This window comes from Helicobacter pylori (assembly GCF_006440215.1).
In the GTDB taxonomy this organism is placed as follows: Bacteria; Campylobacterota; Campylobacteria; order Campylobacterales; family Helicobacteraceae; genus Helicobacter; species Helicobacter pylori_CS.
The window spans coordinates 1-115343 of record NZ_VEZH01000002.1 but is presented as its reverse complement, the minus strand read 5'-3'; the positions used below and the strand labels follow the sequence as shown (position 1 = coordinate 115343).

Annotated in this window: 111 protein-coding genes, 2 tRNA genes and 2 pseudogenes (1 of these 115 running past the window's edge); 53 read left to right on the top strand and 62 right to left on the bottom strand. The window is 38.5% G+C overall.

All coding sequences use genetic code 11. The features are described from left to right. Both recJ and pyrG read right to left on the bottom strand, forming a co-directional pair. Positions 1-836 carry the 5' portion of a single-stranded-DNA-specific exonuclease RecJ gene (gene recJ / locus FIM44_RS02035; protein ID WP_140578861.1) on the bottom strand. The gene continues 715 nt to the left of window position 1, outside the view, so the window shows 836 of its 1551 coding nt (coding positions 1-836); it begins with the start codon at positions 834-836; its stop codon lies beyond the left edge, outside the window. Positions 837-844: 8 nt separating this feature from the next. After that, on the bottom strand, positions 845-2461 hold the full coding sequence (gene pyrG, locus FIM44_RS02030; protein ID WP_140578859.1) for a glutamine hydrolyzing CTP synthase: 1617 nt from the start codon (positions 2459-2461) through the stop codon (positions 845-847). A gap of 259 nt (positions 2462-2720) precedes the next feature. On the opposite strand from pyrG, the gene FIM44_RS02025 reads away from it, so the two are divergent. The 9 genes from FIM44_RS02025 (at position 2721) to FIM44_RS01985 (ending at position 12083) form a co-directional block, all read left to right on the top strand. Continuing rightward, positions 2721-3389: a phosphatase PAP2 family protein gene (locus FIM44_RS02025; protein WP_140578858.1), complete on the top strand. Its 669-nt coding sequence runs from the start codon at positions 2721-2723 to the stop codon at positions 3387-3389. Between the two features lie 43 nt (positions 3390-3432). Beyond that, positions 3433-5136, top strand: coding sequence for a flagellar basal-body MS-ring/collar protein FliF (fliF, locus tag FIM44_RS02020; RefSeq protein ID WP_140578856.1), 1704 nt, complete (start codon positions 3433-3435; stop codon positions 5134-5136). A gap of 17 nt (positions 5137-5153) precedes the next feature. Then, on the top strand, positions 5154-6185 hold the full coding sequence (gene fliG, locus FIM44_RS02015; protein WP_000201859.1) for a flagellar motor switch protein FliG: 1032 nt from the start codon (positions 5154-5156) through the stop codon (positions 6183-6185). Then, on the top strand, positions 6172-6948 hold the full coding sequence (gene fliH, locus FIM44_RS02010; protein WP_140578905.1) for a flagellar assembly protein FliH: 777 nt from the start codon (positions 6172-6174) through the stop codon (positions 6946-6948). Before fliG ends, fliH begins: the two co-directional genes overlap by 14 nt. A gap of 2 nt (positions 6949-6950) precedes the next feature. Beyond that, the gene (gene dxs / locus FIM44_RS02005; RefSeq protein ID WP_194148127.1) at positions 6951-8801 is read left to right on the top strand and encodes a 1-deoxy-D-xylulose-5-phosphate synthase; all 1851 of its coding nucleotides are present in this window, start codon (positions 6951-6953) and stop codon (positions 8799-8801) included. Positions 8802-8815: 14 nt separating this feature from the next. Then, a complete protein-coding gene (lepA, locus tag FIM44_RS02000; RefSeq protein ID WP_194148676.1) occupies positions 8816-10606 on the top strand; it encodes a translation elongation factor 4 in 1791 nt (596 codons plus the stop codon). Positions 10607-10621: 15 nt separating this feature from the next. Beyond that, on the top strand, positions 10622-11377 hold the full coding sequence (locus FIM44_RS01995) for a protein NO VEIN domain-containing protein (protein WP_140578851.1): 756 nt from the start codon (positions 10622-10624) through the stop codon (positions 11375-11377). Between the two features lie 2 nt (positions 11378-11379). Then, complete coding sequence (locus FIM44_RS01990; protein WP_001011849.1) at positions 11380-11616, top strand: hypothetical protein; 237 nt, start codon at positions 11380-11382, stop codon at positions 11614-11616. A 251-nt stretch (positions 11617-11867) separates the two neighbouring features. Further along, entirely contained in the window at positions 11868-12083 is a 216-nt protein-coding gene (locus tag FIM44_RS01985; protein ID WP_140578849.1) for a hypothetical protein, read from the top strand. Positions 12084-12296: 213 nt separating this feature from the next. Here FIM44_RS01985 and FIM44_RS01980 read toward each other — a convergent pair whose 3' ends face one another. The 8 genes from FIM44_RS01980 to FIM44_RS01945 all read right to left on the bottom strand — a co-directional run bounded on the left by FIM44_RS01980 (position 12297) and on the right by FIM44_RS01945 (position 23457). After that, on the bottom strand, positions 12297-13106 hold the full coding sequence (locus tag FIM44_RS01980) for a flagellar hook-basal body protein (protein ID WP_140578848.1): 810 nt from the start codon (positions 13104-13106) through the stop codon (positions 12297-12299). Between the two features lie 53 nt (positions 13107-13159). After that, on the bottom strand, positions 13160-14440 hold the full coding sequence (locus FIM44_RS01975; protein ID WP_140578846.1) for an MFS transporter: 1281 nt from the start codon (positions 14438-14440) through the stop codon (positions 13160-13162). Between the two features lie 162 nt (positions 14441-14602). Further along, entirely contained in the window at positions 14603-17161 is a 2559-nt protein-coding gene (locus FIM44_RS01970; RefSeq protein WP_194148674.1) for a DNA translocase FtsK, read from the bottom strand. Further along, the gene (gene addB / locus FIM44_RS01965) at positions 17158-19458 is read right to left on the bottom strand and encodes an ATP-dependent deoxyribonuclease AddB (RefSeq protein WP_140578843.1); all 2301 of its coding nucleotides are present in this window, start codon (positions 19456-19458) and stop codon (positions 17158-17160) included. The genes FIM44_RS01970 and addB overlap by 4 nt, the downstream gene beginning before the upstream one ends. Continuing rightward, on the bottom strand, positions 19455-21380 hold the full coding sequence (gene tkt / locus FIM44_RS01960) for a transketolase (protein ID WP_140578841.1): 1926 nt from the start codon (positions 21378-21380) through the stop codon (positions 19455-19457). Before tkt ends, addB begins: the two co-directional genes overlap by 4 nt. A 46-nt stretch (positions 21381-21426) precedes the next feature. Next, a complete protein-coding gene (locus FIM44_RS01955) occupies positions 21427-22269 on the bottom strand; it encodes a bifunctional riboflavin kinase/FAD synthetase (RefSeq protein ID WP_140578839.1) in 843 nt (280 codons plus the stop codon). Further along, positions 22235-22942 carry a 23S rRNA (cytidine-2'-O)-methyltransferase TlyA gene (tlyA, locus tag FIM44_RS01950; protein ID WP_140578838.1) on the bottom strand — a complete coding sequence of 236 codons (708 nt, stop codon included), beginning with the start codon at positions 22940-22942 and terminating at the stop codon, positions 22235-22237. The genes FIM44_RS01955 and tlyA overlap by 35 nt, the downstream gene beginning before the upstream one ends. Then, on the bottom strand, positions 22942-23457 hold the full coding sequence (locus tag FIM44_RS01945) for a hypothetical protein (RefSeq protein ID WP_140578836.1): 516 nt from the start codon (positions 23455-23457) through the stop codon (positions 22942-22944). Before FIM44_RS01945 ends, tlyA begins: the two co-directional genes overlap by 1 nt. Before the next feature lie 66 nt (positions 23458-23523). On the opposite strand from FIM44_RS01945, the gene pyrB reads away from it, so the two are divergent. From pyrB to FIM44_RS01905, 8 genes and pseudogenes are all read left to right on the top strand, one after another. After that, positions 23524-24447, top strand: a complete 924-nt coding sequence (gene pyrB, locus FIM44_RS01940) for an aspartate carbamoyltransferase (protein WP_140578834.1) — start codon at positions 23524-23526, stop codon at positions 24445-24447. A 286-nt stretch (positions 24448-24733) separates the two neighbouring features. After that, a pseudogene (gene hofB / locus FIM44_RS01935) lies at positions 24734-26173 on the top strand (outer membrane beta-barrel protein HofB). Positions 26174-26263: 90 nt separating this feature from the next. Continuing rightward, positions 26264-27919, top strand: a complete 1656-nt coding sequence (locus tag FIM44_RS01930) for an ABC transporter ATP-binding protein (RefSeq protein WP_140578832.1) — start codon at positions 26264-26266, stop codon at positions 27917-27919. After that, entirely contained in the window at positions 27913-28536 is a 624-nt protein-coding gene (locus FIM44_RS01925) for a neuraminyllactose-binding hemagglutinin family protein (RefSeq protein WP_140578830.1), read from the top strand. Before FIM44_RS01930 ends, FIM44_RS01925 begins: the two co-directional genes overlap by 7 nt. Before the next feature lie 3 nt (positions 28537-28539). Further along, the gene (locus FIM44_RS01920) at positions 28540-29109 is read left to right on the top strand and encodes a restriction endonuclease (RefSeq protein ID WP_140578828.1); all 570 of its coding nucleotides are present in this window, start codon (positions 28540-28542) and stop codon (positions 29107-29109) included. A 132-nt stretch (positions 29110-29241) separates the two neighbouring features. Beyond that, positions 29242-30354 carry an ATP/GTP phosphatase gene (locus FIM44_RS01915; RefSeq protein WP_140578826.1) on the top strand — a complete coding sequence of 371 codons (1113 nt, stop codon included), beginning with the start codon at positions 29242-29244 and terminating at the stop codon, positions 30352-30354. A 28-nt stretch (positions 30355-30382) separates the two neighbouring features. Further along, positions 30383-31024: a DUF3226 domain-containing protein gene (locus FIM44_RS01910; protein ID WP_140578824.1), complete on the top strand. Its 642-nt coding sequence runs from the start codon at positions 30383-30385 to the stop codon at positions 31022-31024. Positions 31025-31109: 85 nt separating this feature from the next. Next, a complete protein-coding gene (locus FIM44_RS01905; RefSeq protein WP_140578822.1) occupies positions 31110-32105 on the top strand; it encodes a HoxN/HupN/NixA family nickel/cobalt transporter in 996 nt (331 codons plus the stop codon). Between the two features lie 3 nt (positions 32106-32108). Here the strand turns inward: FIM44_RS01905 and FIM44_RS01900 are convergent, their stop codons facing one another. Continuing rightward, entirely contained in the window at positions 32109-32624 is a 516-nt protein-coding gene (locus FIM44_RS01900) for a flagellar FLiS export co-chaperone (RefSeq protein ID WP_140578821.1), read from the bottom strand. Between the two features lie 134 nt (positions 32625-32758). Here FIM44_RS01900 and csd4 point away from each other — a divergent pair, with 134 nt between their 5' ends. Both csd4 and FIM44_RS08550 read left to right on the top strand, forming a co-directional pair. Then, a complete protein-coding gene (gene csd4 / locus FIM44_RS01895; RefSeq protein WP_140578819.1) occupies positions 32759-34069 on the top strand; it encodes a DL-carboxypeptidase Csd4 in 1311 nt (436 codons plus the stop codon). Positions 34070-34284: 215 nt separating this feature from the next. Next, positions 34285-34578: pseudogene (locus FIM44_RS08550) on the top strand (hypothetical protein). 150 nt (positions 34579-34728) lie between these two features. Here FIM44_RS08550 and copP read toward each other — a convergent pair. From copP to FIM44_RS01850, 7 genes are read right to left on the bottom strand one after another with little or no spacing between them, the layout of a single operon-like run. Further along, entirely contained in the window at positions 34729-34929 is a 201-nt protein-coding gene (gene copP / locus FIM44_RS01880) for a copper-binding metallochaperone CopP (protein WP_000869068.1), read from the bottom strand. Beyond that, positions 34930-37155 (bottom strand): copper-translocating P-type ATPase CopA, encoded by a 2226-nt coding sequence (gene copA / locus FIM44_RS01875; RefSeq protein WP_140578815.1) that lies wholly within the window; start codon positions 37153-37155, stop codon positions 34930-34932. Beyond that, entirely contained in the window at positions 37152-37865 is a 714-nt protein-coding gene (gene pssA, locus FIM44_RS01870; protein WP_001122213.1) for a CDP-diacylglycerol--serine O-phosphatidyltransferase, read from the bottom strand. Before pssA ends, copA begins: the two co-directional genes overlap by 4 nt. Then, positions 37855-38109, bottom strand: coding sequence for a hypothetical protein (locus FIM44_RS01865; protein ID WP_033122429.1), 255 nt, complete (start codon positions 38107-38109; stop codon positions 37855-37857). The genes pssA and FIM44_RS01865 overlap by 11 nt, the downstream gene beginning before the upstream one ends. Positions 38110-38111: 2 nt before the next feature. Next, entirely contained in the window at positions 38112-40010 is a 1899-nt protein-coding gene (gene ftsH, locus FIM44_RS01860) for an ATP-dependent zinc metalloprotease FtsH (RefSeq protein ID WP_039704328.1), read from the bottom strand. An 11-nt stretch (positions 40011-40021) separates the two neighbouring features. Beyond that, entirely contained in the window at positions 40022-40999 is a 978-nt protein-coding gene (gene prmA, locus FIM44_RS01855; protein WP_194148675.1) for a 50S ribosomal protein L11 methyltransferase, read from the bottom strand. A gap of 12 nt (positions 41000-41011) precedes the next feature. Beyond that, entirely contained in the window at positions 41012-41386 is a 375-nt protein-coding gene (locus tag FIM44_RS01850) for a chemotaxis response regulator CheY (RefSeq protein ID WP_000772151.1), read from the bottom strand. A gap of 289 nt (positions 41387-41675) precedes the next feature. Between FIM44_RS01850 and FIM44_RS01845 the strand changes: the two genes are divergently transcribed. Further along, entirely contained in the window at positions 41676-42278 is a 603-nt protein-coding gene (locus FIM44_RS01845; protein ID WP_021302290.1) for an outer membrane protein, read from the top strand. A 1-nt stretch (position 42279) separates the two neighbouring features. Here the strand turns inward: FIM44_RS01845 and FIM44_RS01840 are convergent. The 9 genes from FIM44_RS01840 to panB all read right to left on the bottom strand — a co-directional run bounded on the left by FIM44_RS01840 (position 42280) and on the right by panB (position 47755). Continuing rightward, a tRNA-Ser gene (locus tag FIM44_RS01840) sits at positions 42280-42367 on the bottom strand. 43 nt (positions 42368-42410) lie between these two features. Continuing rightward, positions 42411-42818 carry a hypothetical protein gene (locus FIM44_RS01835; protein WP_140578812.1) on the bottom strand — a complete coding sequence of 136 codons (408 nt, stop codon included), beginning with the start codon at positions 42816-42818 and terminating at the stop codon, positions 42411-42413. Positions 42819-42820: 2 nt separating this feature from the next. Further along, positions 42821-43063, bottom strand: a complete 243-nt coding sequence (locus FIM44_RS01830) for a PP0621 family protein (protein ID WP_194148673.1) — start codon at positions 43061-43063, stop codon at positions 42821-42823. Then, on the bottom strand, positions 43057-43593 hold the full coding sequence (gene rsmG / locus FIM44_RS01825) for a 16S rRNA (guanine(527)-N(7))-methyltransferase RsmG (protein ID WP_140578809.1): 537 nt from the start codon (positions 43591-43593) through the stop codon (positions 43057-43059). Before rsmG ends, FIM44_RS01830 begins: the two co-directional genes overlap by 7 nt. Beyond that, the gene (gene queA, locus FIM44_RS01820) at positions 43590-44627 is read right to left on the bottom strand and encodes a tRNA preQ1(34) S-adenosylmethionine ribosyltransferase-isomerase QueA (protein ID WP_140578807.1); all 1038 of its coding nucleotides are present in this window, start codon (positions 44625-44627) and stop codon (positions 43590-43592) included. The genes rsmG and queA overlap by 4 nt, the downstream gene beginning before the upstream one ends. 3 nt (positions 44628-44630) lie before the next feature. After that, a complete protein-coding gene (gene tatC, locus FIM44_RS01815) occupies positions 44631-45389 on the bottom strand; it encodes a twin-arginine translocase subunit TatC (RefSeq protein ID WP_140578805.1) in 759 nt (252 codons plus the stop codon). Continuing rightward, a complete protein-coding gene (gene tatB, locus FIM44_RS01810) occupies positions 45382-45864 on the bottom strand; it encodes a Sec-independent protein translocase protein TatB (RefSeq protein ID WP_140578803.1) in 483 nt (160 codons plus the stop codon). The genes tatC and tatB overlap by 8 nt, the downstream gene beginning before the upstream one ends. A 67-nt stretch (positions 45865-45931) precedes the next feature. Next, positions 45932-46942, bottom strand: coding sequence for a Holliday junction branch migration DNA helicase RuvB (gene ruvB / locus FIM44_RS01805; RefSeq protein WP_060474456.1), 1011 nt, complete (start codon positions 46940-46942; stop codon positions 45932-45934). Then, positions 46943-47755 carry a 3-methyl-2-oxobutanoate hydroxymethyltransferase gene (gene panB / locus FIM44_RS01800; RefSeq protein WP_140578802.1) on the bottom strand — a complete coding sequence of 271 codons (813 nt, stop codon included), beginning with the start codon at positions 47753-47755 and terminating at the stop codon, positions 46943-46945. It lies immediately after the preceding gene. Positions 47756-47903: 148 nt separating this feature from the next. Between panB and FIM44_RS01795 the strand changes: the two genes are divergently transcribed. Genes FIM44_RS01795 through rimP form a run of 12 tightly spaced genes read left to right on the top strand, consistent with a single transcriptional unit; the run spans position 47904 to position 58520 of the window. Beyond that, positions 47904-48626 carry a hypothetical protein gene (locus tag FIM44_RS01795; RefSeq protein ID WP_140578800.1) on the top strand — a complete coding sequence of 241 codons (723 nt, stop codon included), beginning with the start codon at positions 47904-47906 and terminating at the stop codon, positions 48624-48626. Continuing rightward, a complete protein-coding gene (locus FIM44_RS01790) occupies positions 48616-49485 on the top strand; it encodes an outer membrane beta-barrel protein (RefSeq protein ID WP_140578903.1) in 870 nt (289 codons plus the stop codon). Before FIM44_RS01795 ends, FIM44_RS01790 begins: the two co-directional genes overlap by 11 nt. Positions 49486-49493: 8 nt before the next feature. Then, positions 49494-50438 carry an outer membrane beta-barrel protein gene (locus FIM44_RS01785; protein ID WP_140578798.1) on the top strand — a complete coding sequence of 315 codons (945 nt, stop codon included), beginning with the start codon at positions 49494-49496 and terminating at the stop codon, positions 50436-50438. Between the two features lie 9 nt (positions 50439-50447). Then, the gene (locus tag FIM44_RS01780; RefSeq protein WP_194148672.1) at positions 50448-51770 is read left to right on the top strand and encodes a M23 family metallopeptidase; all 1323 of its coding nucleotides are present in this window, start codon (positions 50448-50450) and stop codon (positions 51768-51770) included. 2 nt (positions 51771-51772) lie between these two features. Next, positions 51773-52360, top strand: coding sequence for a septum site-determining protein MinC (gene minC, locus FIM44_RS01775; RefSeq protein WP_194148124.1), 588 nt, complete (start codon positions 51773-51775; stop codon positions 52358-52360). Then, on the top strand, positions 52357-53244 hold the full coding sequence (lpxC, locus tag FIM44_RS01770; RefSeq protein ID WP_121089300.1) for a UDP-3-O-acyl-N-acetylglucosamine deacetylase: 888 nt from the start codon (positions 52357-52359) through the stop codon (positions 53242-53244). Before minC ends, lpxC begins: the two co-directional genes overlap by 4 nt. Before the next feature lie 21 nt (positions 53245-53265). Next, on the top strand, positions 53266-53739 hold the full coding sequence (locus FIM44_RS01765) for a tRNA threonylcarbamoyladenosine biosynthesis protein TsaB (RefSeq protein ID WP_140578795.1): 474 nt from the start codon (positions 53266-53268) through the stop codon (positions 53737-53739). A 53-nt stretch (positions 53740-53792) separates the two neighbouring features. Next, positions 53793-54674 (top strand): homoserine kinase, encoded by an 882-nt coding sequence (gene thrB, locus FIM44_RS01760; protein ID WP_140578793.1) that lies wholly within the window; start codon positions 53793-53795, stop codon positions 54672-54674. Continuing rightward, on the top strand, positions 54661-54915 hold the full coding sequence (locus tag FIM44_RS01755; protein ID WP_194148671.1) for a DUF448 domain-containing protein: 255 nt from the start codon (positions 54661-54663) through the stop codon (positions 54913-54915). Before thrB ends, FIM44_RS01755 begins: the two co-directional genes overlap by 14 nt. After that, a complete protein-coding gene (gene infB, locus FIM44_RS01750; protein ID WP_140578790.1) occupies positions 54912-57752 on the top strand; it encodes a translation initiation factor IF-2 in 2841 nt (946 codons plus the stop codon). Before FIM44_RS01755 ends, infB begins: the two co-directional genes overlap by 4 nt. Continuing rightward, complete coding sequence (gene rbfA / locus FIM44_RS01745) at positions 57752-58087, top strand: 30S ribosome-binding factor RbfA (RefSeq protein ID WP_000991139.1); 336 nt, start codon at positions 57752-57754, stop codon at positions 58085-58087. The genes infB and rbfA overlap by 1 nt, the downstream gene beginning before the upstream one ends. Beyond that, positions 58080-58520 (top strand): ribosome maturation factor RimP, encoded by a 441-nt coding sequence (rimP, locus tag FIM44_RS01740; protein WP_120823683.1) that lies wholly within the window; start codon positions 58080-58082, stop codon positions 58518-58520. The genes rbfA and rimP overlap by 8 nt, the downstream gene beginning before the upstream one ends. Positions 58521-58629: 109 nt before the next feature. Here rimP and acs read toward each other — a convergent pair whose 3' ends face one another. Then, positions 58630-60618 (bottom strand): acetate--CoA ligase, encoded by a 1989-nt coding sequence (gene acs / locus FIM44_RS01735; RefSeq protein ID WP_140578788.1) that lies wholly within the window; start codon positions 60616-60618, stop codon positions 58630-58632. A 198-nt stretch (positions 60619-60816) separates the two neighbouring features. Here acs and FIM44_RS01730 point away from each other — a divergent pair, with 198 nt between their 5' ends. Both FIM44_RS01730 and hsrA read left to right on the top strand, forming a co-directional pair. Then, positions 60817-61929: a metallophosphoesterase gene (locus tag FIM44_RS01730; RefSeq protein ID WP_140578786.1), complete on the top strand. Its 1113-nt coding sequence runs from the start codon at positions 60817-60819 to the stop codon at positions 61927-61929. A 379-nt stretch (positions 61930-62308) separates the two neighbouring features. Next, positions 62309-62980 carry a response regulator-like transcription factor HsrA gene (gene hsrA, locus FIM44_RS01725; RefSeq protein WP_140578784.1) on the top strand — a complete coding sequence of 224 codons (672 nt, stop codon included), beginning with the start codon at positions 62309-62311 and terminating at the stop codon, positions 62978-62980. A 519-nt stretch (positions 62981-63499) separates the two neighbouring features. On the opposite strand, the gene FIM44_RS01715 is transcribed toward hsrA, so the two are convergent. Further along, positions 63500-64543 carry a 3',5'-cyclic-nucleotide phosphodiesterase gene (locus FIM44_RS01715; RefSeq protein WP_162967869.1) on the bottom strand — a complete coding sequence of 348 codons (1044 nt, stop codon included), beginning with the start codon at positions 64541-64543 and terminating at the stop codon, positions 63500-63502. 30 nt (positions 64544-64573) lie between these two features. Next, the gene (flhA, locus tag FIM44_RS01710; RefSeq protein ID WP_001262891.1) at positions 64574-66775 is read right to left on the bottom strand and encodes a flagellar biosynthesis protein FlhA; all 2202 of its coding nucleotides are present in this window, start codon (positions 66773-66775) and stop codon (positions 64574-64576) included. A 140-nt stretch (positions 66776-66915) separates the two neighbouring features. Here flhA and rpsO point away from each other — a divergent pair, with 140 nt between their 5' ends. The 13 genes from rpsO to FIM44_RS01645 all read left to right on the top strand — a co-directional run bounded on the left by rpsO (position 66916) and on the right by FIM44_RS01645 (position 77043). Continuing rightward, the gene (gene rpsO / locus FIM44_RS01705; protein WP_078215529.1) at positions 66916-67188 is read left to right on the top strand and encodes a 30S ribosomal protein S15; all 273 of its coding nucleotides are present in this window, start codon (positions 66916-66918) and stop codon (positions 67186-67188) included. Positions 67189-67218: 30 nt separating this feature from the next. After that, positions 67219-68508 carry an O-antigen ligase family protein gene (locus tag FIM44_RS01700; protein WP_140578782.1) on the top strand — a complete coding sequence of 430 codons (1290 nt, stop codon included), beginning with the start codon at positions 67219-67221 and terminating at the stop codon, positions 68506-68508. Positions 68509-68637: 129 nt separating this feature from the next. Then, complete coding sequence (gene aroQ, locus FIM44_RS01695) at positions 68638-69168, top strand: type II 3-dehydroquinate dehydratase (RefSeq protein WP_140547901.1); 531 nt, start codon at positions 68638-68640, stop codon at positions 69166-69168. A gap of 12 nt (positions 69169-69180) precedes the next feature. Then, positions 69181-70254, top strand: coding sequence for an aminopeptidase (locus FIM44_RS01690; RefSeq protein WP_140578781.1), 1074 nt, complete (start codon positions 69181-69183; stop codon positions 70252-70254). Continuing rightward, entirely contained in the window at positions 70254-70742 is a 489-nt protein-coding gene (folK, locus tag FIM44_RS01685) for a 2-amino-4-hydroxy-6-hydroxymethyldihydropteridine diphosphokinase (protein ID WP_001901392.1), read from the top strand. The genes FIM44_RS01690 and folK overlap by 1 nt, the downstream gene beginning before the upstream one ends. Continuing rightward, positions 70739-72115 carry a flagellar biosynthesis GTPase FlhF gene (gene flhF, locus FIM44_RS01680; RefSeq protein ID WP_162981823.1) on the top strand — a complete coding sequence of 459 codons (1377 nt, stop codon included), beginning with the start codon at positions 70739-70741 and terminating at the stop codon, positions 72113-72115. Before folK ends, flhF begins: the two co-directional genes overlap by 4 nt. Next, complete coding sequence (gene ylxH / locus FIM44_RS01675; protein ID WP_140578779.1) at positions 72112-72996, top strand: flagellum site-determining protein YlxH; 885 nt, start codon at positions 72112-72114, stop codon at positions 72994-72996. Before flhF ends, ylxH begins: the two co-directional genes overlap by 4 nt. Before the next feature lie 4 nt (positions 72997-73000). Further along, positions 73001-73315 carry a hypothetical protein gene (locus FIM44_RS01670; protein ID WP_000868000.1) on the top strand — a complete coding sequence of 105 codons (315 nt, stop codon included), beginning with the start codon at positions 73001-73003 and terminating at the stop codon, positions 73313-73315. Then, complete coding sequence (gene fliA, locus FIM44_RS01665; RefSeq protein WP_140578777.1) at positions 73293-74060, top strand: RNA polymerase sigma factor FliA; 768 nt, start codon at positions 73293-73295, stop codon at positions 74058-74060. The genes FIM44_RS01670 and fliA overlap by 23 nt, the downstream gene beginning before the upstream one ends. Continuing rightward, positions 74053-75117 (top strand): flagellar motor switch protein FliM, encoded by a 1065-nt coding sequence (fliM, locus tag FIM44_RS01660; RefSeq protein WP_000763562.1) that lies wholly within the window; start codon positions 74053-74055, stop codon positions 75115-75117. The genes fliA and fliM overlap by 8 nt, the downstream gene beginning before the upstream one ends. A gap of 3 nt (positions 75118-75120) precedes the next feature. Beyond that, the gene (fliY, locus tag FIM44_RS01655) at positions 75121-75984 is read left to right on the top strand and encodes a flagellar motor switch protein FliY (RefSeq protein ID WP_140578776.1); all 864 of its coding nucleotides are present in this window, start codon (positions 75121-75123) and stop codon (positions 75982-75984) included. Between the two features lie 28 nt (positions 75985-76012). Continuing rightward, positions 76013-76549 carry a NanQ anomerase/TabA/YiaL family protein gene (locus FIM44_RS01650; protein WP_140578774.1) on the top strand — a complete coding sequence of 179 codons (537 nt, stop codon included), beginning with the start codon at positions 76013-76015 and terminating at the stop codon, positions 76547-76549. Further along, positions 76546-77043: a DUF2147 domain-containing protein gene (locus FIM44_RS01645; RefSeq protein WP_000780295.1), complete on the top strand. Its 498-nt coding sequence runs from the start codon at positions 76546-76548 to the stop codon at positions 77041-77043. Before FIM44_RS01650 ends, FIM44_RS01645 begins: the two co-directional genes overlap by 4 nt. 7 nt (positions 77044-77050) lie before the next feature. On the opposite strand, the gene fur is transcribed toward FIM44_RS01645, so the two are convergent. The 4 genes from fur to FIM44_RS01625 all read right to left on the bottom strand — a co-directional run bounded on the left by fur (position 77051) and on the right by FIM44_RS01625 (position 80079). Continuing rightward, positions 77051-77500, bottom strand: coding sequence for a ferric iron uptake transcriptional regulator (gene fur, locus FIM44_RS01640; protein ID WP_000824991.1), 450 nt, complete (start codon positions 77498-77500; stop codon positions 77051-77053). Between the two features lie 159 nt (positions 77501-77659). Further along, positions 77660-78835 (bottom strand): replication-associated recombination protein A, encoded by a 1176-nt coding sequence (locus FIM44_RS01635; RefSeq protein ID WP_140578772.1) that lies wholly within the window; start codon positions 78833-78835, stop codon positions 77660-77662. Next, on the bottom strand, positions 78832-79203 hold the full coding sequence (locus FIM44_RS01630) for a heat shock protein transcriptional repressor HspR (protein ID WP_000332993.1): 372 nt from the start codon (positions 79201-79203) through the stop codon (positions 78832-78834). The genes FIM44_RS01635 and FIM44_RS01630 overlap by 4 nt, the downstream gene beginning before the upstream one ends. 9 nt (positions 79204-79212) lie before the next feature. Next, entirely contained in the window at positions 79213-80079 is an 867-nt protein-coding gene (locus tag FIM44_RS01625) for a DnaJ C-terminal domain-containing protein (RefSeq protein WP_140578771.1), read from the bottom strand. A gap of 167 nt (positions 80080-80246) precedes the next feature. Here FIM44_RS01625 and FIM44_RS01620 point away from each other — a divergent pair, with 167 nt between their 5' ends. After that, a complete protein-coding gene (locus tag FIM44_RS01620; RefSeq protein ID WP_140578769.1) occupies positions 80247-81494 on the top strand; it encodes an outer membrane family protein in 1248 nt (415 codons plus the stop codon). Positions 81495-81583: 89 nt separating this feature from the next. Here FIM44_RS01620 and FIM44_RS01615 read toward each other — a convergent pair whose 3' ends face one another. From FIM44_RS01615 to FIM44_RS01535, 16 genes are all read right to left on the bottom strand, one after another. After that, positions 81584-82450: a 5'-3' exonuclease gene (locus FIM44_RS01615; protein ID WP_140578767.1), complete on the bottom strand. Its 867-nt coding sequence runs from the start codon at positions 82448-82450 to the stop codon at positions 81584-81586. A 224-nt stretch (positions 82451-82674) separates the two neighbouring features. Next, positions 82675-83571, bottom strand: a complete 897-nt coding sequence (locus tag FIM44_RS01605; RefSeq protein WP_101000603.1) for an OriC activity response regulator — start codon at positions 83569-83571, stop codon at positions 82675-82677. A gap of 31 nt (positions 83572-83602) precedes the next feature. Continuing rightward, positions 83603-84823 carry a bifunctional 2-C-methyl-D-erythritol 4-phosphate cytidylyltransferase/2-C-methyl-D-erythritol 2,4-cyclodiphosphate synthase gene (locus FIM44_RS01600; RefSeq protein WP_140578766.1) on the bottom strand — a complete coding sequence of 407 codons (1221 nt, stop codon included), beginning with the start codon at positions 84821-84823 and terminating at the stop codon, positions 83603-83605. A 21-nt stretch (positions 84824-84844) separates the two neighbouring features. Then, complete coding sequence (locus FIM44_RS01595) at positions 84845-86275, bottom strand: Do family serine endopeptidase (protein WP_140578764.1); 1431 nt, start codon at positions 86273-86275, stop codon at positions 84845-84847. 43 nt (positions 86276-86318) lie between these two features. Continuing rightward, positions 86319-87761, bottom strand: a complete 1443-nt coding sequence (locus tag FIM44_RS01590) for an amino acid permease (RefSeq protein WP_140578762.1) — start codon at positions 87759-87761, stop codon at positions 86319-86321. Between the two features lie 213 nt (positions 87762-87974). Continuing rightward, positions 87975-88514: a CDP-diacylglycerol--glycerol-3-phosphate 3-phosphatidyltransferase gene (gene pgsA, locus FIM44_RS01585; protein ID WP_017180680.1), complete on the bottom strand. Its 540-nt coding sequence runs from the start codon at positions 88512-88514 to the stop codon at positions 87975-87977. Next, positions 88511-89119, bottom strand: a complete 609-nt coding sequence (locus tag FIM44_RS01580) for a hypothetical protein (RefSeq protein ID WP_140578760.1) — start codon at positions 89117-89119, stop codon at positions 88511-88513. Before FIM44_RS01580 ends, pgsA begins: the two co-directional genes overlap by 4 nt. Positions 89120-89128: 9 nt before the next feature. Continuing rightward, positions 89129-89917: an enoyl-ACP reductase gene (locus FIM44_RS01575; RefSeq protein WP_001014516.1), complete on the bottom strand. Its 789-nt coding sequence runs from the start codon at positions 89915-89917 to the stop codon at positions 89129-89131. Beyond that, positions 89914-90816 (bottom strand): 4-hydroxy-tetrahydrodipicolinate synthase, encoded by a 903-nt coding sequence (gene dapA / locus FIM44_RS01570; RefSeq protein ID WP_120814774.1) that lies wholly within the window; start codon positions 90814-90816, stop codon positions 89914-89916. Before dapA ends, FIM44_RS01575 begins: the two co-directional genes overlap by 4 nt. A gap of 15 nt (positions 90817-90831) precedes the next feature. Next, a complete protein-coding gene (pqqE, locus tag FIM44_RS01565; protein ID WP_140578759.1) occupies positions 90832-92166 on the bottom strand; it encodes a zinc protease PqqE in 1335 nt (444 codons plus the stop codon). Beyond that, the gene (locus FIM44_RS01560) at positions 92163-93218 is read right to left on the bottom strand and encodes a quinone-dependent dihydroorotate dehydrogenase (protein WP_140578757.1); all 1056 of its coding nucleotides are present in this window, start codon (positions 93216-93218) and stop codon (positions 92163-92165) included. The genes pqqE and FIM44_RS01560 overlap by 4 nt, the downstream gene beginning before the upstream one ends. Before the next feature lie 36 nt (positions 93219-93254). Then, positions 93255-95282 carry an RNA degradosome polyphosphate kinase gene (locus FIM44_RS01555; protein ID WP_140578755.1) on the bottom strand — a complete coding sequence of 676 codons (2028 nt, stop codon included), beginning with the start codon at positions 95280-95282 and terminating at the stop codon, positions 93255-93257. 93 nt (positions 95283-95375) lie between these two features. Further along, positions 95376-95453: transfer RNA gene (locus FIM44_RS01550), tRNA-Pro, on the bottom strand. Positions 95454-95518: 65 nt separating this feature from the next. Next, entirely contained in the window at positions 95519-96610 is a 1092-nt protein-coding gene (locus tag FIM44_RS01545) for a restriction endonuclease subunit S (RefSeq protein WP_140578754.1), read from the bottom strand. Continuing rightward, positions 96603-98234: an N-6 DNA methylase gene (locus tag FIM44_RS01540; protein WP_140578752.1), complete on the bottom strand. Its 1632-nt coding sequence runs from the start codon at positions 98232-98234 to the stop codon at positions 96603-96605. The genes FIM44_RS01545 and FIM44_RS01540 overlap by 8 nt, the downstream gene beginning before the upstream one ends. Further along, the gene (locus FIM44_RS01535; protein ID WP_238699883.1) at positions 98227-100509 is read right to left on the bottom strand and encodes a DEAD/DEAH box helicase family protein; all 2283 of its coding nucleotides are present in this window, start codon (positions 100507-100509) and stop codon (positions 98227-98229) included. Before FIM44_RS01535 ends, FIM44_RS01540 begins: the two co-directional genes overlap by 8 nt. A gap of 55 nt (positions 100510-100564) precedes the next feature. Here FIM44_RS01535 and FIM44_RS08745 point away from each other — a divergent pair, with 55 nt between their 5' ends. Further along, positions 100565-100699, top strand: coding sequence for a hypothetical protein (locus FIM44_RS08745; protein ID WP_274595359.1), 135 nt, complete (start codon positions 100565-100567; stop codon positions 100697-100699). Here the strand turns inward: FIM44_RS08745 and FIM44_RS08545 are convergent. The 11 genes from FIM44_RS08545 to FIM44_RS08455 form a co-directional block, all read right to left on the bottom strand. Further along, complete coding sequence (locus tag FIM44_RS08545; RefSeq protein ID WP_238699882.1) at positions 100683-101363, bottom strand: type I restriction endonuclease; 681 nt, start codon at positions 101361-101363, stop codon at positions 100683-100685. The genes FIM44_RS08745 and FIM44_RS08545 overlap by 17 nt on opposite strands. 47 nt (positions 101364-101410) lie before the next feature. Then, positions 101411-103306, bottom strand: coding sequence for a motility associated factor glycosyltransferase family protein (locus FIM44_RS01530; protein WP_140578750.1), 1896 nt, complete (start codon positions 103304-103306; stop codon positions 101411-101413). 25 nt (positions 103307-103331) lie between these two features. Then, positions 103332-104099 carry a TerB family tellurite resistance protein gene (locus tag FIM44_RS01525; protein WP_140578748.1) on the bottom strand — a complete coding sequence of 256 codons (768 nt, stop codon included), beginning with the start codon at positions 104097-104099 and terminating at the stop codon, positions 103332-103334. 9 nt (positions 104100-104108) lie between these two features. Then, complete coding sequence (locus FIM44_RS01520; protein ID WP_162965906.1) at positions 104109-104423, bottom strand: hypothetical protein; 315 nt, start codon at positions 104421-104423, stop codon at positions 104109-104111. A 1-nt stretch (position 104424) separates the two neighbouring features. Beyond that, positions 104425-105912: a DUF5644 domain-containing protein gene (locus FIM44_RS01515; RefSeq protein ID WP_140578747.1), complete on the bottom strand. Its 1488-nt coding sequence runs from the start codon at positions 105910-105912 to the stop codon at positions 104425-104427. 11 nt (positions 105913-105923) lie between these two features. Next, on the bottom strand, positions 105924-106412 hold the full coding sequence (locus tag FIM44_RS01510) for a hypothetical protein (RefSeq protein WP_140578745.1): 489 nt from the start codon (positions 106410-106412) through the stop codon (positions 105924-105926). Continuing rightward, entirely contained in the window at positions 106397-108133 is a 1737-nt protein-coding gene (locus FIM44_RS01505; protein ID WP_140578743.1) for a M3 family oligoendopeptidase, read from the bottom strand. The genes FIM44_RS01510 and FIM44_RS01505 overlap by 16 nt, the downstream gene beginning before the upstream one ends. Before the next feature lie 97 nt (positions 108134-108230). Continuing rightward, complete coding sequence (locus tag FIM44_RS01500; RefSeq protein ID WP_100999443.1) at positions 108231-109481, bottom strand: cation:proton antiporter domain-containing protein; 1251 nt, start codon at positions 109479-109481, stop codon at positions 108231-108233. Between the two features lie 152 nt (positions 109482-109633). Then, positions 109634-109816 (bottom strand): hypothetical protein, encoded by a 183-nt coding sequence (locus FIM44_RS08540; RefSeq protein ID WP_140578741.1) that lies wholly within the window; start codon positions 109814-109816, stop codon positions 109634-109636. Next, positions 109800-110360, bottom strand: a complete 561-nt coding sequence (locus FIM44_RS01490) for an outer membrane beta-barrel protein (RefSeq protein ID WP_000595776.1) — start codon at positions 110358-110360, stop codon at positions 109800-109802. Before FIM44_RS01490 ends, FIM44_RS08540 begins: the two co-directional genes overlap by 17 nt. Positions 110361-110403: 43 nt before the next feature. Beyond that, positions 110404-110568: a hypothetical protein gene (locus tag FIM44_RS08455; RefSeq protein ID WP_162972905.1), complete on the bottom strand. Its 165-nt coding sequence runs from the start codon at positions 110566-110568 to the stop codon at positions 110404-110406. A gap of 18 nt (positions 110569-110586) precedes the next feature. Here FIM44_RS08455 and modA point away from each other — a divergent pair, with 18 nt between their 5' ends. Genes modA through FIM44_RS01475 form a run of 3 tightly spaced genes read left to right on the top strand, consistent with a single transcriptional unit; the run spans position 110587 to position 112817 of the window. Further along, positions 110587-111327, top strand: a complete 741-nt coding sequence (gene modA, locus FIM44_RS01485; protein WP_120928273.1) for a molybdate ABC transporter substrate-binding protein — start codon at positions 110587-110589, stop codon at positions 111325-111327. A gap of 21 nt (positions 111328-111348) precedes the next feature. Further along, positions 111349-112023, top strand: a complete 675-nt coding sequence (modB, locus tag FIM44_RS01480; RefSeq protein WP_120928271.1) for a molybdate ABC transporter permease subunit — start codon at positions 111349-111351, stop codon at positions 112021-112023. Next, positions 112020-112817: an ATP-binding cassette domain-containing protein gene (locus FIM44_RS01475; RefSeq protein WP_140578740.1), complete on the top strand. Its 798-nt coding sequence runs from the start codon at positions 112020-112022 to the stop codon at positions 112815-112817. The genes modB and FIM44_RS01475 overlap by 4 nt, the downstream gene beginning before the upstream one ends. 116 nt (positions 112818-112933) lie before the next feature. Here FIM44_RS01475 and gltX read toward each other — a convergent pair whose 3' ends face one another. Further along, a complete protein-coding gene (gene gltX / locus FIM44_RS01470) occupies positions 112934-114325 on the bottom strand; it encodes a glutamate--tRNA ligase (protein WP_140578738.1) in 1392 nt (463 codons plus the stop codon). Positions 114326-114441: 116 nt separating this feature from the next. On the opposite strand from gltX, the gene FIM44_RS01465 reads away from it, so the two are divergent. After that, a partial coding sequence (locus FIM44_RS01465) for an outer membrane protein (RefSeq protein ID WP_140578736.1) occupies positions 114442-115343 on the top strand: 902 nt, incomplete at its 3' end.

Genomic DNA, 115343 nt, shown 5'->3' with positions numbered 1-115343 from the left:
TAGCTATTTTGAAAATTATTCGCGCTTAAAAAATCTAAAGCCATTTTCGCGTCTTGCATGCGCCCTGCGGAATTGATTAAGGGGGCGATACTGAAAGAAATATCGCTCGCTTTTAAAGAGCGTTTTCTAAAAATTTCTCTTTGGCGCAAAAACCCCATCGCCCCTAAGGATTCTTTTTGCAAAAAATACAAGGCTTTAGAAACTAAAAAGCGGTTAAAAAAAGTCAAAGGCATCATGTCAGCAATAGTCGCCACGCCCGCTAAGCATAGCAACTCACTAGAATGGCTTTTTTCTTTCCCTAAAAGCTGGTGGATACCATAGCACAAATAAAACGCCACCAACGCCCCGCACACTTCCTTTTGGATAAAATCACAATCCGGTTGCTTGGGGTTGATCACCGCATAAGCGTCTGGGACTTCATCATGGTGTAAGCAATGATGATCTGTAATGATAAGGGTGTAGTTTTTTTCTTTACAAAATCGCGCGGCTTCAAAGGCGCTAATCCCGTTATCCACCGTGATGATTAAAGGGGCGTGGTGTTTTTCTAAAAATTTTTTAGAAATCCCATAGCCATCAGTGAAACGATTAGGGATTGCAATGCGGACATGCTTGTAGTTTAGGCTTTCAAAGAATTTTGCCATGATAGTGGAGCTAATCACGCCGTCAGCGTCATAATCGCCCACCACTAAAATTTCTGTGTTTGCACGCATGGCTTCTATGATTTTGAGTGCGGCTTTTTTCAAGTCTTTAAATAAAAAGGGGCTAGGAAACCCTTTTTCATTATAGGCGATGGAAGCCACTCGCTCTTTGATTTGAGCTTTAAGCTTTTGTTTCATTGTTGAGATTAGGATTTATGAAGAGTGCTCTTAATGAAATCCAAAATAATAGGGTTAGGGCTTTGCAACCTGGAGGTGAATTCCGGATGGAATTGCACCCCCACAAAGAACGGGTGATCTTCTAATTCAACCGCTTCAATCAAATGATTCGCTCCAAAACCCACCACTTTCAAGCCCTTATTTTCCCACTCTTGGCGGTATTTAGGGTTGATTTCATAACGATGGCGGTGTCTTTCTTTAATGCTAGGCTTTTTATAAGCTTTTTCTAACAAGCTATTTGGCACAATTTCGCATTCGTATTCCCCTAATCGCATGGTGCCTCCTAAAGGCGAATTATAGGTGCGCACCTGTTTTTGGTGGTTTTGATCCATAAAATCTCCAATCAAATACACCACAGGGTATTCGCAGCGTTGGTTAAACTCCGTAGAGTTAGCCCCTTTTAAACCCAAAACATTACGGCAAAATTCAACGATCGCTAATTGCATGCCCAAACAAATCCCTAAAAAGGGGAGTTTTTCTAACCTGGCTCTTTGAATGGCGCAAATTTTACCCTCAATCCCCCTTTCTCCAAAGCCTCCAGGCACTAAAATCGCATCAACGCCCTCTAAATCCGTCTTTTCATTAAAATTCTCGCTATCTAACCATTCAATATTGACTTGCGTGTCCAAATGCGCACCCGCATGGATTAAGGCTTCAATCAAGGATTTATAAGATTCTTTTAAGCTTAAATACTTGCCTACAAAACCAATCCTGACTTTGTGTTTAGGAGCGATAATCTTTTCTACTAAAGTGTTCCAAGCCGCCATTTTGGGGTGTAGTTTATTCAAATTAAAGCGTCTGGCAATGGGGGTTAAAATGCCTTCTTGCAAGAAAAGAATGGGGCATGCGTAAATGCTTTTAGTGTCTGTGGCTACAATCACGCTGTCTTGCTCCACATCGCAACTCAAAGCGATCTTCTTTTTCAACTCTTTATCCAAAGGCTTAGGCGATCGCGCCAAAATGATTTGAGGGGTTACGCCAAGACGCCGTAATTCCTGGACGGAGTGTTGCGTGGGTTTGGTTTTTAGTTCGTTAGTGGTTTGGATATAGGGGATCAGGGTTACATGCACATTGATGACTTTTTCATTCCCCAATTCCAATTTAAGCTGGCGGATCGCTTCCAAATAAAACATGCCCTCCATATCGCCCACGGTTCCGCCCACTTCCACGATTAAAAAATCCAACCCCTTAGCCGCGCTTTTAATGCGCCTTTTGATTTCATCGGTTACATGGGGGACGATTTGAATGGTTTTGCCTAAATATTCCCCTTTCCTTTCCTTTTCTATCACGCTTGAAAAAATCTGCCCGGTAGTGAAATTGTTCAACCTTGTTAAATTCCTGTTCAAAAAGCGTTCATAATGCCCTATGTCTAAATCCGTTTCAGCACCATCGCTAGTTACAAACACTTCCCCATGCTCTAAAGGGCTCATGGTGCCTGGATCAATATTGATATAAGGGTCAATCTTCAAAATAGAAACCTGGTAATTGCAATGCTGTAAAAGCGTAGCGATTGAAGAAGATGAAATCCCTTTCCCTAGAGAGCTTAACACGCCCCCTGTAACGAATATAAATTTGGCTCTATCCATAAGTTATTGCGTTCCTTTGATTTTTACTTCTTAAAATTGTAGTCTAAAAAGGGTTAAAAAGCTTTAAAAGAGGGCAAAAATTAAAGCGATTTCAAAAAAAAAAAAAAACAATTTCAGTTTCTTATTAGCTAGGTTTGATTAAAATGAAAAGCTTTTATGTGTTTAAACTTCATTGTCTTAAATTTTTTAAGAGCGATTTTAAAGTTCGTTGGCGTATAATATCAAATTTTGAATGAACTGACTAAAAGGGTTTTAAATAATGGCTGAAAATTCTTTCAAAAATGTTTCTACACAATCCAAAGTATTTTTCTTATTACCAGTGAAAACCCTGTTTCTTTTAGGGGGTATTTTTAGCGCGTTTTTTATCCTTATTGTTAGCTTGGTTTTTTTTGATCGTGCTCATTTAATGGACAATGCCATTTTTAATTTAGCGCGTTCAACTCCCTTTAATTCTAGCCCTATTTTAACTCTAATCCTCCAAAATATCGCCCGTTTAGGCTCTTCTCAATTCGTGTTGCCTTTGAGCTTGTTAGTGGGGGTGTTTTTAAGCTTGTATCGTAAAAATTTAGCGCTTGGGGTGTGGTTTGTGCTAAGCGTGGTCTTGTTTGAAGCCCTTTTAGAATCGTTAAAACACCTTTTGGCGCATTCCATTCAGTGGCTTTCGCATAGCGCTAATTTCCCTAACGCTACCGCGCTTTCTTTAACGCTATTTTATGGGTTGCTTGTTTTATTGATACCCCATTTGATCACGCATCAAACGCTTAAAAATGTTCTTTTTTATAGCTTATTTGGTTTGATTTTTTTAATAGGGTTAGCACTGATTGTTTTAGGGGTTTCTTTTAGCAGTGTTTTAGGAGGGGTTTGTTTAGGGGCGTTAGGGGCTTGTTTTTCCATAGGGATTTATTTGAGCGTGTTTCAAAAGATCTAAGCGAACGGCTTAAAAGAATGAAAATTTTATCAAGGTTTTAATATTGGATTTAAAGGTATTATTGCAACGGATTGTTGATTTTTTCATCAAACTCAATAAAAAGCAAAAAATCGCCCTGATCGCAGCGGGGGTTTTAATCACCGCCTTACTCGTGTTTTTATTGCTCTATCCCTTTAAAGAAAAAGACTATGTGCAAGGGGGCTATGGGGTTTTATTTGAAAGATTGGACTCTAGCGATAACGCTTTAATCTTGCAACACCTCCAGCAAAACCAAATCCCTTATAAAATCTTAAAAGACGACACCATTCTTATCCCTAAAGATAAAGTGTATGAAGAAAGGATCACTTTGGCTTCTCAAGGGATCCCTAAAACGAGTAAAGTGGGCTTTGAAATCTTTGACACTAAAGACTTTGGTGCGACTGATTTTGATCAGAACATCAAACTCATTCGCGCCATTGAGGGGGAATTGTCGCGCACGATTGAAAGTTTAAACCCCATTCTTAAAGCCAATGTGCATATTGCAATCCCTAAAGACAGCGTGTTTGTGGCTAAAGAAGTCCCTCCTAGCGCTTCAGTGATGCTCAAACTCAAGCCCGACATGAAGCTTTCACCCACTCAAATTTTAGGGATTAAAAATTTAATCGCTGCAGCTGTGCCTAAACTCACGACAGACAATGTGAAAATCGTGAATGAAAACGGCGAATCCATAGGCGAAGGCGATATATTAGAAAACTCCAAAGAATTAGCCCTAGAGCAATTGCATTACAAACAAAATTTTGAAAACATTTTAGAAAATAAGATTGTCAATATCTTAGCCCCTATTGTGGGGGGTAAAAACAAGGTGGTCGCAAGGGTCAATGCGGAGTTTGATTTCAGCCAAAAGAAAAGCACTAAAGAGACTTTTGATCCCAATAATGTTGTAAGGAGCGAGCAAAATTTAGAAGAAAAAAAAGAAGGCGCTTCTAAAAAACAAGTCGGCGGCGTGCCTGGGGTTGTGAGCAATATCGGGCCTGTGCAAGGATTGAAAGACAATAAAGAGCCAGAAAAATACGAAAAGTCTCAAAACACGACCAATTATGAAGTGGGTAAAACCATTAGCGAGATTAAGGGCGAGTTTGGCACTTTAGTGCGTTTGAATGCGGCGGTTGTGGTGGATGGCAAGTATAAAATCGTGCTTAAAGACGGGGCAAATACTTTAGAATACGAGCCTTTGAGCGATGAATCGCTTCAAAAAATCAACGCTCTGGTGAAACAAGCCATTGGCTATAATCAAAATAGAGGCGATGATGTGGCGGTGAGTAATTTTGAGTTTAACCCTATGGCGCCCATGCTTGATAACGCTACTTTGAGCGAAAAAATCATGCACAAGACTCAAAAAATTTTAGGCTCATTCACGCCCTTAATCAAGTATGTTTTAGTGTTTATAGTGCTATTTATTTTCTATAAAAAAGTGATTGTGCCTTTCAGCGAACGCATGCTAGAAGTGGTGCCTGATGAAGATAAGGAAGTGAAATCCATGTTTGAAGAAATGGATGAAGAAGAAGATGAATTGAACAAACTGGGCGATTTGAGGAAAAAAGTAGAAGATCAATTAGGGCTTAATGCAACCTTTAGCGAAGAAGAAGTAAGATACGAAATTATCTTAGAAAAGATTAGAGGGACCCTTAAAGAACGCCCTGATGAAATCGCAATGCTTTTTAAACTCCTGATCAAAGATGAAATCTCTTCAGACAGCGCGAAAGGTTAAAAGATAGAAGGTTAAAAATGGCAACCAAGCTTACCCCTAAACAAAAGGCTCAATTAGACGAACTTTCCATGAGTGAAAAAATCGCTATTTTACTCATTCAAGTGGGCGAAGACACCACAGGCGAGATTTTAAGGCATTTAGACATTGACTCCATTACAGAGATTTCTAAGCAAATCGTGCAATTAAACGGCACAGACAAGCAAATCGGCGCGGCGGTTTTAGAGGAATTTTTTGCGATTTTTCAGTCTAACCAATACATCAATACCGGCGGTTTAGAATACGCCAGAGAGCTTTTAACCAGGACTTTAGGGAGCGAAGAAGCCAGAAAAGTGATGGATAAACTCACTAAAAGCTTGCAAACGCAAAAAAACTTCGCTTATTTAGGCAAAATCAAGCCCCAACAACTCGCTGATTTCATCATTAACGAACACCCTCAAACCATTGCCTTGATTTTAGCCCACATGGAAGCCCCTAATGCGGCTGAGACTTTGAGCTATTTCCCTGATGAAATGAAAGCCGAGATCTCCATTAGAATGGCGAATTTAGGCGAAATATCGCCCCAAGTGGTTAAAAGGGTTTCCACGGTGTTAGAAAACAAACTAGAATCGCTCACCAGCTATAAAATTGAAGTGGGTGGCTTAAGAGCGGTGGCTGAAATCTTTAACCGCCTGGGCCAAAAGAGCGCTAAAACCACGCTCGCTCGCATTGAGAGTGTGGATAACAAGCTCGCCGGCGCGATCAAAGAAATGATGTTCACTTTTGAAGACATAGCCAAACTAGACAATTTTGCTATCAGAGAGATTTTGAAAGTAGCGGATAAAAAAGACTTGTCTTTGGCGCTAAAAACTTCTACCCAAGATTTAACCGATAAATTCTTAAACAACATGAGTAGCAGGGCTGCAGAGCAATTTGTAGAAGAAATGCAATATTTAGGGGCAGTCAAAATCAAAGATGTGGATGTGGCCCAAAGGAAAATCATTGAAATTGTGCAGAGCTTGCAAGAAAAAGGCGTGATCCAAACCGGTGAAGAGGAAGATGTCATTGAATAGCCGTAAAAATTTGATCCAAAAAGACCATTTGAATCAGCATGACATTCAAAAATACGAATTTAAGAGCATGGCAAACTTACCCCCTAAAACTAATCCTAATAGCGCGTCTTTAGAAACGCCTAGCCCAGAAGAGTCTTTGGAAAAAAAAGCGATAGAAAACGATTTGATTGATTGTTTATTGAAAAAAACCGATGAGCTTTCAAGCCATTTAGTGAAATTGCAAATGCAATTTGAAAAAGCCCAAGAAGAGAGCAAAGCTTTGATTGAAAACGCTAAAAACGATGGCTATAAAATCGGCTTTAAAGAGGGCGAAGAAAAAATGCGTAACGAGCTCACTCATAGCGTGAATGAAGAAAAAAACCAGCTTTTGCATGCGATCACCGCTTTAGATGAAAAAATGAAAAAATCAGAAGATCATTTAATGGCTTTAGAAAAGGAACTGAGTGCGATTGCGATAGATATCGCTAAAGAAGTGATCCTTAAGGAAGTGGAAGACAACAGCCAAAAAGTAGCCCTTGCTTTAGCTGAAGAACTTTTAAAAAATGTTTTAGACGCAACAGATATTCATTTAAAAGTCAATCCCTTGGATTACCCTTATTTAAACGAGCGTTTGCAAAACGCTTCTAAAATCAAATTAGAGAGCAATGAGGCTATTTCTAAAGGAGGCGTTATGATCACTAGCTCTAACGGGAGTCTTGATGGGAATTTAATGGAGCGCTTTAAAACGCTCAAAGAAAGCGTGTTGGAAAATTTTAAGGTGTGATTTTGCAAAATAAAACTTTTGATTTAAACCCTAATGATATTACAGGCTTGGAGTTGGTGTGTCAAACGCTACGGAGTCGTATTTTAGAGGTGGTGAGCGCTAATGGGGGGCATTTAAGCTCTTCTTTAGGGGCTGTGGAGCTGATTGTGGGCATGCATGCCTTATTTGATTGCCAAAAAAACCCTTTCATTTTTGACACTTCGCACCAAGCTTACGCTCACAAGCTTTTAACCGGGCGCTTTGAAAGCTTTAGCACTTTAAGGCAATTCAAGGGTTTGAGCGGCTTTACTAAACCCAGCGAGAGCGCATACGATTATTTTATTGCCGGTCATAGCTCCACTTCGGTGTCTATAGGCGTGGGGGTGGCTAAAGCTTTTTGTTTGAAACAAGCGCTAGGCATGCCTATAGCTTTATTAGGCGATGGGAGCATTAGCGCAGGGATTTTTTATGAAGCCTTAAACGAATTGGGCGATAGGAAATACCCCATGATCATGATTTTGAACGATAATGAAATGAGTATCAGCACGCCTATTGGAGCCTTATCCAAAGCCCTTAGCCAGCTGATGAAAGGCCCGTTTTATCAGTCTTTCCGCTCTAAAGTCAAAAAAATCTTAAGCACCTTACCTGAAAGCGTGAATTACTTAGCGAGTCGCTTTGAAGAATCTTTCAAGCTCATCACCCCGGGCGTGTTTTTTGAAGAATTAGGCATCAACTATATAGGGCCTATTAACGGGCATGATTTGAGCACGATTATTGAAACCTTAAAATTAGCCAAAGAGCTTAAAGAGCCGGTGCTAATCCATGCGCAAACCTTAAAGGGCAAAGGCTATAAAATCGCTGAAGGGCGGTATGAAAAATGGCATGGGGTGGGGCCTTTTGATTTGGATACCGGCTTGTCTAAAAAATCCAAAAGTGCGATTTTATCGCCCACTGAAGCGTATTCTAACACCCTTTTAGAATTGGCCAAGAAAGATGAAAAAATCGTAGGCGTAACCGCTGCGATGCCTAGTGGCACAGGATTAGACAAACTCATTGACGCTTACCCTTTGCGTTTTTTTGATGTCGCTATCGCTGAACAACACGCTTTAACTTCCAGCAGCGCTATGGCTAAAGAGGGGTTTAAACCTTTTGTGAGTATCTATTCTACTTTTTTGCAAAGGGCTTATGATTCCATTGTGCATGACGCTTGCATTTCTAGCCTACCGATTAAATTGGCCATTGACAGGGCTGGGATTGTGGGCGAAGATGGCGAAACGCACCAAGGGCTTTTAGACGTGTCGTATTTGCGCTCTATCCCTAACATGGTCATTTTTGCCCCACGAGACAATGAGACTTTAAAAAACGCCGTGCGTTTTGCTAATGAGCATGATTCAAGCCCTTGCGCGTTCCGCTACCCTAGGGGGTCGTTTGCACTAAAAGAGGGGGTTTTTGAGCCTAGCGGTTTTGTTTTAGGCCAAAGCGAATTGTTGAAAAAAGAGGGCGAAATTTTACTCATTGGTTATGGTAATGGCGTGGGGCGGGCGCATTTGGTCCAACTGGCTTTAAAAGAAAAAAACATAGAATGCGCGCTTTTGGATCTCAGGTTTTTAAAGCCCTTAGATCCAAATTTAAGTGCGATCGTTGCCCCTTATCAAAAGCTCTATGTTTTTAGCGATAATTACAAGCTTGGGGGGGTGGCTAGCGCGATTTTAGAGTTTTTGAGCGAACAAAATATTTTAAAGCCTGTTAAAAGCTTTGAAATCATGGATGAATTTATCATGCATGGGAACACCGCTTTAGTGGAAAAATCCTTAGGCTTAGACACAGAGAGTTTGACTGAGGCTATTTTAAAAGATTTAGGACAAGAGAGATGAAAACAAAAGCGCCAATGAAAAATATCCGCAATTTTTCCATTATCGCTCACATTGACCATGGTAAAAGCACTTTAGCGGATTGTTTGATTTCTGAGTGCAACGCTATCAGTAACAGAGAAATGAAGAGCCAAGTGATGGACACTATGGATATTGAAAAAGAAAGGGGCATTACGATTAAGGCTCAAAGCGTGCGTTTAAATTACACTTTTAAGGGGGAGGATTATGTTTTAAATCTCATTGACACCCCAGGGCATGTGGATTTTAGCTATGAAGTGTCTCGCTCTTTGTGTTCATGCGAAGGGGCGTTATTGGTGGTGGATGCCACTCAAGGCGTGGAAGCGCAAACCATCGCCAACACTTATATCGCTTTAGATAACAATTTAGAAATTTTACCGGTGATCAATAAAATTGATTTGCCTAATGCGAATGTTTTGGAAGTCAAACAGGATATAGAAGACACGATAGGGATTGATTGTTCTAACGCTAATGAAGTGAGCGCTAAAGTTAGGCTTGGCATTAAAGATTTGTTAGAAAAAATCATTACGACCATTCCTGCCCCTAGCGGTGATCCTAACGCTCCCTTAAAAGCGCTCATTTATGATTCATGGTTTGACAATTATTTAGGGGCGCTAGCGTTGGTGCGTATCATGGATGGGAGCATCAACACAGAGCAAGAAATTTTAGTGATGGGGACGGGTAAAAAACATGGCGTTTTAGGGCTATACTACCCTAACCCTTTGAAAAAAATCCCTACTAAAAGTTTAGAATGCGGCGAGATTGGCATTGTGAGTTTGGGGCTAAAGAGCGTTACGGATATTGCGGTGGGTGATACGCTCACAGACGCTAAAAACCCTACCCCTAAACCCATTGAAGGCTTTATGCCGGCTAAACCCTTTGTTTTTGCGGGGCTTTACCCTATAGAAACGGACCGGTTTGAAGATTTAAGAGAAGCGTTATTGAAACTCCAGCTTAACGATTGTGCTTTAAATTTTGAGCCTGAAAGCTCGGTGGCGCTTGGCTTTGGCTTTAGGGTGGGTTTTTTAGGGTTATTGCACATGGAAGTGATCAAAGAAAGGCTGGAGAGGGAATTTAGTCTTAATTTAATCGCTACCGCTCCCACGGTGGTGTATGAAGTGCATTTGACGGATAATAGCGTCAAATACGTCCAAAACCCTAGCGAATTGCCCCCTGAAAATCATATCGCTTGCATCAAAGAGCCTTTTGTGAGGGCAACGATCATCACGCCGAGCGAATTTTTGGGTAATTTAATGCAGTTATTGAACAATAAAAGAGGCATTCAAGAAAAAATGGAATATTTAAACCAGTCTCGTGTCATGCTCACTTATTCCTTGCCGAGCAATGAAATTGTGATGGATTTTTATGACAAACTCAAATCTTGCACGAAAGGGTATGCGAGCTTTGATTATGAGCCTATAGAAAACAGAGAGGCTCATTTGGTGAAATTAGATGTGAGGGTGGCAGGCGATGTGGTGGATGCGCTTTCTATCATTATAGATAAAAATAAGGCGTATGAAAAGGGGCGCGCTTTAGTGGAAACGATGAAAGAGCTTATCCCAAGACAGCTTTTTGAAGTCGCTATCCAAGCGAGCGTAGGCAATAAAATCATCGCCAGAGAGACGATTAAATCCGTTGGTAAGAATGTAACGGCTAAGTGCTATGGGGGCGATATTACACGAAAAAGAAAACTCTTAGAAAAGCAAAAAGAGGGCAAGAAACGCATGAAAGCTATCGGTAAGGTGGAGCTTCCCCAAGAAGCGTTTTTAGCGATATTAAAGATCGATTAGGGCGTTGCTAAGTCTATGGCAAAACATAAGAACTATGAAATTTTAAATCTCATAGGCTATGCTTTGGCAAAATTTGATAATGATTTTATTAAAGAATTTGGCTTTTCTACTAAAAATGCTTTTTTTGAATATTGCGTCCAAATTGGCCTAGCTGACACGACTGGCGTTATTAAAAATCGCATGGATTTATTTGATTATTTTTTCCCTAACAAACGCAAAGGTTGGTGGCAAAAAGGCGATGCATATATCCATAGAAAATTATGGATTGATAGCTTGTTTGGAAATGAAAGCGTTAAGGGTTTTAGCCATATTGTGAAATTATTTTTACAAGAACAATATGGCATTCAACTATACATTACCCCTAATGCTTACCTCAAAACCCGCTATAAAAGCATGCAAGAAACAGGTTTGGAAGCCGAATTGTATTTTTTAAACCACTATAAAAATATAGAAGTGTTTTCTTGTGGGAGTTTAAAAGACATGCGTCTTTTTGGTGATGGGTATGACTTCTACATTCAAACCAACAAGCAAGCGTTTTTAGTGGAAGTTAAGGGGATTAGAGAAAAGCAAGGGACATTGAGATTGACCCAAAAAGAATACGATCAAGCACAAGCGTATAGCCATGATTATGTGCTTGTAGTGGTATTGAATTTGAGTGAAAAACCCTATCTTTTATCTATCGCTAACCCCTTAAAGCATTTAGAATTTAAGGCATGCGAGAGGAAGCAAAAAAGCATTTTAGAATACCACTTAATAGGGCAAATAAAATAACTTTGAATTTTACAGGAGGCTATAGGAGTGGGGTTCAAATTGATAGGAATGCCCCTAAACGCACTTACAAATACACCAAAAAAGATTGCGATTTGATTTTAGGGATAGACACTCGCACGAGCGAATGCTATATTATCCCTATTGAAGACACACAAGAATGGGGCAATACAAAGAGTTTGTCGCAACTCCAACACTATAAAGAGAATTGGCAGATTTTGATTGACTTGGCGTTGGAGTAAGAATATAAAACTACATTCACAAACAAGAAAAAAGAACTCTTTAGATATAGTGTTGGTTATGCCAAAAAGATAAAATCAAATTGGACTTAAAAAACAAAAGCTCTCGCTCACACACCGCCTATACAAGCGTTTTAAAGAATGACTTGTTCTTAAACCCTAGTTTAGTGGAAGCAGAAAGAAAATTTTTACAAGCTTTTGGAATGGCTCTATCTTAAAATGGATACTGATAATCAAGTGGGTAATCAAAAAGCTTGATTGGGGCGATAAAAACATTAAGGGAATTAGAGATCATTGCGATACTCTTTAACCATTACAGAGACAGCATCAACTATAGCGTCTCAAATCTTAATGAGAATATCCTACCACAAACGAGTTTAAAACACAAGAGCCATAACAAGAAAAATGGGGGCGTTTGCTTACAGAATACCACAATAAAGAGCGTTTTAAACAACAAACGAAATAATTAAAATTGAATCATTGTTGAATAGCTAGCGGCTATAAAGAGAAGCTTGCGTTACCGTCTACTTTGCAAGCGATTACAAAAGAAAAGACATTTAATTCTTTAAACTCTTTTAAAACTAATCCTATATAAAAAAGATTAACAAGGCTTTTAAAAAAGCGTTATCAGGGAGTTAGGGTATCGCAAAAACCCTCCTATGAATTTTAAAATCGCCAAAAGTTTAAGCTTTTGTAGCGAGTTTGTTGATCGCTTCAGCGTTCATGTCATCTTGATGGGTTTTTAGCACTTTAGAATACATGTCCAAAAAGCGGTTGATTTCAATCAAAGCGCTCATCTCACGCACTGCATTGACATTGCTTTTTTCTAGCATGTATTGTTTTAACGCGCCAGAGTCAGAGACTTGATGGACGCCTTCGCCCTGATAAGTATAAAGGTTTTGCCCTATTTTTTTAAGGTTTTTTGGTTCGCTAAAACTCACTAAAGCTAACGCGCCCGCTTGAATTTGGGCTTCATTATCCCTAAAAGTGATTCCACCATTTTGATCCACTTCAATTTCAGCGTCAGGCATGAGCATGATCCCTCCTTTTTCGTTCAAGCCAGAGCGTGAAAGCACCTTAAAGCCATTAAGAGTAACTAAAAAGCCGTCTTTATCCACGCTAAAATGCCCATCTCTGGTATAAGCGACGCCCTCATTAGTTTGTATCGCAAAATAGAGGTTAGGGCTTGTTAGGGCAAAATCTAGGGGGTTATTCGTCCCTTCAAACGCGCCAAGACTCCTATCGGTATAAATTTCTGATAGGATAGGCACACGATTGAGGTTGCGGTTTAAATACTTCGCACTCGCTTTGGTTTGATCTTCTAAGGGCAGTTGCTCTCGGTATTGTTGGTAAAGCCTTAAAAAATCGCCTGTAATCGCATCGTCTCTTTTAAAGCTATTGGTGTTTAAATTAGCTAAATTATTAGAGGTTAAATCCAAGCGGTTAAATTGTGTCGCCATAGCGCCAGTGGCCGCATAATACCCATTTTGCATGCAAGAATCCTTTTAAAAGGAAAAATTATAGCAAAAATTAAATAAAAACAGATTCATTCCAAATAGGTTTTTTTAGGGAATATGATAACCATAACCATAAAGATAACAATACTCAACATGACATAGCCCACAAACCCCGCTTCAAAACCATGTTGTTTGAACTCTAACGCTACATAACTCGCGCTCCCTCCAAAAAGCGCATTGGCGATCGCATAGGCCAAACCCACGCCAAGTGCTCGCACATGTTCAGGGAATAATTCCGCCTTAATGACCCCAGCAATGCAAGTGTAAAAACTCATGCTACTCAATGCGAGTATTTCATAAAATAGGGCTTCATACACGCCAGTGGCATGCTTGATACCATAAAAGACAACAGGCGTTACAATAAGCCCTGTGATAGCAAAAACCATCAGCATTTGGGTGCGTTTGATTTTATCAGCCAGCATCCCGCATAAGGGTTGTAAGAAGATAAAATAAGAGAGCGCTAAAAGCATGATAAAACTGCTTTCTTTAGGGCTGAATGATGAGCTGTTGGTTAAAAAGATTTTTAAATACACCGTAAAAGTATAAAAACACAAACTCCCTCCCATAGTTAGCCCAAAGACTATCATTAAGGCTTTTTTATGGTGGAGCAATTCCTTTAAACTGCCTCTTTGGGTTTCTTCTTTAATAGTGGTTTTGGAAGTTGTTTGACTATCCATGGTTTCTTCCATGATATTTCTTAAAAAGAGCGAGAGTAGGGCTAATATACCCCCTAAAGCGAATAAATAACGCCAAGCGAACGCGCTGATTTGCTCATGCGTGTAAATGTTTTCAACGATAAAGAGAGAAAAAATAGCTAAGAGTTGCCCTCCCACTAAAGTTACATATTGAAAAGAGCCATAAAAACCTTTTTTGCCATTCTTGCCCAATTCAGAGAGGTAAGTAGCGACCACGCCATATTCTCCTCCCACGCTAAAGCCCTGTAAAAGCCTGGCTAATAATAAAAACAAGAACGCCCATTCCCCTACGATTTCTTTAGTGGGGAGCAATGCGAGCAAAAAAGAGCCTAGCGCCATAAGGATAATGGAATACACCATAGAAGTTTTACGCCCCTTTTTATCCCCCAATTTACCAAAAAACAAACTCCCCAAAGGGCGCATGAAAAACCCTAGCATAAAAACCAAAAAAGCTGAGATGAGTGCTAAAGTGGGGTCATTAGTGTGGGTAAATTCCTTAGCGAAATAAGGCGCTAAGAACGCATAAGCGTAAAAGTCATACCATTCCACTAAATTACCTGAACTAGCGGCTAAAAGGGATTTTAAGGGTTTTTTGGTGGCTGGTTGGGGGCTCATGGCTATCCTTGAACATGAAATTTTTAGGTAATTTTACTAGGAGTTAGGGAAACCACAGATAATATTTGATTAATAGATGAGAGGTTGGTATCGTTTGTATCATTGAGAAAAGTTTTTTAAAAATTAAAAATAATGTTTGCTAATATCCAATGAAAACAAAGCCTAAAAGTTTTGCAAAATCTCTCTGTTGCCTTTGGCGTTTCTTGGGGATAAAAAGCCTTGAGCTTCTAATTCGTCCGTAATGGTAGCGGCTTGGTTGTAGCCGATTTTTAATTGGCGTTGTAAAAAACTCGTAGAAGTGATCTTTTTTTCTAAAATCACCGCTTTAGCCCTTTCTAGAATGTCATCGCCTTGATAATTAGGGGTGTCTAAAGGCATGCACGATTCTTCTAGCAAGAAATCTTTATCATATTCCACTTCTTTTTGGGCTTTAATAAAATCCACGATTTTTTTGATTTCATCTTCAGTGGCAAAGGGGGCATGCAAGCGCACTAACCCGTTTGTTCCTGGGGGGGTAAAGAGCATATCGCCTCTCCCTAACAAGCTTTGCGCCCCATCGGTGTCTAAAATCACTTTAGAATCAATCTTAGTGCCTACCCTAAAACTCACCCTTGAAGGCAAGTTGGTTTTAATCAAGCCGGTTACGACATCCACGCTTGGGCGTTGGGTCGCTACAATGAGATGCAAGCCGCTCGCGCGCCCCATTTGAGCGATTCTAGCGATAGGAAACTCCGCTTCTTTGCCCCCTGTCATCATCAAATCCGCTAATTCATCAATCACTACAATCAAATAGGGGAACGCTTCAACGCCATTATTTAGGGCTTGTTCATTGTAAGAATCAATGGTTTTAACCTTGTATTCGCTCATTAAAGAATATCGGCGTTCCATTTCTTTAGCCACGCTTTGTAAAGCCCCAATAGCTTTTTTAGGGTCGGTGATAATGGGTGTGAGTAAGTGGGGAATGTCCGCATAAATGCTAAATTCTACCATTTTGGGATCGATCATCACTAATTTGAGTTGATCGGGGGGGTTTTTATAAAGTAAGGATAAAATCATCGCATTCACGCCCACGCTCTTACCGCTTCCTGTCGTGCCAGCGATGAGCAAGTGGGGGAGCTTTTTTAAATCCGTGATGAAAGGGTTACCCACAATGTCTTTGCCTAAAGCTAGAGTTAGGGGCGAGCTGGATTTTTGAAACAATTCGCTTTCTAAAATTTCTCTTAAATAAATAATTTGGCTTTGGCTGTTAGGGATTTCAATGCCAACGACATCTTTACCCTTAATGGGGGCTTGAATGCGGATGGATTCAGCGCATAAAGTCATCGCTAAATCATCGCTCAAGCCTAAAATACGGCTCACCTTAACATTGGGAGCTGGGCGGAATTCAAAAGTGGTTACAATAGGGCCTGAATAAGTGCGGATAATATCGCCATCAATTTTAAAGGTGCGCAGTTTGCTCAATAAATCCTGGATTTTTTGGTCAATCTCGTTTTCGTCTAAAGAAGTGTCCTTCAAACAAACCGCATTCAATAATTGCGTGTTGGGAAGCTCATAATCTTTGGGTTTTTGCACTTCGCCATAATCCAATCCGTCTAATATCTCTTTATTTTCGCTCAATTCTTTAACCATAACGGGTTTTTTAGCGCTTGTGGGGGTTACTGGGCTAAAGTTTGGAGCGTCCTGCGTTTCTTTTTCTTCTTCTTTTATATTTTCCTTTATCATTTCTTCTTGCACGTTTTCTTGTGGGCTTTCTTCTTTTTTTGGGTGGTTTGGGGCTTTGTGGTTTTGTGTTTTGTTGTCATTTTCTGTGTTGGGTGCAGGTGCGGGAATGATGGGTTTGAGTGTGGTGGGTTTGGGCGTGGTGGGCGTAAGAGTTTCTTTTGTAGGCGTGGGTTCTCTTTCTTTAGTTTCTTGTTTAATTTCTTTTAAAGTGGGGTTAGTGGGGTTGGATAAGTCATCAAATCGGTTTTTTTTAGGGTAAATGGTGTAATGGGTAGGAGAATGAGAGGAAATTTGAACTAAGCCTTCTTGCGGCTTTAGATCGTTTAAAGTCGTGTTATAGGGGGTAGGGATCGCTAGAAACGATTCTTCGTTAGGGGTTTTGTGGTTTTCATCAATAGGGTTTTCTTTGCGGTTTTCTTTTTCTTTGTCGTTGTTGGTTTCTTTTTTTTGAGCGTCTGATGGGGTGTTTTCAAAACCCTCTTTTTTTGGGCTAAAATTAGGGTTAAAGGCTTGTAGGCATTGTTTATAAATCTCTTTTAAAAGGTTTTGCGTTTTGTTTATATAGGGATAAAAAACGCTTTTAGGGGGCAATTTGAATAAAATCAAATAAGAGATGACTACCATAAGCATTATCAGCGCATAAAGCCCAAAATCCCCTATAAAAGGGCGTAAAAACAAACGCACGCTGTTGCCGATTTCCCCTTGATTCAACAGGCTAGATTGCAAAAAGAGCAAAGATAAAATGCCTAATAGATGCCCTAAAGTTTTTTCTAAAACGATTTCTGTAAAAGGGTTTTTAGTCTTGTATAGAAGGAATAAAACCCACGCTAAATAGGGTAAATTAATCAATGAAAGATACCCAAAATATTTTTTATTGATTGCGGCAAACCACACCCCAAAACGCCCCACTAAACCGCTATTACCTAGCCATGAAGATAGGGTTAAAAACGCTAATAAAACCCCTATGATTAAAGCCAAATAAAGTTTTTTAGATTTCATCGGTTGCACATGTCTTTAAAAGAGCAATACTCACAATCTTTAACCTCTAAAGTTTTTTCAAAATCAATTTCTTGTTTGAGCTTGGGGATAAGAGAAAATTCCAAATGATCCATTTTAGCCTGTAAAATAAGCTCATCTTCTTCCACTAATTCGCCCTTTCTCAAATCATAAAAAAAGGCTTTTATAGGCTCTTTGTAACCCAGATTTTTAAGGGCAAACGCGTAGATGGCCATTTGGTAATCGGTGCTGATTTGAGCGATTTCTATGGGGCTTAAGCCTCCTCTTTTGAATTTGTAATCCAATAAAATCATCTCATTGTCAGCCGTTTTGTCAATCCTGTCTATACGCCCTTTAAACGTAACGCCTTGAATGGTCGTTTCAAAGCTTTTTTCAAGATCAAGGATTTTGATTTTTGCCTTAAAGCGTTCTTTTTCTTTAAGATAAAAAGCCTGGATTTTTTTAAGCGCTATAAGAGTGTCTAAACGCTCTTTAGGGGTAATGTTTTCTCTTGTTTTTAAGAGCTGAATGAGCCTCTCTTCTAACGCATAGGGGTTTTTCTCTTTTTCATAAGCTTCTTTTAAAAGTTCATGGAGCAAACTGCCTATAGCGCTATTACTTTCATCTTTAGGGCTTTCTTTGAATCGCTTAATGTAGTGGTAGTAAAAACGGCGCTTGCAAGTTAAAAAAGCGTTCAATGAGCTAGCGCTGAAGCTAAAATCTTTAGGGATAGCGGCTTTGATTTCTTCTTCTTGGTAGTCTTTTAAAGGGGTTGGTGCAAAAAGCGTGTAAGCGTCTTTGATAGGCTCTATATGCAAATTTAATTCTAAAAGCATGTTAGAGACTTTTGAAGTTTCGCTCTCTATATAAGAAAGTGTTATTTCTTTAGAGTTTTTAAAGAGCTGGTAGTAATAGTGTTTTTGCAAATTTTTCTTATCTAATAAAGTGGGGAGGTTGAGCGATTTCCTTAAAGCAGAGTTCAAAAACAAATCGCAATCTTTAAGGCTTGGCACGCAAGTTTCATTAAAATCCACGATAACGATTTTATCAAATTGCATGCCCCTTGTTTCTAAAGTGTCCATGACTCGTATTTTGCCCCCACTAGAATCGTCTAAGCGGAAGTTGGCTTCAAATTCTTGCAAATACAAATGCAATAAATCTTTAAGGCTGTAGTTTTTAAGCGTGTCTTTTAAAAGATGATACTGGTGCATGATTTGAGAATGTGCTTCTTTTAAGGGCGCTTTTTCTTTAGAGCTTTGTTGTTCTAAAAGCGCGAGCGTGAGATTTTCCAAATCCAATAAAGGCGATGTGCTCAAATCAAAACCGCTTGTTTCCAAATTTTCTAAGATTTTGACAAGCTCTGTATAATAAGGGCTGTTTTTAGCCCCTAAGCCCATAGCGAAATTCAAATTGTTGTTTTTGTCTAAGAGTTTTAAAAAAGGCAAAAAATCCGCATTGGGCGTGATGATCGCCATTTTATTAGGGTCGTTATCTTGTTGCAAATATTCTTCTATGGTTTGTAAAACTAAAGCGCTTTGTTTTAAATAACTGGAGTTGGCATAAAGCTTTGGCTCTATTTTTTGGCGGTTGGGTGTCTGGGAGAGGATCTTTTGGGTTTTAAAATCTATAGAATAATCGCAATCTGTCTCTAATTTGAGATTCAAAAATTCCAAAAATTTTTGGTTGTATTTATCGCAAGATAGGTGTAAAGTGATAGGCACTAACTCGGCCACTTCTAACAGGCATTGCCTTTCAAAAACGCTCATAAAGCCATCTAAATGCCATTCAATGGAGGAAAAATGCTCAAAAAATTCTTTTAAAATGGCGGGCTTTTCTTGCATGATTTTGTCATAAAAGCCTAATTCTTCTAGTTTTTTAATGTAGCGATCATAAATCATTTCTAAGACTTCTAAATGCTTTTCATAGTCCAAATAAATGTCTTTAGAAGAAAGTTCATTGAGTTTGATACAAGCAGAGCTTAACTCATCAAACAAATCAAACAAAAAAGAAGTGCTTTCCAAATACCCCAAAAAGCTGTTTTCAAAAAGCAAAAGCCCTTCAAGAATGGATTTTTTTTCTTTAGCGATAGCTTTAATGGTGTCTATCATTAAAATTTGGCGCGCGCTGTTAGGGATTTTCTTTTTATTAGGGATGTAAAAAGCCTGTTCAAAAAAACTCCTCATGCTCATCGCACTAGGCAAAAACCCTTCGCCTTGCTCTAAATAGAAATGTTTTAAACGCCTGGTGGAGCTAAAAACAAACAGGGGGGTCTTTTCTAAAAAAAGTTTTTCTAAGTTCATGCGTTGAGCAACCTTTTAGCTTGAGCGGTGATGTTTTCAACGCTAAAGCCAAATTTTTCAAAGAGTTTATCGCCCTTTGCTGAGCTCCCAAAAGAATCCATGCCAATGATTTTATCCGCAAAACGATACCACTCTATCGCACGGCTCGCTTCAATGACTAAGACTTTGCCCTTAAAGAGTTCTTTAAGATAGCTTTCATCTTGCTCTATCAATAGATCAAAACAAGGCGCACTCACCACTTGAGTGGGGATATTCTCTCGCTCTAAAATTTTAGCGCTCTCTAAAGCCAAAGAGACTTCGCTCCCGCTCGCAACGAGCGTGATAATGGGATCTTTAGAGTGGTGTTTAACATACGCCCCTTTTAAAACCTGCTCTTTAGAAACCTCATCAAACACGGGCAAATTCTGGCGCGATAAAATAAGAGCGCTAGGAGCGTTCAAACTTAACGCTACTTGCATGCAAGCCGTATTTTCAAAAGCGTCGCTGGGTCTGAAAGCATAGAAATTGGGCAAAGCGCGCAAATGGCTCAATTGCTCTATGGGCTGGTGCGTCGCCCCATCTTCGCCCACGCCAATGCTGTCATGCGTAAAGATAAAAAGGGCTTTTAGTTTCATTAAAGCGCTCAAGCGCATGCTGGGCATTAAATAGTCGCTAAACACAAAAAAGGTCGCGCAAAAAGGCACAAACAAGCCATACGCCGCCAAAGCGTTAGTGATAGCCCCCATGGCATGCTCTCTGATCCCAAAATGCAAGTTTTGCCCTAAAGGGAAATCGCCAGAGTGTTTTAATTGCGTGTTATTAGATGGGGCTAAATCCGCACTCCCCCCCAAAAATCCCTCGCATTCTTTAGCGATAGCGTTTAAAATCATGCCGTTACTCACTCTCGTGGCTAAAGATTCGCCTTTTTTAAAGGTGGGGTAATGGATGGCGCTAAAATCAAAATCCTTTAACGCATGGATTTTTTCTTTTGTTTTAGGGCTTAAGGATTTTTCCCATAAGGCTTCTAAACTAACGCCTCTAACTTTCACTTCTTCAAAATGCATTTTGTTTTTTGGGCTAATGATAAAGCTTTCATCAGGATTGATTTGAGCGTTTTCTTTGGATTGTTTTAACACTTCTTTATTTAAAGGCGAGCCATGCGTTTTTTCACTCCCCTCTAAGCCAACAGCCCCCTTACCAATAATCGTATGAGCGATTAAAAGCGTGGGTTTGGTGGATTTTTTGGCCTCTTCTAAAGCGTTATGAATCGCTTGATAGTCATGCCCATCGCATTCTAGCACTTCCCAATTTTGCGCCACAAACCGCATTTTAACCTGTTCGCTAAAACTAATATTAATAGCGCCTTCAATGCTGATCTGGTTGCTGTCATAAATCACAATGAGATTATCAAGGCGAAAGTGCCCGGCTAAAGAAGCGCTCTCATAGCTAATGCCTTCTTGCAAATCCCCATCCCCACACAAGCAATAGACTTTATGAGAAATCACTTCTTTATCCAAAAGGTTTTGAGCGTATTGACTCGCCATGCTAAAGCCCACAGCGTTAGCAAAACCTTGCCCCAAAGGGCCTGTGGTGATCTCAATGCCTTCGGTATGGTGCAATTCGGGATGTCCTGGGGTTTTAGAGTGTAATTGCCTGAAACGCTTTAAATCTTCTAGGCTCAAATCAAAGCCCCACAAATGCAACAAACTATACGCTAACGCGCTCGCATGCCCTCCGCTAAAAACCAGCCTATCCCTATTGAGCCATTTAGGGTTAGTGGGGTTAAGATTTAGGTGCAAGCTTAAAACCACCATCACATCGGCTAATCCCAAGCACACGCCCGGATGCCCGCTATTAGCCTTATCTATCATGTCCGCGCATAAAAAGCGAAGCGCATTCGCCATGCTTTTTAATCGTTCTAAGTCAGCGTTACTCAATCGCATCAAATTTTTCCATTTTTAAGGTTTTTGAGAGTCATTTTAACACAAATTATCTCAAAATCTCTTTGGCTCTTAAGATGTCTTGTTGGATCTGATTTTTAAGCTCTTTTAACGAAGAAAAACGCATGTTGTCTCGTATTTTTTGAACCCAACGCAAAGCGATTTCTTTGGGTGGGTTTTCTATGATGGTATCAAGGACATGGCATTCTATGGCGAAGTTTTGATCCGTGCTTAAGCGGTTGCCTATAAAACTCACGCTTTTTTGATAAATTGGATCTTTTACTTTCACTAAACTCGCATACACCCCAAAACTAGGGAGGATAAAATCTTTAGTTTTGATATTTAAAGTAGGCACTAATTCTTTATGCCCTAAGCCTTGATCGCTAATGACTTCCCCGCACACTTCATAAGGCCTGCCTAAGAGCTTGTTAGCTAAAAGTAAGTCGCCATGACTTAGGGCTAGTTTGATGATTTTAGAATGCACGCTGATGTTTTGGATTTTCACTTCAGGCACAATAATGGTTTTTTCAAAACGCTCTTTTAAGAATAAAGCGTCATTTTGTCTTTCATGCCCAAACCTGAAATCATAGCCCACGACTAGGCGTTCTAAATTGGGGAATTTCTTTTTTAAAAGCTCTAAAAATTCTAGGGCGTTTAATTGCGAAATCTCTTCTAAATACACAAAAAATAAAGGCATGCCCACGAGTTTAGCGCGGTATTTTAGGGGGGTTAAATAGCCTTTAGTGTAATGTTTTTTTTCTATGATTAAAAGGGCTTTAGGGTCTTTTAATTCTTTAAAAAGGGCTTGATGCCCTAAATGCAAGCCATCAAATTTACCGATAGCTAGGCTTTTAATCTCAGGCTCGCTTGAAATGGATAAAAAATTCAACATTCCCGTTTTTCCCTTTCACTAAGCTTTCTTGGATCGTTAAGATTTGAAAATCCTTTGTTTTTAAATGGTTTTTAAAGTTTTCTAAAGCGTTTAAAATGGCTTCTTTGTCCATTACCACCCCCTTTTTATTGCGTTTTATGGCTCTGCCCACTTCAAATTGCGGTTTGAAAAGCGCCAAAAATTCACCGCTTAAAGGCAAAATCGCTTCTAAAATACAATATAAAGAAATAAAACTCACATCACAAAGCACTAAATCAATTTTTTCTGGCGTTTTAAACCCTCTAATATCGCATTCTTCATGACACTCTATGCGTTGGTCGTTTTTCAAACTCTCATCTAATTGCATTTTCCCCACATCCACGCAAAGCACCTTTTTAGCCCCTTTTAAAAGAGCTACTTGACTAAAGCCCCCCTTACTCGCACCCACATCTAAAACAACCTTTTCTTTAAAATCTATAAAATGATCTTTTAAAAAAGCCCCTAATTTTTCCCCAGCCCTACTAACGAATAGATTTGGAGCGATGAGTTCAATTTGATCACCCTCTTTAACGATAAAAGAGGGTTTAGAGATGACTACTTTATTGACTAAAACCTGATTTTTTAAAACCAACACCTTAGCTTTTTCTCTGCTATTTGTTAAATGCTGGTTGAATAGGGCGTAATCTAGGCGCATTAAAATTGAGGTAAGGGGACTTGGTAAGCGAAATTAAAAACAATTTTGCCTAAATTATAGGCATCAAGCTCTAATTTGGCTTCTTGCACCGCTAAATAATCCAATTTGTCAAAAGCGAGTAGAAAAGCTCGGCTCCACCGGTTCGTGGTTTCTAAAATGCCATCAAATTCGTCTTTTGTGATTTCTCGCACCCATAAAGGCTCTTTTCCCGTAGGTTTTGTGCCAAAAAGTTCATAAGAAATATAGCCATCGTCTATCCAGTCGTTATTTTGCGTGAAAATCTCCACTAAAAAATACTCATGGTCATAGTAAGTGCCGCTATCCACATCGTTTAAATGCGTAGCGATAGCCGTGATGATAGGCACATTATTTTGGGTGATTTCGCCTTTTCTGCTGGCTTGGATCTTTTTTTCTAAAACTAAGTCTAGCGTGTAAGTGTCTTCATTGAAATTACTCACACACCCTAAACAAAAGAATAAAAACACCAGAAGCGTTGAGAGATTTTTCAAGCCCATTCCTTGCTAAAACCCATGCCATTTTTAGCTAAAATAAAACCTATATTATAACTAAAAGGGGGTTTTATGCCAAAAAAATGCCGACACTTGCTCCAAACCAGCGATTTAAGCTTAGATGAAATCAAGCTTTTATTAGAAAAAGCGAGCGTTTATGCGAACGATTTTAACGCCGTATCTTTGGAAACAAAAGAAAAAATGCACAATAAAATCATCGTGGCTTTATTTTTTGAAAATTCCACCCGAACGGTGTCTAGTTTTGAAATCGCAAGCTTGAGATTGGGAGCAAAAATCGTGAAATTAAACATGCAAACAAGCTCTGCTTCAAAGGGTGAAACTTTGATAGACACTTTCAAAAATATCCATGCCATGCAGCCTGACGCTATCATCACACGGCATGCTTTTTCAAGCGCGCCTTTTAAATTGGCTGAATTTTCCCAATGCCCCTTGATTAATGCCGGAAGCGGCGTAAGCGCTCATCCTACCCAAGCGTTATTAGACTTGCTCACCCTTTATCAGCATTTTGGCAGTTTAGAAAATCTAAAAGGGAAGAAAATCGCTTTTATAGGCGATGTGAAAAATTCCAGAGTGGCTAATAGTAACATTAAATTGCTCCAAAGGCTAGGGCTTGAGATCATGCTGTGCGCTCCAAGCTCCATGCTCCCTAGCGTTTCTTTAAAAACGACGCACAACATTGAAGAAGCGATAGGATTTGCAGACATTTTAATGAGTTTGAGGACCCAAACCGAACGGCACAACGCGCCCATTTTTGCGAGCTTGAAAGATTACGGCAACGCTTATTGCATCACCCAAAAACGCCTAGAGGCTCATGCTAAAAATAAAGAGATGATTATTTTACACCCAGGCCCGGTGCATAGGGATATTGATATAGAAAGCGCGGTGTTAGAAGATGAGCGGTCTAAAGTTTTAGAGCAAGTCAAAAACGGCGTGGCAATGCGCATGGCGGTGTTGGAGTTTTTGCTACTAGATTGATTGCCAAACTTAAAAATGCTTTTTGGCATTTTTTACAATTTACAATCAATACAAGAGCTTTCATAACTAAAAAAACGGGTTTGGTTATAAAACGGCACAAAAATCCTACTTTGATTAAATTTTGATTTACTTTATCTCATTTTATGATGAAACTAAAAAAATTTCGTTATAATCTAAAATAGTTGAGTTAATTAAAAGTAAATAAATAGTTTGATTACGCTTCTTTGTTTTTAGATCAGTTAAGAATTGTAGTCTTTAAGATGTATTTGCTATTAAAAGGAAAAAAATGAAAAATAGCACGCCTTTAAAGAATCAAGTTTTTTGTGGGTTATATGTTTTAAGTTTGAGTGCTTCTTTGCAAGCGTTTGATTATAAAATTGAAGTTTCAGCGGAGTCCTTTTCTAAAGTTGGCTTTAATAAAAAAAAGATTGATATAGCTAGGGGGATTTATCCTACAGAGACTTTTGTAACCGCTGTAGGGTAGGGCAATATCTATGCGGATTTTTTATCCAAAGGCCTTAAAGATCAAGGGCATGTTTTAGAGGGAAAAGTCGGTGGCACGCTAGGAGGGATCGCTTATGATAGCACGAAATTCAATCAAGGCGGATCGGTTATTTATAACTACATCGGTTATTGGGATGGCTATTTAGGGGGTAAAAGAGCTTTGCTTGATGGCACGAGTATCCATGAGTGCGCGCTTGGATCTGATGGCAAGGTGATTGATTCTATAGCGTGCGAGAACGCTAGGGCCAATAAAATCCGCCGTAATTACTTGATGAATAACGCTTTTTTAGAATACCGCTATAAAGATATTTTTTTAGCTAAGGGAGGGCGTTACCAATCCAGCGCTCCTTATATGAGCGGCTATACGCAAGGTTTTGAAATCAGCGTTAAAGTCAAGGATAAAAATGAAGGAAGCCACAAATTATGGTGGTTTAGCTCATGGGGTAGGGCGTTCGCTTATGGGGAGTGGATTTATGATTTTTATTCTCCAAGAACCGTGGTTAAAAACGGGCGCACTTTGAATTATGGTATCCATTTAGTGAATTACACTTATGAAAGAAAAGGGGTTAGCGTTAGCCCTTTTTTCCAATTTTCGCCCGGGACTTATTATAGCCCTGGGGTGGTTGTAGGCTATGATAGTAACCCTAATTTTGATGGCGTGGGCTTTAGATCCGAAACAAAAGCTTATATTTTGCTCCCTGTCCATGCCCCCTTAAGAAGGGATACTTATCGTTACGCTATAAAGGCTGGCACTGCCGGGCAAAGCTTGCTCATTAGGCAACGATTTGATTACAATGAATTTAATTTCGGGGGAGCGTTTTATAAAGTGTGGAAAAACGCAAACGCTTACATCGGCACGACAGGAAACCCTTTAGGCATTGATTTTTGGACCAATAGCGTTTATGATATAGGGCAAGCCTTAAGCCATGTGGTAACCGCTGATGCCGTCTCTGGTTGGGTTTTTGGTGGGGGCGTGCATAAAAAGTGGCTGTGGGGGACTTTATGGCGTTGGACTAGCGGCACTTTAGCCAATGAAGCGAGCGCGGCTGTTAATGTGGGCTATAAGATCAGTAAGAGTTTGACAGCGAGCGTGAAATTAGAATATTTGGGCGTGATGACGCATGCAGGCTTTACGGTAGGGAGTTACAGGCCCACGCCCGGCTCTAAAGCGCTTTATTCAGACAGGAGCCATTTGATGACAACTCTTAGTGCCAAATTCTAACCAATCGCTTTAAGCTGTTTATTAAAGCGTTAAAAATCCCTTAATAAAAACACTATAATACAAGTTTAATCAAATCCAAAGGTTAAGCATTTGAAACTCTTTTTCAAGCGTTATTCTAAATACTTTAAAGAGCATTATAAAAGTTTTATAGTGGTTTTATTTTCTTCTTTAGTGGTGGCTTTAAGCACGGCTTGGGGGACTTATTTAGTCAAGCCCACTTTAGATGAAATTTTTATCAATAAAGACACTCACATGCTCAAAATCCTGCCTTTTTTAGTGATTTTAGCGTATTTGGGCAAGAGTGGGGGCATGTATTTAGGCACTTATTTCACTAACTTTATCGGGCTTGATATTGTCAAAAAAATACGCAACACCATGCTAGAAAGCCTTCTCAAAATGGAAATGGATTTTTTTAGCAGGACGAAAAAGGGCGAATTGATCGCAAGGATCACCAATGATATAGGTTTGATTAGAGCGAGTTTGTCCAATTATCTTTCAGAGAGTATAAGAGAGGGGCTAACGATTGTCGGGTTAGTGGGGGTGGTGATCTATCAAAGCCCTAAATTAGCGTTAGTGGGGCTAGTCATCATGCCGCTAGCTGCTATTCCTATCAGTAAAATCATTCGTAAGGTTAAAAAACTCGCTAAATCCCATCAAGAGAGTAACGCCAAAATCACCGCTCGTTTGAGTGAAGTCTTTAATAATGTGGAAGCGATTAAAATCTCTAATGGCGAAAAATTAGAGCATAAGGCTTTTGTGAAAGAAAATGAAGCGTTTTTTAAAATCGGTATCAAAAACATCGCCGTGGCTGAAATTTCTTCGCCTTTAATGGAGTTTTTAGGCTCTATCGCTATAGCGCTAGTGATTTATTTAGGGGGGAATGAAGTGATTAGGGGCCATATTAGCGTGGGGGCGTTTTTTTCTTTCATCACGGCCCTTTTTATGCTCTATACGCCGATCAAACGCTTAACTAGGATTGTTTCTAATTTTCAAGAAGCTTTAGTCGCTAGCGACAGAATCCATGAGATTTTAGAAAGAGAGCCGGCTATTGTTGATGGGGAATTGACGCTAGATGACGCTATACACACCATAGAATTTAAAAAGGTATGGCTGGCTTATACGCTAGACAATCAAGAGCGTTATGTTTTAAGCGATATTAGTTTGAAATTCCAACAAAATGAAATCATCGCTTTAAAAGGCGAAAGCGGGAGCGGTAAAAGCTCATTAGTGAATCTGATCTTACGCCTTTATGAGCCAAGCCAGGGCGAAATTTTCATCAATGATCAAAAAATAGAGAGCATCACTCAAAAATCCTTGAGAGAAAAGATTAGCGTTGTCACTCAAAGGGTGTTTATTTTTAACGGGAGCGTGGCTGAAAATGTGGCGTATGGTTTAGAAATTGATGAGGTGAAAATCAAAGAATGCTTAAAAAAAGCTCAAGCCTTAGATTTTGTGGAAAAAATGCCTTATGGGATAGAGAGTGTTTTAGACGAGTTTGGCGCTAATCTTAGCGGCGGCCAACGCCAAAGAATCGCCATTGCAAGAGCTTTGTATAAAGACGCTCAAGTTTTAATCTTTGATGAAGCCACTTCCGCTTTGGACAATCACACAGAAGAGAGCGTTAAACAAAGCATTTTAGAATTGAAACAAAACCGCTTGATCATTCTCATCTCGCACAACCCAAGCACGCTAAAATTAGCCACTAAGCATGTAAAATTAGAGCATGGGCGTTTGACAGAATGCTAAGGATTTTAAGCGTTGGTGTTGCTTTTATTTTACTAGGGTGTCAGTTTTTCAATAAAACGACTCTGCATTTAAAATATAAAGATTACCCCAAAAACAGCCCTTTAAAAACCGCTTCCACTTTAACCCCCCCTAAAATCTTTTTTAACGCCCATTTTGTGCCACCCTTTTACCAAAAGGAATTTAAAAAAGCGCTCACCCAGCAAATCGCTTATTTTTTAAAAGATAAAAGCGCTTTCACTTTCAATGTTTCAGGCAATGTTTTTTTTTCTTTTGAAGAGAGTCCTAAAGATTTAAAAGCCATTAAAGAAAGGCTTAAAAAGACGATTGAGCCTAACGCTGACCCAAAATCCGTCATGCGTTTTTTAAACCTTCAAGCGAGCTTGATTTTAGAATGCGTCCCGCAAACCACTTGCCCGTTTGACACCCTTTTAATCCCCACCGCTTTCAGCGTGCCTGTTTATTACGCTAATCGTTTGGGCGATAACCCCTCTCTTTTTTCCCAAGAAGATAAAACCTATCATAACGCTTTAATCAAAGCCCTTAATAAGGCTTATTATTCTCTTATGGAGGGTTTAGAAAAGCGTTTGAACGCTATAGAAAATGCAGAGTGGCTTTAAGGCATGAAAAAGATTGTATTTTTTATTTTTGTCATTTTGTTTTCGGTAGGGATTTATTCAGCGTGGCATGTTTTATTGGAAAAAGCCCTAGAATTGAAATTAGTAACCTCAGCTAATGATTTGCTTTTAAAATTGTTGGCAATTCTTGGCATCTTTTCAATATTAGTGCTTTTTCAAGGCGTTATCTCTTCGTATAAGAAGCGCCAACTCAAACGCATTTTACAAAAAATAGACGCCATGAACGGCTTTGAATTTGAAGAATATTCCAAAATCTTTTTCACTTCAAAGGGTTTTGAAGTGAGCATCACGCAAAAAAGCGGCGATTATGGAGCGGATTTGATTATAGAAAAAGACGGCATCAAGTGGGCGGTTCAGGCCAAACGCTACTCGCATAAAGTTTCGCCCAAAGCCATTCAGGAGGTGGTCTCTTCTAAAGCTTACTACGCTTGCGAAAAAGCTTGCGTGATCACCAACAGCTATTTCACGCAAGCCGCTCAAAAACTAGCCCAAGCTAACGGAGTGCTTTTGATTGACAGAGACGAATGGGTCAAATTTTTGGGTGGGAAAAACTAATCCAAATAGGATAATTTATATAATGCTTTTATTTTTATGATTTCTTATTTATTTCCTATTAAATTTTGTCGTAATCGCATGCGTTATAATATGAAAATTTAGCATCAATTTCTGTTTGGATAAAGGGGTTCAATGATTCAGTCTGTTCGCATTAAAAATTTTAAGACTTTTAAGGACACTCAAATTGATGGTTTTACCAAACTCAACATTATTACTGGTGGGAACAATGTGGGTAAATCTAATTTGTTAGAAGCGTTGTATTGTTTAGTGGGAAAATCCATGCACCCATGCGCTAATATAACGGAAGTTTATGACAATATACGCAAAGAGCCTTTAACAACAGAATCAAAAAACTTGATGTTTTATGGTTTAGACACCGAGAAAGAAATACAAATTGTTACAACTTTAGACAACAATCAGACCTTGGACTTGCAAATAAAATTCATAGCCAGTGAAAACCAAAAGGTAATAGAGTCGCAAATAATACCTACAGCAGAACAAACTCAAATGCTCTCTCAGCTTAATTTCACTCTTAAAAAAAATAATGAAGAAATCTATAACGATCATTTAAATATTGCTAAAGTTCCTAATTTCCCACCAATTCCTAATCAGTCAGGCTACAATAGGCAATTTAAGAATTTTGATCCTAATCAATTGCAAAAACTTTTACCCTTTGAAAGCGCTACCATAATACCTAGCGATGTTGCTTACAGGCAAGCTCATATGATTCAAGCGGTGAGTAAAATTTGCAGTAACAACCAATTAGAAGAAGAATTAAATAAACATCTTAATCAATTTGATAACAATATCCAATCTATTAGCTTTAATACCAACAACCAACTCAAATTAAAAGTGAAAAATATCAAAGAAAAAGTCCCATTATCTGTATTTGGCGATGGTTTGAAGAAATATTTGCATATTGTAAGCGCTTTTATGGCTGATAACGCAAAAACGATTTATATTGATGAAGTGGAGAATGGCTTACACTTTTCTCGCATGAAATTATTATTAAAGTGTGTTATTGATTTTATCAACGACAACAAAGATGGTAATTTGCAAGTGTTTATGACTACCCACAACCAAGAATTTATAGAAATTTTAGATCAAGTTATCAGAGAAAAGGATTTTGCGCATCAAACTAAGTTGTTTTGTCTTAAGCAAGACGATCAATATGTTATTCCAAGAACTTATTATGGAGAAAATTTAGAATATTATTTTGAAAATGAAGAGAATCTTTTTGGCTAAAGCATCATACTAAGATTAGGATCATTCAATGGCAGATAAAGAAATACTGATTTTTGTAGAAGGTCCAAGCGATAAGGTGTTTTTAGAAGCTTATCTGTATTTTCTAGAAGATATTCCAATTAAAAATTTTAAGGTGAAAGATGTAACAGGAAAAGATAACCTATCTAAACGATTGCTTGAAATTGAAAAATACGATAAAACACTTATTATTTTTGATGCGGATAACTATAAGAGTAATAAAAAAGAGATTTTAACAGTCGTATCAAAAACGAAACAAACTATTTCAGAAGAACAAATCTTTTTATTCCCTAACAATCAAGATGATGGCGATTTAGAAACCCTGTTATTAAAAATTGCTAAACACGATGAATTTCTTAAATGCTTTGAAGGATACTTAGAATGCATTAAAAGTAAAGAACACTATAAACCGATTAAAAACATAAGAAAAAATATGCTGTATGCCTATTTAGAATTATTTGAACTAGAAAAATTTTTCCAATACAAGTGGGATACAAATAACAAGAAGAATGAAGAAAAGATTATTATTGATGATAAAGGTAAAATAAAGGAAGAACACAAAGAAGAATATGAAAAACTAAAAGAAGTGATTGATTTTAACTCAAATTCTCTCATTCCCTTAAAGATTTTTCTAGGGCAATTCGCAAAATAATTAAAAAACAAATCCTAAAATTTTCTAATTTAACAAAATATATTACAATTATCCAAAAAATATTATTTTTACAAAAAGGCGTGCTGTGAAATTGTGGTTTCCTTATTTTTTAGCGATTGTGTTCTTGCATGCATTAGGTTTAGCGTTGCTCTTTATGGCCAATAATGCTTCGTTTTATGCGGCGGCGTCTATGGCTTACATGCTAGGGGCAAAGCATGCGTTTGATGCAGATCACATCGCTTGCATAGACAACACCATTAGAAAGCTCACCCAACAAGGCAAAAACGCCTATGGTGTGGGGTTTTACTTTTCTATGGGGCATTCAAGCGTGGTGATTTTAATGACTATCATCAGCGCGTTTGCGATCGCTTGGGCCAAAGAGCATACGCCGATGCTAGAAGAAATAGGGGGGGTAGTGGGGACTTTAGTTTCTGGGCTTTTTTTGCTCATTATAGGGCTATTGAATGCGATTATTCTCTTGGATTTATTAAAAATATTCAAAAAATCGCATTCTAATGAAAGCCTAAACCAGCAACAAAATGAAGAGATTGAACGGCTTTTAACGAGTAGGGGCTTACTCAACCGCTTTTTTAAGCCTTTGTTTAATTTCGTCTCCAAGTCGTGGCATATTTATCCTGTGGGTTTTCTTTTTGGACTAGGCTTTGATACCGCTAGTGAAATCGCACTTTTGGCCCTTTCTAGCAGTGCGATTAAAGTGAGTGTGGTGGGCATGCTCTCTTTACCCATTCTTTTTGCTGCTGGCATGAGTTTGTTTGACACATTAGATGGGGCGTTCATGCTCAAGGCATATGACTGGGCGTTCAAAACCCCTTTAAGAAAAATCTATTACAATATCTCCATCACGGCCTTAAGCGTGTTTATTGCGCTTTTTATCGGGTTGATTGAGCTTTTTCAAGTCGTTAGCGAGAAACTCCATTTAAAATTTGAAAACCGCCTTTTAAACACCTTACAAAGCCTGGAATTTACAGACTTAGGCTATTACTTGGTGGGCTTATTCGTGATAGCGTTTTTAGGCTCATTTTTTTTATGGAAAATCAAATTTTCTAAATTAGAGGACTAGATTTTAAGCCCTCAAGTTATCGCTCAACAAATCTTTAAGGCTTTGATTTGAAAAACTTGGCATGAAAGCTTTAGGGTTTGAAAGGCTTTCACTCAAATAACCTAATAATTCCTTAATTTCGTTTAATTTTTCTTCCAAATAAGCTTGAAACTCGCCCGCATTTTCCAATGAATCCAAAGGATTAGCCACAATCATGGAAAAAACTTCATCATTGATGGTAATGTTGAGCTGAGTGTCAAACAAAGGGGAGGCTAAAAACTGGCAATTTTCTACAATTTCTTCCAATTCCTGTTTAATGATAGAAGCTTGCAAAGCGTCTTTATCTTCTAAACCCATGCTCTTATTGAAAAGCTTTTTGCAAGCGATTTGCAAGACTTGTAACGCTCCAACGCTCTCGTTTATATTTTTCATGTCCCTACTGAATTGGGCGATTTGTTGGGATTTTTCTATCGCATTGGTTTTAAAATCGCTTGTTTCCACATCGCCCAAATGCTTTTGAAGAGTTTTTAAAATATCCATAAAAAACCTTTTAAATAGAATTGATCATTCACAAGCATTTTTCGTTCCTTTTTATGAAAACTTTAAAAAACACCCTTAAAAAGGTTTTTAGGTATAATTAGCGATCTTTTAGTTTCAAATAGTAGAGAGATTGGATGAAAAAAATATGGCTTTTAATGTGGGGCTTGTATTCGTTTTTGCATGCGATAGAAACGATAGAAAAAGTCCCTACAAATGTAGAGGATAAAGACAAAGCCCCCCACTTGTTGCTTTTAGCAGGGATTCAAGGCGATGAGCCTGGGGGGTTTAATGCGGCTAATTTGTTTTTGATGCACTATAGCGTTTTAAAAGGCTTGGTTGAAGTGGTTCCTGTGTTGAATAAGCCTTCTATGTTAAGAAATCATAGGGGCTTGTATGGGGATATGAACCGCAAATTTGCCGCTTTAGACAAGAATGACCCTGAATATCCCACTATCCAAGAAATCAAATCCTTGATTGCAAAACCCAATATAGATGCCGTCTTGCATTTGCATGATGGCGGTGGGTATTATCGCCCTATTTATATTGATGCGATGCTCAATCCTAAGCGCTGGGGGAATTGCTTTATTATTGATCAAGATGAGGTTAAAGGGGCGAAATTCCCTAACTTGCTTGCTTTTGCAAACAATACGATTGAGAGCATCAACGCCCATTTATTGCGCCCTATTGAGGAGTATCATTTAAAAAACACGCGCACCGCGCAAGGCGATACAGAAATGCAAAAAGCCCTAACTTTTTATGCGATCAACCAAAAAAAGAGCGCTTTTGCCAATGAAGCCAGCAAAGAACTCCCTTTAGCGTCAAGGGTGTTTTACCATTTGCAAGCCATTGAGGGCTTACTCAATCAGCTCAATATCCCTTTTAAGCGCGATTTTGAGCTTAACCCTAACAGCGTGCATGCCCTAATCAACGATAAAAACTTATGGGCAAAAATCGACTCTCTGCCTAAAATGCCCCTTTTTAACTTACGCCCTAAACTCAATCATTTCCCTTTACCTAATAACACTAAAATCCCACAAATCCCCATAGAGAGCAACGCTTACATTGTGGGGCTAGTCAAAAATAAACAAGAAGTGTTTTTAAAATACGGCAACAAGCTCATGACACGATTATCGCCCTTTTATATAGAGTTTGATCATTCTTTAGAAGAAGTGAAAATGCGAATTGACAATAAGGATCAAATGGTTAAAATAGGGAGCGTGGTTGAAGTGAAAGAGAGTTTTTATATTCATGGCATGGATAATATCCGCGCGAATGTGATTGGCTTTAGCGTTTCTAATGAGAGTAAGCCTAATGAAGCGGGTTATACGATTAAATTTAAAGATTTTCAAAAACGCTTTTCACTGGACAAGCAAGAAAGGATCTATCGCATAGAATTTTATAAAAACAACGCGTTTAGCGGGATGATCTTAGTGAAATTTGTGTAGGAACGGATAAACCTTACCAAAAGTCTCATAGCGTTTTAAGGCAACGCATGACATAACATGACAACCGCCAATAAAGGATAGTCATGCTAGACATTAGAAATCTTGATTTATCATTACCTGACTTAACAGAGAGGTTATGCAAAATAAGCAACAGACTTTACAGCATGCGTTCATCTTGTTATTTTTTAGCAAGGGAATATCGTGTTTTAGAAATAATGCATGAGATAATCCAAAAGGGTCCAAAAGGGTATGGATGGCTTAACACAGCGACTAGACAATGACTTAAAAGACGAACACTCCCATATATTCTTGTCCCTATTAAATATATACAGGGCTTATGCCTTATTGGCAACATGAAGCCTGACGAACTATGCGTATTGTTTGTTAAAATCTGTGAACTTATTCGCTCATCATTCAAAAGCCATTTATCTCGCGACCCCCTTTCTTTGATTGGTGGTGTAATCAGCGGCTTGAACAAGCAGATCCGTATGTATAAAAAATTGGAGTAAGAAAAGGGGAAAATACGATAATTTTCTCTCTTATTGTTATGATAAATCACCATTGAAGGGCGTAAAAACACCCAAACAAAGCATTAAAAGACAACAACCCTTTTGAACGTTGCGTTTTTTAACCCGATACTTCTATATCACACACCTTTATTATATTACTTCTTGCCCCGCATCCAATAAAGCTTCCTTAATCAAATCCTGTGTCGCTGGAGCGTCAAATTCCACAACCACGCTCTTTTTTTCCACGCTCGCATCAATAAAGCTCACGCCTTCAATTTCGCCCACAAATTTTTCAATTTTATCCACGCAATGGTTGCAAGTAATGCTTGGCACTTGAAAAGTAACTTTCATTCAATGATCCTTAATTTTAAAATTCCTTAGCCTTTGGGAGTTTAAGACCACACTCACAGAGCTTAAGCTCATCGCTAAACCCGCAATCGCCGGGCTTAACATGATATTAGCCTTATAAAGAACCCCGCAAGCTAAAGGGATAAACACGCTATTATAACAAAAAGCCCAAAACAAATTTTCTTTGATATTTTTAATGGTCGCCTGGCTTAATTTAATCGCGCTATAAACCGATTTAATATCGTTGTTAAAGCTCACAATGTCCGCTGCTTGCACGCTCACATCGCTCCCTTTAGCCATCACCACCGCCACATCGCTCATAGCAAGACTGGGAGCGTCATTCAAGCCATCGCCCACCATCATCACGATCTGCCCTTTTTCCTTAAGCTCTTTAATCTTGTTGAGTTTGTCTTGTGGTTTAGCGTTGCTGGTATAACCATCAATCCCTAATTCAAGCGCGCATTTTTTGACATTTTCCCTATTGTCCCCACTTAAAAGAAAAGTGTTAATGCCTAAATTTTTGATTTGAGCGATATGCTCTTTCACGCCTTTTTTGGGCAAATCTTCTAAAACAAACACCCCTAAAAGCTCGTCTTCTTTTTCATTAATCATTCTACCCACAAACACTAAAATCCCGTTTTCTTGAATTTCTAGTGTGTTAATAGGGTTAAAAAACTCGCTATTACCGACTTTGATAAACTCTTTAGTGCCTTGATAATCTGTTTTAGCGCTAATGCCAAAGCCTATTTTCACTTTAACTTCACTCATTTCTTTTAAGGGAGCGTTACGCTCTTTGGCGTATTCTACAATCCCTTTAGCGATGACATGTTCGCTGCTCTTTTCAATGCTGCTCGCCAAACTCAATAACTCTAATAATTCTATCTTAGAATGAACGCTTTTAACGACAGGCTTGCCGTTAGTGAGCGTGCCGGTTTTATCAAAAACGATCGTATTGACTAGCCTTGCTTTTTCTAAACTTTTAGCGTCTTTAAAAAATAAACCTAAAGAACTCGCTTTTTGGTTCGCTACTAAAATACTCATAGGCGTAGCCAACCCCAAAGCGCAAGGGCAAGAAATCACTAAAACCGATACAAACACTTCTAAAGCGATTCCAAAATTCCACCAAAAATCAGGCTTAGGCGCGATGATGAGCCATACCACAAACGCTAAAACAGCGATAGCGATCACGCTTGGCACAAACACGCTTGAAACCTTATCCGCTAAGCGAGAAATCTCTGCCTTTGAACTTTGAGCGTTATGGATCATTTCTACAATTTGAGACAAGGTGCTGTTTTTGTTGTTTTGCGTGGCTTTCATTAAAAAACTCGTGTGGCTATTGAATGTCCCTGAAAAGACTTTATCGCCGACTTTTTTATAAACCGGCAACGCTTCGCCACTTAACATGCTCTCATCTAATTCCCCTTCGCCCTCTACGATTTCACCATCCACCGCAATCGCGCTTCCAGGGAGAACTTTTAGAATATCCCCCACCACAATGCTATCCACTAAAACCTCAATCTGTTGGTTATTTTGCATTTTAAGGGCGGTTTTTGGGGCGTTTTTCATCAAGGCTTGCATAGCGTCTAAAGCTTTGTCTTTAGAAACATTTTCAATGCGTTTGCCCACCATCACAAACATTAAAATCACGCACACGCTTTCAAAATAATAATGCCCATAAGACCACTGGCTTGTATAAACGAAATACAATTGCCACAAGCTTGAAATTAAGGCAGCACTTGTGCCTATGGCGATAAGGCTACTCATGTTGGGTTGTCTGTGCCATAAGGCTTTAAACCCTTGAATGTAAAAATCCCTCCCCAAATGCATGACAATGAGCGTGCCTATAAGCTGTAAGCAAGCGTTTAAAAAATTACTATGATTATTAATCGTAAGCAAGCTTTCAGGTAAAAGGCTAAGACTAAGCATCGCCCCCATAGAAAGATACACCACAAAAAGCGTGAAAATAACCGCCAACGCTAATTTAACATTAGGGCTGAAAAATTCTTTTTTTTCTTTTGCCAGAGTTTTTTTAGGGCTATAACCCAGTTTTTCAATGAGTTTAAAAATTTCGTCTAAATTGGTTTCATTTTCGTTAAATTCAATGTTAGCGCTCTTATTTAAAAGGCTCACTTCTATTTTTTTCACAAAACTTTTACGCCCTAAAGAGCGTTCAATCCCACTAGAACACGCCGTGCAAGTCATTCCCTCTATGTAAAAAGATTCTTTCATGCGCTCTTATTTTTATTAAAAATAATTTTTACCATTAAAAAGAGCCACCGAATGATGCCATAAATCAAATACAACCCCATAAACACGCTTAAAGCCTCTAAAGGGCGCACAAACACTAACGATAAAAAAATCAACACTAAGATGAAAAGCTTGAGATTCCATTTGACTTTTTTAAAATTAGGGTAGCGGATATTGCTCACCATAAGCACCCCCAATAAGACAATAAAGCCTAAAAATAACTTTTCTGTATTTCCTTCTAAAAAATGGTATTTGTTATCCAATAACACGCAAAGCACCACCAATACCGCCGCAGCAGGAATAGGGATACCGATGAAAGAATAGGGGTCGCTTGTGTTGGTGCTGATATTGAATCGCGCCAATCGTATCGCTCCAAAAATCACAAACAACGCGCTCACCGCCATGCCTATGCGCCCAAAGTTATACCCCACATAAAAGTAAGTGATTAAGCTTGGGGCCACTCCAAAAGCGACCACATCAGCCAGAGAGTCAAATTCAATACCAAACTTGCTAGTGGTGTTGGTAAGCCTTGCGACACGCCCATCAAGCCCGTCTAAAATAAGGCTCGCTACCACTAACCAACACGCCATGACAAATTGATAACTGGAAGCGTAAAAAATACTCATCATGCCTAAAAAAATACTGCTAGCGGTGAAAAGATTAGGGAAAAGATAGAGAGGGTTAATAGGCATTAGAAATTCTTTTTAACTTGGCTTTTAGAATGGGAATAAAAACGATTTTAAAATCCATTATGGGAATAAAAATCTCACAAGCGTTAAAAAATTTACAAGAAAAGAGCGTTAGAGCGAACGCTTTATAACGCTGTTGATAAGCATGAGTTTTCAGGAAACAAAATCTAAAAAAAAGCTTTAAACAAACAGAATGTTTATAATAAGGTTTTAAACCCTTATCAAAAATCCGTTTGTAAGCTCGCACTCTTAACTCGCTTGCTCTTCTAAAGGGATCAAACGGCTTTCTAAATTGTTGGTGACTTCGTATTCGCTGATGATTTCACGCACTCTTTCGCCTGTAATGACTTCTTTGTCAAACAATTCTTTGACCATGATTTCAATCGCTTCTCTATAGTCGCTTAAGGTTTGTTTGACATGCTTATAGCGTTCTTCTAGCAGGTTTTTAATGAAAAGATCCATTTCTTCTGCGGTCTTTTCGCTAAATTCCCTACTGCTTCCATAACCACCTCCTAAAAAGGCATTCCGCTGTTTTTCTAACACCATAAGCCCACTAACACTGCTCATGCCGTAGTAACTCACCATGCCTTTAATAATATCAGTCGCTCTTTCTAAATCGTTGCTCGCACCGGTAGAAATTTCTTCCAAAAAGACATCTTCAGCCGCTCTCCCGCCCAAAAGCACATCAATTTCAGCGATGAGTTCGTGTTTTTGCATCAAGTATTTGTTTTCTTCAGGCGTGTTAAGGGTGTAGCCTAAAGCTGCCATGCCTCTTGGAATGATAGAAACTTTATTCACCCTAGCACTCCCTTTAGTCATTTCAGAAATCACAGCATGCCCGCTTTCATGGTAGGCGACGATTTTCTTTTCTTTAGGGCTGATGCGCCTACTTTTCTTTTCTAGCCCTGCAATCCCTCTTTCAACCGCTTCTTTTAAATGCTGTTGCCTGACTTCTTTTTGATTGTTTCTTCCTGCTAAAAGTGCGGCTTCATTGATGATATTCGCTAAATCCGCTCCTGCAAGCCCTGCGGTGAGTTTGGCGACTTCTTGCAAATTCACATCATTAGCGAGTTTCACGCCTTTAATATGCACTTTTAAGATTTCCACCCTGCCATTAAAATCAGGCTTATCCACTAAAACCTGTCTGTCAAAGCGCCCTGGACGCATTAAAGCTGGGTCTAAGATTTCAGGGCGGTTCGTTGCGGCTAAGACAATCACAGGTGCGTTTTCGCTCCCAAAACCATCCATTTCGGCTAAGAGCTGGTTTAAGGTCTGCTCTCTTTCATCGTTCCCGCTCACCACACCTCCAGCCGCTCGGCTCTTACCTATGGCATCAATTTCATCAATAAAAATGATGCTAGGGGCTTGTTTTTTAGCGGTTTCAAACAAATCCCTAACCCTGCTTGCCCCTAAGCCCACAAACATTTCAATGAAACTGCTCCCTCCCATAGAGAAAAACGGCACATGCGCTTCGCCGGCTACCGCTTTTGCTAAAAGGGTTTTACCGGTTCCTGGAGGCCCTACTAATAACACGCCTTTAGGGATTTTAGCCCCTAAATTGGCGTATCGTTCGGGGTATTTTAAGAAATCTACGATTTCTACCACTTCTTCTTTGGCTTCTTCATTGCCTGCCATGTCGTTAAAACGCACATTGGGTTTTTCAGCGTTGATGAGTTTTTTCGCACTCCCCATGCCAAAAATACCCCCACCCATATTTTTTTGCATGCGGTTTGCCATAAACATCCATAGCCCTAAAATTACTAAAATAGGCATGAGCCACCCTAACATGTCCGTAAAAAAGTTAGACTCGCTAAAACCAGAATAATTGATTTTTTTCTCGTCTAACAAAGGCACTAAGGTCAAATCAGGCACTCGTTTAGCGATATAGATCACACGATTGTTACCCTCTTTATGGCTGGCTTTGATCAAGGTTTGACCGATGCTCACATTTTCCACTTCATTGTTGCTGATGAGCTGTTTGATTTCATGATAGCTCACATTTTTAGTGCTAGAAGCTAAGAAATTGTCCGAAAAACTGCCATCAGAATTGAAAGAGCGTAGGAAAAAGATGAGTAAAATCCCTCCAAGAACTGCAAGGATAATGGGACTTTGAAAAAAAGGTTTTTTAGGTTCGTTCGTTGGTTTCATTATAATAATCCTTAATTTATTGGTTGTTTTTTAAGCAATTTTAGAGCGACCCATCCGTTACGCTGTCGTTGTTCTAAAACCTCAAATCCATTATAATAGATCTGTAAAACAGAGTTTAAATGGGTTTCTAAAATCCCTGATAAAATAAGAGTATGGTTACAAAGCCGCACAAATTCACTATACAAACTCTTAATCACATCAGCGACAAGGTTCGCCACAATAATATCAAAACGCCCTTCAATTTTTTGCGTAGAGCCATAAATGACCTTATCTTGTGCTAATAGGGGTATTTGATTCAAGACAAAATTTTTTAGGGTTTCTTCAATGGCCAAACTATCCGTATCGCAAGCGCTTAAAGTGCTAACGCCTTGTTTTTTTAAGGCGATGCTTAAAATCCCGCTCCCACAGCCCACATCTAAAGCGTTTTTGCGTTTTAAATCAAGGTTAGAGAGCAATTCCAAACACATAGAAGTGCTTTCATGATGGCCTGATCCAAAGGCAAGAGCCGGATCAATCATTATGCTATCATCTATAGCGACATGGCTTGGTTTTTGATGCCAGCTAGGGTGTATGTAAAATTTGGCGCATTGCACCGGTAAAATAGCTTGTTTGTAGGCTTCTAGCCAGTCTTTTGAAGCCAGATTGCGTGAAAGATAAAAAAAATCAAACTCACTTTGCAGGTTTTGTTTTAAGCTTAAACAAAACGCTTCTAATGCTGGAATGAGCGAGTTATTCAAATCCTTTTGAGAGCGTAAAATAACGAAATTTTTGAGATATGGGGGTTTTTCTTTTAAATCTTTCTTTAGGGGGTCATGAGTGGTGAAATAATGCCAACTGGATTGGCTTATAAATTCAATGGTTTCTTTATCGTCAAACGCTTTTAAATTTTCTAAGCTAGATTCTTCTAAGGCTAGGTGCGTGGTGTCTAAAAGAAAGTTTTCAAAAAGCTCTCGCTTCTTAGGGAAGATAAAGAAAAACTCATAATACATTGGCTTTAACACTCAATCGTTTGTCCCTAAAACAACCTCTAATTTTTCTTTCAAAACTTGGGGGGTAAAAGGCTTCACAATATAGTTATTCACGCCCGCTTTCAAAGCCGTAATGACTTCGGCCTTACCGCCCTCTGTGGTGATCATAATAATAGGGATTTCTTTAAAACGGCTATCAGAGCGCACCTTTTTAACGAGATCCAAGCCGTTCATTTCAGGCATGTTCCAATCTGTGATAAGCACCTTAGTGTCCGCATTAGCGTCCAGTTTCTCCCAAGCTTCCACCCCATGCTCAGCTTCTAAAACATCTTCATAGCCTAAGCGTGAAAGTGTATTTTTAATAATCCTTCTCATAGTTGAGCTATCATCTACTACTAGTAGTTTCAAAGCGCTTCTCCTTTTAAGATTGCATTTAAATTAGGCTCTTTTTAAACAGCCAAAGCGTTTTAACGCCTTATAATAATAAGTAATTCCAAATAATAGCATGTTTTGATTAAAATTACCTTGACCGACAATAATCATTGGCTAAATGGAGCGTTCAATGAGCGTTCTTATTTGTAAAAAAATTTAGTTTGTTTGCTATGATAATCGTTTAAAAGTAATAAAATAACTCTTTGAGGGCGATAAAGGGTCATTGGATGGTTTGAAAAAAGAAAGACAAGGATTTTACAAGTAAGTGTATTATTTAAGAATTTTAATACTGAGTATAAGTTTTTTAAATATTTTAAATGCTGAAAATTTGAGTTATATGTCTTCTTCTTATCAAATAGGCACAGTGTTTATGCGCCCTTTAAACACCAACAAGCTTCTACAAGGGGCTTCAATCCTTCAAGGCTATGAAGTGAATCCTAAAAACGATTGGGCTTATTCTAGGTATTATTTCTTTATAGATTATGGTAATGTGCTTTTTAATAATGACTCTACTTTACAAGCGAACATGTTCACTTATGGGGTGGGAGGGGATTTTATGGTCGCCTACGCTAAAAACCCTATCAACCGCTGGGCTTTTTTCTTTGGCTTGCAACTGGCCGCTAACACATGGATACTCAACAATAAAGTCAAAGATTTGGTGGTGAATACTTGGGATTCATTAAAAGATTTCAATTTTCACAACACTTATTTCAGGGCTATTGGGAAATTTGGGGTGCAGTTTCGCACGATCGTTTTGTATCATAAGGTGGATGTAGAAATTGGCATGAAAATCTTTTTAACTCCTGAAAGGCGCAGTTTGTTTGAAAGGAGCTTTTTGTTTTTTATTTCGCATTCGTGGCATTTTTAAATGGCGGAGAGAGAGGGATTCGAACCCTCGAAGGCTTGCACCTTACACGCGTTCCAGGCGTGCTCCTTCAACCACTCGGACATCTCCCCTTAAAAAAGGGCTTATTATAACTAAGATTTGTTTAAAAAGGGCTTATTTTAAAAGGAGTGAATCTTTAGAAATAACGCCATCAATCTGATTTTTAGCGCAAATTTCCCACAACTCTGTATCGTTTAAATCCATAAAAAACAAGATTTTGCTATCTAACAAGTAATTGGTGGCGTGTTGTTGGGCGAGTATCGCTTGTTTAATATCCTTAAAAATACAATAGAGCGGTTTGAAAGCGTTGAATAAAAAAAAGGTGTTTGTCTCTATCTTGTGCGATAAAAAGATCACGCTAAAATTGACGCTATTTTCACAGCAATATTGGGCTAATTCCAAATTTTTTGGGTGTGCTTCAAAACACACTATATCGTTATTGGTGCTAGAATGAACGCCATCGGTGTTTTTAATGAAAATAAAACGATCGCTAGGGATTAAAGGGTGTCCTAAAATAAGCATATTTACCCCTTATTATTCAAACAAGTTTCACTGCAATACGCCACCGCCCCGCTGTAAATAGCGTCTTTGCTAGAGACATAGGTTTGGCATTTAGAGCATACAATCATGTGATCTTCTAATTCTTTAGGGGTTTGTTGCGCATAAGAGTGGTTGTCTTTATGGTTGTCTTTATGGGGTTTTTGCCTCAAAAACAAACGCCATAAAATCCACACAATAATGAGTAGGGGGATTAAAATTCTTAACATAAACTTTCCTTTGATTTGTAAAAATAAACTCGTTTTTGATGCATAAAGCATTCAGTTTCTTTACAAGCGATTTCATCTTTTAACTGCTCGCCTTTATAGAATAAAAAATACCCCTTATCTTTTAGAAAGCGTTGGCTTTTTTCTATCAAAAAAGAAGAGCTAGCGACCGCTCTAGAAGTGATTAAATCCACTTGTAAGGGGCTTTGATAATTTTCTAAACGCTTTTTAACAATTTCAATATTGTTTAAAGGCAAAACGCTTTTAAGGTAGTTTAAAAAAGCCGCTCTTTTCATTCTTGGCTCTAAAAGAATGAATTTGACTTCAGGTTTTTCAAGGGCTAAAGGGATAGCCGGAAGTCCCGCCCCGCTCCCAATATCCAAGCAACTTTTAAAATCTTTGATAAATTCTAAAGGTTTTAGAGCGTCTGTGATTTGGGGTTCTAACTCGCTTAAACATTTCGCGCCGCTCAAGTTGTGCGTTTGATTCCATTCTAAAAGGATGCACGCATAATCTTGCAATAAGGGGTTCATAAAATCAGCATCCCATCGCCATAAGAATAAAAACGATATTTCTTTTCTATGGCTATTTTGTAGATTTCTTTGGTTTTTTCTAAGCCTATCATCGCGCTTACAAGCATTAAAAGGCTTGATTTGGGCAAATGGAAATTAGTGAGCAAATAATTAACATGCAAAATAGGATTAGCAAGATGCAAGAATATATCGCATTCAAACGCCTCTTGATTAGGATTTTCTAAACGCTTAAAGTATTCCACGCTCCTTAAAGCGGTCGTGCCGATGCATAAAATCTCTTGGGATTTTTGCAAAATTTCTTGGCTCTTTTTAGGAATATGCAAAACTTCTGTATGGATTTGATGCTCTCTAATATCCTTAGTTTCTACGCCAAGAAAAGTCCCAGCCCCCACATGCAAGGTTAAAAAAGCATGCTTGAAATCTTTCAATAATTTTTCTAAGGTATTTTGAGAAAAATGCAATGACGCCGTAGGGGCAGCCACCGCACCGATGTGTTTAGCGAACACGCTCTGGTATTCATGCGCATCCAAACCTTCATCCGCTCTTTTAATATAAGGGGGTAAGGGCATATGCCCGTATTGCTCTAAAAGCTTTAAGATATTTTCTTGATTTAAGGGGGTTTTATGGTCATAAAAAGCGATCAAGCGCTGGCCGTTATGAAGCAATTCCAAGACTTCAGCGTGATAATTTGCATCAAAAAAGATTTTGTCCCCCACTTTGATCTTGCCCTTGATTTGAGTTAGAGCGGCATTATTTTTAAAAAAGCGGTGGAAAAACACTTCGGTCGTTTTTGATGGCAAAAAGGCATGCTTAGATCCAAAAAGCCTGGCTTTAATCACTTTAGTGTCGTTCAACACAATAAGGGCGTTTTTAGGGAAAAAATCTAAAACATGTTCAAAAGTGGTGTGCGTGATTTTTTGCGAACGCCTTTCATAGACGAGTAACTTAGCCTTTTCTTTGGGCAAAATGGGGTAGTTGGCGATCAATTCTTTAGGCAAATCATAATCATAGCTTTTTAAATCAAATTCTTTCAACTATCACTCGCTCTTTGCATGCTCTTTGGTGTTATTTTTGCTGTCTTCTTCGTTATCATTTTCGCTATCTTTGGGAGCCGGATTGACCATTTTGGCGATTAAAATAGAAAGCCCATAAAGCCCCACTAAAGGCAACGCCATAAAGATTTGACTCACCACATCAGGGGGAGTGATAATGGCTGCTACAATAAAAATCACTACAATAGCGTATTTGAAATACGCTTTCAAGCTCGCATCGGTAATCAAGCCCACTTTAGCCAAAAAATACGCCAAAACAGGCAATTCAAACGCCACGCCAAAGCCTAAAATCAAGCGCGTGAAAAAGCTCACATAACTAGACGCAGAAATATTGGCCGCAAACACATCGCTCCCGAAAGTGGCTAAGTATTCAATGATGAAAGGGAACACCACATAATAAGAAAACGCCGCCCCAATTAAAAACATGCCGCTCCCAAAAAACACAAAAGGCAAAATCACTTTTTTTTCATTCTTGTAAAGCCCTGGAGCGATAAAGAGCCATAATTGCCAAAAAATAATGGGCATGGAAATGACGATAGCGGCTGAAAAACTGATTTTAACCGCTACCATGACCCCCTCAATAGGGGAGAGCTGAATGAGTGTGCCTTTATAAGAATTTTTAACAAATTCAAAAATACTTTTCCAAAAATGAAAACACCCCAAAAACGCCACTAGAATCGTTCCTACAGAAACCATCAAACGCTTTCTTAATTCCTGTAAATGCGGTTTTAAATCTTCAAACATGCTCTTTTTCTTTGTCGTGTTCTTTGGTGTTGTTGTCGGTTGTTAATTTGACTTCTTTAGGGGATTCATCGCTTGAAGCTTCTTTATTTAAGGCTTCTTCATTGGAAACTTCTTCATTTAAATGGTTAGGGGGCGTGTTGGTTTCTAAGCTGCGTTGGTAATCTTGCATCAAATCCTGAATGCTTTTAATCTCATTTTCTGCAGTTATTTTAGCGTCTTCTAATTCTTCAATCTTAACGCCCTTAAGACTCTCCACTTTATTTTCAAAGAGCTTTTGATACTCTAGGGTTTCTTTTTTGATTTCTTCAATATTGATTTCTTTATCTAAAGTGTCCTTAGCGTCATTGAGCGTTTTTTTAACCGCACGAAAAAACTTCACTATATCCACGACAGCCTGGGGGAATTTTTCTGGCCCTAAAAAAATAATCGCCACAATCAACACCACAAGGATTTCAAAAAAGCCCATGCCAAACATAATGATCTACTTTTACACCCTTTAAAATTTTATCGTTATTGTAGTGTAATTTTCTTTCTAAACAAGGTTAAAATAAAGTTTGAGACTTTAAAGTGGGGATTTTTAAAAGCGCGTGGGTTTTAGGCGTGGCGATTCTGCCTTTAGCGGTGCGCTCTAAATAACCATTAGCGAGTAAAAAAGGCTCAATCACATCTTCAATCGTACCTTCATCTTCTCTCATAGACGCTGCAATCGTGTTCAAACCCACCGGCTTTCCTTGAGCGTTAGCCAACAAAGATAAATACGCCAAATCCGCCTCATCAAAGCCCAATTCATTCACGCCTAATTCATTCAAAGCATGCAAAGTGATGTTTAAATCCATCAAGCTTGAATTTTTGACTAGCGCAAAATCGCGCACCCTTTTTAAAAGCCTTAAAGCGATCCTTGGCGTGCCTCTACTCCTTTTAGCGATTTCATCAGCGCTTTCTTCTTTGATGTCTTGGTTGAGTTTAGTGGCGGCTTTTTTGATGATAAGGGCTAGTTCGCTAGGGCTATAAAATTGCATTCTAAAACTCATGCCAAATCTGTCTCTTAAGGGGTTAGAGAGCATTCCAGCTCTAGTGGTAGCGCCAATAAGGGTGAAAGGGGGTAAATCAATTTTAATGGTTTGAGCCGCTGGACCTGAGCCTATGATAATATCCAGCCTGAAATCTTCCATCGCTGGGTATAAAACCTCTTCAATCGCTGGGCTGAGCCGGTGGATTTCATCAATAAAAAGAATGTCTTTGGCTTGCAAATTCGTCAAAATGGCGGCCAAATCACCGCTTTTTTCTATCATGGGAGCGGCGGTGATTTTGATATTGGTTTCCATTTCTTTAGCGATGATATGGCTGATTGAAGTTTTACCCAAACCGGGCGGGCCAAAAAAGAGCATGTGATCCAAACTTTCTTGGCGTTTTTTAGCCGCACAAATAGAAATTTGCAAATTGCTTTTAATCTTTTCTTGACCAATAAAATCTTCCCAAAGACTAGGGCGCAAACTCACTTCTTGAGAAGTTTCAAAATCCAAAGTTTCTAAATTGACTATCCGTTCTTTCATTTAATGATAACTTTCTAACTCGTTAGGGAAGTTTCCCTTTTTCACATCATCAGCGTATTGCTTGATAGCGTTTTGAACCAATTCTTTCCCCTTAAGGTATTCTCGCACGAATTTAGGCTTAAAGCTATCAAAAAAGCCTAACATATCGCTCCACACTAAAATCTGCCCGTCGCAATCCTTACCGCTCCCTATGCCGATCGTGGGGATTTTGATTTTTTGCGTGATTGTTTGAGCGATAGGGGTGGTTATACCCTCTAAGACCAACAAACCCACCCCAGCTTCTTCTAAACTCAAGGCGTCTTCTAAAAGCTTTTTTTGTTGCTCTTCATTTTTGCCCTTAATCTTATAACCTCCATCAAGACGCACGAATTGGGGCATCAAACCGATGTGTCCTACCACGATAACGCCCTCATCAGTGAGCATTTTAACCAGTTTCGCTTTTTCTTTCCCCCCCTCTAGCTTGATCGCGCTCGCTTGGGTTTCTTTATAAACTCTAATGGCGTTTTTTAGGGCTGTTTTTTCATCTTTATAGCTTCCAAAGGGCATGTCTGTGATGATAAAAGGAGTCTTAGCGCCCGCGCACACGGCTTTGGTGTGATAGAGCATCATTCCCACACTCGCGCTTAAAGTGTCGTTTTGATTGAAAAAACTCATATTCAAACTATCGCCCACTAAAATCACATCCACTAGCGGATCAAATATTTGAGCGAATAGCGCATCATAAGCGGTAATAGCGATGATCTTTTCTTGATTTTTTTTAGCTTGGAGGTGGTTGAGAGTGATTTTTTTAATTGGGGCGGTTTGCATGCTCATTAAAAATCCTAAGTGTTAAATATAGTGGCATTGTAGCATGACTTTATTAGGGTGGGTAAAAATTTTACTCCATTTTAACCGGTCATTTTAATTATTTTAGTATAATTGAAAGAAACTTTTAACAAACAACTCAAGGGATTTGGCGGTTTTGGGTCTTAAAAAATATATTATTTTATGGTTTTTAATGGGGTTTTATGCGGGGTTGAGTGCACTTGATTATGACACTCTAGACCCAAAATACTACAAGTATATCAGGTATTATAAAGCCTATGAAGATAAAGAAGTTGAAGAATTGATCAGAGACTTAAAAAGGGCGAACGCTAAAAGCGGGCTTATTTTAGGGATCAATACCGGGTTTTTTTACAACCATGAAATCATGGTTAGAACCAATAGTTCCAGCATCACGGGGAATATTTTAAATTATTTGTTCGCTTATGGCTTGCGTTTTGGCTATCAAACTTTCAGGCCGTCGTTTTTTGCGCGCTTAGTCAAGCCAAATATTATTGGCAGGCGCATTTATATCCAATATTATGGAGGGGCTCCTAAAAAAGCGGGCTTTGGGAGCGTGGGGTTTCAATCGGTCATGCTGAATGGGGATTTTTTGTTGGATATTCCCTTACCCTTTGTGGGGAAATACCTTTATATGGGGGGGTATATGGGTTTAGGTTTGGGGGTTGTGGCGCATGGGGTGAATTATACGGCGGAATGGGGGATGTCTTTTAACGCAGGATTGGCTCTAACGGTATTAGAAAAAAACCGCATTGAATTTGAATTTAAAATTTTAAATAATTTCCCTTTTTTGCAATCTAATTCTTCAAAAGAGACTTGGTGGGGAGCTATAGCAAGCATTGGGTATCAATATGTGTTCTAAAAAAATAAGAAATCTCATTTTATGCTTTGGTTTTATATTAGGCTTGCATGCTGAAGAGAATACCGCTCAAGAGAATACGACTGAAGAAAACCTGATTAAAGAAAATACCCCTAAAGACGCTCCCATTCTTTTGGAAGAAAAACGCGCCCAAACGCTAGAGTTTGAAGAAAACAAGGAAGTTAAAAAGAATATTGATGAAAAAAGTCTGCTTGAAGAAATCCATAAGAAAAAACGCCAGCTTTACATGCTTAAAGGGGAATTGCATGAAAAGAATGAATCTCTCTTATTCCAGCAAATGGCTAAAAGTAAGAGCGGTTTTTTTATAGGCGTAATCCTTGGCGATATAGGGATTAACGCTCATCCTAACGCCCGATCTTATGAGAGCTTTGAACCTTTAAATAATATTCAAGCTTCTCCTTTGTTGTATGGCTTAAGGAGCGGGTATCAAAAGTATTTTGCTAACGGGATTAGCGCCTTACGCTTTTATGGGGAGTATTTAGGGGGGGCGATGAAAGGGTTTAAAAGCGATTCTTTAGCCTCTTATCAAACCGCAAGCTTGAATATTGATTTGTTGATGGATAAGCCTATTGACAAAGAAAAAAGGTTTGCGTTAGGGATATTTGGAGGCGTTGGAGTGGGGTGGAATGGGATGTATCAAAATTTAAAAGAGATTAAAGGGTATTCACAGCCTAACGCTTTTGGATTAGTGCTAAATTTAGGGGTGAGCATGACGCTTAACCTCAAACACCGCTTTGAATTAGCCTTAAAAATGCCTCCCTTAAAAGAAACTTCGCAAACCTTTTTATATTATTTTAAAAGCACTAATATTTATTATATTAGTTACAACTATTTATTGTAAAGGCTAAAATGTTGAAATTTAAATATGGTTTGATTTATATCGCGCTCATACTAGGACTTCAAGCGACAGATTATGACAATTTAGAAGAAGAAAACCAACAATTAGACGAAAAAATAAACCATTTAAAGCAACAGCTCACCGAAAAAGGGGTTTCGCCCAAAGAGATGGATAAGGATAAGTTTGAAGAAGAATACATCAATCGATCTTATCCTAAAATTTCTTCCAAGAAAAAAGAGAAATTACTCAAATCTTTTTCCATAGCTAATGATAAGAGTGGGGTTTTTTTAGGGGGTGGGTATGCTTATGGGGGATTTAATCTTTCTTATCAAGGGGAGATGTTAGACAAATATGGTGCGAATGCCCCTAGCGCGTTTAAAAACAATATCAATATTAACGCTCCTGTTTCTATGATTAGCGTTAAATTCGGGTATCAAAAATACTTTGTGCCTTATTTTGGGACACGATTTTATGGGGATTTATTGCTTGGGGGTGGGGTGTTAAAAGAGAATGTAATCAAGCAACCTGTAGGTTCATTTATTTATGTTTTAGGGGCTATGAATACGGATTTGTTGTTTGATATGCCTTTAGATTTTAAAACTAAAAAGCATTTTTTAGGCGTTTATGCGGGTTTTGGGATAGGGCTTATGCTCTATCAAGACAAGCCTAATCAAAACGGGAGGAATTTGGTAGTGGGGGGCTATTCAAGCCCTAATTTTTTATGGAAATCTTTGATTGAAGTGGATTACACTTTTAATGTGGGAGTGAGTTTAACGCTTTATAGGAAACACCGCTTAGAGATTGGCACAAAATTACCGATTAGCTATTTGAGAATGGGAGTGGAAGAGGGAGCACTCTATCAAAATAAAGAAGATGATGAGCGTTTGCTGATTTCGGCTAACAACCAGTTCAAGCGATCCAGTTTTTTATTAGTGAATTATGCGTTTATTTTTTAAGGCTTGATCTTGGAGTTAAGGTTTAAAATTTTAGCGTTAGTCGTTTTAATTTTAGGGGGTTATTTGATTTTTAACGCTTTAATCACAAAACCCAGAGCTTTAAGTTTTAGTTTAAGCAGCAAAGAGAGTGCGCTTAATGACAATGATGAAACGCTTTTTTGGGATTTAAAAAAACCCATTAAGATTAAAATAGTAGCCCCAAAGGGCATCAAACGCTATGATTTAAAAGTAACCACACAAGATGGTTTGATCTTATATGAAAAAGAAAATCTGGTATTGGATAAACCCAAGTCTTTAGAAGTGCCTTTAATTAGGTCTGAAATCATGGGGCTAGAAGACAAGTGCCTTTTATATGAAATTAAAGCTAATGATTGGAGTTATGCTAATTTTTTCAATGGCAATAAAGCGTCTTTCAAACAAGAAGTGTGTGTGGATACGATAAAACCCTCAATTACTATTTTATCCCGCTCCCCAAGCATCGCTTATGGAGGGAGCGCGGTAGTTGTCTTTGAAGCTTTGGATAAGAATTTGTCTCAAGCGTTTGTGCGCGTCAAAAAAAAGGATTTTAAAGCTTTCAGGCTTTTAGAATTCAAACAGCGTAATGTTTTTATCGCTCTAGTGCCTTGGTCTTATAAAAATAAGGATTTTAAGGCGTTCATTGTCGCTAAAGATAAAGCCTATAACTCTAATACCACCCTTTTATTGTTCAAACGAAAAACCCATCGTTTGAGGAAAAAAGATATAGACTTAAGTGCCTTAAAAGACAAGATTGCAAAGCAAGAAAAATTTCAAAATCACACTGAGCAAACTTTATTAGAAAGATTTTCCAACGCGCGCTTAAAAGATTTGGAAAAAATCCACAAGATCGCTTTAGAGCAAGGGGATTTTTATAAGGATTTTTCTCATTTTCAAGCGCTAAAACCCCTGAACGGGTCTTTTAAAATGGCAAGCAATTTTTTAGAAAATCGGCGTATCTTAAAGGACAATCAGGTGTTGTTCCAATTCTTGCATTTAGGGGTGGATTTGATGCCTGGCAAGGATTTATCTTTAGCGTTTGATTTATCTGTGAAGAGGGTTTTTAAGGGGGAGTTGGATTTTTATGGTAATAGTTTAATCAATTGCTATGGGCTAGGTTTGTGCGTTTTTTTAGCCCATTTAAAAGATGATGAAAGCGTGGGGAGTAGTGGTTTGAAATTAGGGAGCGGGTTGCATTTAGGGGTGCTTTTGCAAGGGGTTTTTGTTAGACCCAATGAATGGCTTAATGAGCAATGGATAAAAACCAATATCATCACCCCCATAGAGCAAGCCAAACGGCTTTTAATGAAAGGATAGTCATGTTAAAAACGAATCAAAAAAATGTGCATGCGTTTGAAATTGAAAAGCAAGAGCCTGAAGCGGTCATAGGATTTTTAGAAAAAAACCACGCTCTTTTGCAGTATTTTCTTATTATATTTAAATATGACATTGAACCAGAAGTCAAAGCCATTTTGCACAAACACCAGCTTTTGTTTTTAGAAACGAATCGCGCTTTAAACGGGCGTCATATTAAAACCATGCCTTTAAAAGAAGAAACTAATCATCCAAAACCCAATCATTCTAAAACAGAAACCAAAACAACGATTTATGAGCGCCATATCAGGAGCGGGGAAGAGATTTATAGCGCTAATCACCTTATTTTTTTAGGTAATATCCACAATGGAGCGAAGATTATTTCAGAAGGCTGTGTGTCGGTTTATGGGGTTTGCGAAGGGGCGATTGTGTGCTTTGGAGAGTGTTTGATTTTGAAAGAAGTCAAGAGCGCTCAAATCGTTTTTCAAAATAAAATTTTATCTCTAAAAGAGATTGAACGGCTTTTGGTAAATAAAAATATTAAAATAATCACTAAAAATGACGATATACTAGACATAAAGGAAGTATTATGAAACAAACAACCATTAACCACTCTGTGGAATTAGTAGGGATAGGCTTGCACAAGGGCGTTCCTGTGAAGCTTGTTTTAGAGCCTTTAGGAGAAAATCAGGGCATTGTTTTTTACCGCTCTGATTTGGGCGTGAAGCTCCCCTTAAAACCTGAAAACATCGTAGATACCAAAATGGCGACCGTGTTGGGTAAGGATAATGCTAGGATTTCTACGATTGAGCATTTGCTTTCGGCTGTCCATGCGTATGGCATTGACAATCTTAAGATCTCTGTGGATAACGAAGAAATCCCTATCATGGACGGGAGTGCTTTGACTTATTGCATGCTTTTAGATGAAGCAGGGATTAAAGAATTGGACGCTCCTAAAAAGGTGATGGAAATCAAGCAGGTCGTTGAGGTTAGAGAGGGCGATAAATTCGTTAAAATTGAGCCAGACAGCCAACTTTCTTTGAATTTCACGATTGATTTTAACCATCCGGTTATTGCTAAGCAAGCCCATCATTTCGTCTTTAGTAAAACCGCTTACAAAGAGCAAGTCGCTAAAGCCCGCACTTTTGGGTTTTTGCAAGAAGTGAATTACTTGCGATCTATTGGCTTGGCGAAAGGGGGGAGTTTGAATAATTGCATCGTGCTGGATGAAAACAGCATTTTGAATAAAGAGGGTTTGAGATGCGAAAAGGAATTCGTGTGCCATAAGATTTTAGACGCTATGGGGGATCTGATGGTTTTAGGCATGCCCGTGATGGGCAAATACACTTCTTTTTCAGGGAGTCATAAACTCAATTCCATGTTGGTTAAAGCCATTTTAGCGGATGCTAAAAATTACGAAGTTTTGATCGCTACAGATCCAGCTAAAGAATTTGCGTTGCAAAAGGCTTTCGCTTAATCCTGAATTGGGGTTTATTTTTTGGAATTGGATTTAGTGCTTATCTCTTTAGGCGAGAGGGTTTTGCTTGGGGTATATCAAAACAATTTTTTATGCACTTCTTACACTTCTAAATCAAAAACAAGCGAAGCTTTAGTGGAAGTTTTTTCGCAATTATTTAAAGATTTTAAAAACCCTACTTTACCGGCGATTAAGGGGGTTTATTACGCTAAAGGGCCAGGGAGTTTCACTAGCTTAAAACTCACGCATGTTTTCTTACACACTTTGGCTTTAATCCATGACTTTGAACTCTATTCCACCACAGGCTTTGATTTTAACGACAACACACCCATTTTAGCGTATGCCAATAAATACTTTATTTCAAAAGAAATGGAAAGCTTGAGCGATTTTAAAGATCTGAAAATTGCGCCAAAAGATTTCATGCTACCCCCCTTTTTAGAGAAAGACAAATTCACCCAATTGAACACGCCGTTTTACATTTTGCCTCCTATTTAGTGTATAATGCTAGTTTTAAAAATGAAAGGGTATCAACAATAGGGGTTTAAAATTTGGTAGTGAGTGTTCCTGCAACAAGTGCGAATTTAGGCCCCGGTTTTGATTGCTTGGGTTTGAGCTTAAATTTACGCAATCGTTTTTTTATTGAGCCTAGCAGCTTCCATGCGGTGAAATTGGTTGGGGAGGGTGAGGGGATCCCTAAGTTTTTAACCAACAATATTTTCACTAAAGTGTTTTATGAGATTTTAAAAAAGCATGGGAATGACGGATCATTTAAATTTTTATTGCATAATAAAGTCCCTATTACAAGGGGCATGGGGTCTAGCTCGGCGATGATTGTGGGGGCGGTCGCTTCAGCGTTTGCGTTTTTAGGGTTTGCTTTTGATAGAGAAAACATTGTCAATACCGCTCTAATTTATGAAAACCACCCGGATAATATCACCCCGGCGGTGTTTGGGGGGTATAATGCAGCATTTGTGAAAAAAAAGAAAGTGATAAGTTTGAAAACCACAATCCCTTCTTTTTTAAAAGCGGTGATGGTGATCCCTAATAGGGCTATTTCTACCAAGCAATCGCGCCATCTCTTGCCCAAGCGTTACAGCGTGCAAGAAAGCGTGTTTAACCTTTCGCATGCGAGCTTGATGACGATGGCGATTGTGCAGGGGAAGTGGGATTTGTTGCGTTGTTGCTCTAAAGACAGGATGCATCAATATAAGCGCATGCAAACTTATCCCGTGTTGTTTGCGATCCAAAAGCTCGCTTTAGAAAATAACGCCTTAATGAGCACGCTTTCAGGGAGCGGTTCGTCGTTTTTTAATATGTGTTATGAAGAGGACGCCCCTAAATTAAAGCAGGTTTTGAGCAAGAAATTCCCTAAATTTAGGGTAGCGGTTTTAGATTTTGATAATGATGGAGTCCTTATTGAGAAAGACTGAAATTAAAATCCGCATGTGTGTGGCGTGCAGAATGCGCCAACCTCAAAAGGATTTGTTGCGTTTGAAAAGCTTTGACAATCAAATCATGGAGTTTGATGGCAAAGGCCGTAGTTTTTATGTGTGTGAAAATTGTTTGAAAAATAGAGAAAAAAAGTTGTTGAAAGCGGTTTCAAAAATGAAGAATGCCCCAAAAGATGTTAAAAATATCATTACTTGGATTAAGGAGAGGAGCATAGCATGAGCGAGATGATTGATTTAAAAAAATTTGTAATTGAGCTTGGTAAGACCCAAAAAGAGCTTAAAAATATAATCGAGCAAGCCAAAGACATTGGTTTAGAGCTTAAGACAAATTCTAAAATGACCCCAGAGCAAGCAGGCAAGCTATACAAATACATTGTGGATGGCATTAAAGAACAAATACAAGCCAGTAAACCCACTAAAAATCCTGAACAAGACAATAAAGATGATTTGAATATGGCCGCTACGCCCAAACCCCTTAACAAAAAGGTTTCCAAAACGCCTAAAAAAGAAGAAACAAAAAGCCAGCCAAAGCCCAAAAAAACTAAAGAAAAGAAAAAAGAAGCTCCTGTGCCCATTGCCAAAAAAAAAGGAGGGATAGAGATTGTCAATACTTTTGAAGACCAAATGCCCCATGTAGAAAACACCCCTAAAGTGGTTAGCCACTCTCAAGTAGAAAAAGCCAAGCAAAAGCTCCAAGAAATCCAAAAAAGCCGAGAAGCCCTAAACAAGCTCACCCAAAGTAACGCTAACAGCGCCAATAACGCTAATAATAATGTTAATAACGCTAAAAAAGAAATCAGCGAAGTTAAAAAGCAAGAGCAAGAGATCAAACGCCATGAAAACATTAAAAGACGCACCGGTTTTAGGGTGATTAAACGCAACGATGAAACAGAAAATGAAACTGAAAACAGCGTAAGCAAAAAACCTACTCAAAGCGCGGCGGCTATTTTTGAAGACATTAAAAAAGAATGGCAAGAAAAAGACAAGCAAGAGGCTAAAAAAGCCAAAAAACCAAGTAAGCCCAAAGCCACCCCCACAGCCAAAAACAACAAATCCCATAAAATTGATTTTAGCGATGCGAGGGATTTTAAGGGCAATGATATTTATGATGATGAAACCGATGAAATCTTATTGTTTGATTTGCATGAACAAGATAATCTCAATAAGGAAGAAGAAGAAAAAGAAATCCGCCAAAATATCAACGACAGGGTGCACGTCCAAAGGAAAAACCCTTGGATGAATGAAAGCGGGATCAAACGACAATCCAAGAAAAAGCGTGCATTCCGTAACGATAACAACCAAAAAGTGATCCAAAGCGCAATTGCAATCCCTGAAGAAGTGCGCGTCTATGAATTCGCGCAAAAAGCGAATTTGAATCTGGCTGATGTGATTAAAACCCTCTTTAATTTAGGGCTTATGGTAACTAAAAACGACTTTTTGGATAAGGATAGCATAGAAATTTTAGCCGAAGAGTTCCATTTAGAAATTTCTGTTCAAAACACTTTAGAAGAATTTGAAGTGGAAGAAGTGCTAGAGGGAGTGAAAAAAGAACGCCCGCCTGTGGTTACCATCATGGGGCATGTTGATCATGGTAAAACTTCACTGCTGGATAAAATCCGTGATAAAAGAGTCGCTCACACGGAAGCTGGGGGGATCACTCAGCACATTGGTGCTTACATGGTAGAAAAGAATGATAAGTGGGTGTCTTTCATTGACACCCCAGGGCATGAAGCCTTTAGCCAGATGCGTAATCGTGGGGCTCAAGTAACAGATATTGCAGTGATTGTGATAGCGGCTGATGATGGCGTGAAGCAACAGACTATTGAAGCTTTAGAACATGCAAAAGCGGCTAATGTGCCTGTGATTTTTGCGATGAATAAAATGGATAAACCTAATGTGAATCCGGACAAACTCAAAGCCGAATGCGCTGAGCTTGGCTATAACCCTGTGGATTGGGGCGGAGAGCATGAGTTTATCCCTGTTTCAGCTAAAACGGGTGATGGTATTGACAATTTATTAGAAACCATTCTTATCCAAGCGGATATTATGGAATTAAAAGCCATAGAAGAGGGCAGCGCTAGAGCGGTTGTTTTAGAAGGGAGCGTGGAAAAAGGGCGTGGGGCAGTAGCCACTGTGATTGTCCAAAGCGGGACTTTGAGCGTGGGGGATAGTTTTTTTGCCGAAACAGCGTTTGGTAAAGTAAGAACGATGACTGACGATCAAGGCAAGAGCATTCAAAATTTAAAACCCTCTATGGTGGCTCTCATCACAGGCTTGAGCGAAGTGCCGCCTGCGGGATCTGTTTTAATAGGGGTAGAAAACGATTCTATCGCACGCTTGCAAGCTCAAAAGAGGGCGACTTATTTACGCCAAAAAGCCTTGAGTAAAAGCACTAAAGTGTCTTTTGATGAGCTTTCAGAAATGGTCGCTAATAAGGAATTGAAAAACATTCCTGTAGTCATTAAAGCGGATACGCAAGGAAGCTTAGAAGCCATTAAAAACAGCTTGTTAGAGCTTAATAACGAAGAAGTGGCGATCCAAGTGATCCACTCAGGGGTGGGGGGCATTACTGAGAATGATTTGAGCCTGGTTTCTAGCAGTGAGCATGCGGTGATTTTAGGCTTTAACATCCGCCCTACCGGTAATGTGAAAAATAAGGCTAAAGAATACAATGTGAGCATCAAAACTTACACGGTGATTTATGCCTTGATTGAAGAAATGCGATCGCTGTTATTAGGCTTGATGAGTCCTATCATTGAAGAAGAGCATACCGGACAAGCGGAAGTGAGAGAAACCTTTAATATCCCTAAAGTAGGCACGATAGCCGGGTGTGTGGTGAGCGATGGGGTGATCGCTCGTGGCATTAAGGCGCGTTTGATTAGGGATGGCGTGGTGGTTCATACCGGCGAAATCCTTTCTTTGAAACGCTTTAAAGATGATGTGAAAGAAGTTTCTAAGGGCTATGAGTGCGGGATCATGCTAGACAATTATAATGAAATTAAAGTGGGCGATGTGTTTGAAACCTATAAAGAAATCCATAAAAAAAGAACCCTCTAATGAACGCTCATAAAGAACGCTTAGAATCCAATCTTTTAGAATTACTGCAAGAGGCTTTAGCGGGCTTGAATGATGGCGAGTTGAATTCTTTAAGCGTTACTAAAGTGGAATGCTCTAAAGGGAAGCACCACGCTTTGGTGTTTGTGCTTTCATCAGATCATAAAATCCTTTCTAAATTGAAAAAAGCTGAGGGTTTGATTAGGCAATTTGTTTTGCAAGCGAGCGGGTGGTTTAAATGCCCAAAACTCAGTTTTGTTTTAGACAACAGCTTAGAAAAGCAGCTCCGATTAGACGCTATATTTAATGAAATCGCTAAAGGGAAAGACAATGACTAAAAGAATAGAAGAAAAAATAGAGGGCGTGATTGAAAGCTTGGGATACTTGCTTTATGATGTGAGTTTGGTTAAAGAAAACGATCAGCATATTTTAAGGGTGAGCCTTAAAAACCCTAATGGGGCAGTTAGCTTGGATATTTGCCAGCAAGTGAGCGAGGTGATTTCGCCCTTATTAGATGTGTGCGATTTTATTCAAGACGCTTATATTTTGGAAGTGAGCTCTATGGGGTTAGAAAGAGTGCTTAAAACCCCCAAACACTTTAAGCTTTCTTTAGGCGAAAAAGTGGAGGTCAAACTCACAAATAAAGAAAGCTTTCAAGCCGTCCTTAAAGACGCTAACGATTTGAGCGCGGATTTTGAATTAGAGGATCACGCTATCAAAAGCGTGGAGTATAAAGATTTAAAGAAAGTTAAAACGCTTTTTGAGTGGTAAAATAACGCAAAGCGGTAGGCGTTCTTACGCTTTATGAGAAATTACCGCTTTGATTGAAACTGGACTCTCATTATTTGGCTAAAAAACGCCAAAAAGCATTTTTGAGATTTCACTCTTCCATTTGAACGATACTCATTATTTCTTTGACCACATTCACATCTTCTAGCGTGCTTAAATCTTGAGTGATGGGCTCTTTTTTGGCGATAGATTTCAAAAGCCTTCTCATGATTTTCCCGCTTCTGGTTTTAGGTAAACCCGGCACATACATGACATTGTCTAATTTAGCGATCTTTCCAATTTCAACGGATAAGATATGATTCATTTCTTTTAACAATTCTAAACTCTCGCCAAGATTGCATTTAGCCCCATCGCACAGCACCACAAACGCAAACAAGCCCTCTCCTTTAATCGTATCAGGGATACCCACTACCGCGCATTCAACCACCATTTCATGTTTAGAAATAGCGCTCTCCACTTCAGCCGTGCCAATCCTATGCCCGCTCACATTCACAATATCATCTGTGCGCCCAATAATAGTGATGTATCCGTTTTCATCCACGATAGCGCCATCTCCAGAGAGGTAGACATATTCCCCATTCAACTTGATCTGAGAAAAATAGCTATCAATGTATCGTTTTTCATCGCCCCAAATGTTTCTTACCATAGAAGGCCATGGCTTAGTGATGCATAAAAACCCTTGCTCTCCGGGCTTTGTTTTGGTGCCGTCTTCGTTTAAAACTTCTGCATGGATTCCAGGCAAAGGTAAAGTTGCACAGCTGGCCCTTATAGGCGTAGCTCCCGGTAAAGGGCTGATGATATGCCCGCCTGTTTCTGTTTGCCACCAAGTATCCACGATACTGCATTTTGAGTTACCGATTTTTTCATAAAACCATTTCCATGCCGTAGGGTTAATGGGCTCTCCTACCGTTCCTAAAACTTTGAGCGATTCTAAATTATACTTTAAGGGTTCGTTTTCGCCTTTAGCATGCAGCATTCTTATAGCGGTGGGGGAAGTGTAGAATTTATCCACGCGGTATTCTTCTATCATTCTCCACCATCTCCCATAATCCGGATAAGACATCGTGCCTTCTAGTATCAAAGTCGTTGCCCCGCAAGCTAAAGGTCCATAAACCACATAAGTGTGCCCTGTGATCCAACCAATATCAGCGGTGCACCAAAAATTATCGTTATCTCTAATATCAAAAACCCACTCCATCGTCATTTGCGCCCATAGCAAATACCCCGCACTGCTGTGTTGAACGCCTTTAGGTTTCCCGGTTGATCCGCTTGTATAGAGCAAGAATAAAGGATCTTCAGAGTCCATCATTTCAGGTTCGCATTTATCGGATTGGTAATTGACCATTTCATTATAGACAAAATCGCGCCCTCTCACATAGTCAATCTCTTTGGCGTTTCGTATCACAATGAGCGCTTTTTCCACACTAGGGCAGGCATTATTTTCTAGTGCCTTGTCAAGGGCTGGCTTGAGCATATAGGGTTTGCCTTTTCTAAAAGTCCCATCCGCTGTGATAACTAATTTGGCTTGAGCGTCGTTGATCCTATCCCTCAAGGCTTCAGGGCTAAACCCAGCAAAAACGATGCTATGGATCGCTCCAATCCTAGCGCATGCGAGCATCATATAAACGCTTTCTACAATCATAGGCATATAGATAATGACTCTATCGCCTTTTTTGACATTGAATTCGTTTTTTAAAAGGTTGGCTGTTTTATTGACTTCAGAGTGGAGTTTTCTGTAAGTGATGACATTATAATCCCCCATTTCCCCTTCAAAAATAATCGCTACTTTATTTTTTTTGTCTTTTAAATGCCTGTCTATGCAATTGTAAGAAACATTGATTTTGCCGTTTTCAAACCATTTGAAAAAAGGGGCGTTATCGCTGTTTAAAACCTTATCAAAAGGTTTAAACCATGTGAGTTTTTGTTTGGCTAACTCGCCCCAAAAATGTTCATAATCTTCATTGGCTTCATGCACTAAATCTTTATATTCGCACATGTTTTTAATCCTGGCTTGCTTGGCAAACACCCTGTTAGGGTTAAAGATTTTTTTAACGAATTCTAAATCTTCGTCTAATTGCATTGTATCTCCTTTCTATGGTTTTAAGCGCATTTTTTATTATTGTATCCAAACTCACACTCTTTTTAAAGGGAGGGATGCTTTTCTCTTTCTGTGTGGATTGAGACTGATAAAAAAGGAAATAGCACGATGAAACCTAAAGGGTGTATTAGCGTTAATATGATAGAATGACAGAACACTTTATGATAATAAAAGGGTGGTATGCTGATCTCCATAGCGTTTTTATTGGTTTTATGTCTTTTGAATTATAGTTCTTTTAGGATGTTGAAGTCGTTTTTAACCTTAAAGAAAATCTCCAAATACGCTTATTTGGGGTTTTTTGTCCTTTTGAGCGTAGGCGAGGTGGCTTTTGCTTTTTATAGAAATACTATGCCTAGCCATTTGTTTGTTTTGACTTCAGCGTGTTCGTTTGTGTCTTTTATTGTGTTTATTTTTTCTTTGAGTTTTTACGGGTTTTCCTACTCCATAGAAAAAATAGATTTTTTGCATTCAAGGCGTAAAAGTTTAAAAAATTTTTTAAAATTGGGGTTTTATCTGGCGCTATTGGGGTATTTTTGGCGCGGGTTTTATGAAGGGTTGGCCCGCCCTAAAATCAAAGAAACCCCTATTTATTTAGACAAGCTGGATAAAGAATTAAAGATTATTTTACTCACAGACATGCATGTGGGGAGTTTGTTGCAAAAAGATTTTGTTGATTACATTGTAGAAGAAGTCAATCAAAAAGAAGTGGATATGGTGCTGATTGGGGGGGATTTAGTGGATGAAAATATTGAAAAAGTCAAATCTTTTTTACTGCCCTTAAACAACCTTAAAAGCACGCATGGCACTTTTTATGTGCCAGGAAATCATGAGTATTATCATGGCATAGAGCCGATTTTATCGTTTCTTGACACGCTTAATTTAACGATTTTAGGGAATGAGTGCGTGCATTTAGGAGGGATCAATTTGTGTGGCGTGTATGATTATTTCGCAAGGAAGCATCAAAATTTTGCCCCTGATATTGACAAGGCTTTAAAAAAGTGCAATAAGGGTAAGCCTACGATCCTTTTGGCCCACCAGCCCAAACAAATTAGAAGCCTCAAAGAAAGCCACTCTGTAGATTTAGTGCTTTCAGGGCATACCCATGCAGGGCAAATCTTTCCTTTTAGCCTTTTAGTCAAGCTGGCGCAAACCTATTTGTATGGTTTATACAAGCACAGCGGCACCACTCAAATTTATGTGAGCAGTGGGGCAGGGTATTGGGGTGTTCCCTTAAGGTTTTTAGCCCCTAGCGAGATCGCATACCTTAGACTTTTACCTAAAAATCAAGCTTGAACTAAAAATTTTAAACATCTTAAGAAGAGCAAGCTATGGATTAAATCGTAATCGGGCGGTTAAAAATAAGGATCAAAACAAGGAGTTAAAAACAACCGCCAAGACAAAGGGAAAGGAGGGGGAGGTGACCCTTCAATCTTAAGCGGTGCCAACCAAACCATAAGGAATGGTTGGAATTGTAATTATACAATAAAATGGCGATTTTTAGTAAATGGTTTTAAAAATTATCCATAAAAACGCTCAAAGGCATTTTTTACAACCAATAATCAAGGGCTTGATTTTGATCAAGCGATAACTTTTATTAATATTTTCTTAAACTAATTTAAAATTATGATATAATCAGTGTTCGAATTACTCTTAAATGCAGGAGTCATACACCATGCGCGTTTTACTGATTGAAAAAAATTCTGTTTTGGGTGGAGAAATTGAAAAGGGCTTAAATGCTAAAGGCTTTATGGCTGATGTAACAGAGAGTTTAGAGGATGGGGAATATCTTATGGATATTAGGAATTATGACTTGGTTATGGTTAGCGATAAAAATGCTTTAAGTTTTGTTTCTGGAATCAAGGAAAAGCATTCTTCTATTGTTGTTTTAGTTTCTTCGGATAACCCTACAAGCGAGGAAGAAGTCCATGCGTTTGAGCAAGGTGCGGACGATTACATCGCTAAACCTTATCGCAGCATTAAGGCTTTAGTCGCAAGGATTGAGGCTCGTTTGAGGTTTTGGGGTTCTAATGTGATTGAAATTGGGGATTTGACCATTAGCCCTGATGAAGAAAAGATTATTTACAAGGGGCGTGAAGTTGAAGTTAAAGGGAAGCCCTTTGAAGTGCTTACCCATCTTGCCAGACATAGGGATCAGATCGTCTCCAAAGAACAGCTTTTAGACGCTATTTGGGAAGAGCCTGAAATGGTTACCCCTAATGTCATTGAAGTGGCTATCAATCAAATCCGCCAAAAAATGGATAAACCCTTGGGGATTTCCACGGTTGAAACCGTAAGGCGCAGAGGCTATCGTTTTTGCTACCCAAAACCGGCGTGTGAAGAATAAATTCTTTTTGCTAAAAATAGATTAGAATGAGGGTGTGGAGCGGGTAAAATCAAATATTTTAATAACGATAGTAGAGGCACTCATATCATGTTGGTGTTTAGTTAGTTGGTGTTAGCTGGGGGGCATAATCATTTTATCTGCGATTGGTAGGGTATTTTGGTTAAAAACACTAAAATAGATTCGTATCAATTCATGGATCTAAATACCCATCAAAACACAAAAATACAAACTTGGCTCTATTAAATATTGACCATAAAACTTAAAGAATGCTAAAAACATTCTTTACAATCAAATGATTAAAAGAGCTTGATTTTAATCAAGCGATGGATTTTTAAGCGTTCTTTTGGGGGTTATGGGGATTAGTTGGAGGTTTGTAGGGGGAGAATTATTTTAAAACACTCCTTATCCCCTTAAGGAAATAAGCTTCTATAAAACGATGGAATGAAAATTTTTAAACCTTCCAAAAAAGAGTTTTTAAACTCTTTTTAGTTTTTGTTAGCTTTTTGCAAACAGATTAGTTTAAGCGTTATTAAAGATTTCTTCAATTTGTTCTTTAATATCCCTATAATTAAAACTCTCCCTAAAGCCATCAATCTTGCCTCCGCTCGCATTCCTATGCCCGCCCCCATTAAAACACATTTGACTGAGTTCGCACACATCGCAATTCCCATTCGCCCTTAAGCTCACATTCCCTTTAGCGTTCACATCCATATAAAAATCAAAATCCGGATTTTGCGTTAAAAAAAGGTTAGCCAACACGCTAATACCCCCCATAGAATAACTTAAAAACCCTTTTTTATCCTGGTAATAAACGCTGCAATCATGCTTTTTTAAAGAGAGCAAATGCGTTTGCGCGTTTGAAGAGATATTGTCCATCGTTTCTGTATCAGGGTCGCCCCCTAAAGCGATTTTTTTAAGCCTGAACAAATCGTTATCATAGGCTACAGGGGCATTTTCTAAAAACAAATAGTTTTTAACTTCTTCTAAAAGCTTTAATTTATAATCGCGGTTTTCATCATCAAACATGAAACGATTCAATTCAGAGCTTTGGTTAATCATGCGCATGCACACCTTGCCTAATTCAAAGCCATAACCTTGCGTGTCCCAAATATCCACAGAATTGACCATTTCCACTAAAGGCTCTAGCCATGTTGTGTTTTTTGGCTCTAAAATAGCGTAATGCTTTTTCAAAAATTCATATACGATTTTAGTCGCACAGCGGTTCGTGTCTAAAAAATACCAATGGAAACTCTCAGCCACTTCCTTACCGCTGATATGGTGATCCAAAAGCTGGATTTGAATGTTTTTATTTTGCAAGCGGTGTTCTTGGATTTTATCTTGCAAATACTGCGCTTCGTTTAAATTCAAATTCAAATCGCTAATCAAAATAAGGAATTCACTCTCTTTAGATTGAGCGATCGCATTTAGAATTTCATAAATTCTCGCTGAGACTTCACGCCCGTAATTAGCGTTATAGCATTGGATATTTTTAAAAAATTGTTTTGAAACAAGCTGGCATGCATAGCCGTCTAAATCAATGTGTGAAAGGTGGTAAACTTGCATCATTCTCCTTTTTTATTTTAATAAATTAAATTAAAAGTTAATGTGGATCGTGCCTAAAGCTTCAAAATTAGAGTTAGGATCTAATTCAGCATGGCTTAGCACGACCACATCAATCCTGGCCTGCTCCATTTGATTGGAAAGGGCTTTTCTTAAATTAGGTTCTACAATCAAAATCACCGGAGCGATCCCTTTTTGCAAGACTTTCATGGCCTCTTCAGAGACCCCTTCAATGAGTTTTTGCAATTCGCCCACATTGAGTAGCAAGCTCTTAGAAGCGCCATTTTCTCGCAATTTATTCAGCAAAAATTGTTCGCTATCGGTAGAAAAGGTTAAAAATTTCAAACGCCCGTCTTCAGATTTAAAAGCGTTAGTGATCACCCTAGAAAGTCTCGCCCTCACTTGTTCGGTTAAGATATTCACATCGTTTTGAACCAATGGGGCAATATCGGTAATCGTTTCTAAAATAGTGAGCATGTCCTTAATGGGGATTTTTTCATGCAACAAGGCTTGCAAGACTGATCGGATCGCACCGGTGGGGATTTTTTTACTCTCTTCTACAATCGTAGGATAGTCTTTAGCCAAGCGCTCTAAAAGGGATTTCACTTCATCTTTAGTGATAAAATCTTCAGCGTATTTTTTCACTAATTCGCTAGTGTGTGTCGCAATAACGGTGCTTGGATCAATAATGGTATAGCCTTGAATAATGGCTTCTTCTTTATTTTTAGTTTCAATCCATAAAGCGTCCATTCCAAAAGCCGGCTCTTTAGTAGGAATGCCCTCAATTTCTTTATTCACAAAACCGGTATTCATGGCTAAAAACTTATCAGGCATCACCATGCCTTCACCAATCACAATGCCTTTAAGCTTGATTTCATAATGCGTTGGGGGGAGCTGCAAATTATCCCTGATCCTAATTTGCGGCATCAAAAAACCATAATCGCTCGCTATCTTTTTTCTAATACCCCTAATCCTTTCTAACAAATCGCCCCCTTGTTTCATGTCCGCTAAGCTGATGAGCTGATAGCCTAAAGCCAATTCTAAAAATTCAATTTTTAACACTTCATCAATCGCTTGCTCTTCTTCTCTTTTAAGCTCTTCTTGGGTTTTAGCCCTTGTGGTTGGGGTGTGGGGTTTGATTTTGGAGCTGTGGGGTTTTTCGCTCAAATCCAAGCCGAATTTTTGACTCAAATAATTTTCTAATTTGGTGAGCAACCCGTCCTTTCCCTCCCTGCTAATCAGCCATGCGATGAATAAAAAGAGTGTCCCTACAAACGCTAAAGAAAAGGTAGGGAGTCCAGGAATGGTTGCAAAAAGCAATAAAATCGCTCCCACAATCACTAAAGTTTTGCTTTTATTGGTGAGCTGTGTGATGAGTTTGGAAGCAAAGTCCTCTTCTTCGTTTTGCGTGGTGCGAGTGGCGACAATACCGGTCGCTGTCGCAATGATTAAGGCAGGGATTTGCCCTACAAGCCCATCGCCAATGGTTAGGATAGTGAAAGTGCTAGCACTAAAGCTCAAGCTCATATCCCTTTGAAACACGCCCACTAAAAACCCTCCAATGATATTGATAAGCGTGATGATGATAGAAGCGATCGCATCGCCTTTGACAAATTTAGACGCGCCATCCATCGCGCCATAAAAATCCGCTTCTTGGCTTAGAGCGGCGCGCCGTTTTTTAGCTTCCTTATCATCAATAAGCCCTGAATTTAAATCCGCATCAATCGCCATTTGCTTTCCTGGCATAGCGTCTAGGGCGAATCGCGCCCTAACTTCAGTAACCCTAGTAGAGCCATTAGTAACCACTAATAAATTCACCAGCACTAAAATGCTAAAGATAATAGCCCCAATCACATAATTCCCGCTCACGCTAAATTCCCCAAACGCCGTGATAATATCGCTCACCGCGCTAGGCCCTTTATAGCCTTGCGTTAAAATCATTCTGGTGGTGGCGACATTTAAAGCCAAGCGGTATAAGGTTACAATGAGCAATAAAGTGGGGAAAGCGCTAAAATCAGTCGGTTTGTCAATATAAAGCCCGATTAAAATAATCAACACCGATAGCGCGATAGAGATTGTGAGTAAAAAATCCAACACAAAAGGCGGTAACGGCACGATAATGATCGCTAAAATAGCTATCACAAAGACCACAAGGGCTAAGTCTTTGGATTGCAAGAAGCGTTTAAAAACAGGGAAAGTCTTTTTAAAAGCTAATTTGGAGCGTTCGTTTGCCATAATCTAAAATCAATGCCTTAATCTGGTAGGTGGTTTGTCTTTTTAGGCTTATTATAATATAAAGTTTAAGAGTATGACACAAAAAAGCTTATTTTACGCTATAATGCGATCTTTATTAAATTACCAATTAGGAGGTCGTTATGGCTTTGAATCTGGAGAAAAAACAAGAAATCATTAAGGCGTTTGCTACTAAGGAAAACGATACGGGTTCTTGTGAAGTGCAAGTGGCGTTGTTGAATGAAAGGATCAAGCTTTTAACCGAGCATTTAAAGGCTAACCCCAAAGATCATTCCAGTCGTTTAGGGCTTTTAAAATTAGTCGCTCAAAGACGCAACTTGTTGAAATACATCAAACGCACCAATCATGTGCGTTATGTGGTTTTGATTGAAAAGTTAGGCATTAAAGACAGATAATTTTTATCGGTTTTAGGGTATGGCGAGTTTGTGTTGAAAGAGCGTTTGAAGGCCTTTTTTAGTGCGGACTCTGTTTTCACTTTAATTTTTGCCCTTTTCTTTCTCACTTCGTTTAAAAAACCTTTAACGCAAGTCTTATTGATTGTTTTAATGGTTTTTTTGTTTCTTAGGTGTTATTTCCAAGCGTCTTTGAAAGAAACTTTCGCAATTAATCATTTAAAAACCATGTCTTTTAAATGGCTCACTCTGGCTTTTTTGGGCGTGTTTTTAAGCATCTTCCCTAACATGTTTAACATGCATGATAGCCAAACTTTCCACTACAATTTATTCGCTCTAAACATGTCCTTAACTTACGCTTGCGGGGCGTTATGCTTGCTTTTTGCGAGCCGTTTAAGAATCAAATTGAATCAAAAAATCCTTTTTTACAGCATGGCTGTTGCAAATTTCATCAACGGCTTGCTTTCATTGGTGCAAAAAATTTATTTTAACATGCCCAGAGCGCAAGGGTTTAGCACGGTTAAGGAGTATGTGGTTTTAGTGAGCGTGTCCATTTTAGGCTGTTATATTTATGCACTCTATTCGCAAAGTCAAAAAGAAAAACTTTTTTTCACGCTTTCTGTTTTTGTGGGGTTTTTAGTCGTTATTTTAAGCGCCACAAGGAGCGCGACAATCGCTTTTGTTATTACTTTTTTGATCCTTTCTTGCTTTATTTTATACGCCAAAAAATCGCTCAGACCATTGGGTTATATGGTGGTTGTGAGTCTTGTTTTGAGCGCTTTGTATATGGGGAGTAATGCTTTAGAAAAAAAGGGGGCAATAGAGCAATCTAGGGTTCAAAACCAAAGCTTTGAAGAAGATTTGAAACGCTACGCTAAAAAGGACGCTGATAGCAGTATCGGGTGGCGTTTGGAGCGCTGGAAAGAAGCCCTAACGGTTTTGCGTTTAAGGCCCTTTTTTGGTATGGCTGCTAGCGAGAAATGCCAGAGGTTAGAAGAGATTTTATCCTTATCAAAGTCTTATAGGGCCAAAGATTTGATTCTTTGTTATGAAAGATACGACAATCAAATCATTCATGTTCTAGCCACTAGGGGGATCATAGGCTTTTTAATCTGGCTCTTTTTTTTACTAGCGGTTGTAAAGATTTTTTGGAGCGGGATAAAGCAAAACTCTTTAATATCGTTTTTTATATTAACGACACTCACTTTTTACCTCATTTTTGGCATCGGGTTTGACCCCTTTGATTTCTTCATTACGGGAAGTTTTTTTGTAGGAATGGTCATGATGGCTGTTTTTTTAAAAAAAGATAAAAGCGCTTTTTAGCATCAAGGGGTTTGATGTTAGTCAAGCGGTAGTTTCTTGTGATGCGTTCTTAGGGGGGTTTAAGGGGTAAGATAAAAACTTATGCTATAATGTGGTCTCATTCCATATTAAACAAGGAGAAATAAATTAATGAAAATTTTAGTGATTCAAGGGCCTAATTTAAACATGTTAGGACACAGAGACCCAAGACTTTATGGCATGGTAACCTTAGACCAAATCCATGAAATCATGCAAACTTTCGTGAAACAAGGCAATTTAGATGTGGAATTAGAGTTTTTTCAAACCAATTTTGAGGGCGAAATCATTGACAAGATCCAAGAGAGTGTGGGCAGCGATTATGAAGGGATTATCATTAACCCTGGAGCGTTTTCGCACACTTCTATTGCGATTGCGGATGCGATCATGCTAGCGGGCAAACCCGTTATTGAAGTGCATCTCACTAACATTCAAGCCAGAGAGGAATTCAGGAAAAATTCTTACACCGGAGCGGCTTGTGGAGGCGTGATCATGGGATTTGGTCCGCTTGGCTACAACATGGCTTTAATGGCGATGGTCAATATTTTAGCCGAAATGAAAGCGTTCCAAGAAGCCCAAAAAAACAACCCTAATAACCCTAATAACCCTAATAACCCTAATAACCCGATCAACAATCAAAAGTAAAAGGGGTTATTGATGAAAGGATTAGAAAGAGAATCGCATTTCACGCTCAATGAGAACGCGATGTTTTTTGAATGCGCTTATAGTTGCGATAACGCTTTGTTTTTGCAATTAGACGATCGCTCGTTTTTTATCACTGATTCTCGCTACACTCAAGAAGCTAAAGAAAGCATTCAGCCTAAAAATGGCGTTTTAGCGGAAGTGGTAGAATCTAGCGATTTAGTCCAAAGCGCGATTGATTTGATCGCAAAGAGTTCGGTTAAAAAGCTCTTTTTTGACCCCAATCAAGTGAATTTGCAAACCTATAAGCGTTTGGATTCAGCGATTGGGGATAAGGTTACTTTAGAGGGCGTGCCTAGTTACCACCGCCAAAAACGCATCATTAAAAACGATCATGAGATCCAACTCCTCAAAAAATCTCAAGCGCTGAATGTTGAAGCTTTTGAAAATTTTGCCGAGTATGTGAAAAAGATTTTTGATGAAAAAGAATCCTTGAGCGAGCGGTATTTGCAGCATAAGGTTAAGGACTTTTTGACTAAAGAGGGGGTTTATGATCTGAGTTTTGAGCCTATTTTAGCCTTGAATGCGAATGCGAGCAAACCCCATGCTTTGCCTAGTGCGAAGGATTTTTTAAAAGCGGAGCATAGCATTCTTTTGGATATGGGGATCAAATACGAACGCTATTGCTCTGACAGGACTCGCACGGCTTTTTTTGACCCTAAAGATTTTGTTTTCAAAAGAGAGCAGAGTTTCAAGGATAAAGAGCGTCAAAAGATTTATGACATTGTGAAAGAAGCACAAGAAAAGGCTATTTCAGGCATTAGAGCGGGCATGACCGGTAAAGAAGCGGACAGCTTGGCTAGGGGGGTGATTAGCGGTTATGGTTATGGGCAGTATTTCACTCACAGCACCGGGCATGGCATTGGCTTAGACATTCATGAGCTTCCCTATATTTCATCGCGCAGTGGAACCATTTTAGAAGAGGGCATGGTGTTTTCTGTAGAGCCTGGGATTTATATCCCTGGATTTTTTGGGGTGCGCATTGAAGATTTAGTGGTGATCAAAAATTCTAGGGCTGAGCTTTTGTGATGCGAGAGATCCTTACTAACCGCTTTTTCCCCAGCCTTTTTAAAAAAAGGCTTGATTTTTCTAACAGGGTGGTTTTAGGGTTGGGATCTAATCTTAAAAATCCTTTAAAAATATTAAAAAATTGTTTTTTGTATTTTAAAAATCATAGTAAGATCGGGAAAATTTTTTCTTCGCCCATTTATATCAATCCGCCTTTTGGTTACACTAATCAACCTAACTTTTATAACGCTACGATCATCCTTAAAACATCTTTAAGTTTGCGCCATTTTTTTGCTCTGGTTTTTTATATAGAAAGGCGTTTTGGGCGCCAAAGGAAGCGCGATTTTAAAGACGCTCCAAGAACTTTAGACATTGATATTATCGCTTTCAACCAAGTCATTTTAAGACAGAATGATTTGACTTTACCTCATCCTAAATGGAGTGAAAGGGATTCGGTGTTAGTGCCGTTGGCTTTGCAACAAATTCTTTTTAAAAAAGGGGAGTGGTGAAATTCTATACCTATAGTGGGGAGACGGCCGCTGAAGCTTTAAAGATCGCTCAAAGCCACCATGGGGTGGATACGCTGGTGTTTAAAACCCAAGAAATCCGTAAAAAAACGCTCACTTCTTCTGGACTTTATGAAATCGTTGTGGCGGTTGAAGAAGAGAGCGAAAACAAACCCTCTAAAGCCCCCCTTATTCCAGAAAGTTTGTATGATGAAGAATTGAATGAAGAAGATGTGGTCATGCAGCTTTCAAGCACTGTAGAAGAAATGCGCAAACTCGCCGGGGTTTCATCTAGCCAGCGCAACTATAGTTTTTCAAAAAATAAGACCCTTTTAGAAAAAGACGCCCCGTTAGAGGATGCGCCTTTAGAGGCTAATAAGCAGGACGCTTTATTGCAAGCTTTAAAAGATGAAGCCAACCATAAAAAAGAGAGAGAAAAAAGAGAAGTTAAACAAGAAGAAGAGATTAAAGACATTAATCTGCAATTAAGCAAAATCAGAGACAGCCTGAAACTCATTCAAAACATGTTTTGGGATGAGAAAAACCCCAATTCTGTCAATATCCCTCAAGAATTTGCCGAAATTTACAAACTGGCCAAACAAAGCGGGATGAAATCCAGCCATTTAGATGAAATCATGCAATTGAGCCTGGAATTGATGCCTTTACGCATGCGCGAAAATTCCGTAACGATCAAGCGCTATTTTAGAGAAGTGTTGCGCAAAATGATCTTGTGCCGCCCTGAAGATTTGAATTTAAGGCAAAAACGCATCTTAATGCTTGTAGGGCCAACAGGCGTGGGGAAAACGACGACTCTAGCCAAATTAGCCGCGCGTTATTCTAGAATGCTGGCTAAAAAATACAAGGTGGGCATTATCACTTTAGACAATTATCGCATTGGGGCTTTGGAGCAATTGAGTTGGTATGCTAATAAAATGAAAATGAGTATAGAAGCGGTGATTGACGCTAAGGATTTTGCTAAAGAAATTGAAGCTTTGGAATACTGCGATTTTATTTTAGTGGATACGACAGGGCATTCGCAATACGATAAAGAAAAAATTGCCGGTTTGAAGGAATTTATAGATGGGGGTTATAATATTGATGTGTCCTTAGTGCTTTCGGTTACCACTAAGTATGAAGACATGAAAGATATTTATGATTCTTTTGGGGTGTTAGGGATTGACACTTTGATCTTTACGAAATTAGATGAGAGTAGGGGGTTAGGGAATTTGTTTTCTTTAGTGCATGAAAGCCAAAAGCCTATCAGCTATCTTTCTGTTGGGCAAGAAGTGCCTATGGATTTGAAAGTGGCTACTAATGAGTATTTAGTGGATTGCATGCTAGATGGCTTTAGTAACCCTAATAAGGAACAAGCATGAACAATCAAGCGAGCCATTTGGATAATTTTATGAACGCTAAAAATCCCAAAAGTTTTTTTGATAATAAGGGGAATACCAAATTCATCGCTATCACAAGCGGTAAGGGAGGCGTGGGGAAATCCAATATTAGCGCTAATTTAGCTTACTCTTTATACAAGAAAGGTTATAAGGTGGGGGTGTTTGATGCGGATATCGGTTTAGCGAATTTAGACGTGATTTTTGGGGTGAAAACCCATAAAAATATCTTGCATGCCTTAAAGGGTGAAGCCAAATTGCAAGAAATCATTTGTGAGATTGAACCCGGGCTTTGCTTAATCCCTGGGGATAGCGGCGAAGAAATTTTAAAATACATTAGCGGTGCGGAAGCTTTAGATCGATTCGTGGATGAAGAGGGGGTTTTAAGCTCTTTAGATTATATTGTGATTGATACGGGAGCTGGGATTGGAGCCACTACACAAGCGTTTTTGAATGCGAGCGATTGCGTGGTGATTGTTACCACACCAGATCCTTCAGCGATTACGGATGCGTATGCATGCATTAAAATCAACTCCAAGAATAAAGATGAATTGTTTCTTATCGCTAACATGGTAGCCCAACCTAAAGAGGGTAGGGCGACTTATGAAAGGCTGTTTAAAGTGGCTAAAAACAATATCGCTTCATTAGAATTGCATTACTTAGGAGCGATTGAAAACAGCTCCTTATTGAAACGCTATGTGAGAGAGCGCAAAATTTTAAGAAAAATAGCCCCTAACGATTTGTTTTCGCAATCCATTGACCAGATAGCGGGTCTTTTGGTTTCTAAATTAGAAACCGGTGCTTTAGAAATACCAAAAGAAGGTTTGAAAAGCTTTTTCAAAAGGCTTTTGAAGTATTTGGGGTAGGCTGATGAAAGTGCAAAATTTTATCCATTTTTCTGTTGTGGTAGGATTTTTTTTGGGGTTAGTGTTTTCGGTGTTGAAATTCAATGAGCCAGAGAGCATTTTATTATGGACGGTGTTATCCACGCTTGGGGGATACTTGATCGCGTTGTTATTCGCGTCTATTTTTATCGCTTGCACGGATTTAGATATTTGTCTTTTTGACAAAAAAGGCACTGAGGAGAGCTTGCTTCGTTTCAACCATGAGTTTAAGAACAGAGAAAAAGAAGTGGCTAGTATTTTAGAATACATTAGAAGTTATGATTTTGATGATGGAAAATAGAATGCCCAAAGAAATTCAAAAAACTGAAACCAGCGAAAAAAATATAGAAAAGGTTTTGAACGCCTATGATGAGCAGCAACATCACCATCAAGACGCGCTCGCTATCCAGTATTTACCGGCCGTGCGCGCTATGGCGTTTCGTTTAAAAGAGCGCTTGCCCAGCTCTATTGATTTTAACGATCTGGTTTCTATTGGCACTGAAGAATTGATTAAATTAGCCAGGCGTTATGAAAGTGCGTTAAATGATTCTTTTTGGGGGTATGCTAAAACTCGTGTCAATGGGGCGATGCTAGATTATTTGCGCTCTTTAGATGTGATTTCTCGCTCTAGCAGGAAACTCATTAAAAGCATTGATAATGAGATCACCAAACACCTTAATGAGCATGGGAAAGAGCCTAGCGATGCGTATTTAGCGCAAACTTTAGGCGAAAATATTGAAAAAATTAAAGAAGCCAAAACGGCTTCAGATATTTATGCGTTAGTGCCAATAGATGAACAATTCAATGCGATTGAGCAAGATGAAATCACTAAAAAAATTGAAGCAGAAGAGTTGTTAGAGCATGTCCAAAAAGCACTGGATCAAATGAGCGAAAGAGAGCAAATCCTTATCCAGCTTTATTACTTTGAAGAGTTGAATTTGAGCGAGATTAAAGAGATTTTAGGCATTACTGAATCGCGCATTTCTCAAATCATTAAAGAAGTGATTAAAAAGGTGCGTAAATCCTTAGGAGTGGATCATGGCTGATATTTTAAGCCAAGAAGAAATTGATGCGCTTTTAGAAGTCGTTGATGAAAATGTGGATATTCAAAATGTCCAAAAAAAAGATATTATCCCGCAGCGCAGCGTAACCCTCTATGATTTCAAACGCCCTAATCGTGTGAGTAAGGAGCAATTGCGTTCTTTTAGGAGTATCCATGATAAAATGGCTAGGAATCTTTCTAGTCAAATTTCTTCTATCATGCGTTCTATTGTAGAGATCCAGCTCCACAGCGTGGATCAAATGACTTATGGCGAATTTTTGATGAGTTTGCCTAGCCCTACGAGTTTTAATGTCTTTTCCATGAAGCCTATGGGGGGAACGGGGGTTTTAGAGATTAATCCTAGCATCGCTTTCCCTATGATTGACAGACTATTAGGGGGTAAGGGGAGTGCGTATGATCAAAACAGGGAGTTTAGCGATATTGAATTGAATTTATTGGATACGATTTTACGCCAAGTGATGCAAATTTTAAAAGAAGTGTGGTCGCCTGTGGTGGAGATGTTTCCTACCATTGACGCTAAAGAATCCAGCGCAAATGTGGTCCAAATCGTCGCTCAAAATGAAATTTCTATCATGGTGGTTTTAGAGATTATTATCGGGCATAGTCGTGGGATGATGAATATTTGTTACCCGGTGATTTCCATTGAGAGCATTCTTTCTAAAATGGGGAGTAGGGATTTGATGCTTTCAGAAACGAACTCTAAAAAGAGCCGTAATAAGGAATTGCAAGCGCTATTGAGTGGGGTGAGCGTAGATATGATCGTGTTTTTGGGCGCGGTGGAATTGAGTTTGAAAGAAATGTTGGATTTAGATGTGGGGGATACTATCCGGTTGAACAAGATCGCTAATGATGAAGTGAGCGTGTATGTGCATAAAAAAAAGCGTTATTTAGCGAGCGTGGGGTTTCAAGGGTATAGGAAAACCATTCAAATTAAAGAAGTGATCTATAGCGAAAAAGAACGCACTAAAGAAATTTTAGAAATGCTAGAAGAACAGCGCAGAGGCAAAGTGGGCGATATTATGAAAATAGAAGAAGAGTGAGAAATGCAAGATTTTATTAAGATTTTTATTCAAGAGGTTGTCTCTACTTTAGAAGGGTTAGTGGGTAAGGCTCCAAGCGTGGGATTAGAAAAAGAAGTTTCTCATAGTGAAGAGGCTTGGGGGAGTTTGATTAGCGTGCCTTATGCAAGAGTTGTGATAAGTGCGATTGAAAAAGAAGAGAGCTCTATTGAATTACTGGCTCCGGTAGTTTTAGTTACCGCTTTAAGCGATTTGATGCTAGGAGGTGAGGGAGCGAGTAAGGAAGAAATGGATAATGACGATTTAGACGCTTTTAAAGAAATGGCTTCTAATATTTTTGGTGCGATCGCTACAAGCTTGAAGTCTCAAGAATTGCTCCCTAAATTCAATTTCACCACTATAAACGCTGAAATCGCTAAAGAGCTTCCTAAAAAAGAAGATTACGCTAAAATGATAGTGTTTTCTTTTAAAATGGAAGCGCTCAAAGAAAGCCAAATCATTTTATTGACTACGGCGGCTTTTGAGCGCCAATTTGAAAAAACGCATCAAGAAGAAAAAGAAGAAACGACAAAGAGCGCTACTGAAGAGATTAAAACCCATGATGCGTCTTTAGAAAACATAGAAATCCGCAATATCAGCATGCTTTTAGATGTGAAATTGAATGTTAAGGTGCGCATCGGGCAAAAAAAGATGATTTTAAAAGATGTGGTTTCTATGGATATAGGGAGCGTGGTAGAGCTGGATCAATTGGTGAATGACCCTTTGGAAATTCTCGTAGATGACAAGGTGATCGCTAAGGGCGAAGTGGTGATCGTGGATGGGAATTTTGGCATTCAGATCACGGATATTGGCACTAAAAAAGAACGATTAGAGCAACTGAAACATTAAATCTTTTTATCATAAAAAGGAAAGGGATATGGCTATTTTTGGGGAATTAAGCTCGCTTGGGCATTTGTTTAAAAAAACACAAGTTTTAGAAATTTTGCATGAGTATTTAAAAGATGTCATGCAAAAGGGTAGTAAAGCGAATCAAAGGGTTTTAAACCTCGCTACTGATACAGAATTTCAAGTGCCTTTAGGGCATGGTATGTTTAGCATAGAGCAGAGTTATTGTTTAGAGCATGCCAAAGAAAGCGAGAAAGGCTTTTTTGAAAGCCACAAAAAATATGTGGATTTCCAGCTGGTTGTCAAAGGCGTTGAGGGGGCTAAAGCGGTGGGTATCAATCAAGCTGTCATTAAAAACCCTTACGATGAAAAAAGAGACTTGATCGTTTATGAGCCGGTTAGTGAAGCTTCTTTTTTGCGTTTGGATGCGGGCATGCTGGCTATTTTTTTTGAAAACGATGCGCATGCGTTGAGGTTCTATGGAGAGTCTTTTGAAAAATATAGGGAAGAGCCGATTTTTAAGGCGGTCGTTAAAGCGCCTAAAGGATTGATCAAATTAAAATTATGAAATTGGTGAGTCTTGTTATAGTTTTTTGTTGTTTTTTAGGGGCTGTAGAGTTGCCTGGAGTTTATCAAACTCAAGAATTTTTATACATGAAAAGCTCTTTTGTGGAGTTTTTTGAGCATAATGGGAAATTCTATGCCTATGGTATTTCTGATGCGGATGGCTCTAAAGCCAGAAAAGACAAGTTTAACCCTAACCCAAAATTAAGGGATCGCAGCGATAAAGGCGTGGTGTTTTTAAGCGATTTGGTTAAGGTTGGAGAACGATCTTATAAAGGCGGTAAAGCGTATAATTTTTATGATGGCAAGACCTACTATGTGAGAGTCACTCAAAATTCAAACGGGGATTTAGAATTCACTTCAAGCTATGATAAATGGGGGTATGTCGGCAAGACTTTCACTTGGAAACGCTTGAGCGATGAAGAAATCAAAAATCTAAAACTCAAGCGTTTTAACTTGAATGAAGTCCTTAAAACCATTAAAGATAGCCCTATCTAAGCTTCTTTTACGCGTTCTCTTGGCATTCTTTACACCACACAAACATTTTCATGTCATGGCTAATCAGCTTGGCTTGATATTTTTTAACGACTTCATTCTGGCGGTTTTCAATTTCAGGGTCTGCAAATTCAATGATCTTACCGCAATGCAAACAAATGATGTGATCATGGTGCTCTTTGGCCGCAATTTCATAGCGCCGGCCGCTTTTTGAAGTCTCTAAAACACAGATAAAATTTTCTTTTTCTAAGAAATTCAAAATGCGATAGACTGAAGAAATGCTGGTGTTTTTGTCCTTTTGGCGGATAGAATGCGTGATTTCTTCAGGGCTTAGGTGTGTGCCGCTGCGATACAAAACGCTCACCACTTCTTCTCTTTGTTTTGAATTTTTGAGTCCGTTTTTTTTGATAGACATTCTCAAGCGCTCTAAAATAGATTCTAAAGTTTCTAATCTTTTCATGTTAATATTTTCCTTATCCGTAAAATGATTTTTATAACTAGAATATTATTATACAATAATAATGCGATGAAACATAGATAAAACTCATTATTATTTTAATTTAATCAAAAAATATTGATTTTTTATTACCATTGTCGCATTTTAATGTAATTTATAAGATCAATTTCTTATCTTATCAAGCCATTCTAAAAGGGTTTTTTCAAACCCTATGCCTTGAGAAGAAACCAAATCTAGGGGTTTTCCCAAATAATCTTGTTTGACATAGCCGTTATAATCATGCGGGTAAAGATAGTCTTTAGCGTTAGGCAACAGGTGTTTAGGAATAGGGTAGAGTGAGCCTTTTTGAACGCAATCCAAAGCCTGATTGATCGCTCTATAAGCCGTGTTAGACTTGGGCGAACAAGCCAAATAAATCACGCATTGGCTTAAAATGATGCGCGCTTCAGGGTAGCCGATTTGTTTGACTGAAAACAAGCAAGAAGCGGCTAAATTAAGGGCGTTTGGGTTAGCGTTACCAATATCTTCGCTCGCAAAAATCACCAGTCTTCTAGCGATAAATTCTGGGTTTTCCCCACCAGCAATCAAGCGCGCCAAATAATAAATGGAAGCGTTTTCATCGCTCCCTCTTAAAGACTTGATTAAAGCGCTAGTAAGATTATAATGCGTATCATCGCTATAAGATCCGTCATTTAGGCTATGAGGCCGTAAGGATTTGAGCGTTTTTAAAGTGATAGGATTTTCTATTTTAGCGCTCAAATCTAAAAGGTTTAATAACGCTCTAGCATCGCCAGCGCTGTTGTTTAAAAGATAAGTTTTAGCGTCAAGCTCTATTTGTTTTTTGAGCAATGTTAAAGCTTTAGCGCAAAGCTTGTCTAAATCGCTCTTTTTTAGGGGGGTCAATTCAAAAATAAAACTTCTTGATCGGATCGCATGGCTTAGGCTGTAATTAGGATCTTGCGTGCTAGCCCCTAAGATTAAAGCGTGATCTTTTTCCATAATGGGGAGTAAAAATTCTTGTTGGGTTTTATTCAATCTGTGGGTTTCATCAATAAAAACAACGGGCTTTAAAAGGGTGTTTTGGTAATTTTTAAGCTTAAGGCGTAAATCCTCTAATTTGAAATCTGTCGCATTAAATAAAAGAATGGGGCGCTCTAGCATGCGAGCGATGATTTGAGCCAGGCTTGTTTTACCCACGCCAGGAGGGCCATAGAAAAAGGCATGGGGGAAGTGTTTGGATTGTAGGGCTTTAAATAAGGGAGCGTCTTTCCCTATTAAATGCTCTTGGCCTAAAAAATCTTCCAGGCTTGTTGGGTTTAAAAGCGCAGTCAGGCTCATTTTTTAAATAAAATCAATTCATAAAAATTAGTAGGGGTGTTTAAATTTTTCGTTGGGGTTTTATTGTTTTTAGAGTGTTTGTGCAGAGCGTCTTGCAACTCTTTATTGAGGTTGTCTAATTCATCAAGCTTTTCTTTTAAACGCAAAATAATATCCACGCCCGCAAGATTAACCCCCATATCCCTTGTAAGGCGTAAAATCGTTTTGATTTTGTCCATGTCTCGTTGGGAATACAAGCGCATTTTCCCATCAGTCCTGCTAGGCTCTATCAAACCCTCTTTTTCATATTGGCGCAAGGTTTGAGGGTGCACGCCTAAGATTTTAGCCACGACGCTTATCAAATAAAGCGGTTCATCATAATCGCACACGATTCCTCCTTACAATTCTTTTTCTAATAACGCTTTCAACTCATTAGAAAGCGTTTCAGTTTTAGGCAAAATCAAACGAGCTTGCAAATACAAATCCCCCACATGCGAAGTTTTTCTGTTTTTGATCCCTTTGTCTTTAATGCGGAATTTTTGCATCGCTTTGGTGTTAGGGGGAATGGTTAAGGTTAAGGTTTTATGCCAAGTAGCGATTTCAATTTTCCCTCCAAAAAGAGCCGTTTTTAAGGGTAAATCAAAGATTTGGATAATATCGTCTTTTTCGCGCCTGTAAATTTCATCTTCTTCAATATGGATCTGCAAGAGCAAATCGCCTCTAGTCGTTCGCCCCATTTTCCCTTTGTTGCGAACCCTGATTTTTTCGCCCTCTTCCACGCCGATAGGGATTTTAAGGCTAAAAGTCTCATTATTGATGCTTACTTGTTTTTTATTGCCTAAAAGGGTGTCTAAAACAGAGACATTTAAAGCGGCGGTCATGTCTAAATCTTCAGGGGCGAAATTGGAAAAATTAAAGCCAGAAAAGCCTTGCGAGTTTTGAGAAAATCTTTGCGAAAAGCCTCCTCTCCCAAAAATAGAGCTTAAAATATCGTCCAAATCTTCACTGGTGCTGCGGCTTTTAGCAAAATCGCTGAAATTCTGCCCGCCAAACATGTTATCGCCAAATTGATCGTATTGGCGGCGTTTTTCTTCGTCGCTTAAAATTTCATAAGCGGCGTTGATTTCTTTGAATTTTTCTTCGGCTTCTTTGGTTTTATTCAAATCCGGGTGGTATTGTCTGGCTAAACGGCGGTAGGATTTTTTGATTTCATCTTGGCTGGCGTTTTCGCTCACGTTTAAAGTTTGGTATAAACTCTTGCTCATGAATCACCTTTAAAATAGTTTTATTAGAATACTATCATAAATCTTTAGTGTTAGTCAATCAAGTTTATTGATAATGCTTTTAGGTAATGGAGATTTTAAACCCGTTTCAGCGCAATTAAAAGGAATTTTAACTAAAATATGGAGTTCAAATCCACGATGAGTTTTTAATGCAATACAAGAAAAATAAGAAAAGATATTATTTAGCGTTATGGATCCTTTTTTTAAATGGTCTGTCTTTGAAAGCTTTAGAAATCGCAGTCAAACCTTTTGGCTATTTGGGGCTATTGTATAATCAAGGGGCGCAAAAAAACTCTCACAGCTATGTGGGGGCTTTAGCGCGCCTTGGGGTGGATTTTTCTTATAGCAATGGGTGGTCCTTTGGCATTGGAGCGATTGGAGCTTGGAATGTTTATAACAAACAGCGTTTGGCTAACCTTTACATCAGTCTGGGGAATTTTTTTGGTAGTTCTAAAAATGTTAGACCTTATTTGAGCGCTGGCGATGTTTCTGATGCGTATATCCAATACACCAACCAGCGTTTTAAAATAGCTTTAGGGCGTTTCAATACCGATTTTGTGGATTTTGATTGGATAGGGGGCAATATTCAAGGGGTCTCTGTGGCTTTTAAGCAAAATTCCATGCGTTATTTTGGGATTTTTATGGATAGCATGCTTTATAATGGGCATCAGATCAATAAAGAGCAAGGGAATCGGATCGCTACTTCCCTAAACGCTCTAGCGTCTTATGATCCTGTGTCTAAACGCTTGTATGTAGGGGGGGAAGTGTTTGTTTTGGGCGCAGAATACAGGCATGAAAATCTTAAAGTGGTGCCTTTTATTTTAACGGATACCCGCTTGCCTTTGCCCACCCAAAATGTTTTAGTGCAAGTGGGGGGTAAGTTGGAGTATGACGCTTCTTTAGCTAAGGGTTTCACTTCGCACACTCTAGTGCATGGCATGTATCAATACGGCAACACTGATGCGGCTACAAGCGTTAAAAATGCCGGCTTGTTTTTGATCGATCAAACTTTTAAATACAAAATTTTTAATTTTGGAACGGGTTTTTATATCGTTCCAGCAAGGAACAATAAGGGCTATCTATGGACTTTTAACGACAGGACTAAATTCTATGGCCGTGGGATCAACGCGCCCGGCGTGCCAGCGATTTATTTTGCTAATTCTAGCATTTCAGGCTATGTTTTTTTAGGGCTTAAGACTAAAAGGGTGCGTTTAGACGCGATGGTGGCTTTTGGGGATTACCAAGAATATTCTTTAATGAGCAGTTTTAGGGTTTGGACTTATAGGGGTTTGTCTTTTGATATGGGTGGGGGGTATGTGTATGCTTACAATTCTAAAGCCACGAGAAAAAGTCTTGGAAATAGTTCTTTTGTCTTTTTTGGGAAGTTTTTGTTTTAAAAAACACCATTTTTGCAATCAATAATGAAAGGCTTGCGATAAAGCGAGCGATAATTTCTTCTTTTTAAAAAATCAAAGATAAAAATGTTTCAAGAAATTCTTTTAAAATCAGGTCTTTGGGGTTTTTTAGGGAAAAAGGTTTTTTTAAACTCAGGCTCCCATAGTTTGATTACGCCATGGTGGGTCATCTGGTGCATATTGACCAAACGCATGTTTAAAAGAGCCTTTTCTTTAGCTTCGCTATCGCTCAAATCTTCTTTGATTTTGAACGCTTGAATGATCTGCTCCCACAATTCATGCTCTTTAGCGTCTTCGTTTAAAAAATCTTTATAGTTGAAGCCGCCAATCCCTTTAACCCCTTTAATATTATCCCCCTTATCCCCCACAACGCACTGATAATAAGCAAAAAAACGAGCCTCTTTTTGACTCACATTAAAAAAAGCGTTGGTTTTGAGGTTGAAATGAGAGCCTCTATTGGAATACAAAATATCCTTATCCATGCTGGCTATCACATAATTTTTGGGGTCTTTCTTTTTGTAAAAAGAGATAATATCATCGGCTTCATATTCAAAACAATGTTCGCCCTGGATCTTAGCCCCTTTTTTTAGGGGGTATTTTTCCACTAAAGCGATCTTTAGAGCTTTTAAAAGAGATCTAAAATTTTCATTAAATTGGTGGCGTTTTTGTTTGTAATGATCGCACAGCTGGTAGCGGAAACTCTCTCTGCCCCTAGTGATAAAAAAAAGCGTTTTAGAGCAACGGGTTTTGCGCATGATGGATAAAATTTGAGTGGTGAGAAAGATTATGCCCACTTCTTGCAAGCTGCAAGTAGCGAATCTTTTAGGGAGCGTTTTATTAGAGAGCAAACGCCTAACAATATTAGGGATAACACAATCAATGTCTATTAAAAGGGTTTTTGAATGCGTGAATCTTGCCTTGTTAAGTGCTTGTCTAATGGTTAATCCTTAAGTTGAATTTCTCTTTTCAAAGGCTAAACTATTATAGTAAATATATAGCAAATAATAAGTTGTTTTAATAATAATTAGCTCTATTCTCATTAAATACGCTAAATTTTGAGAGATTATCGCTCGCTTTAGATCTTTTGATTGTAAAAACGCTTTTGGCATTTTTACATTTTATGATCAAACGCCCAATGAAAACAGAGCTTAAGGATTTTCTTTTATTTGCGCGGTAAATTATACTTCCGGCGTTTTTCCCAAAGGCTTTTGCGGCTAATGCCAAGCTTGTTGGCTAATTCTGTATCGGTGCAAGTGGAAGAAAAATGCCTGATCGCTTCTTTTTCGTATTCTTGAATGGAAAGGAAAGTCGTGTGGTTGCTGAACAAAGATAGGGGGTTATTGCCACACTCAATCCTCACAATTTTAGGAAATTCTAGGGGTTCTTTATGGGTATAGGACAAAACAATAGGGCATGAACGGGCCAATTCTAACAATTTCAATTGCTCATCTTTTTTAAGCTCTTCTAAATGCATGATGTAAAAAGGGCGTTCCAGTTTGTCCTTATTCTTGTATAGTTCTTTCCAAGTGGTATCCTTTAAAGAGAAAAAAGAAAAATCCATTTGCCTTTCTTTAGCGTATTGCAATAAATAAGCGTTCGCAAGCTCTTGAGAGGGCGTGTGGATGATAAAGGGCGGCCGGTAAGAAAAATCTTTAGGCAAGGGCAATTCCGCATGGATAAAGTCTAAGTAATTTTCATAAAATCCCAAGCGAGCGGTCATTTCTTGGTAGGCTTTATGGTATTGGATCTTGCGCAACAATTCATCCATTTTAAAAGGTTTTAGGATATAATCTCTCGCTCCTGCTTGAATGGGCTTATTCACGCCATCTTCATTGACATGCGAAGCCATCATGATAATGATTTGCTTGGAATTATAACGCACAAAATGTTCGCAACGCCCTTGAGTGCAAACTTTAGAAGAAACCAAAATCACATCATAAGGCTCTTTATTTTCTTCTGAAATGCTAGAGATGATCTCGCAAAAATGCCCTAAATCATGCAAATTATGCGAAATACTCCTGGCTAGCGCTAAATCGTCTTCAATGATTAAGATTTTCATCCATTCTTCCTTTTATCACATTTTATCACATTTAAAGTTTTTGTTTATAACGCATGCTCACATGTGCTTGGACTAACAGCCCTTCTTGTTTGCCAATGAACCCCATTTTTTCCATTGTGGTGGCTTTCAAGCTGATTTGAGATTTTTCTAAACCCAAAAGTTGGCTCAAATTCTCTAAAATCGCCGGTTTGTAAGGAGTGATTTTAGGGATTTCGCTAAAGATGGTCGCCCCCATTTCAAACAATTCAAACCCAATGCTTTGAGAAAAATCCAACACGATTTTTAAAAGCTCTTTAGAAGAGGCGTTTTTGTATTTGGGGTCATTATCAGGGAACCATTCGCCAATATCCCCCCCTTTAATCGCTCCTAAAATCGCATCAATAACCGCATGCAACAAAGCATCGCCATCGCTATGGGCCTTTAACCCAAACTCGCAATCCAAAACAACCCCCCCTAAAACCATAGGCTTATCTTTAATGAACGCATGCGTATCAAAGCCCATGCCTATAAAAGTGTCTTTTGCTGGGTTGAAAAAGAGCGTGAAATGCTTCAAATCGCTGCTTGTGGTGAGTTTGTGCAAATTTTTACTGCCTTCAATATAGCTCACACGATTAGGGAAAGCTTGTAAAATCGCGCTGCTTTCATCTTTAAAATCCCCTTGATTTAGGGCTGATTGGAGCGCTTTGGTGTGGCTTAATTGCGGGGTTTGAATGAGTTTGATCGCTTCTCTGTCTAAAGCCTCGTTATAATAGATCGCTGTGTCATAGCAAGGCAAGTAAGGAGCGATGCAATAATGGCTTGTTTGTTGGAGGGTTAAAAACAAACTTTTGAGCGCTTCAATATTGGCTAAACCCCTAGCCACATCGCTGGTGAGCGTGTAAGCGCTGTCAATTATTTTTAAAGCGTTACGCACGGATTCTTGCCTTGATGCTCCGCCTTTTATAAGCTTGATTTCAGGATAATGGCGTTTGATATAAATACAATCCAATTCGCTTACGACTAAAATGATTTCTTTAAAGTCTAGGGCTTCTTTAAAGCTCTCATAAACGCTGAGCCATAAGGGGGTATGATTAGAGCGCAGCCATTGTTTTTTGATTGTTTGAGAAAAACGCTTAGATTCCCCAGCGGCTAATAAAACAACGCTCGTTTGCTTAACAAGAATCTCTAGCGTTTCTTTAGTTTCAAAAGGGTCTTCTTCCAAACTTTCTAAAGAGAGTTTAAAAGCTTCCCCATTCACTCTAATCAAAGACATGCGACTAACAACCCACCTCTATCATTTCACCAAAATGATCCTATAACCTTGATTCAAATCTAAAACTAAGAATCGTTTGGGTTTGCCTTTATACTTTTCTAAAGCATGGTTAAAATCCGCAACGCTTTTGACTTCAATCTCTTCAATTTTTGTGATGATGTTACCTTGCCTAAAGCCGGCTTGCTCTGCTGGGGAATTTTCATTCACTTGAGAAACTAAAACCCCTTGAACATCATCGCTCAAACGCATAGACCTTTTGGTTTTTTGGGTTAAATCTTCCACTTGAAGCCCGTTCAATTGGCCTTGTGCGCCGTTTTGAGCGGAAATTGTTTCTTTTTTGTTAGGGTTTTTCCTTTCGGCAAGAGTGAGGGTGAAGGTGCGTTCTTTTTTGTCTCTAATGACTTTTAAGGTTACTCTTTGATTGGGTAGCATAGAGCCGATTAGGTTTCTTAACTCATTCGTGTTTTTAACCTTTTTCCCATTGACTTCAGTGATCAAATCCCACACCAAAATCCCTGCTTTTTTAGCCGGAGAGTCTTTTTCTATGCTAATGACTACCGCCCCTTCTTTATTGTCATAAGAATTTTGCAAATCGCCGCTCAAATCTTGCAAGCCCACGCCCAAGTAACCTCTTTCAATCTTACCGGTTTTGATGAGTTGGGTTACAATATCTTTAACCATGTTAGAAGGGATGGCAAAGCCAATGCCGTGGTTACCCCCAGTTTTAGAGATAATAGCGGTATTGATCCCCACTAACCCTCCACGGCTATCAATCAAAGCGCCACCGGAATTTCCAGGATTAATGGAAGCGTCTGTTTGAATGAAATTCTCATAGCTGTTGATCCCAATCCCGCTTTTATTGAGTGCTGAAACAATGCCTTGCGTAACGCTTTCACCCACGCCAAAAGGGTTACCAATCGCAAAAACCAAATCGCCCACTAAAATATCATTAGAATCAGAGAATTTGATCGTGGGCAGATTGTCTTTAGTGATGCGAATCACCGCTAAATCGCTTTCAGAGTCCGTGCCTACTAGAGTGGCGGAATATTCTTTATTGCTCCCTGGAATGGTAACTTTAATCTTATCTGCGCCATCAATCACATGGTTATTAGTTACAATATAGCCATCTTTAGAAATGATTACGCCGCTGCCTAAAGCCCTTTCCATTCTTTCTTTAGGGATCATGCCGCCCAAATCCCCAAAAAATTGTTGGAAAAAGGGGTCATTAAACACACCGCCACCTATAAAATTGTTTTTAATCTTTTTCTCAGTAGAGATATTCACCACCGCCTTAATCGAATCCTTAATCGAATCGTGGTAAGAATAGATCGTATCGTCTTTAGAGGGGACACTCACTCGCTCTCTAACTTTGGGCATGCTTTGGATTTGGATATTGCCCGCATTCAAGCTTAACGCTAAAGCCAAAGAGATAAAAAAAGTTTTTTTCATCATGGTTACTTCCTTGATTGATGTCAATTTCAAAATTAAAAAAAGATTATATCAAATCTTTTTTGTTATTTTCATTAGCTTTTTGTGTAAAATAGTATCCAATGTAACACACAATGGCAAAAACAATCGTTAAAATCATCCCAATGCGTTGATCCTTATCCATAGCCGAACCAATCACGCCGATGACGCACCCAGTGATCCCTATGAGTTGCAAAAAGGGCAGAAAGGGGGCTTTATAAGGCAAATCCTCTAAAGAATGCCCGGCTTTTAAGTATTGCTTGCGGAAAGAATATTGCGAAACGGACACGCTAACCCACACAATAATCACCGTGAAACTGATCACATTGATCAAAGCTTCCACGACATTTTCTTTGGCATAAATTTGGACTAAAAGCCCTATGAGAGAAAAAGAAAGGGAAAAAAACATCGCATAAGTGGGCGTGCCTTGTCGGTTGAGTTTGGAAAAAACCTTAAAAAACATCTTTTGTTTGGACAGCCCATAAATCATGCGGCTCGCTCCATAAAGCCCTGAATTAGCGGTAGAAAACATCGCCGTAATGATAACAGCGTTCATTATATCAGCCACATAAGGGATACCCATGCCAATAAAGGGCAAGTTGATGCGTTCTAAAACGCTCACAAAAGGGCTTTGCGTGATAGAAGAATCGTTCATGGGCAAAAAAACAGAAATGACAAACACCGAGCCTAAAAAGAAAAAGACAATCCGCCACAAGGTCGCTTTAATCGCTTTGGGCATCACTTCGCTAGCGTTTTTAGTCTCTCCCACAGCCACCCCAATCACCTCTGTGCCAGTGAATGCAAAAATGACAGCGAGCATCGCGCTAAAAACCGCCGCGCTCCCGTTAGGGAAAAACCCTTTATCGCCAAAATAAAAGTTATCAAAAATAGAACTAAACCCATGCGAATAGATTTGATAAATAATCCCAATCGCGCCAATGCCTATAAAAGCGATCACCGCTAAAACTTTAATCAGGCTAAAGAAAAACTCGCCCTCGGCAAAAATTTTAACCGAAAAAAAGTTCAATAAAAAAACTAACGCAATGCACAAGATCACCCAATAATGGATAGGAATACCAGCAAACCAGCGTTGCATGAGCATGCCTATAGCGATGTATTCTAACGCCACCGTGATCACCCAGCCAAGCCAATACATCCAAAAAACCATATAGCCCGTGCCAGGGCCTATGAATTTAGCCGCATAATCCCCAAAACTTCCCGTAGTGGGATGAATGCTAGCCAATTCGCCCAAAGAGAGCATGATGCAATAAACCACAAGCCCTCCAAAACAATAAGCGATCAAGGTCCCTAAAGGGCCAGCGTTCGCAATATTACCTCCAGTGCCTACAAAAAGCCCTGTGCCAATCGCTCCCCCAAAGGCAATCATTAAGAGATGGCGCATTTTCATGTCTCTTTTAAGCTCGCCTTGTTTTTGCGCGGTATTTTGATGCGTTATCTTTTGATTGTCCATGCGGCACCTCCTTAGATTGAAAATAAAAATAGCTTGAATTATAACAAAAATAAAATAAAATGATTTTTTTTAATTGAATATTGAAAATAAAATTTAAAAAAAACGATCAAAAGCATTTTTTAAAGATTAAATAGTAAAAGAGCTTGATCAAGCGATAGCTTTTTAAGCGTTTTAAGGTTTTTTTAAAGAACGCTAAAAACTTCTTTTAAAACATTAAGATTTATAATATTTAATCGTGTAATCTATCCCCGAATAAAGGGTTAAAAAAACCGCTATAGCCACAAGCGCATAAGAGTAAGTTAAATTGGCTAATAAAGCGCCAATCGCCACGACTTGAGAAACGGTTTTATACTTGCCTAACGCATTGACAGGGATATCCTTTTTTTCATTAGCGGCTAAAACCCTAAGCCCTGAAATAAAAAATTCACGCCCTAAAATCACAAACGGGATCCACGCGTTCACCCGATCCAAATGGACTAACCCTAAAAACGCGCTCAAAATAAGGATTTTATCCGCCAAAGGGTCAAAGATTTCCCCAAAGCGCGATTTGGCTTTATAGCTTCTAGCGATGTAGCCGTCCAATAAATCCGTGAGCGCGGCAAATAAAAAAACCAATGAAGAGATCATGTTAATGTGAAAGGGGGTTAAAAAACTAAAATAAGTGCGCGTGTTTAACAATAAAAATAATAAAAACAAGGATAAGACAATGCGTAAAATCGTCAAAAAATTAGGCAGGAGTTTTAAAACTTTCATGCTTTCAAAAAGACTTGTGAAAAATTCAAAAACGCGCGCCCTAAAAAGCCAAGCGCCACACACATTAAAACCACAGCGATCGTTAAAAAAATGATAACTAACGCTTGCGTTAAAATCCCTAAAAGAGCCAGCATGAAACTAAAAAGCAACAACCTAAATCCGCTTAAAAAAAACCTTTCTTGCGTGTAAAGGCTCAATTCTCTATAGAGTTTGTGCAAATAAAAAATAGAAACGCCATTACCGATTAGCGAAAGAGCGTTACTGGCGTTAGGGATAAGATAGCTTAAAAGAGCGCATAAAATCACCGCCAAAAAGCTGAAAGCAAAATTTTCAAAAAAACTCAGATGGCGTGTGATTTTAGAAAGCCTGTAAAAACCAATCGCTCCGGCAATAAACCCAAGCGCGCACAAAAAAAGAGACAATAACACGATATAAGCTAGTTGATGGCTGAAGAGGTTGGAAATTTGAAACGATTTTGCCCCGCTTGAAACAAGAAAAATCACCAACAAAACAGCCCCACACAAAGGGGCGAAGAAATAGCCCAACAAGCATTTTTTAATGAATTGCAACTCTTTGTTTTGGTGGATGTGGATAATGTTTTGCAAGAAAAATCTTTATTTAAAAGTCGTCCCGCCATCTACAACGATCGTTTGCCCTGTAAGCCAACCGCTTTGGGTTTCATCGCATAAAAAATAAGCCGCTCCAGCAAGATCGTTAGGATTGCCCATGCGTTTTAGGGGCGATTGCTCTTCTACTTTTTCTTTAATCTCCATATAATCAGGGAAGGCTTTCAAAGCGTCCGTATCAATAGGCCCGCCGCTAACCGCATTCACTCTAATGTTAAATTCGCCTAAATCCACAGCAGCGTATTTGACCATGGTTTCTACGGCATTTTTAGAATTGCCATGCCCAGCATAATTAGGCATATAGACCAAATTCCCGGTAGAGCTTAAGCTCACGATCGCCCCGCCGCCTATTTTTTGCATGCGTTTTGCCGCTTCTTGAGCCCCTACCACAAACGCTAACACGGTGGCTGTGTAAATATTGTTTAACCCCTTAGGTTTTAATCGCATGAAAGGTGCAAATCCCCCCACAACAGAGCGCCCGTAAATAATAGCGTTAGAAATAAAAAAATCCACTCTGTCAAAATCCGCGTCAATTTGCTTGAAAAGCTCTGTGTATTGCTCAGGCTCTAAAACATTGAGAGAGTAGGCTTTGGCTTTGATGGAATATTTTTGCTCCACATCTTCTATGATTTTGTTGGCTTCTTCAACATTTTTATTGTAAGTGAAAGCGATATTCACGCCGCTTTGAGCGAAGCGATACAATATCGCCTTGCCAATCCCTCTCGTCGCGCCGCTGATCACTAGGGTTTTATTTTTCATGTGATTGGAACCATTCATGCAATTACCTCATATTGTTGTAAAGTTTTTTCTAAAAGTTGAATCGTTTCTTTGCTTGGGGCCACTAAAGGCAGTCTGTAACTTGGGTTTTCAATCAAGCCGGCTAAATGCATAGCCATTTTAATAGGGATAGGGTTCGTTTCTACAAAAAGGGCTTGGTGCAAATGAAAAAGCTTATTTTGGATTTCTAGGGCTTGTTGGTATTTTTGTTTAATCGCACAATTGACCATTTGTGAAATCAAATTAGGCATTAAATTACCGGTCACTGAAATCACGCCACACCCCCCTGAAAACATGATGGAGTGGTTGAGTGAATCTTCCCCGCTAAAAATTTTAAAATCTTTTTCATAATAATGCAATTCTGTCACTCTTTTCAAAGAGCCAGACGCTTCTTTAATGGCTTTAATGTTAGGGATTTCTCTAAAGAGTTTGAGGGCGGTTGGGACTTCAATAGACACGCCTGTTCTACTTGGCACATCATAAAGCATGACAGGGATTTCCACCGATTGAGCGATAGTTTTATAATGTTCAAACAAGCCTTGTTGGGTGGGGCGGTTATAATAGGGGCTTACGCATAAAATCGCATCCGCACCGATTTTTTGAGCGAACTTTGCCAAAGAAAGGGACTCGCTTGTGGCGTTACTGCCCACGCCGGCTAACACTTTCATGCGCGAATTTGAGGGCGTTTTAGTGTTTTTGCAAGTCTCTATGGCGATTTCAATGCAACGCATGTGCTCTTTGTGGGTGAGCGTGGCGGATTCCCCTGTCGTGCCAACAGGCACGCATGCGTCCATGCCTTGAAAAATTTGGCGCTTGATCAAGGATTCATAAGCGGCCTCATCAACGCTCAAATCTTTTTTAAAAGGCGTAATTAACGCACTAGATGAATGAAATTGCATGTTACAAGGCTCTTTTTAAGGTTTCAAAAACACGGTGGTTGATTGGGTGTCTTTAAAATATTCATTAGCCACACGCACCAAATCGCTCACTTTTAAATCTAAAAATTGTTGCTGATAATCCGTCAAGCCTTGAATATCGTTTTGCACTAAATAGTCCGCAAAAAGCCCCGCCACATCGCCAGAACTTTCTAAGTTAGAAATGAAGTCAGCTTTTTGATTGATTTTGATCTTGTCTAACTCCGCTTGAGTGATTTCGCCTTTTTTAAGCTTTTCTAAAAGCGCTACGATTTCTTTTTGTAAGGCTTCGGCTTTGACATTAGGATTACCCCCCGCAATGAATAAAAACACGCTTTCATCTTGCAATTGCATGTTGTGCGAGAAAGCTTGAGAAGCCAGGCGTTTTTTATCCACCAATTCGCTTTGCAACCATGAGCTTTTGCCTTCGCCTAAAAGCCTACTTAGCGCGTCTAAGGCGACTTGATCTTTATGTTTGAAAGCAGGCACTTTATACCCAAGGGCTACCCATTCTAAATGGACTCCATCTTTATGCACGACTGCCGTTCTGGCTCCATCTTGCTTAGGCTCTTTCATGTAAGGGGTGGGGATAGCTTTTTCATCAAGGTTTTTTAAGGATTCAAAATGCTTTTTACTCAATTCAAAAACCTTTTGGGAATTGACATCACCCACCACTAAAACGATAGCGTTTTTAGGCTGATAATAGAGCGAATGGAATTTTTTAATGTCTTTTAAAGTCCAGTTTTGAATATCGTCCATAAAACCGATGGGCGTCCAATGGTAGGGGTGATAGACATAAGCGGTGTTAAAAAAGCGGAAATAAAGCATGCCGATAGGGGAATTATCAGTACGCCATCGCCTTTCTTCAGCGACCACTTGACGCTCAGGCAAAAACTCATCTTCTTTTAAATTCAAAGAACCCATGGTTTCAGCGAACAATTCTAAAGACTTATCCAAGTTGGCTTGACTGGTTTTAATGAAATAGCGCGTAATATCAAAGCTTGTAGAAGCGTTACTCACGCCCCCAAAACGCTTAACGATCTTATCAAATTCGCCGGCTTTAAGGTTTTTGGTGCTTTTAAAATTCAAATGCTCTAACATGTGAGCGATCCCGCTCTTTCCCATGGTTTCGTTTCTAGAGCCGACTTTATAAAGCACATCCACTTCTATAACCCCGGTTTTATTTTCTAGGGGGACGCTTACGACTTGCAACCCGTTTTTTAAGGTAACGCTCTCATGTTTGGGTAAGTAAGATTGTGCGTGCATGCTCACTCCTAAAGTGACTAACAAGACAGAACTAAGCCCTAAAAGTCTTTTAACAGAAAAATATCTCATCTTAAATCCGCTCCTATAGCCTCTTTGACGCTCAAAAATCCATCTTTTTGGAGTAATTTTACCAAATCTTTAAGAATATTTTGGCATAAATTTGGCCCGTTGTAAATAAAAGCGCTATAAATTTGTAACAGACTCGCTCCCATTTTAATCCTTTCATAAGCTTCTTTGGCACCGCTAATCCCCCCCACAGAAACAAGAACGCTTTTATTGAAAAAAGCTTTAGCCAGTTCTTTAAAGACTTCACGGCTTTTTTTAGTCAAGCATTTCCCGCTCAAGCCCCCCATTTCTTTAGGAGCGAACACCAGGCTTTTATCAATCGTGGTGTTAGTCGCAATAATCCCATGCGCTCCGGCTTCAATAGCGCTATTGACAACCTCTAGCATGCTGTCTGTTTCTAAATCCGGGGCGATTTTTAAAAATAAAGGCTTATGGGTCATTTCTTTCGCCATGCAAAAAAGCTCATTCACAAACGCTTTGTTTTGTAAATCCCTTAAATTAGGGGTGTTGGGCGAAGAAAGGTTGAAAGTGTAATAATCGCCAATGTTTAAACATTTATTTAAAACCGCCTTGTAATCTTCTAGGGCATGCGCTTGCTCTATGTGTTTGTTTTTGCCTAAATTGATGCCAATAGGGGTTTGATAAGGAGCGAAGCGCTTGAACGATCTCACTCCTAAAACCGCCCCGTAATTATTAAACCCCATCGCATTTTGTAAGGATTCTTCTTCAATGTGCCTGAAAAGCCTTGGTTTTTCATTCCCCACTTGCGCTTCATTGGTGAGAGTGCCTGCTTCTAAATAGCCAAACCCAAAAGCAATTAACGCCCTAAGCATGGAAGCGTTTTTATCAAAACCGGCGGCTAAGCCCAAGGGGTTAGGGAAATTTAAGCCTAAAATTTCATTTTCAAGCTTTGGGTTTTTATAACCCCATTGAGAATCAATCAAACGACACAAAAAGGGCGATGAAGAAAGCGCTCTTAAAACTTTACACACTTTTTCATGCGCGTCTTCAGCGTCCAGGCTAAAAAGATATTTTTTTAATAACGAATAAAGCATTTAAATCCTTATCTTTTATGATTTGAACGATAACCCTTAAAAGGTTTTAAGGGCTTGTTTTTCAAAATAATCCTGCGAATTTAAAGGATCGTTAGGGTTTGAAACTTTTGCGTAACGGCCTTTAGAATTTAACTCGTAGCGTTTTAAGGTGTCTTTTAATTGGATTTCTAAAATATGCAACAATTTATTAGCGATCTTTGGGTTTGTGGCCGGGATAAGCAATTCCACGCGCCTTTCTAAATTTCTGGGCATTAAATCCGCGCTAGAAAAATAAATATTTTCATGTTTAAAATAATAAATGCGTGCATGTTCTAAATATTTCCCCACAATAGAATACACTTTGATATTTTCGCTCAATTCCTTGACTTGGGGCTTTAAACAGCAAATCCCTCTAATAATGAGATCAATTTTAACCCCTTTTTGAGAGGCTTGATAGAGCCATTCAATGATTTCGCTATCCACTAGGGCGTTGGCTTTTAAAATGATATAGCCTTCTTGTTTGTGATTCATTTCATTTTGAATGAGTTCAATGATTTTAGGCTTGATTTGTTTGGGCGCCATAAAAAGCGTTTCTAATGCACTATTAGTCGCGCTGCTAGTGAGCAAGGAATGGAAAAGCTTGATAATGTCGTTAGCGATTTCATTTTTAGCGCTAAAAAAACTCACATCGGTATAGATTTTAGCGCTCAAAGGGTTGTAATTGCCCGTGCTTAAATGGGTGAAATGGCGTAATTGGTTGTCTGTTTTTTTAGTGATCACTAGCATTTTAGCATGCACTTTGAGTTTGAAAACGCCATAGACGACTAACGCGCCCGCCCTTTCTAAAACTTTTGCCCAATGCAGATTGCTTTCTTCATCAAAGCGTGCTTTTAATTCCACTAAAACGCTCACTTGAATCTTGCTCGCTGCTTCAATTAAAGCTTTGACAATGGGGGAATGCTTGCCCACACGATAAAGCGTCATTTTGATAGAAAGGGTGGTGGGATCGCTAGCGGCTTGCTCTATTAGATCAATCACAGGCTCAAAACTTTCATAAGGATGAAACAGCAACAGATCCTGTTTTTCTATGGATTTGAAAAGATCGTTTTCATTGAAATGAGGGTGGATTTTGGGCGTGAAATTGGGCGATTTAAGCGCTTTAAAATCGCTATGATTGACTAATTCCCACAAATCCCCTAAATTGAGCATGATCGCGCTTTTATAGATATGCATGCCGGTGAGCTTGTGCTTTTTGTAAGAATGGGTTTGAAAACTCCTTAAAGACGCTAAAAGGGTTTTTAAAAGCTCTTGAGTCCCTTTTTGGGTTTGCAAGCGTACGATTTCGCCTTGATTGCGTTTCCTTAAACTCTTACTCATCAAATCCGCATAATCGTGCGCTTCATCTTCAGTGATGGCAATATCCGCATCGCAAGTTACCCTAAACGCCATGCAATCTAAAATCTCATGATCTAAAAACAATTCTTCTAAATGCGCTTCTACGATTTCTTCAGCCAGCACAAACAAGCCTTTTTCTAGCTCTACAAAACGGAAGATAAAAGAGGGGAGTTTGATGAGCGCATAGGAGGTGGTTTGGGTTTCTTTGTCTTTAATGCGGGCAAAAAGCGCGAAAGTCAAATTCGCTAAAGGCGGGAAAGTGTGCGAAGAATCCAACTTAAAAGGCAAAACTAACGCGTAAAGTTGCTCTTTAAAATAGGTTTTAGCCTTAGCTTTTTGCTCTAAATTCAATTCATTATAGGGGGTGATACAAAGCCCTTTTTTAAAGAGTAGGGCTTGGATTTTTTGAAATTCTAACTCCCTTTCTTCAATTTCATGCGCTAAATAATGCTTGATTTTTTCTAATTGTTCTTCAGGGCTTGTGCCATCAATGCCTTTAGAGGCGATTTTATGCTCATAGAGTTGCTTAAGCCCTGCCACTCTTATCATGTAAAATTCGTCTAAATTCGTGTCATAAATGGCTAAAAATTTCAAGCGCTCTAATAAAGGCAAGCTCTCATCTTTGGCTTCGTTCAAAACCCTTGTGTTAAAAGCTAACCATGAAAGCTCTCGGTTAAAGAAACGATTCAATAAAAATCCTTTAAATCATCATGTTTAAAAATCAGTTTGTTTGGTGTGATTATATAATGAAATGATAATCATTGAAGTTTTTTTAAAAAGTCATGGTCGGAGTAGCGGGATTCAAACCCACGACCTCACCCACCCCAAGGGTGCGCGCTAATCAGGCTGCGCCATACTCCGCAATCAAAAAGAAGTATTCTAATATAAGTTTTCTTAGTTATTGCTTATTTTTGGTTTTTATATTTTCATTGGGGTTTGACTTGTTGTTTTAGGAGTAGGGGGAGTAGAAAATCTCTGATTTGTTCTAATTTTTTAGAAGTTCTTGTGTTAATGGATATAAGCGTGAGTAGTGGCATAATAATTTGATTAAATTTTTTAATTTCATGCGTGGACGGCATGTAAATAGGATATTTTTTAAGCAAATTTTTTTGTAAGTGTTTAAGGCTAGTTCCTTGAAAAAAGCTTTGATTGATATGAGTTTTTATACTTGAAAGCAGTAAATATAAATAGTCGCTAAATTCGTTAGCGCAAATACACCAAGTATCCGTTGAATAAGAAGCTTTGCCTACATAAAATTTAATACCAGCATTACCTCCAGTGTTTAAAAAGCAATTTCTGCCATCAATGATCGCTTTAGGATAGGATAGGATATTATCTCCGCTTGTAAAAAAGGGGTATTTATCTTGGGTTTTTTGGGCGTTTTTAACCATAATACTAGATTTAGGATTTTCAATAATAATTTGTTCTAGCTTTGCATTTTTAGGTTTGTATTTGAAATAATGTTCATAGATTTTATAAGCGAGCGTGTGTAAAAGCTCATTGATTTTGTGGTTGTTCTCTATTTTTTGATCCAGGATAGAAAGCGTGCGGGCGATTTTTTGTTGTGTTTCTATATTTGGCAATAAGACTTCTATTTCTTGAAAAATTGTTTTGGGAATAATTGGCACAACTGTAGAGACAGCTATATTTTTAAAAAGCTCTTTTTTGTTAGATAGATAGTAGTATAAGTAGAATGGATTACAAAAATCTTTAATGTTTGTAATAGAATTTATTTGCCCATTTGTTGCGCATTTATCAAAACACATGCGAACCATACCCACATCACCTATACACCCTACAAGAATGCTTGTATTATCTATTGTGTTGTTTTGTATGCTTTTTAAACCACTATCACTAAGCGTTCTTGGTGTTTTAATAATACGATATATGCCATGCAAATCATTTGGCGTAATAAACATGTATTTGCCATTAAAAAAGTCTAAATTAGAAGTTTTAGGGGTTTTTCCTTTTACGATTTTTCCTATATTTTTAAGTTTATATGTTTTATTATCACTCAAACCTAACCCCTTTTAAAGTTTCTAAAATTTCTTGTTGCAAGCTCTGGCTTTCATCAAAAAGTCTTGTGAGTTCGCTTGAATATTGCCACATTAAATTTTCAAACTCTGCTTGGCTTATTTTCTCGCTGGTGTCTTCTATAATGAAATACTGCCCGGGGTTTAGAGAATAATTTTTTTCTATGATTTTATCAAAAGAAACCAGAGCGCAAAAATCCGCTTTTTGGGTTTTATTTTGAAAAGTTTCTAAAATCAAATCAATATCGCTTGTTCTTAAGCGCGTTTTTTTGTTTTTGTTTTCGGTGTATTCTTCGCCGAGTTTGGAAGCGTCAATCAAAATTACTTCCTTTGCGCTGGGCGTTTTTTGAAAAAAGATGATGCTCACGTTAGTGCCGGTGTTGGCAAAAACCTGACTGGGCATGCAAATTACCCCATAAACGAGCCTTCCATCCACTAAATGCCTGACAATCTTATTTTCTACCCCGCTTTTAGCGCTAATGAATCCGGTTGGCACGATAATAGCCCCCTTACCCTTATTACTAAGCATGTTCAAGCAATGCTGGAAAAAGAGCGTGTAAATGGGCATTTTGCTTTTATCGTTTTTAGGGATATTAGGCACGCCTAAGAAAAAATCGTTTTTGTTTTGCGAAATCTCGGCATGCTCGTTGGAAAAATCCAGCTTGAAAGGGGGGTTACTCACGATGTAATCCATTTTCCCCTTAAAGTCTTTAGAATGGTAGGGGTTGGTCAAGGTGTTTCCCTCAATGGCGTTTCTTAAAGAGTGGGTCAAGTCGTTTAAAATGAGGTTGAGTTTGAGCATTCTTAAGGATTTTTGCGAAATGTCTTGGGCATAAAGGGTGCAAGAATTGGTGCCTATTTGGTGGGCTAATGCCATTAAAAGCGTTCCTGTGCCAGCACTTGGGTCATAGATTTTGACGCTTTGAGTCGGCTCATTAATTAAAAGCTTGGCAATGATGCTAGCGATGCTTAAAGGGGTGTAGTATTCGGCGTATTTGCCTCCTTTGTCGCTATTGTAATCTTTGAGTAAGTATTCAAAAATGGGGGCGAAAAAATCATAGCCTTGTTGGTTTTTTAGGTTTAAAAAAGCTTGTTTGAAATTAAAATTTTTGAGTTTGTCTAATAAAGATCTTGTAAAATTAGCCCTTTTAGACTCTTCATTAATGTATTGTGAGACGCTTTCAAATAAGGCGATAGTGGTTTTGTCCGTGCTTTTGGTGTTAAAAAGTTCGGCATTATTGCTAGAAATGCGGTTAAAAATAGCGTCTAGTTTTAGGTGTAAATCGTTATCGTTAAAATGTTTTTCAAAAAGGTAGCTTAAAAGCTCATCATAGGCGAGTTTGGGGAGTCTTTTATCGGTTAAGGTAATAAAGAAATCTTCTTTTTCTTCATCGTTAAAGTCTTTGTAATCTTGTATCGTTTGGTTGGGGAATTCTTGTTCAAAAAGGAATTCAAACTTATCGCATAAGAATTTATACAAAAAGCATTGCGTGATGATCTTGTATTCGTTGCCGTCATTCCTTAAACCAAAACCCGTGGAAATGGCTTTTAAATCATCAATGAGATTGAGAGTGTCTTGTTTGATTTGCAATAAAGCGTTATTAGGCATGTGAATTTCCTTGATGGTGGTTTTGCGTGAGATTGTTAAAAAGGGTTTGAATGATAAGTTCTGTTTCTTTTTCTAAATCTTTTAAGGAGGGGTTTTTTTTGAAAGCGTCATTTAATTCTACTTTTATGGCATTTTTTAGGTAATTTTCTTCGTCTAAGATTTCTTGACGCTTAGAAATACGCGCATCAATAGCGCTTTTTAAGGCTTTTAAAAGCGTGAAAATTCCCGTTGGGTTAGAAATGTTTTGTTCCATGAGATGCTTATGAAGGCGCTTATGCGTGCTCGCATAAGACAAATCATTATCGTATTTGTTTAATAAGTGGGTGGTTTGTTCTTTGTGTTGTTTGAGTTGTGAAATGATCGCATCATAGGAATGAGAAATTTCCTCAAAATTCTGGCTCGTTGCGGGCGTTTGGAGTAGTTTTGAAAAGTCTTTGTAAAACTTTTGGATTTCTTTATCTTGTTGATCTGGGATTTTTTCTAAAATCTCTTTAACTTGCTTTTGTTTGTTGGTAATTTCTTCTTGTTCTTTAAAGCGTAATTCTTTGCTTTCTTTAAACTCTATTTTAAAGTCTAAAAGAGCGATGAGGTCTTCTAAAATGATTAGATCGTTTGGGTTTTTAGGCTCATTGATGTTTTTTAACACATGGAGTTGTTTGGCTTTTTTATGAAGCATTGAAGAGATTTTGCTGATCTTTTCAATATCCATTTTTTCTTTTAGTGAAAGGATTTTTTCATCACTAGAAGTGCGGATCAAATTGTAGCGCTCTTTGAGCGTGTTAATGGCGTGCGAAACTTTTAAAAGCTCGTTCATTTCGCTCATATTGACAATGGCACTAGTCATGTCCTCTATGTTGTCAATGGGGTAATCAAAAAGATCGTCATAGGCGTTTTTAATGTCTTCTTCTAAAATCTTACGATCCGCAAACATGTCTTTGAGATTAGAATCGCTATTGGCGCCGCTTTGGTTGAATTGGTTTAATTCTTTCAAGTAATCATCAGTCGTTTTGTCAAAATTCTCTTGAATCCCTACAAAATCTATAAGATAGCCAAAAGACATGTTGTTATAGGGGCGATTCACTCTGGCTAGGGCTTGGAGCAAATTGTGATCTTTTAATTCTCTGTGGATATAAAGGCGTTTGAGACCGGGTAAATCAAAGCCGGTTAAAAGCATGTTAAACACAAAGACTATATCAGTATCCCCATGTTTAAAAGAATAAATCTTTTCTTTGACTTCTTGTTCGTCATGCAAAATCAGACTGGATTTGAGTTTGTTTAAAATTTTTAAGTTAGGGTTTTCTTGTAAGACTTTTTCTTGGACTTCATTAAAAAGACAATTAGCTAATTTGGCCTGCTTGCTTGAAGAACAAACCACCATCGCCTTTAAAGATTCATCATCATTCAAACTCCTGAAATGCAATAAATCTCTAATGATATAAGAGAGCATTTCTTTAATGTATTTTTCATCATTAAAAATCGTTTCTTTTTTAACTTCTATGTCTTCAATGGTGATGCTTTCTTGTAAAAGGCGATAGATTTCTTGCAGTTTTTCTTTGTAGCTCGTTTCAATGGTTTCTAACTGGAGTTTTAGGGTGTGTTTGTCTTTAATGGATTCGGTATAAGAATAGGTGTGCAAGTAGTTGCCAAAAGTGTTTTTAGTGGCTTTATCTTGCACGTTGTCTTCTAATAGGGGCGTGCCTGTGAGAGCGATTTTAATCGCTGTCTTGTCGCATTCTATCAAATTAGCGTAAAAACAACCTTTGGGGTCATAGCTTCTGTGGGCTTCATCTATGATAAACACCCTTTGTAAATCGTGGCTGTTTTGAATGGATTCTTGTAATTCTGTTTTAGAAATGATTTCTTTAGGAGCGCTATTAGAGGGGTCCTCATTGTGGGCTTTTTCTTCATTGGGGGCTTTGAATTTTTGGATATTCACAACGATGATTTCATCATTCCCTTGAGGGTTTTCAAACACGCTAGAGCTTTTTAATTTTTGGCTCAAATCCTCTTTATTTTCTGCCTCATGCGCACAAAGGCCTCTTTTTAAAAACTCGTTTTTGGCTTGCTCTAATAAATCCAACCTGTCCACAATAAAATAAAATTTAGTCTTTTTTCCTAGCGGGCTAAAAAAGTCTCTTATGAGTTTGGTTAAATGATAGGTTAAAGCGGTTTTACCGCTGCCTTGCGTGTGCCAGATGATGCCCTTTAGGGGGTCTTTTGGGTTAGTTCCATAATGTTTTTGTAATTCTTTTAAAACATTCAAGCTCGCAAACATCTGCGCGTAACGCCAAATGTGTTTTTTAAACTCCGATTTTTCTTTTAAGAAACTGATGCCGTATTTTAGGATAAAGCACAGCCTTTTTGGAGAGCAAAATGAAGTTAAAAGGGAGTTTGTGGGGGTGTTTTTAGGGCTTTTTAGGCAGTCGGTGATTTTAAGGTTAAATTCGTTTAAGATTCTTTTTTGAATTTCTTCAAGCGATCTGTGGTTTTGATCATTTTGATGATTTTCGGGGGGGTAATATCTGGCTTATCAGCTTCAATAAAGCGTTGGAAAATAGGCGAATATGAAGCGCTATAAAACGCGCCTTGATCGAGGTTTTTTTCATCATAGGGCAAGTTATCGCTAAAGAGCCAAATTTGCGCAAGGTTATAAAAAACTTTGTTTTCAGGGTTTTCATAGCGTTGGATATGGCGAACTTTTTCCTCTTTAATGCCTTGTCCGGCTAAAGGCTGTTTAACTTCTATATCCACCAAAGGCAAGCCATTGATAAAAAGGGTGATGTCAGGTCTAAAGGATTTATAGGGTAATTCAGCCATCATTTCATAAAGATTGTTGTTAGGGTTGTCAAAGTCTATGATTTGACTCTCGCTTTTGAGCAAGTATTCATAAAAGCTTTTGCCCAAATCATCATAATTCAAGCGTTTTTTCATTTCAGTCAGCGAATCTTGTGCGTTTTTAGTGGGGTTTAACCGCTTAAACGCTTTAGTGAAGCTCTCTGTTAAAATATTAGTGTCCGTGTCTAGGTTGGGCTTATTTTCTTTAGAATTAATGGGAATAAAATCATAGCCTAGCCTAGCTAAATGCATTAAGGCAGGGACTTGAACCCTTGTGATTTCATTGTGCGGCATGAACACCCCTTTGATTTAAGGTTGTTATTATAGTGTAAAAATAAAAATCATGGTTGTTTGAGTTGCATTTGTAACAATAAACAAGCTTTTTTAAGGAATTGTTTTAAGGTGTTTTGAGAGAACTTGATAAAATGCGTCAGCTCATTTTCGTTAAGATGCAATGAAACGATTAGAACGCTTTGTAAAATATGAGCGATACTCCCTTCAAATAAAATGCCTATAGTGGGGGTTTTAGCACTGGCGGTTTGGCAAAACCCACTCAAGCTATCCACCCATTCAAATATTTCTTGCTTGGTTTTGCAAGGCGTGTTTAATTGCGTGAAAAAATCCTCTTTAAAACGAATGAGATTTTTTTGTAAATTGTTTAAATCCTTAGCATGATTATTTCTAGGGCTAAACATGCTTTTAATGCGAGCGGTAGCTTCTTGTTTGTTGGAATGTTTCAATCTTACTTGAGAATGATTGATACTAAAAGCATGCTTGATTTTAGCCCCATAACTTAGATTATAGACTTTTTTAGGCCGGTAATAATGAAGGGCTTCTTCAATCCTTTCTTTAGAGAGCAAAAAAAGCGAGTCGCTAAAAGTTTCATAACCCTTAAAATTACCCTCTATGCTGATCAAAGATGAAGTGTCAATTTCTTTTTCATTTTCATAATAGGAATTTTGAGCGTGCTTTTTAAACCCTTTAATGTAAGCACAATCTAAAGCGCACAAATAGATTTCATCGCTCATCAAACTCGCTAAAGCCACCCCGGCATTGCCCACAAAAGGCGCTGCGTATTCTATATTTAAAGGGCTTATATACGCGCAAGCGCTCCCCCCACGCATAAACATTAACGCTTCTTTGGCTACATTAAAAGCGTTAGGATTGAGCATGTTAGCCCCCATTAAGGGGGTGTCTTCTAAAGGGGCTTTTTCTAAAACCTCGTTAAGATAGTCTGTGCGCTCCACTTCTATTTGAAAATCCACTTTAACGCCATGCGTTTTTAAAGGCTTTAAAGCGGTTCCGCATGAAAAAATGATGAAATGATCTTCATTTTCTTTTAAAAAATCTAGCAATAAATCCAGGCTTGGCCCATTACCCACCACGCAAATGGGGGCGTTAATCTTTTTAGGTTTGGTTTTTAGAGTTGGATATAAGGGTAAGTTTTTAAGCGTGTTTTTTAATCCTAGCAATTCATCTTCAAAACTCCCCCAACCCCTTAAAGCTTGTTTGTAATAGCTTTGAATGTTTTCTTTCATGCGTGAATTGAAAGCGCTTTTATAGGGCATGATTTCTAGCTTTAAAAAAGAATGCGTGATAGGGCGTTTCAAAAAATCCATTTTTAATTCATTGGGGTTAAAAAACCCTTGAATAAAGAGTTTAGCCCCTTTTGTAATCAAATCTTCATAACGCACAAAATAACAGCTGATTTTAAACAAATCTAAATTTTCTTCAAACAAATAAAGCGAATGGAAGCGGTAATTTTGAGCCTGTAAAATGGCCAAAAACAAGCCGTCTAAGACGCCATAAATCATGGTAGGGGGTAAGAATTTCTTTAAAGAGCAAGGCGTTTGATAATCATCTAAAAAGTTTGAGATCGCATGCGTGGCTTTAAGGGTTAGGGGGAGTTTGGGGTTGTTTTGAGTTTTTAAATAATTTAAAGAGAGGTGGTTATTGTCTAAGGACCATCTGGGATTATTCAGGGGGTTAGAAGCCATGTTGAAAGCGATTTCTACCATTTGATTTTTAGGGTAGCTTAAAGCGTTTGTGGGTGTGTGCAAGAGATTGAAGTGGTTTTCTTCAAAAAGCAATTGGTAATTTTTAAAAGGCGTATTGAGAGCGTTAAAAAGATGGGGATTATAAGATTTGAAAAAAACTAAATTATCCCTAAAACGCTTTAAAATTTCTTTTTCTAAAAAGGGTGCATCAAAAGATTCTAGGGCTTTTAAAAAGGGCATTCAATAGCCTTTTTCACAAGACCTCTTAGGAGTCTTTTAAATCATTTTCTAAGAGTTGGGAAGCGAGGGCGATCTTTTTCAACGAGATAAAATCTTGTTCGCTGTAGCGTTTGTTGTCATTCATTTTATGGTAGTAGGGAGCACTTAAATCCAAGGCTTTTTTTTCTAAATCTTGCTTGGTGGTGTGAGTTTGGATTTCAAAAAGACTTTTTGCTTCTTCTAAAGACATAGGGATTTCTATTGCATTGAAGCGTTCAAAATTGTCATAAAGCTCGTTAAAATCTTGATTGTCTATCTGCAAAAACGCCCCCACATCTAAAAACAATTCTTTTTCTTTGCTATCCAAAATCCCATCAGCATAGGCTAATAACATAAGAAATTCCACTAATTTCAGGCGTTTGGTGTATTCTCCATGCGTGTGATCAGCGATTTCTTGGCATAAGGATTCAAAATTTTCTTTTTGATCCAAAGGCTCATTGAGAAGCTCTTTGGCTAAATTTTGCTGTTCGCTGTTTAAGGGCTGCTCTAATTCATGGATAAAAAGCGTTCTTAAAGCGTTATCCAAAGCGTTTTTTTGAATGTCTAAAAATTTTAAAAGACGCATATACGCGCCTATTTGGGTTTGCTTGAATTTGTCTAGGGGGCTAGATTGCGCTAACAAATAGGGGTCATTTTTCAAGTCGTATTCTTCGGTTTTGGTTTTAGGGTTTAGGGGGTTTTTTAGATATTCTTTGAGGGTGTTGTAAAAATAAAACAACACAACCGCCGCAATAATTAATAAAATGATTTCCATTTTTTTCCTTTATGAGTATTTTTTCATTTGTTCTTTAAGATCTTGTTTTTGCCTGCTCTCTCGCTCTTTTTTGGCTAGATAAAGACGCATTTGCTCTTCTTTTTGCTTGTCTTGTAAGATCATTTTCCTCTCATGGTTTTTTTTAAGCCGTTCTATGTATTCTTCTCGTTTTTCTGGGTCTTGGAAACTCACAGGGCGGATGAAAAAAACAAACAAAATCAATACAAAAATCCCTATGGCGACAATCTCAGAGCCTTCGCCATTGAAAGCATACCAAAGCCCTCCCATCAAAGAAGCGAGCGCGAGTTTTAAAAAAGCGTTCATCTTAAATGAAAGTAACCTTATGATAATGCGTATCAAGCCCTAAAGCTTGCGTGTTTTTTTCCCCCATAGCCATTAGTACGATTTGAGGTAAAAATAAAGTGGGGGTGTTGTCATTATCTCTTTTATAAACTTTTGAAGCTTTTAAGCTTAAATTTTCAAAAGCGTGAAAAAGCCCCAAAGAATGCGCGATTAAAAAATCCGCCCCTAAATCAATCCCCAAATAGCGTAAATGCGCGCACTGGAGTAAGCCGCTTGCTTCATTGACTTCTAAAAGGGGGGCGTAATTTTGAAAAGATTCTAAAAAATGGGGGGCTTTTAAACGGATTTTATTGAAAAAATGATCGCTTCGTTTAATACGAGAAAATTCAGCCCCTAAAAATGCGTCAAAAGGGCTTTTCAATTCCCATGCCAAAAATTCATTAACCCATTCATTAAGATAGACGATCTCAACGCCTTTTTCATAAACAAGCTGGTATTTTTTTAATTTTTCATTGACGGAGTTGATGATTTCAGGGTTGTTGTCTAAAACTTCTTTAGCATGCAAGATATTCAAATACGCGTCTTCTTCGCAAAAAATGAGCGAAACGCCATTGGCTTTGGCTAGAGCCAGGTTATACGCAGAAGCGGTGAGGAAATCATGCGTGCTTATAATCTTCCCATAATAGCCCCCATCATAACAAAAAGGCAGATCAATGATTTTTTGCCCCATTTTTTCCAAATAAAGCTTAGCGCTTTTTAGGAGCGATTGCGCGTCTAAATGCTTCGCATAAGCGTTAAAGAGCGCACAAGTTTTAGGGGGGTTAGGCGTTTTAGGGGGGTTAGAGTTGTATTGGAAAAGGCTTAAAAGGTTTTTAGAAAAATCTTTCCATGGCTTGATTTTGGAATTGGTTAGGATTTCTTGCAACTCATAGATTTCATGGTCAATGTTGTCATCGTTTTTATAGAGGTAATGCGCCACGCTTAAAAAATTCATCACGCCGCTTTCAGGCTGAGAAATCATCTCTAACAACCGGTTGCGCTCTGTGGGGTAGCGCTTCATCAGCCATTTAACATACAAGAAAAAGCCATCGCCCAGATATTTAGGGTTGGTTTGGGGGTTGATAAAATTGATTTGGATAAACTTTTCTAATTCTTCTTTTTCGCCTTTAGTGATGTAGGGGATTTGTTTGAAAAAATCTTCATAGTTTTTTAAAACCGTCTTTTCATCAATCATCAAGTCTTTTAAAGCGTATCGTTTGGATAGGGGATCTAGCACCCACTCTTTAGAAAAAAACGCTACCAAATCGCTCACTTTAGCGTCTTCAAACACCGCAATTTGGTTGATTTTAAGCGCGATATTTTCACTATAGCTCACGCCTTTGAGTTGTTTTAAAAGATCCAAAAGGTATTGATCTTCTTGGTATTCTAAAAAATAAGACTCATAAGCAGGGTTGTAATCTTTGTTGGTTTCAAAACGAAAGACTTTTACATGCAATTTCAAAACGCTCATCAATGATTCCTTTAACTTTTGTGCAGATTTTCTAAAATCGCACGGTTTTTGGAATTGGAAAAAAGGGCCTCTTTAGAGTCCAACCACTCTTTAGACTCTCGCTCGTCTTTTTTTGGATCTTGAAAGGGCGGTTCTTCTTTGTGGAACAATTCAAGCGAATCGCAACGATTGAATAAAACGGCATTTTCATTTTTTTCTTTGATAAGGATTTGAATGATTCCAGGAAGTTTTACTTGAACCACGCTGCCAATGTTATTAGGGCCAAACCCAGCTTCAAATTGCACGCTTTTTGCATCAATCATCAAGCTTTCTAAGGTGTATCCGGCTAAAACAAACAGCACTAACGCGCCGAATTTTTCATGAATTTCTTTAGGGAGCTTGGGGGAAAAATCAATCGCCTCTCTTTCGCACAAAAGGTTAAAACTCAAATGGTTTTTGGAGAGAAATTGCAAGTATTCAACGCAATGCTTGTTGTTTAAAAGTCTTAATTCTCTTTGCATGCGAGCAACCTTTCAAATTCTTCTAACAAATGACGCACCTCTTGCATGCCAATTTCCCAAAATTCTTTGCTATCAATGTCAAAGCCAAACATGGACACTAATTCTTTAGGGCTTTTTGACCCTCCTAAGCTCAAAAATTCCGTGTAAGTTTTAACAAACTCTTTAGCGTCGCTTTTTTTATAAAGCCCATAAAGCGCCAAAGTTAAAAGCTGCCCGTAACTATAAGCGTAGCAATAAAAAGGCGAATGGATAAAATGGGGGATATAGCTCCACCACAAATGGTAGTTTTTAGTGAGTTTCACGCTCTTTTCAAACATTCTTTGGTTTTCTTCAAACCAGATTCGATCAAAATCTTTGGTGTCTAATTCTTCATCAATTTCATGGATTCTTCTTTCAAAATTAGTCATCACCACTTGCCTAAAAAGGGTAGAAAAAATATCCTCTAGCTTGCCGGCCAGCATGAAAAGGAGTTCATCAGATTTTAAACCCTTTTTTAAATGCTCAAAAAACAGCATTTCAGAAAAGACAGAAGCGGTTTCTGCGGTGGTTAAGGGCGTATCCATGTTCAATACGCCTTGTTTTTTGGATAATTCTTGGTGGATCATATGCCCAAATTCATGAGCGATAGTGAAAGCGTCTCGGCGGTTTCCTGTGTAGTTTAACAACACATAAGGGTGAGCGCTAGGCACCCCGCCATGGCTAAAAGCCCCGCCTTGCTTAAAATCTTTAGGGTGTGAATCCACCCAGCCTTCTTTAATTGCTTTAGAAGCGATTTTATGAAATTCTGGGCTAAAGGCTTTAAGGGTTTTAAGCACTTCTTCTAAAGCTTGAGAGTAAGTCATGGTGATGCTCTCATCGTTTAAAGGAGCGTAGCGGTCGTAATCTTTGAGTTTATGCCCTAAAATTTGCGCTTTTTGATGGTAGTAACGATGCACTAAAGAAAAATTAGCGTTCACAATCTCTATCATGCTATCCACGCTCTCTTGCGAGATCTGGTTGTCAATGTGGCGGAAACTCTCTTTTTTATCGTATTTTCTCAGCCTGGTTTCAATGAGCAAATCTTTACGCACCATGTTTAAAATGTAAGTGAGCAAAGGGCGGGATTTTTCTAACGCTTTGCTGAAAGCTTTTTGAGATTTTTTACGGATCTTGCGTTTGGGGTTGTGCAAGAGGGCTAAAATTTCCTCCTCGCTTAAATTTTGCTCTTCAAAAGGGATTTTCAAAGAAGAAAAATGCTCATCAAAAAGACGGCTAAACGCGCCCACTCCCACAGGTGAAAGGGCTAGAGCGATCTTTTCTTCATCTAAATTTAAGGTGTGCTTTTTCTTTTCTATGAGGTTGTTTAGATAAAAAGCATGGTCTTTGCATTTTTTAATGAAAGCGAGCTGTTTTTTGGCGTCTAAATTCTTGAATTCAATTTCAAAAAACAAAAGGTGTTGTTGGATATTCGCGCAAGCCATTTCGCATTGCGAATAAAACTTCGCTTCTTTAGTGTTCTTAGCAAAAAGTAATTGAGCGTAAGTCATCGCTCTAGAAATTTTTTCTGACAAATTTTCGTAACGTTTAAGAGCGTTGGCAAATCCTGTAGCGTCTAAATTCTTAAGGTTGTTTTGATAAGCACTCTCAAATTCTTGCGCTTCTGTTTGTAAGGTTTTTAAAAATTCTTCTGCGCTTTCTTTATTTTCAAATAAAGTGCTTAAATCCCATTCTTGCTCTTTCATGAAATCCCCTTTTTATACCAATTTGGAGTTAAAATATGCATGTATTTTAACATAACACTGACAACACAAGCAAACTTATCATTTGGTTTTTGCGCCATTATTTTTTAGCCGGCTCATTTTCTTGGCTCTTTTGGTGCAAAATGAATTGAGCGATGGATTCTAGGTATTTTAAAATAAAAGGGGTTGCCAACATAGAAAAGACCACCATGAGAATAAGGAGCTGGTGGATGTCATTTTGAGCGATATTTAAGATATTTTTTTGGTGCAAAAGACCAAGAATCCCTTTTTTTTCTTGCAAATTAAAGAGCTGGTGCGAGCCTGAATTTAAAAAGATAACAAAAGAAAACTCCCCGATTTGCGCTAAAGAAAGAGCGGTTTTTATGGCAGTTTTAGCGTCTCTAAAAAAACGCAAAAGCGCATAAATGATAGCCGTCTTAAAACCCATCACTAAAATGAGTAAGAAGATGACAACAAAGAACTTCTCCATAAAGAAACTCACATTAATTTGCATCCCTATCGTAATGAAAAAAAGGGCTAAGAAGAGGTTTTTCAATTGCGCGAATTCTTCTTGGACATTGATTTTATAGCGCGATTTAGAAATGGCCATGCCCACAATGAACGCTCCTAAAGACATAGAAAACCCAAAAAAATGGCTCAACCCCGCTGCGCTGCAAACAATCACTAAAATCGTGCCTATAAAAATTTCAGGCAAGCGCGTGTCTTTTGCTTGCTCTAAGATGAGATTAGCCCCTTTTTTTCCAGGCAATAACAAAAGAACTAAAATAATCCCTGCTGAAATAAAAGTTTTAAGAATGAGTAAATTAACATTAGAATCTTTACTGCCTAGAATCGTCAAAATTAAAAGCATGGGAATGGCGGCAATATCTTGGAAAATCAAAATCCCCACCGCGCTCTTTCCCATGGGCGTGCTAAGCTGTTTGGAATCTTCAAAGAATTTCAGCACAATAGCGGTTGAAGAGAGCGAAAGCCCCATGCCTAAAACAAGGGAAAAAATGGGTGAAAGACCCAAAACAAAATACCCCAGTAAAAAAGCGATTAAAGCGCATAAAACTACTTGTAAAAGCCCAAAAACCAGCACTTCTTGTTTGATGGATTTGAGCTTGTCAAAATTAAACTCAATGCCTATCATAAACATTAAAAAGACGATACCAAATTCACCAATATCAGACAACAAATTAAAATCATTAATTTTAAAAAAAGCCGCTAAGACCGTTCCTGTGCAAATGTAGCCAATGATAACAGGCATGTCTAATTTCTTTAAAAAGATTCCAAAGCCTACAGCAAGCCATAAGCCAGCAATAACAATATAAAGTGTGCTGTTTTCCATAAAAACCTTTCCCCAGTAGAATCAATTTGTTTTAAAGAAATCAAAGCGAAACTATCTTATTAAATTGAGCCATTAAATAACACTATTAAATAAAATAATATCTATCAAATATATATAAGTAATTTATTATTTAAATCTTACTAAACCCGCTTTCAAACGCAAACACCAAACGCTCTATTGAGTGGAATAAAAATTAAAACGCTAGGATTATACTGCAATAAGGCAAACTTTCTATTTATAAAAAAGATTTTTGAACCCCAACCTTCTAAGAGTCGGCTAGGGTTTAATTTGATAAAGAAGAGCGGATGGAAGAATGAATTAGAAAGTGAAGACATAATCCACATACCAAGAATAGTAGCGGATAAGCCCTACATCTTTGCTGCCCTGATTAACCATAGGGAATTTCACGCCCGCTTCAAACGCGCTGCGATCCCCAACACGCATTCTTCCGCCTAAATTCCATAAGAACTGGAATCTCGTTTGATTGACATCATAAGGGAACATCCAAGTGTTTCCGGCTAACTGAACGCCACCGATGAGACCTAGAGCGAATTTATCCAAAGGAATGAGATTGACAATCAAATCGCCACCGCCACCATAGGTGAGCAAATTGGTTTTGGTGTGTTCAGTCCCTGAAGTGTTAAACCAATCTAAAAAGCCATACACCCTAGCCCCAAACCATTTATTGGCAAAGCCTACAAAACCTAATTTGAAATTCAAACCATAAAGATCATTGCCATGGCGCCAATCAGAGTAATTGCTGTTATAAGGGCCATAACGACCTTGCTGATAACCCGCACCCATGAAAAACCCGTTCACTTCGCCAGCCAGCGCTAAACTCGCACTCAAGCTTAAAATACAAGCAATTCTTTTAATCATAATAAATCCTTCTTGTTGAATTAAAGTTACACCTTAAAATCGGTTATTTTTCTAAAAGATTTAATTTTTTATCAAAGATGAGGGTTTTTAGAGTGGAAATCTTGGTTAAATACTGATAAGTGGGATACACCCACAAAACAAACCGCCTCAAACTTTTAAAATACAAATTTTTAAGATACAAATAGGTATAATCAATAACTTCAATCATTTAATCAAAGGGAGTTCTATGAAAAATACTTTCAAAGCGTTTGCCTTTTTAATCGTATTTTTTTCAAGCGCCCTGTTGGCACAAGATTTAAAAATCGCTGCTGCTGCTAACCTCACACGCACTTTAAAAGCCCTTGTTAAAGAATTTCAAAAAGAACACCCCAAAGACGCTGTTAAGATTAGCTTTAATTCTTCAGGCAAGCTCTACGCTCAAATCGCTCAAAACGCCCCTTTTGATTTATTCATTTCAGCGGATATGATTAGACCTAAAAAGCTTTATGATGAAAAAATAACCCCTTTTAAAGAAGAAGTCTATGCTAAAGGCGTGTTGGTTTTGTGGAGCGAAAATCTAAAAATACATTCTTTAGAAATTCTTAAAGACCCTAAAATTAAATATATCGCTATGGCTAATCCTAAACTAGCCCCTTATGGAAAAGCCAGCATGGAAGTCTTAGATCATTTAAAGCTCGCTTCCAGTCTTAAATCTAAAATCATTTATGGCACTTCTATTTCTCAAGCCCATCAATTTGTCGCTACTAAAAACGCTCAAATAGGCTTTGGAGCGTTATCCTTGATGGATAAAAAAGACAAAAATCTCTCTTATTTCATCATTGATAAAGCCCTTTATAACCCTATTGAACAAGCCTTGATTATCACTAAAAATGGGGCTAATAACCCTTTAGCCAAAGTTTTTAAAGATTTTTTATTTAGCCCTAAAGCTAGAGCTATCTTTAAAGAATACGGCTATATTGTGGATTGAAACGCATAAAAAAGGCGAACAATGGATCATGAGTTTTTGATTACCATGCGTTTGAGCTTTTCTTTAGCTTTGATTACCACCCTTATTTTACTCCCTATAGGGATTTTTTTGGGCTATTTTTTAAGCCTTAAACGCAATCTTTTAACCAGCTTAACAGAAACGCTTGTGTATATGCCTTTAGTTTTACCCCCAAGCGTGCTAGGGTTTTATCTTCTTTTGATCTTTTCGCCTTCTTCTTTTTTGGGAGCGTTTTTACAAGATGTATTCAATGTGAAACTCGTTTTTAGTTTTCAAGGGCTTATTTTAGGGAGTGTGATTTTTTCCTTACCCTTTATGGTAAGCCCTATTAAGAGCGCGTTAATTTCCTTGCCCACTTCTTTAAAAGAAGCCAGTTATAGTTTGGGTAAAGGGGAATATTACACCCTTTTTTTTGTCCTGCTCCCTAACATCAAACCCAGTGTGTTGATGGCTATCATTACAACTTTTACGCACACTATAGGCGAATTTGGCGTGGTGATGATGCTTGGGGGTGATATATTAGGGGAAACAAGAGTGGCGAGCATTGCGATTTTTAACGAAGCTGAAGCGCTCAATTATTCTAAAGCCCATCAATACGCCTTAACGCTCACGCTCATTAGTTTTAGCCTCTTGTTTGTTACCCTATTTTTAAATAAAAAACAAAACTCGTTTTTATGATAAAAGCGCGGTTTAAAAAACGCCTTTTAGGATCTAGGGGCGCGTTTGATTTGAATATAGACTTAGAAATTAAAGAAGCAGAAGTTGTCGCTTTATTAGGAGAATCGGGTGCGGGTAAAAGCACGATTTTACGCATTTTAGCAGGGCTTGAAGCGGTGGATAGCGGCTATATTGAAGTCAATCGTTCAGTGTGGCTAGACACTCAAAAAAAGATTTTCTTAAAGCCACAGCAACGAAAAATCGGCTTTGTGTTTCAAGATTACGCCCTATTCCCTCATTTAAATGTGTATCAAAACATCGCCTTTGCTCACCCTAAAGATAAAAATAAAATCCACGAAGTGTTACGCTTAATGCGTTTAGAAAATCTAAGTCAGCAAAAAATTCTTAAACTCTCTGGCGGGCAAGCCCAACGAGTCGCTTTAGCAAGAGCTTTAATCGCAGCCAAAAATCTATTGCTTTTAGATGAGCCTTTAAACGCCCTAGATAATACCTTAAAAAACGAGGTGCAACAAGGTTTGCTTGATTTTATCAAGCGTGAAAATTTAAGCGTGTTATTAGTCAGTCATAACCCAAACGAAATAACCAAACTCGCACGAACTTTCCTCTTTTTAAACAATGGTGTTATCAATCCTAATCAAGAAAATCGGCTTTTTTCAAACCGCTTATTGGTAAAACCTCTCTTTGAAGATGAAAATTATTGCCATTATGAGATCATTCCTCAAACGATCAGTTTGCCCAAAGATTGTCTGAACCCAACTTTTAAGCTTGATTCCAATCAAGGCAAAAAATTTTAGAAATATTTTTTCATTTTTCTCTTAAAACCCTCTTATTTTCAAAAGGAGTTGTTTATCACAACCGCTAAAATCAAGCCCTTTTATTATTAATATCCAATGAAAACAGAGCCAATTTTTTAGTTTTTCAAAAACTTTTCTATTCTTTTGACGCTCTCTGTTTTGCCTAAAATAAAAAGCGCTTCTTTAAGGCCTATCCCGCCCCCCTTGCCCAAAAGGGCTAATCTTAAAGGCTGCATGAAGCTACCCGCTTTAATCTTTTCTTCTTCAATGATTTGGTGCATGGCGTTTTCTAGAGCGCTTTCATCGTTGAAATCAGCTTTATCTAACGCCAGTTTAAATTTTTCTAACAAGGGCATGACGAGCGCTTGATTGAGTTTTTTAAAAACCTTTTCTTCATACTCCACAGGAGCGATTAAAACCTCATCTATTTTAAGGGCTAATTCTTTTAGGGTTTGAGATCTTTCTTTGAGGGCGTCCAACAAGCGATCCAATTGAGCGGGGTTTAAATGCGAGAGATCGCTAAAACTAAAAGGCTTTAAAAGTTTTAATAATTCTTGTGTGCTTTGGTTTTTTAAATAATGAGCGTTGAGCCAATTAAGTTTGTGCCAACTGAAGCAACTGGGCGAAGAATTCAAATCTTTAGGATCAAACCATTCTAGTAATTCTTGCATGCTAAAAACCTCTTTATCTTGATAGCTCCACCCCAAACGCGCTAAAAAATTCACTAAAGCTTCCTTAAGATAGCCCCTTTCTTGATAGTCCATCACATTAGTGGCCCCATGGCGTTTGCTTAATTTTTGCCCTTCTTCGTTCAAAATCATCGGCACATGGAAAAAATTAGGGATTTTAAAATTCAAAGCCTTATAGAGAACGATCTGTTTAGGGGTGTTAGAAAGGTGATCATCGCCTCTAATCACATCAGTAATCCCCATTAAAGCGTCATCAATAGTAACCACAAAATTATAAGTGGGCGTCCCATCGCTCCTAGCGATAATGAAATCGTCTAGTTCGTTAGTGTTCACTCTCACTTCGCCTTTAACCCCATCATTAAAAACAATCACCTCATTTTGGGGGACTTTAATCCTTACGACAGGCTCTATGCCTTTAGGGGGCGTGCCTTTAAAATCACGATAGCGATTGTCATAGCGTGGGGTTTCTTTCCTAGCTTTTTGCTCTTCTCTCAAAGCGTCCAACTCATCTTTGCTCATGTAACAATAATAGGCTTTGTCTTCGTCTAAGAGTTTTTGAATGTATTCTTTATAAATTTCAAAGCGTTTGGATTGGTAGAGGATTTCGCCATCGTATTCTAGCCCTACCCATTTGAAAGCCTCTATAATGGCGTTAGCCGCTTCTGTGGAGTTACGACTCAAATCCGTGTCTTCAATGCGTAAAAAAAACTTTCCTTGATTGGATCGTGCAAAAAGATAATTAAAAATGGCTGTCCTTAAGCCTCCTATGTGGAGGTAGCCAGTGGGCGATGGAGCGAAGCGCGTAACGATCAAACTCATTATTCTAACCTTAAAAATAAAATGCTCTTATTGTATTCAAAAATGGCTTAAAAATTGTTTCACTTTTTTCTATTAAAATTAGTGTATCATTGAGATTATTTTTAATAGGATCACCCATGCAATTTCAAAAAACCTTATTTCCTTTATCTTTACCCTTATTATTTTTATCTTTTTGTATTGCTGAAGAAAATGGGGCGTATGCGAGCGTGGGGTTTGAATATTCTATCAGTCATGCCATCCAGCACAATGACCCTTTTTTGAATCAAGAACGCATCCAAACCATTTCTAACGCTCAAAATAAAATCTATAAACTCAATCAAGTTAAAAATGAAATCACCAGCATGCAAAACACCTTTAACTACATTAACAACGCTTTGAAAAACAACTCCAAATTAACCCCTACTGAAATCCAAGCCGAACAATACTACCTCCAATCCACCTTTCAAAATATTGGAAAAATAGTCATGCTTAGCGGTGGCGTTGCATCTAACCCTAAACTAGTCCAAGCGTTAGAAAAAATACAAGAACCCACCACTAACCCTTTAGAATTTGAAGAAAACTTAAAAAATTTAGAAGTGCAATTTGCTCAATCTCAAAACCGCATGCTTTCTTCTTTATCTTCTCAAATTGCTGAAATTTCAAATTCCTTAAACGCGCTTGATCCCAACTCTTATTCTAAAAACATTTCAAGCATGTATGGGGTAGTCTTGAATGTGGGTTATAAGCATTTCTTCACCAAGAAAAAAAATCAAGGGTTGCGCTATTACTTGTTCTATGACTATGGTTACACTAATTTTGGTTTTGTGGGTAACGGCTTTGATGGTTTAGGCAAAATGAATAACCACCTCTATGGGCTTGGGATAGACTATCTTTATAATTTCATTGATAACGCGCAAAAACATTCTAGCGTGGGTTTTTATGCAGGCTTTGCTTTAGCGGGGAGTTCGTGGGTAGGGAGTGGTTTGAGCATGTGGGTGAGCCAAACGGATTTTATCAACAATTATTTGACCAATTATCA

What these genes read in the sequence shown, in the direction of transcription:
- FIM44_RS01785 (WP_140578798.1), top strand. Translation starts at nt 49,494, where the DNA reads ATGTTGAAATTTAAATATGGTTTGATTTATATCGCGCTCATACTAGGA.
- FIM44_RS01690 (WP_140578781.1), top strand. Translation starts at nt 69,181, where the DNA reads ATGAAAGGATTAGAAAGAGAATCGCATTTCACGCTCAATGAGAACGCG.
- FIM44_RS01955 (WP_140578839.1), bottom strand. Translation starts at nt 22,269, where the DNA reads ATGTTGAATTTTTTATCCATTTCAAGCGAGCCTGAGATTAAAAGCCTA.
- pyrB (WP_140578834.1), top strand. Translation starts at nt 23,524, where the DNA reads ATGCCAAAAAAATGCCGACACTTGCTCCAAACCAGCGATTTAAGCTTA.
- FIM44_RS01730 (WP_140578786.1), top strand. Translation starts at nt 60,817, where the DNA reads ATGCTGATCTCCATAGCGTTTTTATTGGTTTTATGTCTTTTGAATTAT.
- FIM44_RS01475 (WP_140578740.1), top strand. Translation starts at nt 112,020, where the DNA reads ATGATAAAAGCGCGGTTTAAAAAACGCCTTTTAGGATCTAGGGGCGCG.
- flhA (WP_001262891.1), bottom strand. Translation starts at nt 66,775, where the DNA reads ATGGCAAACGAACGCTCCAAATTAGCTTTTAAAAAGACTTTCCCTGTT.
- ftsH (WP_039704328.1), bottom strand. Translation starts at nt 40,010, where the DNA reads ATGAAACCAACGAACGAACCTAAAAAACCTTTTTTTCAAAGTCCCATT.
- fur (WP_000824991.1), bottom strand. Translation starts at nt 77,500, where the DNA reads ATGAAAAGATTAGAAACTTTAGAATCTATTTTAGAGCGCTTGAGAATG.
- ruvB (WP_060474456.1), bottom strand. Translation starts at nt 46,942, where the DNA reads ATGAAAGAACGGATAGTCAATTTAGAAACTTTGGATTTTGAAACTTCT.
- lepA (WP_194148676.1), top strand. Translation starts at nt 8,816, where the DNA reads ATGAAAAATATCCGCAATTTTTCCATTATCGCTCACATTGACCATGGT.
- FIM44_RS08455 (WP_162972905.1), bottom strand. Translation starts at nt 110,568, where the DNA reads ATGATTGAAGTTATTGATTATACCTATTTGTATCTTAAAAATTTGTAT.
- FIM44_RS01540 (WP_140578752.1), bottom strand. Translation starts at nt 98,234, where the DNA reads ATGCCTAATAACGCTTTATTGCAAATCAAACAAGACACTCTCAATCTC.
- FIM44_RS01530 (WP_140578750.1), bottom strand. Translation starts at nt 103,306, where the DNA reads ATGCCCTTTTTAAAAGCCCTAGAATCTTTTGATGCACCCTTTTTAGAA.
- modB (WP_120928271.1), top strand. Translation starts at nt 111,349, where the DNA reads ATGGATCATGAGTTTTTGATTACCATGCGTTTGAGCTTTTCTTTAGCT.
- FIM44_RS01830 (WP_194148673.1), bottom strand. Translation starts at nt 43,063, where the DNA reads ATGTTAAGAATTTTAATCCCCCTACTCATTATTGTGTGGATTTTATGG.
- rimP (WP_120823683.1), top strand. Translation starts at nt 58,080, where the DNA reads ATGACTAAAAGAATAGAAGAAAAAATAGAGGGCGTGATTGAAAGCTTG.
- ylxH (WP_140578779.1), top strand. Translation starts at nt 72,112, where the DNA reads ATGAACAATCAAGCGAGCCATTTGGATAATTTTATGAACGCTAAAAAT.
- pqqE (WP_140578759.1), bottom strand. Translation starts at nt 92,166, where the DNA reads ATGAGATATTTTTCTGTTAAAAGACTTTTAGGGCTTAGTTCTGTCTTG.
- FIM44_RS01910 (WP_140578824.1), top strand. Translation starts at nt 30,383, where the DNA reads ATGGCAGATAAAGAAATACTGATTTTTGTAGAAGGTCCAAGCGATAAG.
- FIM44_RS02025 (WP_140578858.1), top strand. Translation starts at nt 2,721, where the DNA reads ATGGCTGAAAATTCTTTCAAAAATGTTTCTACACAATCCAAAGTATTT.
- FIM44_RS01715 (WP_162967869.1), bottom strand. Translation starts at nt 64,543, where the DNA reads ATGCAAGTTTACCACCTTTCACACATTGATTTAGACGGCTATGCATGC.
- FIM44_RS01995 (WP_140578851.1), top strand. Translation starts at nt 10,622, where the DNA reads ATGGCAAAACATAAGAACTATGAAATTTTAAATCTCATAGGCTATGCT.
- FIM44_RS01590 (WP_140578762.1), bottom strand. Translation starts at nt 87,761, where the DNA reads ATGGACAATCAAAAGATAACGCATCAAAATACCGCGCAAAAACAAGGC.
- panB (WP_140578802.1), bottom strand. Translation starts at nt 47,755, where the DNA reads ATGAGCATGCAAACCGCCCCAATTAAAAAAATCACTCTCAACCACCTC.
- FIM44_RS01970 (WP_194148674.1), bottom strand. Translation starts at nt 17,161, where the DNA reads ATGAAATCTAAAAAACTTTATTTGGCTTTAATCATAGGGGTTTTATTA.
- fliM (WP_000763562.1), top strand. Translation starts at nt 74,053, where the DNA reads ATGGCTGATATTTTAAGCCAAGAAGAAATTGATGCGCTTTTAGAAGTC.
- FIM44_RS01510 (WP_140578745.1), bottom strand. Translation starts at nt 106,412, where the DNA reads ATGCAAAGAGAATTAAGACTTTTAAACAACAAGCATTGCGTTGAATAC.
- FIM44_RS08745 (WP_274595359.1), top strand. Translation starts at nt 100,565, where the DNA reads ATGCCGTATTTTAGGATAAAGCACAGCCTTTTTGGAGAGCAAAATGAA.
- rbfA (WP_000991139.1), top strand. Translation starts at nt 57,752, where the DNA reads ATGAACGCTCATAAAGAACGCTTAGAATCCAATCTTTTAGAATTACTG.
- FIM44_RS01595 (WP_140578764.1), bottom strand. Translation starts at nt 86,275, where the DNA reads ATGATGAAAAAAACTTTTTTTATCTCTTTGGCTTTAGCGTTAAGCTTG.
- dapA (WP_120814774.1), bottom strand. Translation starts at nt 90,816, where the DNA reads ATGCAATTTCATTCATCTAGTGCGTTAATTACGCCTTTTAAAAAAGAT.
- fliG (WP_000201859.1), top strand. Translation starts at nt 5,154, where the DNA reads ATGGCAACCAAGCTTACCCCTAAACAAAAGGCTCAATTAGACGAACTT.
- modA (WP_120928273.1), top strand. Translation starts at nt 110,587, where the DNA reads ATGAAAAATACTTTCAAAGCGTTTGCCTTTTTAATCGTATTTTTTTCA.
- FIM44_RS01925 (WP_140578830.1), top strand. Translation starts at nt 27,913, where the DNA reads ATGCTAAGGATTTTAAGCGTTGGTGTTGCTTTTATTTTACTAGGGTGT.
- tatC (WP_140578805.1), bottom strand. Translation starts at nt 45,389, where the DNA reads ATGTTTGAAGATTTAAAACCGCATTTACAGGAATTAAGAAAGCGTTTG.
- FIM44_RS08540 (WP_140578741.1), bottom strand. Translation starts at nt 109,816, where the DNA reads ATGTCTTCACTTTCTAATTCATTCTTCCATCCGCTCTTCTTTATCAAA.
- FIM44_RS01975 (WP_140578846.1), bottom strand. Translation starts at nt 14,440, where the DNA reads ATGAGCCCCCAACCAGCCACCAAAAAACCCTTAAAATCCCTTTTAGCC.
- FIM44_RS01560 (WP_140578757.1), bottom strand. Translation starts at nt 93,218, where the DNA reads ATGCTTTATTCGTTATTAAAAAAATATCTTTTTAGCCTGGACGCTGAA.
- FIM44_RS08545 (WP_238699882.1), bottom strand. Translation starts at nt 101,363, where the DNA reads ATGCCGCACAATGAAATCACAAGGGTTCAAGTCCCTGCCTTAATGCAT.
- acs (WP_140578788.1), bottom strand. Translation starts at nt 60,618, where the DNA reads ATGCAATTAGACGAAGATTTAGAATTCGTTAAAAAAATCTTTAACCCT.
- pgsA (WP_017180680.1), bottom strand. Translation starts at nt 88,514, where the DNA reads ATGAAAGTTTTAAAACTCCTGCCTAATTTTTTGACGATTTTACGCATT.
- FIM44_RS01505 (WP_140578743.1), bottom strand. Translation starts at nt 108,133, where the DNA reads ATGAAAGAGCAAGAATGGGATTTAAGCACTTTATTTGAAAATAAAGAA.
- FIM44_RS01535 (WP_238699883.1), bottom strand. Translation starts at nt 100,509, where the DNA reads ATGTTTGCGAGCTTGAATGTTTTAAAAGAATTACAAAAACATTATGGA.
- pyrG (WP_140578859.1), bottom strand. Translation starts at nt 2,461, where the DNA reads ATGGATAGAGCCAAATTTATATTCGTTACAGGGGGCGTGTTAAGCTCT.
- FIM44_RS01650 (WP_140578774.1), top strand. Translation starts at nt 76,013, where the DNA reads ATGGCTATTTTTGGGGAATTAAGCTCGCTTGGGCATTTGTTTAAAAAA.
- addB (WP_140578843.1), bottom strand. Translation starts at nt 19,458, where the DNA reads ATGAACTTAGAAAAACTTTTTTTAGAAAAGACCCCCCTGTTTGTTTTT.
- FIM44_RS01790 (WP_140578903.1), top strand. Translation starts at nt 48,616, where the DNA reads ATGTGTTCTAAAAAAATAAGAAATCTCATTTTATGCTTTGGTTTTATA.
- lpxC (WP_121089300.1), top strand. Translation starts at nt 52,357, where the DNA reads ATGAAACAAACAACCATTAACCACTCTGTGGAATTAGTAGGGATAGGC.
- hsrA (WP_140578784.1), top strand. Translation starts at nt 62,309, where the DNA reads ATGCGCGTTTTACTGATTGAAAAAAATTCTGTTTTGGGTGGAGAAATT.
- FIM44_RS01635 (WP_140578772.1), bottom strand. Translation starts at nt 78,835, where the DNA reads ATGAGCCTGACTGCGCTTTTAAACCCAACAAGCCTGGAAGATTTTTTA.
- rsmG (WP_140578809.1), bottom strand. Translation starts at nt 43,593, where the DNA reads ATGAACCCCTTATTGCAAGATTATGCGTGCATCCTTTTAGAATGGAAT.
- FIM44_RS01525 (WP_140578748.1), bottom strand. Translation starts at nt 104,099, where the DNA reads ATGGAAATCATTTTATTAATTATTGCGGCGGTTGTGTTGTTTTATTTT.
- copP (WP_000869068.1), bottom strand. Translation starts at nt 34,929, where the DNA reads ATGAAAGTTACTTTTCAAGTGCCAAGCATTACTTGCAACCATTGCGTG.
- fliH (WP_140578905.1), top strand. Translation starts at nt 6,172, where the DNA reads ATGTCATTGAATAGCCGTAAAAATTTGATCCAAAAAGACCATTTGAAT.
- FIM44_RS01670 (WP_000868000.1), top strand. Translation starts at nt 73,001, where the DNA reads ATGAAAGTGCAAAATTTTATCCATTTTTCTGTTGTGGTAGGATTTTTT.
- FIM44_RS01620 (WP_140578769.1), top strand. Translation starts at nt 80,247, where the DNA reads ATGCAATACAAGAAAAATAAGAAAAGATATTATTTAGCGTTATGGATC.
- csd4 (WP_140578819.1), top strand. Translation starts at nt 32,759, where the DNA reads ATGAAAAAAATATGGCTTTTAATGTGGGGCTTGTATTCGTTTTTGCAT.
- fliA (WP_140578777.1), top strand. Translation starts at nt 73,293, where the DNA reads ATGATTTTGATGATGGAAAATAGAATGCCCAAAGAAATTCAAAAAACT.
- tatB (WP_140578803.1), bottom strand. Translation starts at nt 45,864, where the DNA reads ATGTTTGGCATGGGCTTTTTTGAAATCCTTGTGGTGTTGATTGTGGCG.
- FIM44_RS01575 (WP_001014516.1), bottom strand. Translation starts at nt 89,917, where the DNA reads ATGAATGGTTCCAATCACATGAAAAATAAAACCCTAGTGATCAGCGGC.
- FIM44_RS01645 (WP_000780295.1), top strand. Translation starts at nt 76,546, where the DNA reads ATGAAATTGGTGAGTCTTGTTATAGTTTTTTGTTGTTTTTTAGGGGCT.
- FIM44_RS01600 (WP_140578766.1), bottom strand. Translation starts at nt 84,823, where the DNA reads ATGTCTTTGATTAGAGTGAATGGGGAAGCTTTTAAACTCTCTTTAGAA.
- rpsO (WP_078215529.1), top strand. Translation starts at nt 66,916, where the DNA reads ATGGCTTTGAATCTGGAGAAAAAACAAGAAATCATTAAGGCGTTTGCT.
- FIM44_RS01515 (WP_140578747.1), bottom strand. Translation starts at nt 105,912, where the DNA reads ATGAGCGTTTTGAAATTGCATGTAAAAGTCTTTCGTTTTGAAACCAAC.
- FIM44_RS01835 (WP_140578812.1), bottom strand. Translation starts at nt 42,818, where the DNA reads ATGCTTATTTTAGGACACCCTTTAATCCCTAGCGATCGTTTTATTTTC.
- aroQ (WP_140547901.1), top strand. Translation starts at nt 68,638, where the DNA reads ATGAAAATTTTAGTGATTCAAGGGCCTAATTTAAACATGTTAGGACAC.
- tkt (WP_140578841.1), bottom strand. Translation starts at nt 21,380, where the DNA reads ATGCGATTGAGTAACGCTGACTTAGAACGATTAAAAAGCATGGCGAAT.
- prmA (WP_194148675.1), bottom strand. Translation starts at nt 40,999, where the DNA reads ATGTATTATGAGTTTTTCTTTATCTTCCCTAAGAAGCGAGAGCTTTTT.
- FIM44_RS01915 (WP_140578826.1), top strand. Translation starts at nt 29,242, where the DNA reads ATGATTCAGTCTGTTCGCATTAAAAATTTTAAGACTTTTAAGGACACT.
- FIM44_RS01490 (WP_000595776.1), bottom strand. Translation starts at nt 110,360, where the DNA reads ATGATTAAAAGAATTGCTTGTATTTTAAGCTTGAGTGCGAGTTTAGCG.
- pssA (WP_001122213.1), bottom strand. Translation starts at nt 37,865, where the DNA reads ATGCCTATTAACCCTCTCTATCTTTTCCCTAATCTTTTCACCGCTAGC.
- FIM44_RS01605 (WP_101000603.1), bottom strand. Translation starts at nt 83,571, where the DNA reads ATGAAAATCTTAATCATTGAAGACGATTTAGCGCTAGCCAGGAGTATT.
- copA (WP_140578815.1), bottom strand. Translation starts at nt 37,155, where the DNA reads ATGAAAGAATCTTTTTACATAGAGGGAATGACTTGCACGGCGTGTTCT.
- infB (WP_140578790.1), top strand. Translation starts at nt 54,912, where the DNA reads ATGAGCGAGATGATTGATTTAAAAAAATTTGTAATTGAGCTTGGTAAG.
- folK (WP_001901392.1), top strand. Translation starts at nt 70,254, where the DNA reads ATGCGAGAGATCCTTACTAACCGCTTTTTCCCCAGCCTTTTTAAAAAA.
- FIM44_RS01625 (WP_140578771.1), bottom strand. Translation starts at nt 80,079, where the DNA reads ATGAGCAAGAGTTTATACCAAACTTTAAACGTGAGCGAAAACGCCAGC.
- FIM44_RS01900 (WP_140578821.1), bottom strand. Translation starts at nt 32,624, where the DNA reads ATGGATATTTTAAAAACTCTTCAAAAGCATTTGGGCGATGTGGAAACA.
- FIM44_RS01945 (WP_140578836.1), bottom strand. Translation starts at nt 23,457, where the DNA reads ATGGGCTTGAAAAATCTCTCAACGCTTCTGGTGTTTTTATTCTTTTGT.
- minC (WP_194148124.1), top strand. Translation starts at nt 51,773, where the DNA reads ATGTTAAAAACGAATCAAAAAAATGTGCATGCGTTTGAAATTGAAAAG.
- FIM44_RS01500 (WP_100999443.1), bottom strand. Translation starts at nt 109,481, where the DNA reads ATGGAAAACAGCACACTTTATATTGTTATTGCTGGCTTATGGCTTGCT.
- gltX (WP_140578738.1), bottom strand. Translation starts at nt 114,325, where the DNA reads ATGAGTTTGATCGTTACGCGCTTCGCTCCATCGCCCACTGGCTACCTC.
- FIM44_RS01520 (WP_162965906.1), bottom strand. Translation starts at nt 104,423, where the DNA reads ATGAACGCTTTTTTAAAACTCGCGCTCGCTTCTTTGATGGGAGGGCTT.
- tlyA (WP_140578838.1), bottom strand. Translation starts at nt 22,942, where the DNA reads ATGCGCCTAGATTACGCCCTATTCAACCAGCATTTAACAAATAGCAGA.
- fliY (WP_140578776.1), top strand. Translation starts at nt 75,121, where the DNA reads ATGCAAGATTTTATTAAGATTTTTATTCAAGAGGTTGTCTCTACTTTA.
- FIM44_RS01920 (WP_140578828.1), top strand. Translation starts at nt 28,540, where the DNA reads ATGAAAAAGATTGTATTTTTTATTTTTGTCATTTTGTTTTCGGTAGGG.
- FIM44_RS01980 (WP_140578848.1), bottom strand. Translation starts at nt 13,106, where the DNA reads ATGCAAAATGGGTATTATGCGGCCACTGGCGCTATGGCGACACAATTT.